The 86,386-nt window shown below is 70.4% G+C and carries 74 protein-coding genes and 2 pseudogenes; 36 read left to right on the forward strand and 40 right to left on the reverse strand.

Going from position 1 to position 86,386, the window contains the following annotated elements; all coding sequences use genetic code 11:
- The 3 genes from FE633_RS31235 to FE633_RS31245 all read left to right on the forward strand — a co-directional run.
- Positions 1 to 359: ROK family protein (locus FE633_RS31235; protein WP_138048536.1), on the forward strand; the 359-nt coding region annotated here is incomplete at its 5' end.
- Between the two features lie 143 nt (positions 360 to 502).
- Positions 503 to 706, forward strand: a complete 204-nt coding sequence (locus FE633_RS31240; protein WP_138048537.1) for a hypothetical protein — start codon at positions 503 to 505, stop codon at positions 704 to 706.
- A 161-nt stretch (positions 707 to 867) separates the two neighbouring features.
- Positions 868 to 1,908: an NUDIX hydrolase gene (locus tag FE633_RS31245; RefSeq protein WP_138048538.1), complete on the forward strand. Its 1,041-nt coding sequence runs from the start codon at positions 868 to 870 to the stop codon at positions 1,906 to 1,908.
- Between the two features lie 131 nt (positions 1,909 to 2,039).
- Here the strand turns inward: FE633_RS31245 and FE633_RS31250 are convergent, their stop codons facing one another.
- Positions 2,040 to 3,395, reverse strand: coding sequence for a dipeptidase (locus FE633_RS31250; protein ID WP_138048539.1), 1,356 nt, complete (start codon positions 3,393 to 3,395; stop codon positions 2,040 to 2,042).
- 176 nt (positions 3,396 to 3,571) lie between these two features.
- Here FE633_RS31250 and FE633_RS31255 point away from each other — a divergent pair, with 176 nt between their 5' ends.
- The gene (locus FE633_RS31255) at positions 3,572 to 4,774 is read left to right on the forward strand and encodes a geranylgeranyl reductase family protein (RefSeq protein WP_138048540.1); all 1,203 of its coding nucleotides are present in this window, start codon (positions 3,572 to 3,574) and stop codon (positions 4,772 to 4,774) included.
- Between the two features lie 60 nt (positions 4,775 to 4,834).
- Here the strand turns inward: FE633_RS31255 and FE633_RS31260 are convergent, their stop codons facing one another.
- Positions 4,835 to 5,287: a nitroreductase/quinone reductase family protein gene (locus tag FE633_RS31260; RefSeq protein ID WP_138048541.1), complete on the reverse strand. Its 453-nt coding sequence runs from the start codon at positions 5,285 to 5,287 to the stop codon at positions 4,835 to 4,837.
- A gap of 129 nt (positions 5,288 to 5,416) precedes the next feature.
- Between FE633_RS31260 and FE633_RS31265 the strand changes: the two genes are divergently transcribed.
- The 3 genes from FE633_RS31265 (at position 5,417) to FE633_RS31275 (ending at position 8,192) form a co-directional block, all read left to right on the forward strand.
- Entirely contained in the window at positions 5,417 to 6,151 is a 735-nt protein-coding gene (locus FE633_RS31265) for a TetR/AcrR family transcriptional regulator (protein WP_138048542.1), read from the forward strand.
- Positions 6,152 to 6,234: 83 nt separating this feature from the next.
- Positions 6,235 to 7,530: a sensor histidine kinase gene (locus tag FE633_RS31270; RefSeq protein ID WP_246113914.1), complete on the forward strand. Its 1,296-nt coding sequence runs from the start codon at positions 6,235 to 6,237 to the stop codon at positions 7,528 to 7,530.
- The gene (locus FE633_RS31275) at positions 7,527 to 8,192 is read left to right on the forward strand and encodes a response regulator transcription factor (protein WP_138048544.1); all 666 of its coding nucleotides are present in this window, start codon (positions 7,527 to 7,529) and stop codon (positions 8,190 to 8,192) included. Before FE633_RS31270 ends, FE633_RS31275 begins: the two co-directional genes overlap by 4 nt.
- On the opposite strand, the gene FE633_RS31280 is transcribed toward FE633_RS31275, so the two are convergent.
- The 3 genes from FE633_RS31280 to FE633_RS31290 all read right to left on the reverse strand — a co-directional run bounded on the left by FE633_RS31280 (position 8,153) and on the right by FE633_RS31290 (position 10,864).
- Complete coding sequence (locus FE633_RS31280) at positions 8,153 to 8,437, reverse strand: DUF6332 family protein (RefSeq protein WP_138048545.1); 285 nt, start codon at positions 8,435 to 8,437, stop codon at positions 8,153 to 8,155. The two genes, FE633_RS31275 and FE633_RS31280, sit on opposite strands and share 40 nt — an antisense overlap.
- 81 nt (positions 8,438 to 8,518) lie before the next feature.
- Complete coding sequence (locus tag FE633_RS31285) at positions 8,519 to 10,003, reverse strand: MFS transporter (protein ID WP_138048546.1); 1,485 nt, start codon at positions 10,001 to 10,003, stop codon at positions 8,519 to 8,521.
- 123 nt (positions 10,004 to 10,126) lie between these two features.
- The gene (locus FE633_RS31290; protein WP_138048547.1) at positions 10,127 to 10,864 is read right to left on the reverse strand and encodes a maleylpyruvate isomerase family mycothiol-dependent enzyme; all 738 of its coding nucleotides are present in this window, start codon (positions 10,862 to 10,864) and stop codon (positions 10,127 to 10,129) included.
- Between the two features lie 206 nt (positions 10,865 to 11,070).
- On the opposite strand from FE633_RS31290, the gene FE633_RS31295 reads away from it, so the two are divergent.
- The gene (locus FE633_RS31295; protein WP_138048548.1) at positions 11,071 to 11,610 is read left to right on the forward strand and encodes a hypothetical protein; all 540 of its coding nucleotides are present in this window, start codon (positions 11,071 to 11,073) and stop codon (positions 11,608 to 11,610) included.
- Positions 11,611 to 11,658: 48 nt separating this feature from the next.
- Here the strand turns inward: FE633_RS31295 and FE633_RS49335 are convergent, their stop codons facing one another.
- The 6 genes from FE633_RS49335 to FE633_RS31330 all read right to left on the reverse strand — a co-directional run bounded on the left by FE633_RS49335 (position 11,659) and on the right by FE633_RS31330 (position 15,505).
- Positions 11,659 to 11,790, reverse strand: coding sequence for a hypothetical protein (locus FE633_RS49335; RefSeq protein WP_281291294.1), 132 nt, complete (start codon positions 11,788 to 11,790; stop codon positions 11,659 to 11,661).
- A gap of 274 nt (positions 11,791 to 12,064) precedes the next feature.
- On the reverse strand, positions 12,065 to 12,628 hold the full coding sequence (locus tag FE633_RS31305; RefSeq protein WP_138048549.1) for a hemerythrin domain-containing protein: 564 nt from the start codon (positions 12,626 to 12,628) through the stop codon (positions 12,065 to 12,067).
- Positions 12,629 to 12,798: 170 nt separating this feature from the next.
- The gene (locus FE633_RS31310; RefSeq protein ID WP_138048550.1) at positions 12,799 to 13,566 is read right to left on the reverse strand and encodes a metallophosphoesterase family protein; all 768 of its coding nucleotides are present in this window, start codon (positions 13,564 to 13,566) and stop codon (positions 12,799 to 12,801) included.
- Positions 13,563 to 13,889 (reverse strand): hypothetical protein, encoded by a 327-nt coding sequence (locus FE633_RS31315; RefSeq protein ID WP_425473251.1) that lies wholly within the window; start codon positions 13,887 to 13,889, stop codon positions 13,563 to 13,565. Before FE633_RS31315 ends, FE633_RS31310 begins: the two co-directional genes overlap by 4 nt.
- Positions 13,886 to 14,572 (reverse strand): nucleotidyltransferase family protein, encoded by a 687-nt coding sequence (locus FE633_RS31320; RefSeq protein ID WP_138048551.1) that lies wholly within the window; start codon positions 14,570 to 14,572, stop codon positions 13,886 to 13,888. The genes FE633_RS31315 and FE633_RS31320 overlap by 4 nt, the downstream gene beginning before the upstream one ends.
- A gap of 627 nt (positions 14,573 to 15,199) precedes the next feature.
- Positions 15,200 to 15,505, reverse strand: coding sequence for a hypothetical protein (locus FE633_RS31330; RefSeq protein ID WP_138048552.1), 306 nt, complete (start codon positions 15,503 to 15,505; stop codon positions 15,200 to 15,202).
- 145 nt (positions 15,506 to 15,650) lie between these two features.
- Here FE633_RS31330 and FE633_RS31335 point away from each other — a divergent pair, with 145 nt between their 5' ends.
- Positions 15,651 to 16,214 (forward strand): hypothetical protein, encoded by a 564-nt coding sequence (locus FE633_RS31335; RefSeq protein WP_171060185.1) that lies wholly within the window; start codon positions 15,651 to 15,653, stop codon positions 16,212 to 16,214.
- 32 nt (positions 16,215 to 16,246) lie between these two features.
- On the forward strand, positions 16,247 to 16,501 hold the full coding sequence (locus tag FE633_RS31340; protein ID WP_246113915.1) for a DUF6158 family protein: 255 nt from the start codon (positions 16,247 to 16,249) through the stop codon (positions 16,499 to 16,501).
- A gap of 11 nt (positions 16,502 to 16,512) precedes the next feature.
- Here the strand turns inward: FE633_RS31340 and FE633_RS31345 are convergent, their stop codons facing one another.
- The 3 genes and pseudogenes from FE633_RS31345 to FE633_RS48775 form a co-directional block, all read right to left on the reverse strand.
- Positions 16,513 to 17,688: an MFS transporter gene (locus FE633_RS31345; RefSeq protein WP_138048600.1), complete on the reverse strand. Its 1,176-nt coding sequence runs from the start codon at positions 17,686 to 17,688 to the stop codon at positions 16,513 to 16,515.
- Between the two features lie 484 nt (positions 17,689 to 18,172).
- Positions 18,173 to 18,820 (reverse strand): MBL fold metallo-hydrolase, encoded by a 648-nt coding sequence (locus FE633_RS31350; protein ID WP_138048553.1) that lies wholly within the window; start codon positions 18,818 to 18,820, stop codon positions 18,173 to 18,175.
- A pseudogene (locus FE633_RS48775) lies at positions 18,817 to 19,014 on the reverse strand (S-(hydroxymethyl)mycothiol dehydrogenase); the annotation flags it as partial. The gene FE633_RS31350 and the pseudogene FE633_RS48775, both read right to left, overlap by 4 nt.
- 103 nt (positions 19,015 to 19,117) lie before the next feature.
- Between FE633_RS48775 and FE633_RS31360 the strand changes: the two are divergent.
- Positions 19,118 to 19,369 carry a 2Fe-2S iron-sulfur cluster-binding protein gene (locus tag FE633_RS31360; RefSeq protein WP_425473252.1) on the forward strand — a complete coding sequence of 84 codons (252 nt, stop codon included), beginning with the start codon at positions 19,118 to 19,120 and terminating at the stop codon, positions 19,367 to 19,369.
- 225 nt (positions 19,370 to 19,594) lie between these two features.
- Here the strand turns inward: FE633_RS31360 and FE633_RS31365 are convergent, their stop codons facing one another.
- Complete coding sequence (locus FE633_RS31365) at positions 19,595 to 20,476, reverse strand: class I SAM-dependent methyltransferase (protein ID WP_138048555.1); 882 nt, start codon at positions 20,474 to 20,476, stop codon at positions 19,595 to 19,597.
- Between the two features lie 74 nt (positions 20,477 to 20,550).
- On the opposite strand from FE633_RS31365, the gene FE633_RS31370 reads away from it, so the two are divergent.
- Positions 20,551 to 20,982: a helix-turn-helix domain-containing protein gene (locus FE633_RS31370; protein ID WP_138048556.1), complete on the forward strand. Its 432-nt coding sequence runs from the start codon at positions 20,551 to 20,553 to the stop codon at positions 20,980 to 20,982.
- Positions 20,983 to 21,291: 309 nt separating this feature from the next.
- On the opposite strand, the pseudogene FE633_RS31375 reads toward FE633_RS31370, so the two are convergent.
- The 4 genes and pseudogenes from FE633_RS31375 to FE633_RS31390 all read right to left on the reverse strand — a co-directional run bounded on the left by FE633_RS31375 (position 21,292) and on the right by FE633_RS31390 (position 27,071).
- Positions 21,292 to 23,311 (reverse strand): annotated as a pseudogene (locus FE633_RS31375) (acetoacetate--CoA ligase).
- Positions 23,308 to 24,918 carry a bifunctional 3-(3-hydroxy-phenyl)propionate/3-hydroxycinnamic acid hydroxylase MhpA gene (mhpA, locus tag FE633_RS31380; protein ID WP_138048557.1) on the reverse strand — a complete coding sequence of 537 codons (1,611 nt, stop codon included), beginning with the start codon at positions 24,916 to 24,918 and terminating at the stop codon, positions 23,308 to 23,310. Before mhpA ends, FE633_RS31375 begins: the two are co-directional and overlap by 4 nt.
- Positions 24,915 to 25,853 carry a fumarylacetoacetate hydrolase family protein gene (locus tag FE633_RS31385; protein WP_138048558.1) on the reverse strand — a complete coding sequence of 313 codons (939 nt, stop codon included), beginning with the start codon at positions 25,851 to 25,853 and terminating at the stop codon, positions 24,915 to 24,917. The genes mhpA and FE633_RS31385 overlap by 4 nt, the downstream gene beginning before the upstream one ends.
- 45 nt (positions 25,854 to 25,898) lie before the next feature.
- Complete coding sequence (locus tag FE633_RS31390; protein WP_138048559.1) at positions 25,899 to 27,071, reverse strand: VOC family protein; 1,173 nt, start codon at positions 27,069 to 27,071, stop codon at positions 25,899 to 25,901.
- Positions 27,072 to 27,207: 136 nt separating this feature from the next.
- Between FE633_RS31390 and FE633_RS31395 the strand changes: the two genes are divergently transcribed.
- The 4 genes from FE633_RS31395 to FE633_RS31410 all read left to right on the forward strand — a co-directional run bounded on the left by FE633_RS31395 (position 27,208) and on the right by FE633_RS31410 (position 33,004).
- Positions 27,208 to 27,843 (forward strand): TetR/AcrR family transcriptional regulator, encoded by a 636-nt coding sequence (locus FE633_RS31395; protein ID WP_138048560.1) that lies wholly within the window; start codon positions 27,208 to 27,210, stop codon positions 27,841 to 27,843.
- Between the two features lie 134 nt (positions 27,844 to 27,977).
- Positions 27,978 to 30,209, forward strand: a complete 2,232-nt coding sequence (locus FE633_RS31400) for a zinc-binding dehydrogenase (RefSeq protein WP_246113917.1) — start codon at positions 27,978 to 27,980, stop codon at positions 30,207 to 30,209.
- A gap of 200 nt (positions 30,210 to 30,409) precedes the next feature.
- Positions 30,410 to 31,855: an aldehyde dehydrogenase gene (locus tag FE633_RS31405; RefSeq protein ID WP_138048561.1), complete on the forward strand. Its 1,446-nt coding sequence runs from the start codon at positions 30,410 to 30,412 to the stop codon at positions 31,853 to 31,855.
- Positions 31,856 to 32,098: 243 nt separating this feature from the next.
- On the forward strand, positions 32,099 to 33,004 hold the full coding sequence (locus FE633_RS31410; protein WP_138048562.1) for a helix-turn-helix domain-containing protein: 906 nt from the start codon (positions 32,099 to 32,101) through the stop codon (positions 33,002 to 33,004).
- A 40-nt stretch (positions 33,005 to 33,044) separates the two neighbouring features.
- On the opposite strand, the gene FE633_RS31415 is transcribed toward FE633_RS31410, so the two are convergent.
- The 9 genes from FE633_RS31415 to FE633_RS31455 all read right to left on the reverse strand — a co-directional run bounded on the left by FE633_RS31415 (position 33,045) and on the right by FE633_RS31455 (position 43,569).
- Complete coding sequence (locus FE633_RS31415; RefSeq protein ID WP_138048563.1) at positions 33,045 to 33,860, reverse strand: SAM-dependent methyltransferase; 816 nt, start codon at positions 33,858 to 33,860, stop codon at positions 33,045 to 33,047.
- A gap of 185 nt (positions 33,861 to 34,045) precedes the next feature.
- Positions 34,046 to 34,642 carry a TetR/AcrR family transcriptional regulator gene (locus tag FE633_RS31420; RefSeq protein WP_138048564.1) on the reverse strand — a complete coding sequence of 199 codons (597 nt, stop codon included), beginning with the start codon at positions 34,640 to 34,642 and terminating at the stop codon, positions 34,046 to 34,048.
- A 34-nt stretch (positions 34,643 to 34,676) separates the two neighbouring features.
- The gene (locus FE633_RS31425) at positions 34,677 to 35,822 is read right to left on the reverse strand and encodes a pyridoxal phosphate-dependent aminotransferase (RefSeq protein WP_138048565.1); all 1,146 of its coding nucleotides are present in this window, start codon (positions 35,820 to 35,822) and stop codon (positions 34,677 to 34,679) included.
- A 30-nt stretch (positions 35,823 to 35,852) separates the two neighbouring features.
- On the reverse strand, positions 35,853 to 36,656 hold the full coding sequence (locus tag FE633_RS31430; protein WP_138048566.1) for an SDR family NAD(P)-dependent oxidoreductase: 804 nt from the start codon (positions 36,654 to 36,656) through the stop codon (positions 35,853 to 35,855).
- A complete protein-coding gene (locus FE633_RS31435; protein ID WP_138048567.1) occupies positions 36,656 to 38,311 on the reverse strand; it encodes a hydantoinase B/oxoprolinase family protein in 1,656 nt (551 codons plus the stop codon). Before FE633_RS31435 ends, FE633_RS31430 begins: the two co-directional genes overlap by 1 nt.
- Positions 38,311 to 40,416 (reverse strand): hydantoinase/oxoprolinase family protein, encoded by a 2,106-nt coding sequence (locus tag FE633_RS31440; protein WP_138048568.1) that lies wholly within the window; start codon positions 40,414 to 40,416, stop codon positions 38,311 to 38,313. Before FE633_RS31440 ends, FE633_RS31435 begins: the two co-directional genes overlap by 1 nt.
- Positions 40,417 to 40,494: 78 nt before the next feature.
- Complete coding sequence (locus FE633_RS31445; RefSeq protein ID WP_138048569.1) at positions 40,495 to 41,802, reverse strand: MFS transporter; 1,308 nt, start codon at positions 41,800 to 41,802, stop codon at positions 40,495 to 40,497.
- A gap of 165 nt (positions 41,803 to 41,967) precedes the next feature.
- Positions 41,968 to 42,597: an RraA family protein gene (locus tag FE633_RS31450; protein ID WP_138048570.1), complete on the reverse strand. Its 630-nt coding sequence runs from the start codon at positions 42,595 to 42,597 to the stop codon at positions 41,968 to 41,970.
- A gap of 204 nt (positions 42,598 to 42,801) precedes the next feature.
- Complete coding sequence (locus FE633_RS31455; protein ID WP_138048571.1) at positions 42,802 to 43,569, reverse strand: IclR family transcriptional regulator; 768 nt, start codon at positions 43,567 to 43,569, stop codon at positions 42,802 to 42,804.
- Between the two features lie 130 nt (positions 43,570 to 43,699).
- Between FE633_RS31455 and FE633_RS31460 the strand changes: the two genes are divergently transcribed.
- The 4 genes from FE633_RS31460 to FE633_RS31475 all read left to right on the forward strand — a co-directional run bounded on the left by FE633_RS31460 (position 43,700) and on the right by FE633_RS31475 (position 49,738).
- Complete coding sequence (locus FE633_RS31460; protein ID WP_138048572.1) at positions 43,700 to 44,689, forward strand: 2-hydroxyacid dehydrogenase; 990 nt, start codon at positions 43,700 to 43,702, stop codon at positions 44,687 to 44,689.
- Positions 44,690 to 44,841: 152 nt separating this feature from the next.
- The gene (locus tag FE633_RS31465; RefSeq protein WP_246113918.1) at positions 44,842 to 47,085 is read left to right on the forward strand and encodes a serine/threonine protein kinase; all 2,244 of its coding nucleotides are present in this window, start codon (positions 44,842 to 44,844) and stop codon (positions 47,083 to 47,085) included.
- A gap of 104 nt (positions 47,086 to 47,189) precedes the next feature.
- Entirely contained in the window at positions 47,190 to 48,434 is a 1,245-nt protein-coding gene (locus FE633_RS31470) for a hypothetical protein (RefSeq protein WP_246113919.1), read from the forward strand.
- Positions 48,435 to 48,460: 26 nt separating this feature from the next.
- Complete coding sequence (locus FE633_RS31475; RefSeq protein WP_171060186.1) at positions 48,461 to 49,738, forward strand: type 2 periplasmic-binding domain-containing protein; 1,278 nt, start codon at positions 48,461 to 48,463, stop codon at positions 49,736 to 49,738.
- Between the two features lie 88 nt (positions 49,739 to 49,826).
- Here the strand turns inward: FE633_RS31475 and FE633_RS31480 are convergent, their stop codons facing one another.
- Positions 49,827 to 50,714 carry a 3-hydroxybutyryl-CoA dehydrogenase gene (locus tag FE633_RS31480; RefSeq protein ID WP_138048574.1) on the reverse strand — a complete coding sequence of 296 codons (888 nt, stop codon included), beginning with the start codon at positions 50,712 to 50,714 and terminating at the stop codon, positions 49,827 to 49,829.
- 216 nt (positions 50,715 to 50,930) lie between these two features.
- On the opposite strand from FE633_RS31480, the gene FE633_RS31485 reads away from it, so the two are divergent.
- Positions 50,931 to 52,169: a CaiB/BaiF CoA transferase family protein gene (locus tag FE633_RS31485; RefSeq protein ID WP_138048575.1), complete on the forward strand. Its 1,239-nt coding sequence runs from the start codon at positions 50,931 to 50,933 to the stop codon at positions 52,167 to 52,169.
- 65 nt (positions 52,170 to 52,234) lie between these two features.
- On the opposite strand, the gene FE633_RS31490 is transcribed toward FE633_RS31485, so the two are convergent.
- From FE633_RS31490 to FE633_RS31515, 6 genes are all read right to left on the reverse strand, one after another.
- Entirely contained in the window at positions 52,235 to 53,143 is a 909-nt protein-coding gene (locus FE633_RS31490) for a LysR substrate-binding domain-containing protein (RefSeq protein ID WP_138048576.1), read from the reverse strand.
- Between the two features lie 186 nt (positions 53,144 to 53,329).
- Positions 53,330 to 54,439, reverse strand: coding sequence for an alcohol dehydrogenase catalytic domain-containing protein (locus FE633_RS31495; RefSeq protein ID WP_138048577.1), 1,110 nt, complete (start codon positions 54,437 to 54,439; stop codon positions 53,330 to 53,332).
- Between the two features lie 129 nt (positions 54,440 to 54,568).
- Positions 54,569 to 55,120 (reverse strand): carboxymuconolactone decarboxylase family protein, encoded by a 552-nt coding sequence (locus FE633_RS31500; protein ID WP_138048578.1) that lies wholly within the window; start codon positions 55,118 to 55,120, stop codon positions 54,569 to 54,571.
- Positions 55,121 to 55,153: 33 nt separating this feature from the next.
- Positions 55,154 to 56,158, reverse strand: coding sequence for a VOC family protein (locus FE633_RS31505; protein WP_138048579.1), 1,005 nt, complete (start codon positions 56,156 to 56,158; stop codon positions 55,154 to 55,156).
- Positions 56,159 to 56,217: 59 nt separating this feature from the next.
- The gene (gene eno / locus FE633_RS31510; RefSeq protein ID WP_138048580.1) at positions 56,218 to 57,564 is read right to left on the reverse strand and encodes a phosphopyruvate hydratase; all 1,347 of its coding nucleotides are present in this window, start codon (positions 57,562 to 57,564) and stop codon (positions 56,218 to 56,220) included.
- Positions 57,565 to 58,101: 537 nt separating this feature from the next.
- The gene (locus tag FE633_RS31515) at positions 58,102 to 59,175 is read right to left on the reverse strand and encodes a LacI family DNA-binding transcriptional regulator (RefSeq protein ID WP_342791226.1); all 1,074 of its coding nucleotides are present in this window, start codon (positions 59,173 to 59,175) and stop codon (positions 58,102 to 58,104) included.
- Positions 59,176 to 59,569: 394 nt separating this feature from the next.
- On the opposite strand from FE633_RS31515, the gene FE633_RS31520 reads away from it, so the two are divergent.
- From FE633_RS31520 to FE633_RS31540, 5 genes are all read left to right on the forward strand, one after another.
- Entirely contained in the window at positions 59,570 to 60,829 is a 1,260-nt protein-coding gene (locus FE633_RS31520) for an ABC transporter substrate-binding protein (protein ID WP_246113920.1), read from the forward strand.
- A gap of 11 nt (positions 60,830 to 60,840) precedes the next feature.
- Positions 60,841 to 61,893: a carbohydrate ABC transporter permease gene (locus tag FE633_RS31525; protein WP_138048582.1), complete on the forward strand. Its 1,053-nt coding sequence runs from the start codon at positions 60,841 to 60,843 to the stop codon at positions 61,891 to 61,893.
- On the forward strand, positions 61,890 to 62,723 hold the full coding sequence (locus FE633_RS31530; RefSeq protein WP_138048583.1) for a carbohydrate ABC transporter permease: 834 nt from the start codon (positions 61,890 to 61,892) through the stop codon (positions 62,721 to 62,723). Before FE633_RS31525 ends, FE633_RS31530 begins: the two co-directional genes overlap by 4 nt.
- Positions 62,724 to 62,775: 52 nt before the next feature.
- A complete protein-coding gene (locus tag FE633_RS31535) occupies positions 62,776 to 64,419 on the forward strand; it encodes a glycoside hydrolase family 13 protein (RefSeq protein WP_138048584.1) in 1,644 nt (547 codons plus the stop codon).
- Positions 64,420 to 64,508: 89 nt separating this feature from the next.
- Complete coding sequence (locus FE633_RS31540; protein WP_138048585.1) at positions 64,509 to 66,659, forward strand: amylo-alpha-1,6-glucosidase; 2,151 nt, start codon at positions 64,509 to 64,511, stop codon at positions 66,657 to 66,659.
- 38 nt (positions 66,660 to 66,697) lie between these two features.
- Here the strand turns inward: FE633_RS31540 and FE633_RS31545 are convergent, their stop codons facing one another.
- Positions 66,698 to 67,717 (reverse strand): LacI family DNA-binding transcriptional regulator, encoded by a 1,020-nt coding sequence (locus tag FE633_RS31545; protein ID WP_138048586.1) that lies wholly within the window; start codon positions 67,715 to 67,717, stop codon positions 66,698 to 66,700.
- A gap of 183 nt (positions 67,718 to 67,900) precedes the next feature.
- On the opposite strand from FE633_RS31545, the gene FE633_RS31550 reads away from it, so the two are divergent.
- Positions 67,901 to 68,680, forward strand: coding sequence for a fumarylacetoacetate hydrolase family protein (locus FE633_RS31550; RefSeq protein ID WP_138048587.1), 780 nt, complete (start codon positions 67,901 to 67,903; stop codon positions 68,678 to 68,680).
- 211 nt (positions 68,681 to 68,891) lie between these two features.
- Here the strand turns inward: FE633_RS31550 and FE633_RS31555 are convergent, their stop codons facing one another.
- Positions 68,892 to 70,163, reverse strand: a complete 1,272-nt coding sequence (locus FE633_RS31555) for an MFS transporter (protein WP_138048588.1) — start codon at positions 70,161 to 70,163, stop codon at positions 68,892 to 68,894.
- A gap of 727 nt (positions 70,164 to 70,890) precedes the next feature.
- Here FE633_RS31555 and FE633_RS31560 point away from each other — a divergent pair.
- The 3 genes from FE633_RS31560 to FE633_RS31570 are packed head-to-tail and all read left to right on the forward strand — an operon-like array spanning position 70,891 to position 73,576.
- Positions 70,891 to 71,898, forward strand: a complete 1,008-nt coding sequence (locus FE633_RS31560; protein WP_138048589.1) for a C-terminal binding protein — start codon at positions 70,891 to 70,893, stop codon at positions 71,896 to 71,898.
- A complete protein-coding gene (locus FE633_RS31565; RefSeq protein ID WP_246113921.1) occupies positions 71,895 to 73,004 on the forward strand; it encodes a phosphotransferase family protein in 1,110 nt (369 codons plus the stop codon). The genes FE633_RS31560 and FE633_RS31565 overlap by 4 nt, the downstream gene beginning before the upstream one ends.
- Positions 73,005 to 73,039: 35 nt before the next feature.
- On the forward strand, positions 73,040 to 73,576 hold the full coding sequence (locus tag FE633_RS31570) for a cupin domain-containing protein (protein WP_138048590.1): 537 nt from the start codon (positions 73,040 to 73,042) through the stop codon (positions 73,574 to 73,576).
- 42 nt (positions 73,577 to 73,618) lie between these two features.
- Here FE633_RS31570 and FE633_RS31575 read toward each other — a convergent pair whose 3' ends face one another.
- Entirely contained in the window at positions 73,619 to 75,274 is a 1,656-nt protein-coding gene (locus tag FE633_RS31575) for a PucR family transcriptional regulator (protein ID WP_138048606.1), read from the reverse strand.
- Positions 75,275 to 75,617: 343 nt separating this feature from the next.
- Between FE633_RS31575 and FE633_RS31580 the strand changes: the two genes are divergently transcribed.
- From FE633_RS31580 to FE633_RS31590, 3 genes are read left to right on the forward strand one after another with little or no spacing between them, the layout of a single operon-like run.
- On the forward strand, positions 75,618 to 76,886 hold the full coding sequence (locus FE633_RS31580) for an aspartate aminotransferase family protein (RefSeq protein ID WP_138048591.1): 1,269 nt from the start codon (positions 75,618 to 75,620) through the stop codon (positions 76,884 to 76,886).
- Complete coding sequence (locus FE633_RS31585; protein ID WP_138048592.1) at positions 76,883 to 79,774, forward strand: FAD-binding and (Fe-S)-binding domain-containing protein; 2,892 nt, start codon at positions 76,883 to 76,885, stop codon at positions 79,772 to 79,774. Before FE633_RS31580 ends, FE633_RS31585 begins: the two co-directional genes overlap by 4 nt.
- A complete protein-coding gene (locus FE633_RS31590) occupies positions 79,771 to 81,210 on the forward strand; it encodes an NAD-dependent succinate-semialdehyde dehydrogenase (protein WP_138048593.1) in 1,440 nt (479 codons plus the stop codon). Before FE633_RS31585 ends, FE633_RS31590 begins: the two co-directional genes overlap by 4 nt.
- A gap of 323 nt (positions 81,211 to 81,533) precedes the next feature.
- On the opposite strand, the gene FE633_RS31595 is transcribed toward FE633_RS31590, so the two are convergent.
- Both FE633_RS31595 and FE633_RS31600 read right to left on the reverse strand, forming a co-directional pair.
- On the reverse strand, positions 81,534 to 82,277 hold the full coding sequence (locus FE633_RS31595) for an IclR family transcriptional regulator (RefSeq protein ID WP_138048594.1): 744 nt from the start codon (positions 82,275 to 82,277) through the stop codon (positions 81,534 to 81,536).
- Between the two features lie 257 nt (positions 82,278 to 82,534).
- Complete coding sequence (locus tag FE633_RS31600; RefSeq protein WP_138048607.1) at positions 82,535 to 83,281, reverse strand: IclR family transcriptional regulator; 747 nt, start codon at positions 83,279 to 83,281, stop codon at positions 82,535 to 82,537.
- Between the two features lie 284 nt (positions 83,282 to 83,565).
- Here FE633_RS31600 and solA point away from each other — a divergent pair, with 284 nt between their 5' ends.
- The 3 genes from solA to FE633_RS31615 all read left to right on the forward strand — a co-directional run.
- Positions 83,566 to 84,705 (forward strand): N-methyl-L-tryptophan oxidase, encoded by a 1,140-nt coding sequence (solA, locus tag FE633_RS31605; protein ID WP_138048595.1) that lies wholly within the window; start codon positions 83,566 to 83,568, stop codon positions 84,703 to 84,705.
- A 2-nt stretch (positions 84,706 to 84,707) separates the two neighbouring features.
- Positions 84,708 to 85,769 (forward strand): M14 family metallopeptidase, encoded by a 1,062-nt coding sequence (locus FE633_RS31610; protein ID WP_246113922.1) that lies wholly within the window; start codon positions 84,708 to 84,710, stop codon positions 85,767 to 85,769.
- Between the two features lie 90 nt (positions 85,770 to 85,859).
- On the forward strand, positions 85,860 to 86,386 hold a 527-nt coding region (locus tag FE633_RS31615; protein WP_138048597.1), incomplete at its 3' end, for an extracellular solute-binding protein.

Genomic DNA, 86,386 nt, shown 5'->3' on the forward strand with positions numbered 1-86,386 from the left:
GGCGGCCGGGCGCCGACGGTGACGCCTCGGCCGCCGCGGTGGCCGCCGCCGCCCGCGCCGGTGACGCCGTCGCGATCGCCTCCTTCGAGCGGGCCGCCCGGGCACTGGCGGCCGGCATCGCGGCGACCGCGACCCTGGTGGAGATCGACATCGCGGTGATCGGCGGGGGAGTGGGCAAGGCGGGGGACATCCTGTTCACGCCCCTGCGCCACGCGCTCCGTCAGTACGCGACGTTGTCCTTCGTGCAGCACCTGACCGTGGCGCCCGCCGTGATGGGCACGGATGCGGGCCTGGTCGGAGCGGCCGCGGCGGCTTTGCGGCGCCGAGAGGACGCGCCTACGGCGGGACTCGCGAGCTGACGCCTCCGGCGCGAGCGGCGGAGGGAGGGGCGCGCGGGTTCGGGCGTCGCCGAGCCGCGCCGTCGCCGTGCCTCCCGGCCAGAAGAACGCAGCGCGAGGTTCTGGCGCCGTGACTTGTGCCCCGTTTCTCAGTTGAGCCGGGCATGAAGAAGCGAAGCATGCTCGCCGTCGCGTCCCTCGCCGCCGGATTCGTGGTGGCCGCGGTCACGCCGTCCCACTCCCTCGACAGCGATGCCCTCGGCAACGTCGAGGTACCGGACACGCTCAGCACGCTGGACAAGACGGTCGACGACGGCAGCAGCCTGGCCCCCGACGACGCCGTCCTGGGCCAGCAGTTGAAGAACTGACCGACCATCGGCCCTCGCCGGCCACGTCCCGACCCGAAGCCCGGCCGTCCCGGCCGGGCTTCCGCTTGTCTCCGACCCTGCGGAAGGCGTCCTCATCAGGGCCTGGTTTTCATGGCAGGGTGGAGGGCAAGCCTCAGGGGGCCAACAGAAGAGGGGGAACCGTGATCGTCTGGATCAACGGTGCGTTCGGTGCGGGGAAGACCACCACCGCACGGGAACTGATCGACCTGATCCCGAACAGCACACTCTTCGACCCCGAGCTCATCGGAGCCGGGCTGACGCAACTGCTGCCGCCCAAGCACCTCGCCGAGGTCGGAGACTTCCAGGACCTGCCGATCTGGCGGCGGCTCGTGGTCGACACCGCGGCCGCGCTGCTCGCCGAACTCGGCGGCGTCCTGGTGGTGCCCATGGCGCTGCTGCGCCAGGACTACCGCGACGAGATCTTCGGCGGACTCGCCTCACGAAGGATTCCGGTACGCCATGTGCTCCTCGCCCCGGCGGAAACGATCCTGCGGGAGCGAATAGCCGCCCGCGAGGTGCCACCCGACCTTCCCGACGGGGAGATACGGGTGCGCCAGTGGTCGTACGACCACATCGAGCCCTACCGCGCCGCCCTGGCCGGCTGGCTCACCGCTGACGCCCACCCCGTCGACACCAGCGCGCTCACCCCGTACGAAGCCGCAGAGCGCGTCGCCGACGCCGTGCGCACCGGCGCCGTCTCCGTCTGCGACATAGTGCAGACCCCCGAGCCCACCGCGGAGACCGTCGCCGCAGGCGTGCTTCTCTTCGACGAGCACGACCGCGTGCTCCTCGTCGATCCGACCTACAAGGCCGGCTGGGAGTTCCCCGGCGGCGTCGTCGAACGCGGCGAGGCACCCGCGCGTGCCGGTATGCGCGAGGTCGCCGAGGAGACCGGCATCCAACTCGACGACGTACCGAGCCTGTTGGTCGTCGACTGGGAATCGCCCAGGCCCCCGGGCTACGGCGGACTGCGCCTCCTGTTCGACGGTGGGCGGCTCGACGGCGAGGCGGCCCGGCGGATGCTGCTGCCGGGCCCCGAACTGCGCGACTGGCGCTTCGTCACCGAGGAGGAGGCCGCCACCCTGCTGCCCCCCGTCCGCTACGAGCGGCTGCGCTGGGCGCTGCGCGCACGGGAACGGGGAGCCGCACTGTACCTGGAGGCCGGGGTGCCCGTGGGATAGGAGCGCCCGTGGGGATGAGCGGCGGTACGGGCCCGGTGGCACCAGACCTCAGCCGTACGCCGACCAGACCTCAGTCGTACGCCGACCGGGCCTGAGCCGTACGCCAGCCGGGCCGCCCCGCCCGAACTCGCTCAGCCCGCCGCGTAGTTGCGCAGGAACAGAGCCTCCGCGACGGCGAGGCGCTCCAACTCCTCGGGCGACACACTCTCGTTCACGGCGTGGATCTGCGCCTCCGGCTCGCTGAGGCCGATCAGGAGGATCTCCGCCCGCGGGTAGAGGGACGCGAGGGTGTTGCACAGCGGGATGGAGCCGCCCTGCCCCGCGTACTGCATCTCCGCCCCGTCGTACGCGACGCTCATCGCCTCGGCCATCGCCGCGTACGCCGGGCTGGAGGTGTCGGCACGGAACGCCTGGCCCTGGCCGATCTGTTCCGTCCGCACCCGGGCGCCCCACGGCGTGTGCGCCTCCAGATGGGCCTGGAGCAGCTTGGTCGCCTCCACCGCGTCCACGCCCGGCGGCACCCGCAGGCTGATCAGCGCGCGGGCGCCCGCCTGCACCGACGGGGTGGCGCCGACCACCGGCGGGCAGTCGATGCCGAGCACGGTCACGGCCGGACGCGCCCAGATCCGGTCGGCGATCGTGCCGGAGCCGATCAGTTCCACACCGTCGAGCACCTTGGCGTCCTGGCGGAACTGGGCTTCCTCGTACTGCAGGCCCTCCCACCGGGCCTCGCTCGTGAGGCCGTCGACGGTCGTCGAGCCGTCCGCGGCGCGCAGCGAGTCCAGTACGCGGATCAACGCGCCGAGCGCGTCGGGCGCCGCGCCGCCGAACTGCCCCGAGTGCAGGTTGCCTTCAAGGGTGTCGACCTGGACGCGTACGAGCGTCATACCGCGCAGCGCCGAGGTGGCCGTCGGCAGGCCGACCCGGAAGTTGCCGGAGTCACCGATGACGATCGCGTCGGCGGTGAGCAGCTCCGGGTGCTGCTCGGCGTACCGCTCCAGGCCGCCCGTGCCCTGCTCCTCCGAACCCTCCACGATCACCTTGACGTTGACCGGGAGTCCGCCGTTCGCCTTGAGTGCGCGCAGGGCCAGCAGATGCATGACGAAGCCGCCCTTGCAGTCGGCGGCTCCCCGCCCGTACCAGCGGCCGTCGCGCTCCGTCAGCTCGAACGGCGGTGTCAGCCAAGCCGCTTCGTCGAGCGGCGGCTGCACGTCGTAGTGCGCGTACAGCAGCACGGTCTTCGCACCCTCGGGCCCGGGCAGGAAGCCGTACACCGACTGCGTGCCGTCCGGGGTGTCGAGCAGCGCCACCTCCTGGAAACCCTCGGCGTGCAGCGCTTCGGCCACCCAGTTCGCCGCTCCCTCGCTCTCGCTCCTGGGGAACTGGTCGAAGTCCGCCACCGACTTGAAGGCCACCAGCTCGGTGAGCTCCGCCTTCGCCCTGGGTATCAGTGAGGCGACGGTCTCGGCGACCGGATTCGACGACATGGGCACGCTCCTCGTAGGTGCGACGTTGCACGGATGGGTACAGGTGGGATGCACGTGCATACGGGTGCGCCTCGCGCATACGCTGCCGATACTCCCACAGCGGTCTTCGCCGAGCCCCGCCCGTAGGATGCGTGAGGTAGGTGCGGCAGGCGGCTGGATCGGAGCAGCAGACCATCGTGAGCAGCGAGAACTCTTCGGACGACGCACAGCGGGTATGGGACGTCGTCGTGGTCGGGGCGGGGCCTGCGGGCGCCTCGGCGGCCTACGCGGCAGCGGTCGCGGGGCGCCGCGTCCTGTTGCTGGAGAAGGCTGAGCTGCCCCGCTACAAAACGTGCGGCGGCGGCATCATCGGCCCCTCGCGAGACGCCCTGCCGCCCGGCTTCGAGCTGCCGCTCCGGGACCGGGTGCAGGCGGTCACGTTCTCGCTCGACGGCAAGTTCGCCCGCACCCGACGCTCCCGGCACACGCTGTTCGGGCTCATCAACCGGCCCGAGTTCGACCAGCAGCTCGTCGAGCACGCGCAGAAGGCGGGCGCCGAACTGCGCACCGGTGCCACGGTCTCGCGGGTGGAACAGCACGGATCCGCCGTACCGGACCGGCGCACCGTGGCCGTCGTACTGCAGGACGGCGAGACGCTGCTGGCGCGTGCCGTGGTGGGCGCGGACGGCAGTGCCAGCCGGATAGGAGCGCATGTCGGGGTGAAGCTCGACCAGGTCGACCTCGGTCTGGAAGCGGAGATCCCCGTCCCGGAGACCGTCGCCGAGGACTGGAAGGGGCGGGTCCTCATCGACTGGGGCCCCATGCCCGGCAGTTACGGGTGGGTGTTCCCCAAGGGCGACACGCTCACCGTCGGTGTGATCTCGGCGCGTGGTGAAGGAGCCGCCACCAAGCGGTACCTGGAGGACTTCATCGCCCGGCTCGGGCTGGCCGGCTTCGAGCCGAGCATCTCGTCGGGGCATCTGACGCGCTGCCGTGCCGACGACTCGCCGCTGTCGCGCGGGCGGGTCCTGGTGTGCGGGGACGCGGCGGGCCTCCTGGAGCCGTGGACCCGCGAGGGCATCTCGTTCGCTCTGCGCTCGGGGCGGCTCGCGGGGGAGTGGGCGGTACGGATCGCCGAGGCGCACGACGCCGTGGACACCCGGCGCCAGGCCCTGAACTACGCCTTCGCCGTCAAGGCGGGGCTCGGGGTGGAGATGAGTGTGGGCAAGCGGCTGCTGACGGTCTTCGAGCGCCGCCCCGGGCTCTTCCACGCGGCCATCACCGGGTTCCGGCCCGCCTGGAAGGCCTTCGTCGGCATCACGCGCGGTTCCACGTCACTCGGTGAGATCGTCCGCACCCACCCGATGGCCGGGCGCGCACTGACCGCGCTCGACCGGTAGGCACGGGGCGGCCGGCCGCCGGCCGCCGGGGGCAGGGGGCAGGGGCGCTCAGGGCGCCGGTCACGATGTGACGGTGATCCGGAAGACGGGGTGGTCGGCGGCGGCCGCGATCAGTTCCTCGTCGGTGGACTTGGCCGTGACCCCCTGGAAGTACTGGTTGACCTCCCAGCCCCACTTCTCCAGGTAGGTGCGCAGGATCGGGAGCTTCTCCTCGTCGGGGAGTTCCACCGCCTCGAAGGTGCGGACCTTCCGGCCGACGCGCAGCTCGCCGCCGCCCGCGACCCGCATGTTGCGCACCCACTGGGAGTGGCCGCGGGCCGAGACCAGGTACTGGGTGCCCTCGTAGGTGTGCGGGTTGACGGGGATGCGCTGCATCTGGCCGCTCTTGCGGCCGCGCACCGACATCTCGGCGGAGCCCATGAGGCTGATGCCGTGCCGGGCGAGCCAGCCGATGACGCTGTTCAGACGGACGTTGAGCGGGCTGCCCTTGAGGTAGTACTGCGACGACGACATGGTGACTCCCACCGTTTGAGAGAGCGATGCTCTCGCTTGAGAGCAGTGTGCACGAGATCGGTGATCCAAAGCAAGAGCAGTGCTCTCGATTGTGTGCGCTGCTCTCGAAAACATGGGACACTGCCTCGTATGAGTACCGCACGAGGAGCCCGCGCCCGCGCCCGGATCGAAGTCACCACGGCCATCAAGGACGAGGCGCGCAGACAGCTCGCGAAGGAAGGCGCCGCCAAACTCTCGCTCCGGGCCGTGGCCCGCGAACTCGGCATGGTCTCCTCCGCGCTGTACCGCTACTTCCCCAGCCGTGACGACCTGTTGACCGCGCTCATCACCGACGCCTACGACTCGCTCGGCGAGACCGCGGAGGCGGCGCACGGCAAGGTCGCCGCCGAAGGCCCGATCCGCCGCTGGGCCGCGGTGTGCGAGGCGGTACGCGGCTGGGCGCTGGCGCATCCGCACGAGTACGCGCTGATCTACGGCTCGCCCGTGCCCGGGTACGCGGCGCCGGACTCGACCGTGCCGGCGGCGTCCCGTGTCGGGCTGCTGCTCATCGACATCGTCCGGGACGCGCACCAAGGACGCGGCGTCGCGCTCACCCCGCTGCCCGCCGAACTCGAGCCCGAGGCCCGGCGGATGGCCGAGGACCTCGCGCCCGATCTGCCGCCGGAGGTCGTGACGGCGCTCGTCGCGGCGTGGGCGCAGCTGTTCGGGCTGATCGGCTTCGAGTTGTTCGGGCAGTTCCACCGCGTGGTCGAGGACCGCGAGGCGTTCTTCCGGAACGCGGCGACCCGGCTCGGCCATGGCGTGGGCCTGGTGTTCCCTCAGGGCGGCGGCACAGGAAGCGGCGGCAACAGGCAGGGGTCCTGACGGCGGCTGCCTCGGGGTACTCCGCCGGGAGTACGTGTGATCACCACGCTCGGCGGACGCCGGGGCGAGCCGTGGCGTCTAGCGTGGCAGGCATGGAAGAGCAGCGCACGCGCCGGTGTGGTGGCCCGCCCTGGTCGCGGGGCGGGCCACTGGGGCGAGGGCACGCCGGGCCGCTGTGGCGAGGGCCTCACCGTCCTCCGTGGTGGAACCGTCAGGACGAGGAGGAGGGGAGCCGTACTCGATGGCCGTGGCGCTCGACGCTGCTTGTCACCGCGTTCGTGCTCATCGGCAGCGGCTTCGCCGCGCACGCGCAGCCCGAGCGAGAGCCCCTCGGCCTCGCCGCGCGAGCGCTGCTGCTCACGGGCAGCGTCCTTCTCCTGTGGCGGCATCGGTATCCGGTCCTCGTGATGTTCGGCACCGCGGCGTCGGCGATGCTCTACTTGGGCGCCGGTTATCCGTACGGCCCGATCTTCCTGACCGTGGCCCTCGCTTGCTTCAGCGCCGTCGTCGCCGGGCATCGAAGGGCTGCCTGGGCGGCGCTCGGCACGCTGTGGGTGACGCAGCTGCTGGTGGGGCACTGGCTCTACCAGTGGCTGCCGGGGGACGACGGTACGGAGGCCTCCTGGGGCGAGGACGTCTCTGTCGCCGCCTGGATGGTGGCCATCGCCGCGGTCTCCGAGCTCGTCCGCGTACGCCGGGAGCAGTGGGACCGGGAACGGTCGGAGCGCCTGCAGGCGGCCAAGCGGCGTGCCGACGAGGAGCGGCTGCGGATCGCCCGCGAGCTGCACGACGTGCTGGCCCACAGCATCTCGGTCATCAACGTCCAGGCGGGCGTGGGCCTCGCGCTGCTCGATTCCGACCCGGAACAGGCTCGTACCGCGCTCACCACCATCAAGGCGGCGAGCAAGGAGGCCCTGGGGGAGGTCCGCCAGGTGCTCGACACACTGCGCACGCCCGGCGACGCGCCGCGCGCGCCGGCGCCCGGCCTCGATCGCCTGCCCGAACTCGTCGAGCAGGCGGCGGGCGCCGGACTGACGGTCGGCGTCGAGACCGAGGGGGAGCGCCGGGGCCTGCCGCCGGGTGCGGACCTCGCCGCGTTCCGCATCGTCCAGGAGGCGCTGACCAACGTCGTACGGCACTCCGGTTCGCGGCACGCGCGCGTGCTCCTCGACTACACGGGCGGCGCCCTGAAGCTCCGTATCGACGACGACGGACCGGCGACCGGCGAGGACGCGGGCGGCAGCGGCAACGGACTGGCCGGAATGCGGGAGCGGGCCGCGGCCCTGGGTGGCACGATCGAGGCCGGACCGCGCGAGGACGGCGGCTTCCGGGTGCTGGCGGTGCTGCCGATCGACGTCAAGGTCAAGGAGGACCGGTGATCCGTGTACTGCTCGCCGACGACCAGTCACTGGTGCGCGCAGGCTTCAAGGCGCTCCTCGGTGCGCAGCCGGACATCGAGGTGGCCGGTGAGGCGGCCGACGGTGAGGAGGCGCTGCGCGCGGTGCGCGAACTGCGCCCCGATGTCGTCCTGATGGACATCCGCATGCCTCTGCTCGACGGCCTCGCCGCGACCCGCCGCATCACCGACGACGCCGATCTGAAGAACGTCAAGGTGGTCATGCTCACCACCTTCGAGCTCGACGAGTACGTCTTCGAGGCCATCCGTTCCGGAGCCTCCGGCTTCCTCGTCAAGGACACCGAACCGGACGAACTGCTGCGCGCGGTCAGGGCGGTGGTCGAGGGTGACGCGCTGCTGTCGCCCGGAGTGACGCGGCGGCTCATCGCCGAGTTCGCGGCGAGGTCCAAGGAGCCCGCGGCAGCGCAGTCACTCGCCGAACTCACCGAGCGGGAGCGGGAGGTGATGGCTCTGGTGGGGATCGGGCTGTCCAACGAGGAGATCGCCCGGCGGCTGGTCGTCAGTCCCCTCACGGCGAAGACCCATGTGAGCCGCACGATGGTGAAGCTGGGCGCTCGGGACCGGGCCCAACTGGTCGTGCTGGCCTATGAGTCGGGGTTGGTGCGGCCGGGCTGGCTGGGCTGAGGCCCGCGCCGGAAACGAACCAGCACACTGACCACGCGGACGACGAAGACACCGACGGCGAGCCCGGCCCCGGTGCGGAGCAGCGGGCCTTTGACGGTGTCCGGAAGATCGAAGAGAAATGCCGGGCCGGCCACGGCCCCGAAGAGGACGGCCGCCGCGAACGCCGCACTGCACAGCGCGTATCCGATCTCGACGGTGATCGCGTCCCGCTCGCCCTGAGTCCGCCGCCCCGCGTTGTTCGCCATACGCCGAGTCTCACAGCGTGCGCCCGGCCGGACAAGAAGAGGCCGCCGGGCGCACGTACTTGAGTAGTCGTCAGCCTGTCGTCAGTCGCGGACCGGCACCCGCTCCTCCAGCACGTCCTCGGACTTGGCGACGAGGACCGTCCGCTGGGGACGGTGCGTACGCCGTGTGCGCAGCCCCGTGGCCGTGATGAGCAGCCCCACCACCGCGATCGCCGTCACCACGATCAGTCCCGTGCGGTAGCTGTCGAGAACGGCCTGCGGAGAGGAGCCCTCGGAGGCGCTCGCGGTCACGACGGCCGTCACGACCGCCAGGAAGATGGCGCCGCCCACCTGCACCGAGGTGTTGAGCAGACCCGAGACCATGCCCTGCTCATGGTCGTCCACGCCGTTGGTGGCCTGGATGTTGAGCGAGGGGAAGACCAGTGCGCACGCGGCGCCGATGAGGAGCATCGTCGGCAGGATCACCGCCGCGTACACCGGGTCGAGGCTGACGCGCAGGAACAGCGCGTACCCGAGGACCATCAGGGCGAAGCCGACCGGAATCAGCCGCCGCGTGCCGAACCGGTCCACGACCGCTCCCATCTTGGTGGCGGACAGTGCGACCAGCGCGCCCGCGGGCAGGAAGGCGAGGGCGGTTTCCAGGGCCGACCAGCCGAGCAGCGACTGCAGGTACAGCGTGGCCAGGAACTGATAGCCGATGTACGAGCCGAAGAACGTCATCGCGCCGAGCTGGGCCCGGAGCTGGCTGCCGGAGCGCAGAACGCCGAGCCGGATCAGCGGACCGGGCGAGCGTCGCTCGATCCGGACGAAGACCGTGAGGAGGACGGCGACGACGAGGAACGACAGGAGTGTGCGGGCCGAGGCCCAGCCGGCCTCCGGGGCCTGGACGACGGTGTAGACGAGCAGCAGCATCGACGCCGTGCCGATGATGGCACCCGGTATGTCGTAGCCGTTGTGGTCCTTCTCCCGCTCGCTGCGCGGGAGCAGCTTGAGGCCGGCGAGCAGGGCGACGACCGCGATGGGCGCGGGCAGCAGCATGGTCAGACGCCAGCTGGCCTCGGTGAGCAGTCCGGACAGGACGAGGCCCATGGAGAAGCCGGTGGCGGCGCAGGTGGTGTAGATCGAGAGGGCGCGGTTGCGCAGGGGGCCCTCGGCGAAGGTCGTGGTGATGATCGACAGGCCCGCGGGCGCGGTGAACGCCGCGCTCAGACCCTTGATGAAGCGGCTGGCGATCAGCAGCGGACCTGAGTCGACGAGCCCGCCGAGCAGCGAGGCGAGCGCGAAGACGCCCAGGGCGACCAGGAAGACCTGGCGGCGGCCCAGCAGGTCGGCGGTCCGTCCGCCGAGGAGCAGCAGTCCGCCGTAGCCCAGGATGTAGCCGCTGACGACCCATTGGAGGGTCGAGGTGGAGAGATCGAGTTCGGAGCCGATGGACGGCAGGGCTACGCCGACCATCGACACGTCCAGCGCGTCCAGGAACATCGCCGCGCAGAGCACCAGCAGGGTGCCCCACAGGCGAGGGGTCCAGCGTTCCTGGGACGCGGGGGCGGTGAGCGGAGAGGTCATGCGCCACACAGTACATGCGCATGCATTTGATGTAAGTGCATTTAATGCGGATGCAACAAAAGGCGATTCCTTGCTACGGTGCGGGCATGGCGGCCGTGGAGAAACGCCGAGCAGGGCGGTTGCTCAGCCCCAGGTGACGGCCGACTTCTCGCGCCACAGGGTCGCCAGCGAGGAGTCCCCGGCCACGCGCGGGAACGGACGGCGGTTCCACAGCGACAGGTAGAGGGCGGCGGCGGGCCCCGCCACCTCGCAGTCGGCCTCGGCCGTGTCGCCCCTCTCGCAAGTGGGCGGCTCGGCCGAGAGCCTTACGGTCCACACCGCGTCCGTGTCCTCGGCCCGCACCCTGAGCACCCGCGGCGCATCCGTGCGCACCCTGCTCTTGGGACGCGCATGGAAGCCGCGCAGCACCTCGTCGATGCCGTCGACCGCGAAGTCCACGGCGATCGCGCTCGGGGCCCCGCCGAGCGCTGACTCCGCGTCGACCCGGTGCACCGTCGTCTCGTGTGCCTGCCTCCGCGCCCAGAACGTGAGCGGGGAGGGCGCGGGCAGGAAGCTCCAGCACTCCACATCGGCCGGGGCGCCGGCGAGTGTGTCGACCAGCCGCCGGTGGCCCTCGCGAAACCAGGTCAGCAACTCCGCGCCGTCCAGATCGGGCAAGCCCTCGTCGGGGTGGTACGAAGTGTGCCCCTCGGCGACGAACGCAGTGGCCCAGCGGTGCACCATGCCCGTGTGCCGCACCAGGTCCCGCACCTGCCAACCGGGGCAGGTCGGAACCTTGGCGTCGGTCCCGGCCTCCTCGGCGGCCCGGGCCAACGCCTGTCCTTCCGCGCTCAGGGTCTGAACGAGCCGCTCGATCTCCATATGGGGGAGTCTGCCGGATGAAGCGCGCTCGAAGGGAAGGGTTTCGCTTCGACTGCCCACCGCTCGGGGGCGCGGGCTCGACAGCTCACACGGTGGCTGGGCGGTGTGGCCGAAGCCACTTCCTTTCCGTGGGCCGAGTCATTTGCCGGCGGGGGGCCACGGGCTAGCGTTTCCGTCGACATTTCCCCAGTAATGCGGACGGGCTGGTGCTCGCAGATCTCTCCCCGCTCATAGCGGCGACTACTCAGTGGCTGACGTATTCCTACCCGTCGGGCGGCGGTGCGCTGGACTCCGCTCTCTCCGACGTCCAGGCCCGGCAGGGCGTGACCGTCGCGGCGTGGCTGCGCTATCCGACTCCGATGGATGCCGCTCTCGTAGGGGTGGCGGGACCAGGAGGCTCCGCCCGGCTCGACTGGATCACCGGCGCGGACGGGGCCGCGTACGAGACCGGTTCCGACGGTGCTGACGAGTACGCGTGGCGCACCTGGGTGGACGAGGTCGTGGCGAGCTGGGCCGCATGCCTGCTGATCGACTCGGCACTGGCCACTGCGGCCGTGGCCGCCCTCGCCGACTGTGGACACATGGCCGGATCGCCGGTCGAGTTCCGCCGTCTGGTCGCACCGGACGAACGCGACCGGCGGGCGGCGGCGCTGCTGCGTCACCCGGACCTTCTCGCCCCCATAGCCGATCTGCATCGCGCCGACCTCATGGACCGCCTGAAGCCGGGCGAGGCGCTGACCGCCTGAGCCGGAAGACTTGCCGATCTCCTGTGCCGTGCGACGAGTGCGCGTCACTCAGCTGAGCAACACCTGGGGACTCGCCTCCTTGATCTTGGCGTTGGCCCAGCGGATCTGGCGCAGCGTGTCCGGATGGCATTCCTGGGTCAACCGAAGGAGTTCGGCGTCCTTGAGCGCCTGCGCGGCCATCCCTTCTCCCGCAGGCGTTCGGTGAGGGACGGCTCCTCGGCGGGCTCCGGTTCCCAGGAGAGGTCCTCGCGGGCCTCTGCCGCCGGATCGCCCACGGTCGGTGACACGTCGGCGGCGCTGGGCGCCGACGCCGTCGTGGTCGGGGCCGGCGCCGGCGCGTCCCGCGAGTTCACCAGCCGGATTCGGGCAGCGACGGTCTTGAAGAGCGGCTGGTTGGACGCGGGGTCCCAGTCGGTCGCCGTCAGCTCGTTGGGGTGGGCTCCTCGCAGACGCGTCAGTCCTGCTTGCCGCGCCCCGTCATCGCATCGCGCAGCCGGTCGACCAGTCCGACGCCCGGGGCCAGGAGCTTGTTGGCGGGTGGCTTGTCGGGGGCGGACGGGTGGGGGCGGGTCGGTGCCGTCTTCTTCGCCTGCCGGACCTTGTCGCCCAAGTCGTCGAGAGATCCCTCGGGGGCCGCGTCACGCAGCATCGGGAAGAGATGCTCCTCCTCGTCCGCGATGTGCGAGCGAATCTCGGTCATCAGCTTGCCGATGAGGCGGTCGAAGTGGGGGTCGTCCGCCTCGTGGCCCTCCAGGTCCTTCATGATCTGCTCGGCCCGGGAGTGGTCGTCGAGCTCCTTGTCCGCCACCGCGTCGCCGTTGGCCACGTACTGACGCACGGCCGGGTAGAGGTACGCCTCCTCGGCCACCGAGTGGCGCACCAGCTCGATGGTGGCCTGGTCCGCGTAGAGCTTGCGGTTCTTGTCACCGGGCGGGAGACCCTCGATCTTGCCGAAAAGCTCCTCGACCTCCCGGTGATCGGTCACCAGCTCGTTGATGACGTTTCCTCCGTGTCCCATGGTCAGCACCTCCATGCCGGCTGTGGCGGGTTTTGTTTGGCGGGACCGTCCGGCCTCCGGGTGCCCCTGCCGCCGGCGGGCTAACGCGGGTCTGGATCTCTTCACGACGGGAGGGAGCGTGCGTCGTTCCGTCGTCGACCTGTCGTTCTGTCGTTTTGTCGTTACGCCGTTCAGCCGGGCGTGCGGGCCGAGGCGGAGGCCGTTGCCGCGGCCTCGCGGCTGCGCAGGTGGTACACGTTGAACGCCCGGCGAATGACGGGCTGTGCGACGTTGCGGACCGGTACGCCCCCGCTGGTCATGCCGTGCTCCCGGCCCGCGTGTGCGTGCCCGTGGACTACCAGGTCCGCGCCCGCCGTGTCGACCGCCTCGGCGAGGAGGTAGCTGCCCAGGAACGGATGGATCTCCGGCGGCTCGCCGGCCAGCGTGTCCGGCACGGGGGAGTAGTGGGTGAGGGCGATCCTCGTCCCACAGCCCCGCGCCGCCAGGTCGTCGAGAGCGGTACGCAGACCGTCGGCGCAGCGGCGCGTGTACCGGATGAACTCCTTCATGAGCGGTTCCCCGAACTCGCTGCCACTGCGGCCCACGAACCCGCCGCAGAAGCCCTTGGTACCAGCGATGCCGACGCGCGTGCCGTCGATGTCGACGACCGTTCCCTGCCCCTCGAGTACGTGCACACCCGCTTCACGGAGGACGGCGGTGACCTCCTCCGGCTTCTCGTCGTGGTGGTCGTGGTTGCCGAGCACGGCGACGACCGGAACCGGCAGACCGGACACCTCCTCGGCGACCACCCGGGCCTCCTCCGGTGTGCCGTGACGGGTGAGGTCACCGGCCAGGAGCAGGAGGTCTGCGCAGTCGGGCAGGGTGTCGAAGGCCGGCCTGAACAGGCCCTGACTGTCAAGGCCCATGTGGATGTCCCCGACGGCCGCGACGCGGATCATGACACCTCCTCCGGGTGATCGGGAGCCGCGGCCTCGGCCACGACGATGTCGAAGTGGAGGGACAGCCCGGCCAGTTCCTCGTTGGCGGTGTGCATGAGCTCATCGCGGCAGTGCGCGGTGGGGACGGTGCCGATGACGGTCACCGCCGATCCGCGCGTCTCGACCCGTACGCCCAGTTCGCCCGGCTCTTCCGCGGCGAGTCGTTCTCGCAGGTGAGCGATGCGGTATTCGGTGTTCTGAGCCGTTCCGGTGCCGGCCGTGCTCCTGCTGGAGCCTGGCGGGTGTGAGACATGGTCGTTCATCGGTGGCCTCGCTGCGTTCATCGGTGGCCTCCCTGCGGTGCGATGACTTCCAGGCGTTCCAGCAGGTAGAGGAAGGCGCCCGGCATCGGTGCGTCACCGAACTCGCGGCGAACCTGGTCCCAGTCGACCCTCTCGCGCAGTTGCCGGGCGATCGGCAGGACGGCGCCGAAGTCGCAGTGGTGCTCGGAGAAGGCGGCGAGCAGACTGCGCAACAGATCGGTCGGCGACAGGACCGGCATCTGCACCGAGTCCACCGACAGTTCGGTGGCCCTGCTGAGCAGCTCGGTGGTGACAGGCTGAAGAGCCAGCTCGAAAATGAGGTCGATGTCCTGATCGAGGCACTTGGCCTTCAGCAGCCAGTCCTCGGACGGTGCGTACACATTCAGGCCGGCTTCCTCCAGTGTTGCGGCGACCGCGCCGGCGTCCTCGGGCCTGATGCAGAAGTCGGCGTCGTGCTGGAAATCGGCGGCTCCGCCGTGCGCGTAGACCGCGACACTGCCGGCGAGCGCGAAGTCGTGGCCGCCCTTTTTGAGGACGGAGGCGACGTGCTTGGCCGCCTGCAGGATCGCCCGGCTGCGGTCAGGTGGAAGCCCTTCCGTGTGCGGGTCCTGCCCAGGGCCGTACTCGACCGGCTGCCCCGTCTGACGCAGTTCAGAAGCTGGTTTCCGCCCGGGGAGAGCGGCGTCATCCGCGTTCTGCGTCACTGCTGCTCCGTTTCCGGACTCCGGCTGCTGCGCCGTCCATGCGTTTGTCGGCGGTCTCCGACGAGACCTGCGCCGGGCGGCCCCTCCCGTACCGAGCCGTCGGCACTGTCCTGTTGTGCGGGGGCGCTCAAGCGATCCTGTTGTGCAGCGGTGCTCAAGTGGTCTGCTCAAGCGGCCGGCTCGGGAGGCGGCAGAGGCCCGGGCGCCGGCCCGGGCTCCGGGTACGGATCGGGACCGGGTGCCGGCGGAACGGGGTCGGGCCCCGGCGGCGCAGGACGCGTCGGGGGAACAGGATCGGGTTCCGGGGCGGGCACCGGTCCCGGTGCCGGGCCGGGCTGCGGATCCGTCGGTCCCGGGGCCGGAGTGGGCCGGGGTGGCGTGGGGTCGGTCGGTGGAGTACTCATCGGCCCCCTTCCGTGGCGGGCTCTGCTGGCACTACGGGTCTCCACTGCGGCGCGGATCAATCACGCCGACTGCTGCGCCGGTCACCACCGGGCGCCCCGAGGCGCCTCACCGGGACCGTGCCAGACCCTGCGGTCAGGGTCGACGATCAGGCCCAGCGGTCGGACCCAGCGGTCGGACCCGGCGATCAGGCCCGGTGATCAGGCCCGGCGGTTGGCCCGGCGGTCAGGGACGTGGGTTCAGACGCCGCCGACCGCGGCGTGTGTCCCCCTCCCGGCGCCCGCAGACGGACGCGCAGCGGTGGCAGATGCGCCGGACGCGGTCGGCGGCTCCGCCCGACTCGGGGAAGATGTCGGTCCAGTCGACGCCTGGGAAACGTGCGAGCTGGGAGCGGCTGAGCGACAGACCGCAGACGGTCTGGTTCTTGCCCCGCTCCCAGCCGTGCACCTCTCCGGCGGGCAACCACCGTCCGTCGTCCTCGTCCCACCACCGCCCAGAGGCCGCCACCGCGTACTTCCTGGTCAGTGCCATGGCCCTTGAATTCCCCTCGCCGCCGCCGGGCATGCGGGCCGGGGCACATGAACAGGTGGTGGGCCGAGGTATGCGGGGTACTCGTGCGATTTCGCCGGCAAGGCCGGCAACGGCGGACAGAACCAAAAGAGAGGGGTGTTCGGGGATGACTGACTTGCAGCACTCCGACACAAGAGCGGTGCGCCACGGCGGCGGAACGCGAACGAGCCTGCTCGGCATCTACCTCAACGACCACCTGGCCGGGGCAACCACCGGCACCAGGCGAGCTCAGTACATGGCCAGGACTCTGCGTGGCTCTCCGCTCGGCGAGGCGTTGGAACCGATCGCGACCGAGATCGCCCAGGACCGGAGGAGCCTGCTGGACATCATGGGGCGGCTCGATGTTCCGGCGCGGAACTACAAGATCTATACGGGGGCGTTGGTCGAGATGGCCGGGCGCCTGAAAAGCAATGGTCGTCTTGTGCGCCGCTCTCCACTCAGCTCCGTGGTGGAGCTCGAGTTCCTTCGGCTGGGAGTCGAAGGAAAGGCCGCCGGATGGCGGACGCTGCACCGGCTCTCGGAGAGTGACGAGCGCCTCGACCGACAAGGGCTCGACGAGCTGATCGAACGAGCCCGACGACAGATGCGGACACTGGAGGACCTGCGCCTGCAGGAGGCGAAGGCAGTGTTCGGGACGACAGGACACGAGCCCGTCGGAGGCACCGGATGAGCCTCCACGGCCCCGGCATGAAGGAGAACGGCGTGACCCACCAGGACCATGGCAACGGCTTCGCCCCCGGACTGGACCCGTCCGCGCTGGACGACCAGCACCTGCTCCAGGAGCTGGAGAGCGTGCACCGCACCCGCCACGACACCTTCCTGCACGGCTCGCGGGACGCACTGGACGTGCACAGTCGTCGGACGGCGGAGCTGGAGGAGGAGTATCTCCGCCGCAATCCCGAGCGGTCGGTGACGGCCGACCGGACCCGGGCGGGGGCCCGCGCACGCGAGGGGTGACGGACGAAGTGTCAGCTCACCGCCGCGCGACGCGTCGCGAACCCGATGACGGCGGCCACGGCAGCCAGCGCCGCCACGCTAGTGAGGGCGATGGGCAGTGAGAACCAGTCCGCCATGAACCCGATCGCGGGCGGGCCGAGGAGCATGCCGCCGTAGCCCAGTGTCGAGGCGATGGCGACTCCGCTCGGGCCGGCCAGCGCGCCCGCGCGTTCGACGGCGATCGGGAAGATGTTGGCGAGGCCGAGGCCCGTGACCGCGAAACCGAGGAGTGCCGCCCACACCGACGGGGCGAGTGAGGCGACGAGCATGCCGGCCGCGGCCGTGGTGCCGCCCGCGACCACGGTCCGGGTCCGGCCGAGCCGTTCGAGGAGCGTGGTTCCGGTCAGTCGGCCGATCGTCATGGCGAGGGCGAAGCAGGAGTAGCCGGCCGCGGCGACGCCCGGGTGGGCGTCCAGGTCCTGCTCCAGGTGCAGGGCGCCCCAGTCGGCGAGCGCTCCCTCGCCGTACGCCGTGCACAGGGCGATCAGGCCGAGGACGGTGACCATTCCGCGGGTGCGGGCGTCGAGACGGCGGGGGACGTGTTCCTCGTCGCGGGTCTGATCCGGCGGTGAGGGGACCGGGGGGTCGTGGCGTAACAGGGCGCGCCCCGCGACGGCGGTCACGAGCAGGCCGACGAAGGTGAGGCCCAGCAGATGGCGGGTGGGGGACAGGGACCCCGCGACCAGGCCACCGAGCCCCGCGCCGACCATGCCGCCGAGGCTGAAGGCGGCGTGGAAGCTCGGCATGATCGGCCGCCCCAGCGCGGTCACCAGGTCGACGGCGGCGCTGTTGAACGCGACATTGATCCCGCCGTACGCGGCGCCGAACGCGAGGAGTACGGCTCCGAGGGCGGGGGCCGAGTGGGTGAGTGGAGGCAGGGCGACGCTGAGCGAGAGCAGGACGCCGCAGACCACGGTCACCGGGTGACTGCCGTAGCGGCGGCAGAGTCGGCCGGTGAGCATCATCGTGACGACCGCGCCCGCGGAGACGCCTAAGAGCGCGAGTCCGAGGGCGCTGGCGGAGGCGTTGGTCTGTTGCTTGATGGCGGGGATGCGGACGACCCAGCCGGCGAAGATGAAGCCGTCGAGGGCGAAGAAGGTGGTGAGGGCAATGCGGAGTCGGGTGAGGTCGTTGCCGTTGCCCGGCACGACGTTGTGCATTCGGGTTTTGTTTATTTGCGGCACAAAGTAAAGCTAGGCGGATGGAGGTGACAGAAGCAAGGGAGCCGATGGTGCCCGCCGGGAATGCCGAGGCGGACGCCGGCCCGTCGCGGCGGCTTGGCGGGGGCCGTGCGGCTGCTCCGGAAGCATACGGGGCGGAGGAGATCCGATGGTGATGGTGATCGCTGTAGTGCCGGGAGGGCATCTCCTCTACGAACAAAGGGAGTTGGCCCGCGTACCGAGAGGTCGCCGCCTCTCGGCACACCTGACGTTGACCCCGGCACAGCTGCGGGCCTTCGCGGCGACCGTACGCCTGGGCTCCGTGAAGGCGAGGAGGTCGGTCGGACACGCCGGAGAAAGCGATCACCCTTCTCGACGTGCGCCCTGACAAGAATTTCCCGCCACTCAGCGCGGACCGTGTCGAGTTCGCGCAGGCATCGTGGGTTCGGCACAGCCAGTCAGCCGTTCCGGGTCAGTGCCCGCGGTCAATCCACTTCTGGAGGTCAGCGGATTCAGCACCGATGGTGGTGGAGGCGCCGTGGCCGGGGCGGACGACGGTGTCCGGGGCGAGGGTGAGCAGCTGGTCACGGATGGAGCGGATGATGGTGGGGAAGTCCGAGAATGAGCGGCCTGTGGCGCCGGGCCCTCCTTGGAAGAGGGTGTCGCCGGTGAAGACGGTGCCCATGTCGGGGGCGTGCAGGCTGACCGCTCCGGGAGTGTGTCCCGGGGTGTGCAGGACGGTGAGTTCCGCACCGGCCACGGTGAGGCGGCGGTTGTGCGACAGGTAGCCGTCCGGGGCTCGGTCCGGGTGGGTCTGCTGCCACAGCAGGCGGTCGTCCAGGTGGAGCAGTAAGGGGGCTCCGGTGCGGTCGGCCAGGGCGGGGGCGGCGTTGACGTGATCGTTGTGGGCGTGGGTGCACACGACGGCGACGACTCTGCGGTCACCGATGGCGTCCATGATCCTCTCGTCGTCGTGTGCGGGATCGATCACGATGATTTCGTGGGCGTCGCCGACGAGCCAGACGTTGTTGTCGACCTCCCATGTGCCGCCGTCCAGGGAGAAGGTCCCGGAGGTGACGACGCGTTCGACGCCTTCGTGTCGGTTCGGCTCGGAAGTCACAGGACCACCACCGAGCGCAGCACGCCTCCCCGGTGCATCTTCTCGAAGGCCGCTTCGACGCCGTCGATGCCGATCTCCTCGGTGACGAACTTCTCCAGGGGGAGGCGTCCTTGCAGGTGCAGGTCGACGAGGGCGGGGAAGTCACGGGAGGGCAGGCAGTCTCTGCTCGTGGAACTGGGCTGCGATCCGGCCCGCTGCTACGAGGAGGTCTTCGCCACGGAGCCGTCCGCGGCGGCGAGGGCCGGCGCGCCGCTCGCGGACACGGAGTCGCAGCCCGAAGACTCTACGGGGTTCTCCGTGAAGTTCGCCCTGAGCGGGGTCGAGACGGTCTGCCCGCCGGACACCACCCTGCTGGAGGCCGCCGAGGCGGCCGGGCTGGGCGTACCGACGTCCTGCCGGCAGGGCCTGTGCGGCACCTGCAAGACGACGCTGGTCTCGGGGCAGGTCGACATGCCGCACGGAGGCGGCATCCGGGACCGTGAGATCGCCCGGGGCGGGGTCCTGCCGTGCTGCTCGACACCCCTGTCGGACGTCGTCATCAATCTGTGAGCACGGAGACCTTCCTGTGAGCAGGGAGATCTTCTCGAACAGCTGGAGCAGCCATGAAAGACGTGGCCATCGTCGGCGGTGGCATCGCCGCCGGTCTCGCCGCGCTGCCGCACCTCACCGACCAGCGGTGACGGAGACGGCCGCCGCGATGAGAATCCTGGACGACACCGACGTACGGGCCGTGTTCGACCTGGACATGGCGATCGCCTCGCAGTGATCCACCGCTCAGGTATTGGCTGTGTCCTTCGGCGCGGTTGACGCGGACGATGCTCGGGCGCCGACCATCCAACAGGCCGCGGTGAAGCGGACTTCCGTGCCCTGCACATAGGTGTCGAAGGCAGCACGAACTGTTTCGACGACCTGTGCGCGGGTCCGCTCGTCCGCCTCGTGCAGGATGAGGCTGAGTGGACCGAGCCGGGTGAAGTAACCGACCAGTTTCCTTTCGGGCAGGGCGCAGGCCACGTCGATCGGCCGGATGTCGATCCCGGCCCACCCGCTCTCCGTCAGGATGCGGTGGATCCTGTCCGGGTCCGCGAAGGCGAACTGCCCCGGCTCGTCCGGTCGGCGGGCGGGGAGGTCCGGCAGGAGCGGTGCCGCGGCACGTTCGGCCGTCGTCATGAACGGATTCTCCGCAGGGCTGCGCCATGTGATGAACCGGAGCCCGGCCCCGTTCCTCGCGGCCCGCCGTAGATTCGCGAAGGCTTGGACGGAGTCGTTGAAGAACATGACGCCGAAGCGCGAAATGATGGCGTCGAAGGTGGCGGGTTCGAATGCGTGATCCTGTGCGTCGGCGCGGATGAAGGACACCGGTGCATCGGCCTGCTCGGCGCGCGCCCGGGCTGCGGTGATCATCGGTTCGGCAATGTCGATGCCGACGCAGCGGCCGGCAGGACCAAGCCGCCGTGCGACGGCCAGCGTGGTGCTGCCGGTGCCGCAGCCGACATCGAGCACGTGGCCTCCGTGTTCGGCGGATACCGCTTCGACGAGTAGGTCTTCGAAGGGCCTGAGCATCTCGTCCAGCACCGGCTGTGCCTCGACCCAGGCGTGGCCGGCGGGCCCGTTCCAGCGGGCCGCCTGTTCGTCATCGGTCCTGCGCGTGAAGTCCATGATCGCCTCCTGTGCTTGCCTTCGTGGGGTCGAGGTGAAAGCGTGCTACTTCAAGTCGACTTGAGGTCAAGAGGATGACAGGCCTGGACATCGCCGAGGTGGCGCACCGCGCCGGGGTTCCCGCCTCGACGCTGCGGTTCTACGAAGAAAAGGGGCTGATCGCCTCGATCGGCAGGCGGGGCCTGCGCCGTCAGTACGATCCCGGGGTACTGGAGCGCCTGGCGCTGATCTCGTTGGGGCGCACTGCCGGGTTCTCGCTCGATGAGATCGCGCGCATGTTCGCGCCGGACGGACAGCCGCGCATCGACCGGCAGATGCTTGCCGCCCAGGCGGAGGAGCTGGACAGGAGGATCCGTGAACTGGTCGTCCTGCGTGACTCCCTGCGACACGCCGCCGCCTGCCCCGCGCCGAGCCACATGGAATGCTCCACCTTCCGCCGCCTCCTCAGGGCCGTTACGTCAGGCGCTCTCGCAGTGCCGAGGAAGCGGGCCCCAGGGGCACCCTGAAACCTCTTGCGGAGTCCGTGCCGAAGCGTTCGTCCCATCACAGCCGGCGACGTATGGAGGCGCGTCCACCGCGGAGGCGGCTCCCCCAGGGCCCTCCTGCGGCCCCCGCTGACGGGCCACAGCGACAGCAGGACGCCACAGGCCCGACCGGCCCAGCATCGGGCCTGCCGCCGTCACTTCCCCCGCCCGGTCGCCCGCCCACCCCGCTCCCGCTCACGCACGCTCCGGCATGGGGGGGAGCCCCACGGTGTCGCAGCAACTGCGCCGAGGGGGAGCCAGGTGCAACGGCGGTGATGATCTGTGCCGTTCTCATGCCTCGGTTGCCTCGGTTGCCTCGGTGCTCCTCCGACTGCGGCGGGTGGCTCCCAGCCGTGCGTAGTCGTCGATGAGATCGGGGTCGTCCACCGCGGCGAGGTTGACGACCTGCTCGACGGGGGCACCCTGAAGCAGGCGTTTGACCGGGACCTCGAGTTTCTTGCCGGTGCGGGTGTGCGGAATGGCCGGGACTTCGATGATCTCGTCGGGGACGTGGCGTGGTGAGGCGCCGGTGCGGATCGCTCGCAGAATCCTTTCGCGCAGGGCGTCGTCCAGCACCACCCCGGCCGCCGGGACCACGAACAGCGGCATCCAATAGTCGCCGTTCGGTTCCTCCGCGCCGATGACCAGGGCTTCGGTGATCTCCGGCATGCGTTCGACGACGTCGTGGATGTCGGCGCTGCCCAGGCGCACGCCGTTGCGGTTGAGCGTGGAGTCGGAGCGGCCGTGCACGATCACCGAGCCGTGGGAGGTGACCGTGATCCAGTCGCCGTGCCGCCAGACGCCGGGGTACGCCGAGAAGTAGGCGTCGCGGTAGCGGCTGCCGTCGGGGTCGTTCCAGAAGTGCAGCGGCATCGACGGCATCGGGCGGGTGACGACCAGTTCGCCGACCTGGTCCATGACCGGGAAGCCCTCGGCGTCGTACGCGGCCAGGGCCACACCGAGGTGGGGAGCCGACAACTCCCCTGCCCAGACCGGGGTCGTGGGCGCGCTGCCGGCGAAGCCGGAGACGATGTCGGTGCCGCCGCTGATGGAGGCGAGCAGGACGCGGTCGCCGACGTGGTCGCGGACCCAGGGGTAGGCAGAGGCGGGCAGGGCGGAGCCGGTGCAGCCGACCACGCGGACGGACGACAGGTCGTGCACGGACGGATCGATGCCGAACTTGGTCATGCCCAGCAGGTATTGGGGACTGGTGCCGAAGACCGTGACGCCGTGGCGGGCCGCCAGCTCCCACAGGACGTCCGGGCGGGCGAGGGGGGCCGGGCTGCCGTCGTACGTGCACGTGGTCGCGCCGGTCAGCAGCGTGGAGGCGACCAGGTTCCACATCATCCAGTGGGTGGTGGTGTACCAGAGCAGGCGGTCGCCGTGGCCGAGGTCGGAATGCAGACCGAGGGTCTTGAGGTGCTCCAGCAGCACGCCGCCGTGGCCGTGGACGATGCCCTTGGGCAGGCCGGTGGTGCCGGAGGAGAAGACGACCCACAACGGGTGGTCGAACGGCACGGCGGTACAGGTGAGTTGCTCCGTACGGGTGGACGCGTCCTCCCACGGGATGGTCAGTGCGGGACAGGTGCCCTCGGGCCACGGCAGGCCCAGGTGGTCCACGAGCATCGCGGCCTTCAGGGTGGGCAGCGCGCAGGCCAGGTCGAGGGCGGCCTCGCGGCGGTCGTGCGCGATGCCGTTGAACAGGTAGCCGTCGGCAGCGACCAGGACGGTGGGTTCGAGCTGGGCGAACCGGTCGGCGGCGGCCTTGGGGGCGTAGTCCTGCCCGCACACCGACCACACGGCGCCCAGGCTCGCGGCGGCGAGGAACGCGACGATCGCATGCGGGGTGTTGGGCAGGTAGCCGACGACCCGGTCGCCCTCGCCCACCCCCAGGTCGCGCAGGGTCGCGGCCACCGAGGCGACCTGGGAGCGCAGCCGCTTTCCGGTCACCTCGTACCCGGAGCCGGTCTCGTCGAGGGCGACGATCGCCACGTCGTCGTCCGCGAGATTGCGCAGCGCGTGGTGGGTGTAGTTGAGGGTGGCGCCGGGGAACCACCGGGCTGCCGGGCATGGTTTCCTCACCCAGGACCCGCTCGTACGGGGTGTCCGCGTCGACGTCGAAGTACTCCCACACCGCACCCCAGAAGTCCTCCAGGGCGGTGACCGACCAGCGGTGCAGGGCGGCATAGTCGTCGGCGTCGGCCTCCACGCCCCGGTGCCGGGCCGCCCAGCGGGCGAAGTCCACGATGCGGCTGGCGGCCACGGTCTGCGGATCGGGCATGAAGAAGGGGTCCTGGTACGGCGTGCTCATCGCGTCGTGCTCCTCAACAGGCTTTTCTCAACGGACCGTTGGGAAGGAACAGGGCTTCGTGTGCTGTGCAGCAGGGACGCCCAGCCGGCCGTACCCGTGAAGTCGCGGCCGCCGGACGGGACGACGTCCATTACGACGCGATCCGGCCGCAGCAGCACGGCGTCCGCCCGCCCCTCGCGCAGCCAGGCGGCGAGGCGGCCGTCGTCGGCGAGGTCGGACACGGGGATGGTCCGGGCGCCGACGCCGTCGACGACTGCCTTCAGTGAGGGGGAGAGCGGTACGGCGGTCAGGACGGCGAAGGAGTCGCCGAGTAGTTCGTCCAGGCGGGCCGGGTGTCCGTCGACGGTCACCCACGGCTGCGGGCAGAAGCCGCCCACGAGACCGCGTCCGCCGAGGCGGATACGGCGTCGTACGAGCGGTCCGGCGGTCAGCGCAGGGCTGAGGTCGCGAGCGGCTGCCGTACTCAGGCCGGGGATGCGGACGGCCGCGGCCAGGACGCCACGGCGGATGGCGGCGGCGCCGTCCTCGCCGCCGGTCATGGCCCAGCCCATGGCGACCGCGAGCCGTATCACATGGCGGGCGTGAGGCTTGCGCTCGCTCTCGTACGTGTCCAACAGCCGCTCGTCGGCGCCTTGTTGGAGGACACGGGCGAGCTTCCAGGTGAGGTTGTGGGCGTCGCGCAGGCCCGCGCACAGCCCCTGTCCGATGAACGGCGGGGTGAGGTGCGCGGCGTCGCCGAGGAGGAAGACGCGACCCCGGCGCCAGCGGTCGGCGATACGCGCCCGGAAGGTGTACTGCGCCTGCCGCACCACCTCGAAGTCGGCGCCATGAGCGAGGTCCACCCACGGAGCGATCAGCTCCCGCAGCCGCTCGTGATCCAGTTCTGAGTCGTCCCGCAGCCGGAACTCCCAGCGGTAGCGGTCCTCGCCGATGCGCATGAACGTCGCCGGCCGCCGCGGATCACAGATCTGCTCGACGCCTTCCCAGCAGCGGACCGGGAGGCTGGTGCGCACGTCGATGACCGTCCAGCGTTCCTCGAAGCGCAGGTCCTCCCACGTGGCGCCGATGGCGTCGCGGGTGAGGCCGCCCGCACCGTCGCAGCCGAGGGCGGCGTCCGTCCGCAGAAGGTGTTCACCCTCGTCGTCGCGGTAGGTCACGCGGACCGGACCGTCGCCGCCCGGACCGTCGCCGTCCTGCTCGACGCCGACGACCTCCACCCCGCCGCGCAGCTCGCACTCCGGGGTGCGGGCCAGGGCGTCGCGCAGCACCCGCTCCAGCTCGGGCTGGTCGAACATACTGGTCTGCGGGAAGCCGTGTGACCCCTGCGCGGTGCGCGGGAACTCGGCCATCACCCGGTGCCGGGCGTCCAGCAGCCGCAGCCCCCGCGCGGGGCGAGCGATCGCGGCGAACTCCTCCTGTACGCCTGCGGCCTGCAGGATGCGGCGCACCTCGTCGTCGGCGGCGACGGCGCGCGGCAGGGGGTAGACGTCGTGGTGGCGTTCGAGGACGACGGTCCTCACGCCACGCCGGGCCAGCAGGAGGGCGGCGGTCACGCCAACGGGGCCCGCACCGATGATCACCACGGGTACCCGAGCTGCGGTGCTCATATCGCGTCCGCCACGGGAGTGCGCTGCTCGCCGAGGTCGATGCGCCCGTCTGCGGTCGCGATCGTCGTAGTCACGACATCGCCCTCATGCAGATAGTGCGGGTTGCGCGCCTGGCTCTTGAAGAACGCCTTCCACTTCACGGCGGGCGGCAGCAGCGAGCCGATCTTCTCTACGGCCTTCGGCGGGGCCTTGAGAGCGGTGCCACCGGGGGTGCCGGTCAGCAGCAGGTCACCGGGGTCGAGCGTCTGGAAGCGGGCAAGGAGCGTGAGGGCTTGCGCCGGGCGGACGATCATGTCGGCGAGGGTGCGGTCCTGGCGCAGGTCGCCGTTGACGCTCAACTTCAGCCGCAGGTCGAGGAGATGGGCGAAGTCGCCCGGCTCCAGCAGGGCCAGGTGGGGACCGGCTGGCGTGAAGGTCGGGTACGACTTGCTCTCGTAGAACTGGGTCTTGGTCAGCTGGACGTCGCGGGCGCTGACGTCGTTGGTGATCACGAGCCCGGCGACGTACGAGGGAAGGTCCCGCTCCTCGACGACGGTGCCGACCGGGAGGGGCGCGCCCATGACCAGGCCGAGCTCGATCTCGTAGTCCAGGAACTTCACGTGCGACGGACGGACGACGGCGTCATGCGGGCCGCTGACCGAGCCGGACGCCTTGCGGAAGAAGGCGGGCGGGATGTCGCCGGTGAAGCCCGAGTCGCGGGCGTGGCTGCGGTAGTTGACCATCTGTGCGACCACCCGGCAGGGGGTGGTGACGGGGGAGAGGGCCGCCAATTCGGCGACGGGCGTGCCCGGTTCGCCGGAGACTGCGGCCTCTCCCACGGCAGCGCGGTCGGCCAGCAGTTCGGCGGTGGTGACGGCCTTGGTCTCGATGCGGATGGCGCGAGTGTCGCGCACCACCCACCAGCCGTCGGCGGTGCGCAGGACGTTGGTGCTCATCTCAATGCCTTTGTTGGAGGTAGTTGGAGGTAGGGGGTTGGGGCGTCAGGAGTTGGAGTTGGCGGCCCTCAACAGGCCGAGAAGCCGCGCCATGTCCATCTCGTTGTCGCCGCGCAGGGCCTGGACGACATCGCGGACCCTTTGCGGGGAGGGGCCGGCGCCGAGGAAGTCGCGGGTGGCCGGCGGGCCCCACTGGGCGAGGCCGCTCGTCGACATGGGCGCCCAGCCGGGCTCGAGGTCGCAGGAGAACAAGTCGCCGTCGGCGAAGTGCTCCAGCATGAGGTGGTCGGGGTCGCGCCAGTAGTCGAACAGCTGGCTGCCCTGGATGTGCCGGCCGATGCCCCAGCTGCGCTGGTAGCCGCGCTCGGCCAGGTACTCGCCGCCGGCGGCGATCGAATCCAGGTCGGTCACCTGGTAGGCGGAGTGGACATAGCCGTTGCCGGGGCCGAGGTGCATGGCCAGGGTGTGGTGGTCGACGGCCAGACTGCCCTGGTCGCAGCGGAGGAACGCCATCGTGGGGCCGCGGTCGCGCTGCCCGTCCAGGAACAGGAAGTCGGACACGATCATCCCGAGGGTGTCCAGGTACCAGGCCAGTGCGCGGGCGAACACCCGCGTCTCCAGCACTACATGCCCCAGGCGCTGGATCCGCGACGGTTCACGCGGCGGGCGCTGCGTGACGTTCGTACGACGGTGATCCGTGCCGAAGTTGAGCAGCAACGGCTGCTGCTCGGGCAGCGCCGGCAGTTCCGCGCCGCAGTGCACCACGCGCACAGGGAACCCCGAGGGATCGAGTAGGTTCACGACCTTGCCGCCACCGGGCACGTCCGCGTCCCGTACGTCCGTCCCCGTCCCCGTCCCCGTCGCCCGGGCCAGCCGGTCGAGGTCGCCCCGTTCGGCCGCGCGGAACGCCGGGCCGATGAAACGAGACGTGCGGCCCTTGCGGATCACCATGCAGGGCGAACCCGCGAAGGTTCCCCGCAGCCACAGCTCCCGCTCGGTGCGGGCGGCGATGCCGAAGCCGAAGTCACGGGCGAAGACCTCGGCCCGGTCCAGGTCGGGCTTCTCGAACTCCAACCAGGCCAGGTCGGCGACCTTGATCAGGGGGTTCCGGGACCGACCGGGGTGTTCGCCGCGAAGGGCACCCTGCGCGCTGTGGAGGTCCTGGTGGGCCGTCCTGACGTCCGTGACGCCGACCGCGTTGACGCGGGTTCCGGACATGGTGTCCTCCAAGCAACATCGTCGTAATGAGGAAATCATCAACTTTGACTCTTCGATCGTCAATAGCTGAACTCGAGGGAGATGATGAAGTCATCAGAACTGTGGCATCACGGGTCTCATTGCTAGACTCCCGCGTATGCCGACGTCAGCCCCGCCCCGCAACCGCTTCGAACGGCGTCGCGCCGAGACCCGTCAGGCGCTCGTCCGCGCGGCCCGGCAGATACTCGCCGAGACCGGGGACACCAGCGCCAGCATCCAGGCGATCGCGGAGCGCGCGGACGTCGGCTTCGGCTCCTTCTACAACCACTTCGCATCGAAGACGGAGCTGTTCGACGCCGCGGTGGTGGACGCGCTGGAGGAGTTCGGCCGGACGTTCGACGAGCGTCTGCACGGGGTCGACGACCCTGCCGAACTGGTCGCGGCGGGCTTCCGGCTCAGCGCCCGGATGGCCGACTCGCACCCCGAGCTCATGCAGGTCCTGCGCCACCGGGGCCTCGGCCACCTCTACTCCGACCGGGGCCTCGCCCCCCGCGCCCTGCGTGACCTGGAACGCGGGGTCGCCGCGGGCCGCTTCTCCTCCGTCGAGCCGACCGTCGCCCTGTCCGCACTGGGCGGGACCCTGCTGTCCCTGGTCGAGCTGAGGTTCGCCCGCCCCGACCTGGACGGCGACGAGGCCGCGTCGAACCTGGCCGAGATGGTCCTGCGCATGCTGGGCGTCCCGCCGGAGGACGCCCGGAACATCGCCCGGCGCCCGCTGCCCGACCTCGACTGAGACGCATCTCGGCGCATGGGTTTCCATGCACCACTGATCCGTTTATGTTGCGACTGTCCGTGTGACGCACAGACATCGCACGACCAACGCACCGACACCGCACGACAGCACGCACGTACTCGCCGGAGGCCGCCGTGCACCGCAGCGACGCCACCTCGCACGCGCCGACCGACAGCGGCGCCCTGCGCCCCGAGATCGCGTTGTCCTGGCAGCGCTCCCGGATGAGCGGACTCACCACGTCCACGCCCGACCTCCGCGTCGAACCCGACGTCGTGGACCGGCGCAGCCGGCTCGTCGCGGCGGCCGAGCCGGTCCTCGCGGATTTGGCCGAACAACTCGGTGACGCGGCCTACTGCGTGGTGCTCGCCGACCGCGAGTCACGGATCGTGGACGTGCCCGTGGGGGCGCGCAGGCTGCGCGACCGGCTGGCGGGGCTGGGTGTGGTGGCGGGCGGGGTGTTCCTGGAGGAGACGACCGGGACGAACTCCATCGCCACGGCCCACGAACTGCGCCAGGGCATCGCCGTGCACGGCGAGGAGCACTACCTGGAGCCGTTCAAGGGGTTCAGCTGCTACGGGCACCCGATCACGCACCCGGTGACCCACCGGCTGGAGGGTGTCCTCGACATCACCTGCTTCGACCGGGACGACTCCCCGCTCCTCAGGCCGTTCCTCGCCCGCGCCGCACACGACATCGAAGAGCGGCTGCTGCGCACCGCGCGCCGCGCCGAACAGCGCATGCTGGCGGCCTTCCAGGTGGCGGCGGCCGGGCGGAACCGGCCGGTGCTGGTGCTCGGCGAAGGCGTGGTGCTGGCGAACCCCGCGGCCGTGGAACTCCTCGACCCCGTCGACCACATCCGGCTGCGCGAGCTGGCGGACGGTGTCGGGCGCCGTGGCACGGGCGCGTCTCCTCAGTCCCCTCCGGTCCGCTCGGTGCGGCTGACCTCCGGGCGGGACGTGTCCGTGCGCTTCCAGGCCGTCGCACCCGGCGCGGACGGCGTGCTCTTCGAGTTCACGGACCCGGGCGAGGTCCGCCCCACCGCTCCCCGCCGTGGTCCCGCGCGGCGTGCTCCGGCGCCGACCGCGGACTGCCTGCCCGGTACACCTGTGTACATCGGCGGAGCACCCGGCACGGGACGCACCACGACCGCGAGGTCGCTGACGGGCGCCGACCGGATCCTGGTCGGCGCGTTCGACGCGTCGGAGGCGGCCGTACGCGGGGAGGCCGCCTGGCTCGTCGACCTCGACGCGGCCGCGGACGGCGCCCCCGGCCTGCTGCTCGTCGAGGACATCCACCTGCTGCCCGAATCCTGCGCCGTCCGTCTGCGCCGGCTCGACCCACGGCCGGGCGAGGTCGTCGTACGGATGGTGGGTTCCGGTGTCTGTCACACCGACCTGATCGTCCGCGACCAGTGGTACCCGGTTCCGCTGCCGGCGGTGCTCGGCCACGAGGGGTCCGGCGTGGTGGAGGCCGTCGGTGACGGCGTCACGTACGTGGCCCCGGGCGACCCCGTCGTACTCACCTTCAACTCGTGCGGCGACTGCCGCATGTGTGTCCAGGGCCGCCCCGCGTACTGCGACCAGTTCTTCGCCTACAACTTCGCGGGCGCGCGCCCGGACGCCAGCACGCCCCTGCACCGGGAGTCCGGTGACGTCCACGGCGTGTTCTTCGGCCAGTCGGCGTTCGCCACACATGCGCTGGCCACCGAGCGGAACGTGGTGAAGGTGGACCCGGGCGTACCCCTGGAACTGCTCGGCCCGCTGGGCTGCGGCATCCAGACCGGCGCCGGCGGCGTCCTCAATTCCCTCAAGCCCCCGGCGGGCAGCACCATCGCGGTCTTCGGCGCGGGCTCGGTCGGCCTGAGTGCCGTGATGGCGGCCGTGGTCGCGGGTTGCACCACCATCGTCGCCGTCGACCTCAACGAACAGCGGCTCGAACTGGCCAAGGAGGTCGGCGCCACACACGTCGTCAACGGCGCCGCGGGCGACACGGTGGCCGCGCTGCGGGACCTCACCGGCGGCCTCGGTGTCGACTACACCGTGGAGACCACAGCCGTCCCCGCCGTGCTGCGACAGGCCGTCGACGCCCTCAACCAGGGCGGCACCTGCGGTCTCATCGGCGCCGCCGCGCTCGGCACCGAGGCTTCCCTCGACATGTCCTCCCTCCTCTTCGGCCGCAGCGTGCGCGGCATCGTCGAGGGCGACAGCGTGCCGCGCCTGTTCATCCCCAAGCTCGTCGACCTCTTCCGGCAAGGCCGCTTCCCCTTCGACAAGCTGGTCAAGTCATACGCCTTCGAGGACATCAACCAGGCGGCCGAGGACTCCGAGAAGGGCACCACCCTCAAGCCCGTCCTCACCTTCGCCTGACCGGCGGACCTCACCAGCCCTGCACCGGCGGACCTCTCCACGCCCTGCACCGGCGGCCGATCCGCAGGGTGCCCGCGATCCGCACCGAGGTGATCCCCGGCACCCGCCGCCTCGTCCACGTCGACGCCCCGAATGCCTTCGTGTCGGCCGTCGGCCGTCCTGCGCGCCACCGACCGACCTCTCGACCAAGGAGCCGAGTGATGGAACTGCGTTACGACACCTTCTACATCGGCGGCGAATGGGTCCGCCCCACCACGAGCCGTACGATCACCCCCGTCAACGCCAGCACCGAGGAGCCGCTCGGAGAGGTACCCGAGGGCACCGAGGCGGACGTCGACCGTGCCGTCGCCGCCGCCCGCGCGGCCTTCGACGACCCGTCGGGCTGGGTGAGTTGGGAGCCCGCCCGGCGTGCCGAGGTGATGGAGCGGCTGGCCGACGCGATCGACCGGCGGGCCGACGGCTTCGTCGACCGGGTCAGCGCCCAGAACGGCATGCCGGTCGCGGTCGCCCGGCAACTGGAGACCGGCTACCCGAGCGCGGTGCTGCGCTACTACGCCTCCCTGGCCCGGGACGCCGTCTTCGAGGAGACCCGGCCGGGGCTCTTCGGTGGATCGATCGAGGTCCGCAAGGTGCCGGTGGGCGTTGTCGCGGCCATCGTGCCGTGGAACTTCCCGCAGGCCCTCACCATGTTCAAGATCGCCCCCGCGATGGCGACCGGCTGCACGCTCGTCATCAAGCCCTCGCCGGAGACCGTCCTGGACGCCTACCTGCTGGCAGAGGCCGTTGAGGAGGCCGGAGTTCCGGCAGGCGTCGTCAACATCGTCCCGGCGGGCCGCGAGGTCGGCGCGCACCTCGTCTCCCATCCCGCCGTGGACAAGGTGGCCTTCACCGGCTCCACCGCCGCCGGCCGCGCCATCGCCGAGACCTGCGGCCGCCTGCTGCGCCCGGTCACCCTCGAACTCGGCGGCAAATCCGCGGCGATCGTCCTCGACGACGCCGACCTGGACCTGACGAGGATCGGCGAGGGCCTGTTCGGCGCCACCCTCCTCAACAACGGCCAGACGTGCTTCCTCGGCACCCGCGTCCTCGCCCCGCGCAGCCGCTACGCCGAAGTCGTCGACGCCTTCACGGCCTTCGCCGGTTCCCTCACGGTCGGCGACGCGAGCGACGCCGCGACGCAGATCGGCCCGATGGCCACGGCCAGGCAGCGGGAGCGCGTGGAGTCGTACATCGCGAAGGGCCGCGGCGAAGGGGCCCGACTGACCACCGGCGGCAGCCGCCCGGACGGTCTGGAGCGCGGCTGGTTCGTGCAGCCGACGGTCTTCGCGGACGTCGACAACAGCGCGGTCATCGCCCAGGAGGAGATCTTCGGCCCGGTCCTGTCCCTCATTCCCTACGACGACGTCGACGACGCCGTCCACATCGCCAACGACTCCGACTTCGGCCTCGGCGGTACGGTCTGGACCGCCGACCCGGAGCGCGGAGCGGCCGTCGCCCACCGGGTCCGTACGGGCACGATCGGCGTCAACCGCTACATCCCCGACCCGGCCGCTCCCTTCGGCGGCGTGAAGGCCAGCGGCCTCGGCCGCGAACTGGGACCGGAGGGACTGACGGGCTATCAGCAGTTCCAGACGGTCTATCGGTGACGCCGCTCGTCGGAGCGGGAGTTCGAGAGGACGCGCCGTCGCCGTACTGCCCGGCGGCGGCGATCCAGTCGGACACACCCGAACCACCCCCGAACCACCCTCCGAACCACCCCCGAACCACCCCCGGGCCAACTCCGCCAAGCAGCCAACGCCGAATCTGAAGCAACGGCATTGCCCCTAGGATGGCTAGCCGCAGTGCTTGCATGCGCGTGCAGAGTCGCGTTCACCGCAGGGAGAATGCCCATGGGCGCCAAAGAGGCCGCACATACACCGTCCGACAGCGGGGTCCTGGACGGCCAGTCGGCCGGCCCCATGGTGCCGCGCCTGGTGCTGGGCGCACGGCTGCGGATACTGCGGGAGGAGCAGCAGGTCTCCCGTGAGGCCGCGGGTCACGTCATCCGCGCCTCCCGATCCAAGATCAGCCGACTGGAGGGTGGTCGCCACGGGTTCAAACTGCGTGACGTGGCCGACCTGCTCACTCTCTACGGGGTCACGGGCGAGGCCGAGCGCGCCACCTTGCTGGCCTTGGCCGAACAGGCCAACACCCCCGCCTGGTGGCAGTACTTCAACGACGTGGTGCCCGCCTGGATGCAGACCTACCTCGGGGCCGAACAGGCAGCGAGTCTCATCCGCTGCTTCGAGGTGCAACGTGTTCCCGGCTTGCTGCAGATCCCCGACTATGCGCGTGCCTCCATCCGGCTTGCCCACCCGGGCGCTTGTGCGGAGGAGATCGATCGGCGAGTCATGTTGCGGATGACACGCCAGCGGATCCTGCACCGCCGGCCGGCGGCTCACCTCTGGGCCGTGATCGACGAGGCGGCGCTTCGTCGCCCGGTGGGCGGCATCAGCACGATGCGCGCCCAGCTCAGGCATCTCATCGAGATCTGCCAACTTCCGCAGGTCACTGTCCAGATCATGCCGTTCCTCGCCGGCGGCCACGCCGCGGAAGGCGGTCCGGTCACCATCCTGCGCCTGCCCGGCGGTCAGTTGCCCGACGTGGTCTACCTCGAACAGCTCGCCACTGCCCTCTATCCCGACAGGCCGACCGAGATCGAGTACTACTGGGATGTCATGAACCGCCTGGTGGTCGAAGCCGAATCACCGGACGAGACTCCGACGATCCTCCATCGCATCTTCCAGGAAACCTGATCCGAAACGTGGGCCGGCAGTCGACAGGCCCTAGCAGGCTTCAGCGCTTGAGGGCGACACCGCCGTACTGATGCACCTCCGCGGGCAGGCCCCAGGCGCCGGCGTCGGGACGCCAGCGCGAGCACGACGCCACGCCCGGTTCGAGCAGTTCCAGACCGTCGAAGTAGCCCGCGATCTGCTCAGGGCTGCGGAGGATGTACGGGATCGAGCCGCCCTCGTTGTACTGCTGGATGGCTTCGACGTAGGACTCACTGGTGTTGGTGCTGTCGTATTGCACGAGGTAGCTGCCGGAGGGCAGAGCGTCCACCAGCTGCCGCACGATCGAGCGTGCCTCGTCGTAGTCCTCGATGTGGCCCAGGATGCCCATCAGCATGAGAGCGACGGGCTGGTCGAAGTCGAGCGTCTTCCCGGCTTCCCGCACAATGGTGCTCGGCTCACGCAGGTCGGCGTCGACATAGTTGGTGACACCTTCCGGGGTGCTGGTGAGCAGCGCTCGGGCGTGTGCCAGCACCAACGGGTCGTTGTCGACATAGACGATCCGGCATTCGGGTACCACCCGCTGGGCGATCTCGTGGGTGTTGTCCACATTGGGCAGCCCGGTGCCTATGTCCAGGAACTGCCGGATGCCCTCCTCGGCGGCCAGATGACGAACGGCGCGGGCGAGGAAGTAGCGGGCGGCGCGGGCTCCGGTCTCGATACCGGGGAAGATCTTGCGGAACGCGTCACCGGCCACACGGTCGACTTCGTAGTTGTCCTTCCCTCCCAGCCAGTAGTTCCAGATCCGAGCCGACTGCGGCACGGAGGTATCGATCTTGGAGAGCGCCTCCTGCTTGGAGTTCTCTGCCTCATCAGTCATGGACGCTCCTGTGTGTGCGCGGTGAGAAAAACGAAACCGTCGACCACTGGTCGTGGACGCCCACGTTATTCCCCCCGGCTCGACTCACGTGAATCGTCGGCCCCAACCCGCCTTGTTCGGCTGCCCGTTGGCTTGTTTGTCTCCTCCCAGCGGCGTGAAGTAGGAGGAATTGACGCCCTGGTGGCTTACCTGAGGCGCCCATCGGGCTGGTCCTTCGTCGTGGCCCAGCCGATGAGGGCGCCGCGCAGTGCGGCCACCAGGCGGGTGGCGGCCTCTTCCTCCGTGCGTCCGCTCTTGATGAGGTCGAGGATGTCGCGGGGGTCGAACAGGGCGTTCCACAGGAACAGGGCCTCGTCGCCCAGGTCGCCGAGCCCGAGTTCCTCGGTGGTCTGCCGCAGCGGCTCGGCGAGTGCCTTAGCCTGCGGAGCGAGATAACCGGTGCCCTCGCGCAGCCGCTCCAGGTATCCGCGGTGCGAGCGCATCTGCGCCATCGCCCCGCCGTGTTCGAGAACGAGCGACACCCAGTAGCGGGACACCGCCTCGAGCCTGGTCATGCCCCGGGTGGTCTGCCGCTCGCTGAACTCGCGTAGCTCGGAGCCCACTTGTGACCGGAAGGCATGCAGGATCTCCTCGACGGAGGAGAAGTGCCGGTATGCCGTCGCGGTGGACACCTCGGCGTGTTTGGCGATTTCGGCCAGGCTGACCGGGGTCGGCGAGTTCTCGAACAGTCGCGCGGCGGCTTTGATGAGCTGCCTGCGGTTGCGCTCCGTGTCACTGCGCATGGGGCGGCTCTCCCGTTGCATGCGAATTCACCGTTCAGCTTAGGGCCGAGAGGCCGCGAGCCAGTCGGCGGACCCCCTCGGTGATGGATTCCGGGCTGGCAGCGTACGACAGCCGCAGGTGACCCTCGCCCCGGGCGCCGAACTCGCTCCCCGGCCGGACGGCGACGCCGTGCTCGCGCAGCGCAGCGACGACCTGGACCGAGGGGAGGTCGATGTCGTACGAGGGGAACACGTAGAAGGCTCCCTCGGGTTCGGCGAAGTGGATGCCCGGGACATCGGCGAGGGCGTGCAGCATCAGGTCGCGGCGGTGGCCGTAGTCCTCCGCCATGGCACGTACATCCTCGTCGCATTCGCGCACCGCGGTGAGGGCGGCGCGCTGTACGGCGCTGTTCATCACGTTGTTGGCGGTGTTGTGGACCCGTGCGGCGGCCGCGATGACCTCCGCGGGGCCGGCGAGGTAGCCGATGCGCCAGCCGGTCATGGCGTACGCCTTGGAGAACGTCTGGCAGTAGATGGTGCGTTCGGCGAGTACCGGGAGGTCGAGGGCGGAGACGAATGGTTCGCCGGTGTGCACGAGGTCGCTGTACGCCTCGTCCGCGAGCACCAGGGTGCCAGTGCCGGCGAGGAGTTCGCCGAGTACCTGCAGCTCCTTCGCCGTGTGCACCACGCCTGTGGGGTTGCACGGATTGCAGTAGACGAACAGCTTGGCGTCGGTGAGCGCGTCCGCGAGCGCCTCCGGATCCCAGTGCAGATCGTCGCCGACCGGTACGTGGACGCAGGTGCCCCCGGCCATGTGTACGAGGTCGGCGTACAGCGAGTAGGTCGGGTCCGGGACGACCACCTTGTCGCCCGGGTTGACGATGGCGAGGATCGCCGCGGACAGGCCGCCGCTGCCGCCGTGGGTGATGAGGATGTCGTCGATGCCGGTCTTCTCCGCCAGCACGGCCCTCAGCTCGGGATCGCCGAGCTGGGGCGCGTAGTGGGTGTAGCCGTCCTCGACCGCGGCGGCGAGCGAGGCTCGCACCTGCCGGGGCGTGGGTACGTCGGGCTCGCCCATCGCGAGCGATATCAGATCGCCGCGGGACTGCGGTTGCTGGACTCGGAGTGACGTCTCCTCGACACGGATCACCGCGTCCGAGGGGCGGAAGCTGGGCACGATGCGACCTGTTCCCTTCTGCATACTTCTTATCATATGCGAAAGCATTCTCATTCACGGTGCGGTGTTGTCGCGGACGTCCTCCGGAGCCCCGACCCAGCGGCTGGTCTCGATGTCGGCGGACGTGTCCCGCAGCAGGGTGGGGGCGATCACCAGCTCCTCGACGACCGTCCGCTGCGGCAGTGAGGCGCACAGCAGCACGGCTCGCGCCACGTCCTCCGGCTGCACCATGGCCGCCCGTGTCTCCTCGCTCGGCGGGGCGGCGCGGTTGTCCATGATCGGCGTGTTCACCTCGCCGGGCAGGATGCAGGTCGCGCGGATCATGTCGTTGCGGAAGGTGTTGTGCAGATACGTCATGAAGTTGCGCACCCCCGCCTTCGCCGCGCCGTACGCGGCCCCGCCGAGGAGATTGGGCCGTACCGCGGCGAGCGAGGACACTGTGACGATCGTGCCGCCGCCGTGCGCCAGCATGTCCGGGAGCACGGCCTGGGTGAGCAGATAGACCGCGGTGAGGTTGACGCCCATGACGGCGTTCCACTCGGCCTCGCTGATCCAGCGGACGTTGAGCACCTTGCCGGCGCTGCCCGCGTTGTTGACGAGGATGTCGACGGGCCCGGCCACGTCCTTCGCCCACTCGACCAACTCCCGTACCTCGTCCGCGTTCTCGATGTGCGTGGAGCGGGTGAGGGCCGTGCCGTCGGCGTCCTTGATGACGGCGGCGACCTCGTCGAGGATGTGCTGCCGGCGCCCGACGAGGACCACCGTCGCGCCCTCGGCCGCGAGCAGCAGCGCCGACTCCCGGCCGATGCCGGTGCCCGCCCCGGTGACCAGCGCGGTCTTTCCCTCAAGGAGTCCCATCAGTCCTCCCAGCCGTAGGCGCGCCGGGCGCCCTCAGACGTGAGGATGCCCTCGGCCAGGTCGGCGAGGATGGCCTCTCGGTCGCGCTCGCCGGGCGGGAACTTGCCGCCGCCGCTGGGGAGTTCGATGTCGATCACATCTCCCGGCCGCAGATCGTGCCGCCCCACCGGCTGCGGATGCGGCTCGCCATTGACGAGGACCCGGTTGGGTGTGCCGGGCTCGCCGCCCAGAACACCCTCGGCCACGTGCTGCATGCGCGAGTAGAACATCGAGTGGGTGACGGGCCGGTCGCCGATGTTGCGGATGACCATGCGCTGACCCGGTCCGCCCCGGTACCGTCCGGCGCCGGCCGAGTCGGGGATGATCTCCTTCGCCTCGAACAGCACGGGGGCCGAGGACTCCAGGAGTTCGATCGGGGTCGCGGACATGTTGCCCGGGAAGGCGGCGATCACGCCGTCGCCGTGCGGGCGGGCGCCGGTGCCGCCGTTGACGCAGAGGTTCTCCACGAACCGGGTGCCGTCGGCGCGGGTGCCCGACAGGACGTCCACGGTGACGGGGGCGCTGCCGGAGTGGCCCATGACCCGGTCGGGCAGGACCTCCGCCAGCGCGGTGAAGATCGCGGCGTGCACCATGTGGCCGATCCGGTTGCGCATCTCGACCGCGCGCGGGCGCTGGGCGTTGGCGATGGATCCCTCGGGCGCGGTGACGGTGATCGGCTGGAAGCAGCCCTCGTTGTTGGGGAGGTTGGGCTCCAGCAGGCATTTCAGCGGATAGACGGTGTAGGCGTACGTGTAGCACATCGGGCAGTTGGTGCCGTACGCCGATTCGGGCGAGGAGCCCGTGAAGTCCACGGTGATGTCGGAGCCGGACACCTCGATGGCCACGTTGAGGTGGATGTCCCCCTCGAAGTCGCCGATGTCGACAGACGCCTCGTAGCGTCCGTCCGGTACGTCGGCGATGGCCCGGCGCATCGCGTTCTCGGTCAACTGGTGGATCTTGGCGGCGAGTTCGTCGACCCGGTCGAGCCCGAGGTCGCCCATGAGCGCCAACAGTCCTTCCGCGCCCACGTGGTTGGCGGCGAGCATGGCCTGGAGATCGCCCTGGACCTGGTCGGGGGCGCGGACATTGGAGAGGAAGAGTTCGAGGAGCTGCTCGTTGGGCTGTCCCGCGTCGATCAGCTTGCTCGGCGGGATGCGGAAGCCCTCCTCGTAGACCTCGCGCGCCGAGCCCATGTTGAGGGTGCCGCCGATGTCGGACATATGGGCGACCGAGCCGGAGAACGCGACGAGTTCGCCGTCGATGAAGATCGGGGTCGCGATCGTCACGTCGTTGAGCTGGCCGGTGCCGAGCCACGGGTCGTTGGTGATGAGGCTGTCACCGGGGCGCAGTGTCTCGGCCGGGAACTTCTTCAGGAAGTGGCGGACGGTCGCGGGCAGGGTGCCGATGAAGACGGGAATGCTGGTCTTGGGCTGGGCCAGGGAGTTGCCCTCGGCGTCCATCAACAGACAGGAGTAGTCGCCTACTTCGCGCACGATGCTGGAGAACGCCATGTTCACCAGCGTGGTGGCCGCTTCCTCGGAGATGGAGACGAGACGGTCCCAGGTGATGCGCAGGGTGATCGGATCGTCCAGGTTGACCTGGGCCTGGGCAGGCATCAGTTGACCTCCATCAGGATGTTGCCGTGCTCGTCGAGGATCGCGGTCGCGTCGGGACCGACGTAGATGGCGCACTCGTCTTCCTGGATGAGCGCGGGCCCGTCGATCTTCCGGCCGACGGGAAAGCCCGCCCGGTGGACCAGCGGTGCGTCGCGGCGGCCCGACTCGCGGCCGGCGTAGATCGAGACGGTGCGGTGTGCGAGGGCGGCACCCGCGTCCGCGGTCTGGTCCGGGGAGGCGACCGTCGGCGCTTCGGTACGGGCGCGGCCGCGCCAGTTCACCACCTCGGCGGGCACCCCGGGCAGGATGCGCCCGAACCGGCGCCGGTGCGCCACTTCGAACTCGCCCACGAGCGCGGCGGAGTCGCCGTCGGTGAGGAACGACTCCGGTACGCGGACGGTGAGTTCGGAGCCCTGGCCGACGTAGCGGACATCGGCGAGGTACTCGCGCTGGACCGAGGCCCGATCGACACCGGTCGCGTCGAGGACGGTGAGCGCCTCGGCGAATCCGTCCTCGAACACCGTCTGTACGGCGGCCAGGTCGATGTTCTCGTCGAGCCGGCGGCGGTCGGCACGGACGAAGTCCGAGGTGGGCGGCGCGGTCAGCAGTCCGAACGCCGAGTAGACACCGGCCCCGGCCGGGAAGAAGACCTCGCGGACGCCGAGCAGCTTGCCGAGTGAGTAGGCGTGGCTCGGCCCGGCGCCGCCGAAGGCCAGCATGGTGAGGTTCGCCGGGTTGACGCCCTTCTCGACCGCGTGGGTGCGCAGCGCCTCGGCCATCTTGTTGTTGGCGACCTCGTGGATGCCCCAGGCCGCCTCCTCGACGGTCAGGCCCAGCGGCTCGGCGACCTTCGCGAGCGCGGTTCGTGCCGCTTCCACGTCGAGGGTCATCCGGCCGCCCAGGAAGGACCCGGGATCGAGCAGCCCGAGGACGACGTTGGCGTCCGTGACGGTCGGCTCGGTGCCGCCCTTGCCGTAGCAGGCGGGCCCCGGGTCGGCGCTCGCGCTCTCGGGACCTATCTCCAGCAGCCCGAGTGCGTCGACGCGGGCGATGCTGCCGCCGCCGGCCCCGATCTCGATCATGTCGACGACGGGGAGCTTCACCGGCAGTCCGCTGCCCTTGAGCAGCCGGTCGGCGCGTCCCACCTCGTAGTCGGTGGTGATGGAGGGCTCGCCGCCGCGCACCAGACATGCCTTGGCGGTGGTGCCGCCCATGTCGAAGGCGAGCACCTCCTTGTGTCCGCCCTTCCTGGCGAAGTCGGCGGTGGCGACGACACCCGCGGCGGGCCCCGACTCGATGATGCGGGTCGGGAACTCGCCCGCCACGGACGGCGCCATGAGGCCACCGTGCGACCCCATCACCAGCCAGTCCCCGGCGAATCCACCGGCACGCAGCTTCTCGTCGAGCCGCGCCATGTACCTCTTGGCCTTGGGCTGGATGAACGCGTTCATCGCGGTCAGCACGCCCCGGTCGTACTCGCGGATCTCCCGGGAGACGTGGTGCGACACGGAGACGCTGACCCCGGGCAGTTCGCGGGCGAGGATGCGGGCGGCCTCCTGCTCGTGCGCGGGCCAGGCGTAACTGTGCAGGAAGAGCACGGCGACCGCTTCGTACTCCTCCTCCCGCAGCCGGCGGGCCAGTTGGACGATGTCCTCCTCGCGCAGCGGGCGGACGACCTCTCCGGCGGCGCTGACTCGCTCCTCCAGTTCGAACGCCTGGGACCGGGGGAGGAGCGGCGGGGCGGGGGATCCGTCCAGATCGTAGATGTCGTAGCGGTACTCGCGGCCGAGGACCAGGACGTCACGGAATCCCTTGGTGGCGACGAACGCGGTCCTGGCGCCCTTGCGTTCGAGGAGGGAGTTGATGGCGAGGGTGGTGCCATGGATCAGTGAGGTGACGTCGCGGGCCTGGAGCCCGGCGAGTTCGAGGAGGCTGACCAGACCGTTGTAGGCGCCCTCGGAGGGGTCGGCCGGGGTGGTGAGGGTCTTGTGCCGGTACGTACCGCCGGTGGCGTCGTCCAGGAGGACGAGGTCGGTGAAGGTGCCGCCGATGTCGAACCCCACCCGCCAGCGGGATTCATGGCGCACTTCGGCTTTCTCCGTCATCGGGGTTCCCAACTGTGGGGGGTGGAGGAGCGATCACGAGGGGATCAGAGGGGGATCGCGAGGAAGATCGCGAGGGGATCAGTTGTCGCGCAGCGGCTTACCGGACGTCTCCTTGAGCGCCAGGGCGGTGACGAAGGTGATGAGCGCTGTGAGGACGACGGCGTAGCTGGGCACGCCCTTGTCGCCGGTCCGGTCGATCAGATACGTCATGAGCAGGGGAGCGGCGCCGCCGAAGAGGGCCGTGGTGATGCTGAAGCCGATGCTGTACGCGCTGTAGCGCACGCGGGTCGGGAACAGCTCGGTCAGGGTGACCTGGATGACGCCCGCGTGTCCGGCGAAGCCCACCGCCAGAAGGACGGCACCCAGGCTGGCCGCCGCCACGCTGCCGTGCGAGATGAGCTGGAAGCAGGGGTAGCCGAGGATGGCCATGGCCAGTGCCGAGCCCGCCAGCACGGGCTTGCGGCCCAACCGGTCGGACAGCCGCGCCATGAAGGGGATGGTGACGCTGATCGCGAGCAGGCCCGCCGCGGTGACCAGGAGCGCGTTCGACGGAGTGAACTCCAGCTCCGTGGACAGGTAGGTGGGCATGTAGACGAAGACGATGTAGTAGCCCGGCCCATTGAGCGCCGGCAGCGCGATGGCGAGGCCGATGGCCTTGAGGTGCTCCCGGGAGGTCAGGGCTTCCTTGACGGGATTGTGGGACACGTTCCGCGATTCCATGACCGCCTGGAACCTGGGGGTGTCCTCCAGCTTCGAGCGGATGTAGAAACCGACCGCCCCCAGCGGAACGGCCACCAGGAACGGTATCCGCCATGCCCAGCTGTTCATGGCGTCCTGACCCAGGGTCTCGATGAGGAGCCGGGCGAGGAGGGAGCCCGCGAGGAGGGAGACGAAGGAGCCGACGGGGAGCCAACTCGTCGTGAAGCCACGCCGTTTGTCCTCGGCGTGTTCCGCGACGAAGGACATGGCCCCGGCGACCTCGCCGCCCGCGGAGAACCCCTGGAGCAGACGCAGACCTATCAGCAGGACGGGTGCGGCCCATCCGATGGCCTTGTACGTCGGCAGGACACCGATGGCGGCGGTCGCCCCGGAGATCAGAAGAATGAGCGCGGCGAGCAGCCGCTTGCGGCCTATTCTGTCGCCCAGGTAGCCGCATATCGCCGCCCCGAAAGGCCGGATGGCGAAGCTGACGGCGAATCCCGCGTAGGTCAGCAGAAGCGCGGAGTCGGCGTCCCCGGGAAAGAACGCCGTGGACAGGGTCCCGGCGAGGAGGCCGTAGATGCCGTAGTCGTACCACTCGACGAACGAGCCGATGGCACCGGCGGCGGTGGCGCGCCTGACTGTGGTCCGTTCGACCCCCGATGAAGCAGCAATGGTGGTGGCCAAGGTCTTTCTCCGATCAATTGATCTGGCTGGAACTGGTGGATGCTGCTGATTCCTTGCTGCGGGTAGGTGCGGCTGTACGAGCCGCCCCTCGGCGAGTGCGGGGGGTTTCCCGGGCGAACGCTCCCGGGGTGTTCAGGAGTTCGGCTTTTCAGGAGTTCGGGGGGTTCAGGAGTAGCGGCCCATTTCGGCGGCGAGCGCGGCCTCGCGCTCGGCGACGGCAGCGACGCGTTCGAGGATTTCCGGGGCCCTGCCCTGGGCGACGACGGCGACACCGTCCTCATCGGCGACCACGATGTCGCCGGGGGCGACGACGACTCCGCCGACGGCGACGGGTTCGCCGATGACGCCCGGCCCGTTCTTGAAGGGGCCGGCCGGAGTGATGGCCCTGGCGAAGACGGGGAAGCTCATCTTCTCGATGGCGGCCCGGTCGCGGACCGCGCCGTCGATCACGGCTCCGGCGGCCTCCGCGGCCGCGAACCGCTCCGAGAGGTTCTCCCCGACCAGCGCCCTGTCCTCATGGCCGAGGCCGTTGACGACGACGATGTCACCTGGCTCGATGTGCTCCAGTACCTCGATGACGGCCGCGTTGTCGCCCGCTGCCGTGAGGATCGGCAGCGCGGGCCCGGCGCAGCGGGCCCCCGCCCACACTGGCGAGATCGCGCCGGTGCACACACCGAGCCGGTCCATGGCGTCGGCGATGTTCGCGACCGGGTAGCGGGCGAATGCGGCGACCAGATCCCGATCGGGGCGGGTCCAACCGTTGCTGAGCCTGACCGGCGAATCCTGTGTTGTCACGTGCGCCTCATCCTCGCTTCGTCGGCACGTCCCGCCTGGCGTCGATTCCAGGCCAGAGTGAGAACAGATTCTCAGATGAGAGGAGTTTCGCTATTCCCTCGGGAGGCGTCAACCCCCTTGCGGGAGGTTGATGCACGCGAAACCCCCGCGTAACTCGGGCACGCGGGGGTCGGGGAGACTGGCCTGTTGCAGGCGGAGTTGGGGTCAGCGGGCGGGCAGCCGGACGCCCAGTTCGGAGGCCGCCGCCTGGAGCAGCGGCACCATGCCGACCAGATCGTCCAGGCTGCGGCGGAAGGCGGGCGCGGCGGTGGACAGGGCCGCGAAGACGCTGCCGTCGGGACGCAGGACGGGGACGGCCACGGCGCGCAGACCGGGATGGTGCTCCTCGTCGGCCGTGGCGTAGCCGCGTTCGGCGACGCGGGCGACGTCTTCGCGCAGGATGTCGCGGTCGGTGATGCTGTTCGGTCCGTGCGGGGTGAGTTCGACGCGGTCCAGGAGGTCGGCGCGCACATCCTCGGGGGCGAAGGCGATGAGGACCTTGCCCATCGACGTGCAGTGCAGCGGACCGTGGCGGCCGGGCTCGCTGCGCACGCCGACCGGCAGGGGGCCGTCCACGTAGTGCACGTACAGATGCCGGGTGCCGTCGAGTACGGACATCAGGGTGGCTTCCTCGGTCTGCCGCGTCACGCGCTGCATCACGGGGAGGGCGGTGCCGGCGAATCCGTACACCTGGCCTGCCTGCTGGCCGAGTTGGAACAGTCGCAGGCCCGGCTTGTAGCGCTTGCCGGCGGCCTCGAACTCCACCAGGCCCTCGCGGCAGAGGGAGTTGACCAGCCGGTGTGAGGTGCTGACGGGAACGCCGCTCTCGCGGGCCAGTGCCGACAGTGTGATGCCGTGCGGATGCTCGCCGACCAGGACGAGCAGCCGGATCGCCCGGCCCACGACATCGGCCGGAACTTCGCTGGTGCTCACAGCAGGCAAATTACCACTGAACGGAAGTGATTTTCACTCAATGGTTGACATAGCCGGGCGGCGGTGCGAACGATATTTTCCGTTGAGTAGATAAAGTTTCCATTCAGTGGAAAAAATGAGGGAGTCGCGTATGGCGCAGCGAGTGCTCACCACCCGTCCCGACTTGCCCGGAGGGGGCCTCGACCGGCTGGCCACGCGGTGGGACCTGGTGCGCTGGAACGGGCAGGGCAAGCCCGAACCGGCCGAGCTGCACGCCCTCGCCGCCGGGGTGAGCGGCATCCTCTGCCTGGGCAACGACCGGGTCGACGCCGCCCTGCTCGACGCAGCCGGCCCCTCACTGAAGGTCGTCGCACTGGCCAGCATGGGATTCGACGCGGTGGACCGGGACGCGGCGGCCGAGCGCGGCGTCGTGGTCACCCACACCCCCGGCGTGCTCGCCGAGACCACCGCCGATCTCACCTTCGCGCTCATCCTGATGGCGCGCAGGCGGCTCGGAGCCGCCCGCGACTCCCTCGCCGCCGGGCAGTGGGACATGTTCCGGATGGGCGACTACCTGGGCCTGGACGTGCACGGTGCCACGCTCGGCGTGGTCGGGTACGGCCAGATCGGGCGCGCGGTGGCCCGGCGGGCCCAGGGTTTCGGTATGCGCCTGCTGCACCATGACCCGTTCGCGCCCGAGGACACCCAGGATCCGCCCTCCAAGTCCGTGGACCTGCCCACCCTGCTCGCCGAGGCCGACGTGGTCTCGCTGCACGTCCCCCTGACCCCGGAGACCCGCCATCTCATCGGCGCCGCCGAGCTGGCGGCCATGAAGCCCACCGCCACCCTGGTCAGCACCTCGCGGGGTGGTGTCGTCGACGAGGACGCACTTCTCCGGGCGCTGCGCGGCGGGGTCATCCACTCGGCGGGCCTGGACGTCTTCGAGCGCGAACCGATGGGTGCCGAGCTGTCGCCGCTGGTCGGTGACCCCCATGTGGTGACGCTTCCTCACATCGGCTCGGCCACCGAGGCCACCCGGGCCGCCATGGTCGATCTCGCCGTGGACAACGTCCTCGAGGTGCTCGCGGGCCGGTCGGCGACCACACCGCTGCCGGGCAGCGCGGGTCTGCCCGCGCTTTAACCTCAGTGCCGGCATCGGGGCCACCACGGTTCCCGGGCGGAACGCGAGGAGTCAATTCCCTCCGCTCGGGCCTATTCTGAGGAGGCATGGGGGATACGGACACAGGTGCGTCCGGTGAAGTGCCGGATTCCGGCAGAGGTGCGTCCGGCGAAGTGCCGGAATCCGAGGGGTCGTTGGGGCCGTTCGTCGTCGCCGGGCAGCCGATGTTCCTGCGGGCCGCGCAGGTTGAGCTTCCCGAGGAGAACCCGGACCCCACCGTGCTGCCCTCGATCACTCTGCTGGAGCGGGCGGCGTCCCGCGGCAGCGACCCGGAGGAGCTGCCGCTGCCGCCCGGGGAGCTGCTCGGCCAGTACCGACTGATCCGGCCGCTCGGCGACGGCGGGATGGGCGAGGTCTACCTGGCACTCGACACCAACGTCGACGACCGTGAGGTCGCCATCAAGATCCTGCACCCCGAGCAGGCGGCAGCCGCGGCGGGCGCACTGGCTCAGGAGCGGCGGGCCCTGGTCGAACTCACCCACGACGACATCATCCGCGTCTTCAACTACGGGCATCACCCCGAAGTCGGTGACTTCCTCGTGCTCCAGTACGTGGACGGGCTCACTCTGGAGGAGGTGCGGGCCCGGGCGCAGCTCATCCCGCGCGAGTTCGGCGGTGGCCGTTTCCACGAGTTCGTGCTCGCGTACGGCGTGCGGATCCTGTCCGCGCTCGGGCACCTGCACGCCGACCGTCCCCGCAAGGTCTACGGCGATCTGAAGCCGGACAACGTCATGCACGACGGCACCGCGACGAAGATCATCGATGTGGGGAGCGTGCGCGCGGCCGAGTTGCCCGGTCTGACGACGGAGGGGTTCCGCGCCCCGACCGTGGGCCCGGACGGCGAGTCGACGGGCCAGGACGACCTGTTCAGCCTGGGCGAGACGCTGCGGCGGCTGAGCGGGCTCGGTACCTCGCCGCAGGACCTGGCCGGACTCAGTGACCTCGGCACGCTGGGCGCCTCGGCGGTTCCGGCGGCCGAGGAGATGACCGCCCCCGCTCCCCACGGTCTCGGTCTCGTCTCGCTCGCCCGTGTGCTGCACCGCGCGACCCGGAGCGAGCGGACGGAACGGTTCGCCGACGCCCGGGAGATGGAGCAGCAACTGCGCGGGGTCTTCCGTGAGTTGAGGTCGCTGCGGACGGGCACGGAGACCTTCGAGCCGTCGCCGCTCTTCCTCCAGTCCGCGTACGCGCTCGACGGGGCGCTCGGATCCGCGCCGCCCCTCGCGCGCTGGGCCGCGCCGGAGCCCCCCTCTCCGTATGCGCCGCCGTCGCCCGCCGAGGTCGCGCAGCGACTGCCCGTCCCGCGCCCCGACCCGTACGACGACCACCACGCCGAAGTCAGCCGGCTGGCCGACGCCGCACCGGAAGCGCTCCTGCAGCACACCGCGGACTGGCGTGCCTCCTCCGAGGTCCATCTGCTGCGCTGCCGACTCCGGTTGAGATCCCCGGCCGACGGTCCCGAGGCCGCCGAGCGCGAGCTGCGGGCCGCCGAGGAGTCGATCGGCCCCGAACGCGCCCCGTACGACTGGCGGCTTGACTGGCACCGCGGGCTGCTCGCGCTCGCCCGGGACCAAGTGACCGCGGCCAGGCGGCACTTCGACCGGGTGTACGCGGCGATCCCCGGCGAGTACGCGCCGAAGCTGGCCCTCGGCTACTGTGCCGAGCACCTCGAACGGTGGCACGAGGCGCTGACCTTCTACGAGGCCGTGCGGCTGCGCAACCCATCGCTGGGCAGCGCCGCCTTCGGTGCCGTGCGGGCCCGCCTCGCGCTGGGCGACGAGACGGCGCGCGAAGAAGCCGTGCGAGAACTGGACGCGGTGCCGCAGCACTCGCGGCACCGGACCGCCGCCCGTACGGCGGCCGTACGCATCGGCGTCGAGCATGTGCGGACCCCCGAACACGATGGTGAAGTGCTGGAGCGGCTGCGCGAGGTGCTGCAACGCCTCGCTCTGCTCTTCCACGCGCACGGCCTGACCGACGAGGGGGCACGGGCTCGTATGACCGCCGAGGTGTGGGAAGCCGTGCGGGACGCACTGCTGCGGGGCGCCCTCGACGAGGCGGGGCTCGCCGCGCTGGCCGCGGGCGCCGACACACGGCTCGGCCTCCCGCCCGACGAGCCCGGCCTGCACAAGGACCTGTCCCGGCTCTACCGGGCCCTCGCCCACCAGGCCGCCCGTTCCGCCGCCCCCGAGGACGCGGCCGTCGCCGAGACCCTGCTGGACCTCGCCTATGAAGTCCGCCCGCTCGCCTTCCGACATCACAGGGACAGACCATGGTTCGGGAAGAGAGCCGCCGACTGGCTCCGGACGATCGCCCACACGCCGTCGGGGAAGAGCCCCCGGACGGCCCGCGAGTGAACCGGGGCTTATCGCCGCGGACCGCGTGCCTCCGGCGCACCGGGCGGACCGGGCGGACCGAGCGGCCCGCCGAGGCCGGGCCCCGGACAGGTCCGGCCGCCACCGTGGAAACCGGGAGCCGACACGACACCCCGGAAGGCGCGGGGCGGACGACGCGGGTCACGAGGACCGACCCTCCGCCGCCGTCGCGGCTCCGCCGCAGCGCCCGGGCCGCGCGCGCCGTCGCCGCCGAACTCGCCGACCGCGTCTGGCGCTACGCCTGGCCGTCCACCACCGACCGCCGCAACCGCGCGTATCTGCGGGACCGGCTCGTCGCCCTGCCGCTGCTCGCCGTGGTGGCCTTCGGAGCCTTCGGGTGGGCGTACGCGGGCGTGCGCGGCGACTCCGCATCCATACGAGACCGGGTGGCGCCCGCGCTCGTCGACCTCGCGGACGCCAAGGCCTCGCTGCTCATCGCGCAGAGCGAGGCCGAGAAGAGCCTCGACGAGGGGCGGGCGGGGGAGCTCAGCGGGCTCAGCGAGCGGTACCGCACGCGGATCGCGCGGGCGGCGCAGAGCCTGAACCAGGTCACGGGCAGCGGGGCGTTGACCGTCGCCGAGGAGCAGGAGCTGCGCGTGGTGTCCGCGCTCGTCGTGGACTACACGGGCTGGATCGCCAGGGCCCAGGGACACGCGACCGACCCGGTCCTGCGTGAGGCCGAACTGACGTACGCGCGCAGCATGCTCTGCTCGGAGCCCCTCAAGGCCGCGGACCGCGAGGACCGCTATCCGCCGTGCCCGCCCGGGACCGGCCCCGCCGCGACCTCGATCGTGGACCGGGTGACGGGTCTGGAGCGGCAACTGCGCGAGCGGTTCGCGGACCGGGCCGCCTGGGGCGCGGGCGTGATCGCCGCCGCAATCGTCTCCGGGCTCGCCTTCGGGCTGCTCGCCGCCGGGCTGTGGCGGACGGTTTCCTTCCTCCGTCGCCGCTTCCGGATCCGGCTCAGCGTCCCCCTCGCGGCCGCCGCCCTGCCCCTGCTCGCCGTACCGCTCCTGACCGCCGACGCGCTGCTCGCCCAGCACGCGCAGCGCGAGGCCGTGGTGTTGGCGGACACGCTCGTCAAGCGGACCTCGCCGGAGACCGAGACGGTCGCAGAGGAGCGCCCCTTCGACGGCCCGGACCCGCAGGCGATCGAGGTCCTGGAGTCCCGCGTCGACGACGGTCTGGCCGACGGGCGGCTCGCCTTCCTGGACGGCGTCGCCCCGTTCGTGTTCCCCGCGGGCCTGGTCGCCGCGGCCCTCGCCGGCGGTGCCCTGCACGCCTACCGCCGCGAGTACCTCGTGGTCCTCCGCCCCGGAGCCGCCCCATGAGCCCGAGATGTCGCACGAACCGTCTTGTGAGCCGCGTGCTGCGCGCCATCCTCGTGGTCTGCCTGCTCGCCCTCGCCCCCGGATGCACGTCGGACACCCCCGATCCGCTTGTCGTCCTCGGCCCCTGGACCGGCAAGGAGGGCGAGGCCTTCGAAGACGCCCTGAAGAAACTGGACGACGGCACCGGGCGCACGTACACATACGAAGGCACCCGCTCGCTGCGCGAGACCCTCGTCTCGCAACTGGAGGCGGATGCCCCGCCGGACGTGGCCATCCTCAACAGCATCGGTGAACTCACCGAGTACGCCCGCCGCGGCAAGCTCAGGCCGCTCGCCCCGGAGACCGCGGAGCGGGCCTACGAGCCGTGGGCTCCCACCCTGCTCGTGGACAGCAGGCGGCGCACGTACTGGGTGCCGCTGAAGGTCGATCTGAAGAGCCTGGTGTGGAGCAAGGAGGGCACGCCGAGCGACGACCCCGAATGGTGCCTGGGACTTGCCTCGCAGGCCACCTCCGGCTGGCCCGGCACCGACTGGATCGAGGACATCCTGCTCCACCAGGCGGGCCCCGACCGGTACACCGAGTGGGCCACGGGCCGGCTCGACTGGCGTGACCCGGCCGTCGAGCGCGCCTGGACGACCTGGGCGCGACTGCTCGGAGACCGCTCCCCGGCGTCGGTCGAGCGGTCCCTGACCACGTCGTACGAGGGCCTCCCCGACTCCGACGGGCAACCGCGCGGTCTGCTCGCCTCACCCGGTTTCGGCTGCACGCACGAGCACCAGAGCGCCTTCATCCGGTACGTGTACGCGGGCGACGACGTTCGCGTGGAGCCCTCGGCCCGCTTCCTGGACGGGCTGCCCGAGTACCGGGACGCGTACGAGGTCGCGGGCGACATGGCCGCCGTCTTCAGCGACGACCCGGCGGCCCAGGAACTGGTGGAGCGGCTGTCGAGCCCGGCCGGGCGGGAACGCTGGCGGGCGGAGGCGGACCCGCCCGTGCGGCCGCTGTTCCCCGACATGGCCGGGCTGCCGCCGACGGCGTCCGCGGACCCCATTGAGCAGGAGATCGACTCCCTGCTCACCTCGCGCGCCCGCACGTTGTGCTTCGACGCATCCGACGCGATGCCGCCCGAGCTGCGCGACGTCTTCTATCGGGCGGTGCTGGAATTCTTCGGGGACCCCACGGCGGAACACCTCGACTCGCTGCTCCGGCAACTGGAGACCGTACGCGTCCAGGTGGGCGAGAACACCGGCGGCGACCCCTCGTTCCTGCCGCCCGAGGACATCTGCGAGAGCCGCGGCGGATGAGCCCCCGTACGCCCTGACGCGTCAAGGCCCGTGTCGCGGCAGCCCTCTTGTCGGTGCAGCCCTCTTGTCAGTCATGGCAGCCTTGTTGTCACGTGCGTGCGCCGACGGCAGCGGCGGTCTCATAGCTGAAGAAGCCCCGTCCGGACTTTCTGCCCAGCAGCCCCGACTCGACCATGCGGCGCAACAGCGGCGGCGGGGCGTACAGCGGCTCCCGGTACTCCTCGTACAGCGCCTCCCCGATCGCCGCCACCGTGTCCAGACCGATGAGGTCGGCCAGGCGCAACGGCCCCATGGGGTGGGCGCAGCCGGCCGTCATCCCGGTGTCGATGTCCTCGGCCGTCGCCGTGCCGGAGCTGACCATCCGAACCGCCGACAGCAGGTACGGCACCAGCAGGGAGTTCACCACGAAGCCCGCACGGTCCTGGGCCATGATCGTCTTCTTGCGCAGAACGTCGCCCGCGAAGGCACGCACGCGCAGTTCCGTGGCCTTCGAGGTGTGCAGCGAGGATATGACCTCGACCAAAGGCATGGCGGGGACCGGGTTGAAGAAGTGCAGGCCGACCACCGCCTCCGGACGTCCGGTCGCGGCGGCGAGCCGGGCGATGGGGATCGAGGAGGTGTTGCTGGCCAGCACGGTGGCCGGGTCGGTGACCACCTCGTCCAGCGTCCGGAACAGGGCCGTCTTGGCCTCCTCGTCCTCGACGGCGGCCTCGATGACCAGATCGGCCCCGGCCAGCCGGGAGAGGTCTCCGGTCACGGCGATGCCCGCCAGGGCATGCGCGCGCTCCTCATGAGTGAGGGTGCCGCGCTTCTCCGCCCTGAGCAGGGAGTCCGCGACACCGGCCAGCCCGGCGCGGGCCCGCTCCTCGGTCATGTCGCACAACACGACGGTCAGTCCGGCCCGGGCGCAGACCTCGGCGATGCCCCGGCCCATCTGCCCGGCGCCGACGATCCCCACATGCTTGATGGCTGCCATGCTTCCGTCCCTCCGGCGACCGTCCCACGACGCCGCCACGACCTGTGGTGCTCGGTGAGCGTAGCCAGCCGACAGCCCGTCCGACCTGCTCGGACAGAACGTCTTCCGCGCACAAACATGCGTCGTTTCGTCGTTGACCGGCCGTATCGCGCCGAGTCACGCTGATCGCGCCCGGGGCGGGGCCCGGCAGCCGGCGACGATCACCAGGAGGCAGATGTGGGCACCAAGGACGGCACCCCCGGCGGACATACCGGTGCTGCCGGGGAAGCGGGCGGTCGCGGCGCGCTGGAGGGTCTGCGGATCGCGGACTTCTCCCGCGTCCTCGCCGGACCGTACGCCACCATGCTCCTCGCCGACCTCGGCGCCGATGTGGTGAAGGTCGAACGCCCCGGAACGGGCGACGAGACCCGGCAGTGGCGTCCGCCGGCCGACGAGAACGGCACGTCCACCTACTTCCTGGGCGTCAACCGGAACAAGCGCTCCGTCGCTCTGGATCTGGCGAGCGAGACCGGACGCGCACAGGCCCGGGCTCTCATCGCCGAGTCCGACGTACTCGTGGAGAACTTCCGGCCCGGCACGATGGAGCGGCTCGGGCTGGGCTACGACGACCTGAAGGCCGGTCACCCCCACCTCGTCTACTGCTCCATCAGCGGCTTCGGGGCCGACGGCGGAGCCGCGATCCCCGGCTACGACCTCCTGGTCCAGGCCGTCGGCGGGCTGATGAGCGTGACGGGACAGCCCGACGGCGAACCGGTGAAGGCAGGAGTGGCCCTCGTCGATGTGATCACCGGTCTGCACGCGTCGCTGGGCATCATGGCGGCCCTGCGGCACCGGGACGCGACCGGTCAGGGACAGCGCGTCGAGGTCAGCCTGCTCGGCTCGCTGCTGTCGGCCATGGTCAACCAGGCGTCCGGCTACGCCGTCGCGGGCGTCGTACCCGGACGTTTGGGCAACGCCCATCCCAGCATCGCCCCGTACGAGACCTTTCCCACCGCGGACCGTCCGCTTGCCCTCGCGGTGGGAAACGACGGGCAGTTCGCGTCGCTGGCCGCCGTCCTCGGCTGCCCGGGTCTCGCGGACGACGACCGGTTCCGCACCAACCCCGACCGGGTGGCCCACCGCGAGGAGCTGCGGAAGGTGCTGGCCGAACGGCTGGCCACCGCCGGAGCCGACCACTGGTCCGCCGCACTGCTTGCCGTCGGGGTGCCCGCGGGCCCGGTCAACACGCTCGACGAGGCCTTCGCCTTCGCCGAGCGGCTCGGGCTGCCCGGCGTCGTCACCGTCCCCGCCGCGGCGGGCGGACCGGCGCCCGCGACGGTGTCCCGGCAGGTCGCCCACCCCATCGCACTGAGCGCGTCCCCCGCGCGGTACCACTCGGCGCCGCCCGGCCTGGGCGAGCACACGGCGGAGGTCTTCCGCGACACCCCCGAATCCCGCACCTACGAGGGCAACTGAGGCCCGGATGATGCCCCGTTGAGGGCGCGGCTGAGGCCCGGCTGAGGCCCGGCTGAGGCCCGGCGTCACTCGGCGACAGCTGTCGCGGCCGCCGCTTCCCGCAGGCGGCGGATCACGCCGCGGACCGCGGGCGAGGTCTCGCCCTTGCGGTAGGCGCCGACCAGCCGGGTGGTCAGCCGTACGTCCGCCAGTGGACGGTAGGTGACCCCCGGTATCCGTACGCGGCGCAGGGAATCCGGCACCAGGGCCACGGCGAGACCGCCGCCCACCAGCGTGAGAGCGGCGATGAAGTCCCGTACCGGGGGAGCGCACTGCGGGCTGAAACCCCCCTGGTCCGCTACTTCGAGGATCTGGTCGCGGCAGCCGTACTCCTCGTCGAAGTGCGGGGCCACGAAACGCTCATGGCACAACTCCGCCGCCGGAACGGCCTCGTGCGCCGCCAGCGGCGCGCCGGCCGGCAGCGCCACGACGACCTCTTCCGTGAGCAGACAGTCGGCTGTGATTCCCGGCGGGTACTCCGGCCTCCAGCGCAGGAAGCCGACGTCGATGTCTGAGCAGGCCAGCGCCTCGAGCTGGGCAGGTGTCTCCAACTCGCGCACCTGCACCGTCAGTTGGGTGCCGGGAGCCGCGCAGCGGGTGAGGACATCGGTGAGTACGCCGGAGAAGGCGGCCGAGGCCACGTAGGCGATCTCGGCGTGCCCCAGCTCCCCGCGGCCCGCCCGCCGTCCCACGGCCTCGGCGCGGGCGGCCTGTGCGAGAGTGCGCTGCGCCTCCTCGAGAAACAGCTGCCCGGCGCTGGTCAGCGCTGGGCGCGTGCGCCGTCCGCGGTCGATCAGTCGTACGCCCAGGTGCGACTCCAGGGCCCTGATCTGTGCGCTGAGCGCGGACGGGGCCAGATGCAGACGGTCCGACGCCCTCGCGAAGTGCAGTTCTTCCGCGACGACGACGAACGATTCCAGCCAGCGCAGTTCCACCGGCTCCTCCGTCCTGCCAAACGTGTGCTGACGATAGCACCGGCCCTGAACACGGCCGATGGGGAAAAGAACACCCCGCGGCGACGTCAGGGCAGAACAGGATCGCCGCGGGGTGAGCCGCGGGCCGGGTCGGGAGTGCGGCCGCCACCGGTCCTTGAACCGGTCCTCGCACCGGCCCGGAGGGCGTCAGGGGATGACGACGTAGTTGCTGAATCCGCCGTCGTGGTCCGTGGCGCGTCCCGAGATCGCTTCGTTGACCTTGGACAGCGGGAAGGACTTGGTGATCAGGTAGGACAGGTCCAGGGCACCGGTGGCCACCATGCCGGCGATTTCCTGGCCCTGCGCGGTGCTGAACCAGTTGGAGCCGATCAGCTGGACCTGCTCGTCCATGAGCCACTTGACGTCCACGGGCAGCCGGTCGCCCACACCGCCGACGTTGATCACCTTGCCGCCGCGGCGGACGCCCTGCATGGAGTCCAGCATCGTCTCCACCGGTGCCTTGGCGCCCAGGGCGCTGATCACGAAGTCCACGCCCTCGCCGGAGGTGCGGGATTTCGCCCACTCTCCCGAGGAGCCATCGCCCAGCCGCATGACCTCGATCCGGTCCGGGTCCAGTTCCTTGACGCGCTTGAGGAGGTCCTCGTTGCGGCCGGTTCCGAGGACCTTGGAGACACCCGAGGCCAGCGCGAGCAGGGTCGAGGCGACACCGAGCGTGCCGGTGATCCCGTCGATCAGCGCGACCTGGCCGGGGCCGGCCGCGGCGTGTTTGAGGGCTCCGTAGGACGTGCCGATGTAGCCGAGCTTTCCGGCCTGCTCGAACGTCATGTTGTCCGGGATGTCGACGATCGCGTGCTGCGGCGCGGTCATGTACTCCGCGAAGCCGCCGTAGGGGTAGAGGTCGAAGATCCGCTGGCCGTCGCGGGAGGTGCTGAAGTAGCCGTTCAGGGTGAAGTAGCGGCACCGGCTGAGTTCGCCGCCGCGGCACACCTGACAGCTGCCGCAGGATCGCAGAGGGCTCACATACACCCTGTCGCCGGGCTTGGTGTTGAGTACCGCTTCGCCGACCGCCTCGACCACGCCCGCGGGGTCCAGGCCGAAGATCGCGGGCAGCCTGGGCAGCGGCTGGTACGGGTACCACGTGGGCCAGTTGTTGATCACGTTGGCCATGTTCGGCACGATCCCGCACGCCTTGACCCGCACGAGCACGTCGGTCGGCCGCGGGGTGGGCACGTCGATCGTGTCCACCGACATCGGCTCACCCAGCGCGTGCAGTCGTGCGGCGAGCATTTTCGCCATTGAAATACTCCTCGAAACTGCTCCGTCCCAGGCGACCGGGGACGAAGGTATTAATTAGGCGACCGAGGCAGCGGACCGGCGGCTCGGCAGTCATCTCCCAGGACCTCGTGGGCCTTTCGGCGTCGAGCCCTACGAATTCGGAAAGGGATTCGGGTAATTGTCCTCGAGGTCGATGTCCAGCAGACCCATGATGCGGACTCCGGAGTTGTACCAGGCGATGGACAACGACAGTTCGACCATCTGCTGGTCCGAGAGGTGTTCGGCGGCGGCACGCCACGTCTCCTCGGAGACGTCGACCTTGAGCGTGGATTCCTTGGCCAGGCGCATCACCGCCTTCTCCGTCGCGTCGAACAGGTCGGACGACTCGAAGTCGGCCACCGCCGCGAGCTGTTGCTCGGTGAGCCCGGCCTTGAGGCCGTGCGACTGGTGGTGCGCGACCTCGTACGCGGACCGGGTCGCGTGACCCACGGTCAGGATGGCCAGTTCACGCAGCTTCGGGCTGAGGTCGGCGGCCCGCAGCGAGTTGGCGTAGGTCAGAAAGGCGTCCAGCTGCGTGGGCGCGTTGGTGAGGGCGAGGAAGATGTTCGCCGTCGGTACCTTGCGCTCGGCCTCCAGCCGGTCGTACAGGGGCTTCAGTGACTCGTCGGAGTCCTCGCGGTGAAGGTAGGGCACTCGTGCCATGGCGTCTCCTTGGGGGACGGACAATGCGAAGGGTCAGGGAATGGGCTGCTCGAGCAGGAACCGCTCGAGCGACATGGGATTCGGCTGCTCGGCCGGCGGGATCTGCTGCGCGCCGACGAAGGGCGACGCCTCGAAGTACCACTTCTCCAGGGCCGGGAGGCCCCAGCGTGCGTTGGTGCTCAGCGATGCCGCGTCCCAGCGCACGGGTTCGACCTCGGTGTCGATCGTCTGGTAGTGGCTGTTGAAGACCTCCACCCGGTGGCCGTCGGGGTCGCGGAGGTAGGCGAAGAGCATCCCGCCCGGGCCGTGACGCCCCGGGCCCCGTTCCACGCCGTCGCCGTAGCCGAGGATGCCCGCCCAGTCGCAGGCGGTGAAGATGTCACGGCTCTCGGAGACGGTGTAGGCGAAGTGGTGCAGGGCGGGCCCGGTGTTCTCGATGATCGCGAGGTCGAGGCAGGTGCCCTTGCGGTACATGAACGCGCCCAGCAGCTTGTCGCCGCGCTCCAGGTACTCCGAGTTGCGGAAGCCGAGCTCGCTGTAGAACGCGCACAGTTCGTAGGTGTCGGGCGCGAAGATCTGGTAGTGGTCCAGCCGTTGCGCGTGGGCACCCTTGTACCGCTCGAAGTTGATGTGCAGCCGCGGCCGGGTCTCCATGGTGGCGCACAGTTCGAGCGGCGTGCCGATCGGGTCGCTGACGTGCAGGGTGCGGCCCTGGTACGGGAGGTCGACCCACTCGGCGGGCAGTCCCCGCTCACGGAACCACTCGTACGCGATGTCGAGGTCCTCGTCGAAGAAGACCCGGAACCCGATCCTCTTGCTCCGGCCCGCGCCCTCCTCGTCCAGCTCCAGGACGAGGCTGTGGTGGCAGGCCTCGGCCAGGCCGCGGAGGTAGCAGGTGCGCTCGTCCTCATCGCTGACGACGAGCCCCAGTGCGTTCACGTAGAAGTTCTTGCTCTCGGCCAGGTCGGCCACGGTGAGACGCACATGGCTGGATCGGGTGATGTTGAAACTCGGGCGCAGATTTACGGGGGGCAGCATGTCGGTCTCCGTGCTCCGATCGGCTCTGGATTTCGATGACTGTAATCCTGGGGGCCGTTTTACGAGGTGCGTCGTATCACGGCACTGAGGTCATATGTCGACGCGTCGGCGGAGGTCGTGGCACCGGCGAACGTGAATGCCGACCATCCGCTGAATTCCGCGGAATTCCCGAGCGCCTCTTCGATGCGAAGAACCTCGTTCCACTTCGCCATGCGCTCGGAGCGGGTGAACGATCCCACCTTGAGCTGCCCGGCGTCCCAGCCGACGCTCAGATGGGCGATGGTGACGTCCTCGGACTCGCCGGAGCGAGCCGAGACGATCGTTCCGAAACCGGCTTCCTGTCCGGCCCGGAGGGCGGCCAGCGCCTCGGTGACCGTTCCGGCCTGGTTCGGTTTGATGAGCACGGCGTTGGTCGCTCCGTCGGCCGCCGCCGCCTGAACGCGCGTCGCGTTCGTCACCAGGAAGTCGTCGCCGATCACCTGACAGCGGTCTCCGTACCGCCGGGTGAACTCGATCATGCCCTCGGAATCGTCCTCGCCGAGGGGGTCCTCGATGGACAGGATCGGATACGTCTCGATCCAGCGCCCGAGCATCTCGATCAACGCATCGGTGTCCAGGGCTCGGTCGTCGAGGGCCAGCCGGTACTTCCCGGCGCTGCCGAACTGCGAGGCCGCGATGTCCAGGGAGATGCCGACCTGCGCCGAGGGCGCGAAGCCCGCGTTCTCGATGGCCAGGGTCAGCGTCTCCAGTGCCTCCTCGTTGGAGTCGAACGCCGGCCAGAAGCCCCCTTCGTCGGCCACGCCGCCGGTCTTGCCCGCCTTGCGCATCAGGCTGCCGGCGGCCCGGTAGATCTCCGCGGTCCAGTCCAGGGCCTCGGAGAAGCTGCCTGCCGCGGGGCAGACGACCATGAAGTCCTGCACGTCGACGCGGCGGTCGGCATGGGCCCCGCCGCCGAAGATCTGGATCTCCGGCAGGGGGATCCGCACGGGCCGGCCGCCCGACAGATGAAGCCACAGCGGCTTGTCGGCCGAAGCCGCGGCGGCGTGCAGCACGGCCATGGACGTCGCCACGATCGCGTTGCCGCCGAGACGGCTCCGGTCGCTGGTTCCGTCCAGGTTCACCAGCAGCCGGTCGATGAACTCCTGGTCGGCCGCGTCCTGTTCCTTGAGCGCGGGCGCGATCTCGGTGTTGACCGAGCTCACCGCGCGATGCACGTCGAGCCCCCCGAAGCGGCTGCCGCCGTCACGCAGGTCGAGCGCCTCGCCCTGGCCGGTGGAGGCCCCGGCCGGTGCGATCGCCCGCCCGACGGCACCGTCCGCGAGGTGCGCCTCGACCTCTACGGTCGGCCGACCGCGTGAGTCCCACACCCTGCGGCCGTAGAGCTTGGCGATCCGCGCGTCTGTCATGTCGGTGCAACCTTTCGGAATCTGAACGATCACGGTGATGTCCGTGGCCTCAGGGCGCGTCCCGCGCCAGTGTGTCCGCGTCCCTCCCGCGAGTAGGGCTGCGGCCGGTCGTCTCCGGCCCCGCGGCCCACGAGCGTGTGCGTGTGAACCTGCCGCGTGGCACCTGTCGGTCGCGGGCAGCCGCGGCCGGCAGGTGCCACGCGGCAGATGGCGGCCACGCGTCACCCGATGGCGTACGCGTCACGGCTCGTCACGATGTCGCGGCGGTGGAGACGAAGGGCGGTGGCGAGGGTTCCTCGCCTGCCGCGGCTTTGGAATGCTAACGATAGCGCAATGCTGCGGAGGCTGGGGATCACCTGTCAAGAGGCTGGTGGCACTCCGATTGCCGCAGTGTCCGGTTCGTTCTCGATCGTTGGCTGGGTCGCGGTTGGGTGCTATCGTTCGCACACTGCCATGGCCTCCGGCAGGGACTCCGGCGGATCCACGCGCTTCCTGGACGGACGGACAGCACAGGAGGGCGTGGGTCCCCCGGGTGATTCAGACGCTTCGGCCTTGAGCAGGGCCGTTGGCCTCGCGTTCGCCCTGAGGGGCGGGCGGCGGGGCTGTGGTCCCTCGTGGGATCAGGTGCGTGGGCAGGACGATGTGCCGGCTGCGGTCCGCCTCGGAGTCGTTGATGAGTTCCAGGGCCAGTTCGGCGGCGGCGCGGCCCATGTCCGAGGGGGACTGGGCCACAGTGGACAGGTCGAGCCACTCAGCCATCAACTGGTCGTCGAAACCGAGGACGGAGATCCGTTCGGGCACCTCGATCTGTACGGTGCGCAGGGTCGAGATGACGGAGGCGGCCAGTTCGTCCTGCTCGGCGAAGATCGCTGTGGGCGGTTCGCGCAGGCTCAGCAGGTTTCCCACCGCCTGCGTGGTGCCGCGCTTGTCGCGAGGCGGCGTGGCGACGACCAGGTCGTCGTCCAGCGGGATGCCCGCCTCGGTGAGCGCCTGCTGGTAGCCGAGGAGGCGCTCACGAGAACTGAAGCTGAAACCACGGACGTTGGCGGTGTGCGCGAAGGCGATCCGACGATGTCCGAGGTTGATCAGGTGGCGGGTGGCCCGGCGGGCGCCGACGACATCGTCGACGTAGACGCTGGGGCGGCCCTCGACGTGCTGGCTGACGTAGATGACCGGCATGCCGAGGTTGTCCAGGCGCGTGGTCTCCTCGTCGGTGAGGTCGAAGCAGAACACCAGCAGCGCGTCGGCGTTGCGCCGGGCCGGGAGGCGCTCGAAGAACGAGGTGCGCTCAGCCAGGTCGGCGATCACGTAGACGTTCAGTTCCATGCCCGCCGCCCGCAGCAGCGGGGCCAGGCTGGACAGGGCGGCTCCCATGAACCATGAGTTGAGAGTGGGCACGAGCACTGCCATGGTGCCGGTCCTGCCCGTGACAAGGCTTGCAGCCTGCCGCGACACGGCGAAGTTCAACTCCCGTGCGGCCTCCTCGACGCGGGCGCGAACCTCCGGCGAAACGGTGGACAGGCCGCGCAGGGTGCGCGAGACGGTGGAAGTGGAGACCCCTGCCCGTTCGGCTACGTCAGCCATCGTGGGGTGCCGCTGAGCTGGTGGCATGAGCGGAAGGTAGCACAGACAACACTGCGCTTGCAGTCCCCGATGACATCGCTATCACGGCAGACATATAGGCGCAAAAGCCTGGATAAGCTGCGCGTTCATCCTCGCGTCGCACTCCATTACCGCGACGTAACGCATTGACTTCCGGAAAACGCACCCCTACTTTGCAAGCGTTGTCTCATCGGAGTCGAAGCAATCCTGTTCGAGTCGATCCTCAATGCTTTGACCTGTGGTGTTGATCTATAACGCGCAGTGGCAACGCGGTCTCACAACGGACCATCCCAGAGTCATCCCGGCAGCGACTCCCTCACAGGGGGCCAGCCGTGACTTCGGTTCCGCACAACCAGGAGAGACAGTGAAGACCAGGATCACCAGAGCGTTTCAGTGTTCGGCCGTGTTTGCTGCCGCCGGGCTCCTCCTCTCCGCCTGCGGCTCGTCCGGCGACGACGGTTCCGGGCAGACCGGGGCGACGTCGTTCGAGGGCCGCGGCCCGATCACGTTCGTGGCCGGCAAGGACACCACTGGCACCCTCCAGCCGTTGCTCGACCGCTGGAACAAGCTGCACCCCAAGGAGAAGGTCACCTTCATCCAACTGCCGACGGACGCGGACGCGCAGCGCCAGCAGATGATCCAGAACGCGGAGACGAAGTCCGACGCCTACACGGTGCTCTACCTCGACGTCGTGTGGACCTCGGAGTTCGCCGCCCACCGGTGGATCGACCAGCTGCCCGAGAAGCAGTTCCCGCTGGACAAGATGCTGAAGCCGGTGGTGGAGACGGCGAAGTACCGCGACGGCCTGTACGCGGCCCCGTCTACTTCGGACGGCGGAATGCTGTACTACCGCACCGACCTGCTGAAGAAGGCCGGCATCACCCAACCCCCGGCCACCTGGGCGGAGATGAAGTCCGCCTGCGCCAAGGTGAAGAAGCTGCCCGAGGCCAAGGGCATGTCGTGCTACGCCGGGCAGTTCCAGAAGTACGAGGGCCTGACGGTGAACTTCTCCGAGGCCGTGAACTCCGCGGGCGGCACCGTCACCGACGCGAACGGCAAGCCGGACGTCGACACGGCAGAGGCGAAGAAGGGCCTGGACTTCCTCGTCGACTCCGTCAAGGACGGGACGATCCCCAAGGAGGGCATCACCTACCAGGAGGAGGACAGCCGCCAGGCGTTCCAGTCCGGCAAGCTGGTCTTCCTGCGCAACTGGCCGTACGTGTACTCCCTGGCCGGCAAGAGTGAGATAGCGGGGAAGTACGCGGTCGCGCCGCTGCCCGGACTGAACGGGCCCGGCTCCTCCAGCCTGGGCGGCCACAATCTGGCCCTGTCGTCCTTCGCCAAGAACAAGGCCACGGCTGTGGACTTCATGAAGTTCTACACCAGCGAGGAGAGCGCGAACTACTTCCTCAAGGAGGCCGCTCTCGCCCCGCCGTACGCCGCCCTGTACGACGACCAGGCGCTGGTCAAGCGGTACCCGTACCTGCCGGTACTCAAGGAGTCCATCCTGCGCGCGGTGCCGCGCCCGCGGGTGGTGCAGTACGGCGACGTGACCGCGGCGATCCAGCAGGAGGCGTACGCCGCCCTGAACGGCAGCAAGAGCAGTGCGCAGGCGCTGAAGGACCTGCAGAAGGACCTGCTGCAGAAGTCCGCGGCGCAGTGAGGAGCGGGGCCATGGCCGACACCAAGACCCCAGCCGGAACGGCCGTTCACCCCGCCGTCGGCAGCAGCTCCGGGCCGTTGAACCGCCGACGCACGCGAAAGCAGGTCCGCGCGACCGCGGGCTCGGGCCGGATGGCGGCACTGCTGGTGTCCCCGACGCTGCTGGTGCTGACGATCGTCGTGCTCTACCCGACCCTCATGGCGTTGAACGAGTCGCTGTACGGGACCAAGGGCCTGGACCCGAAGACCGGCTTCATCAGCGCCACCGAACCGTTCGTCGGGCTGCGCAACTACGCCGACATCCTCGGCCAGGCCGGAGAACGGTTCTGGAACGCCTTCTGGAACACCACCTTCTTCACGGTCGTCACGGTCGCCCTCGAGACACTGATCGGCGTGGCGATGGCCCTGATCATGCACAAGGCGTTCCGGGGCCGCGGCCTGGTCCGGGCCGGGATCCTGGTGCCCTGGGCGGTGCCCACGGCCATCTCCGGCCTGCTGTGGCGGTGGATCTTCAACAGCGACGGCATCGCCAACGCCCTCATCGGCCACCAAGTCCTGTGGACCACCGAGGGCTTCCACGCCAAAGTCGCGGTCATCGTCGCCGAGGTGTGGAAGACCGCTCCCTTCATCGGGCTGCTGGTCCTGGCCGGACTGCAGGTGATCCCGAAGGAGGTCTACGAGGCGGCCCGCATCGACGGAGCGAGCGCACCGCGCCAGTTCTGGCACATCACCCTGCCCCTGGTGAAGCCCGCGCTGCTGGTGGCGATGCTGTTCCGCTGCATGGACGCGCTGCGGATGTTCGACCTGCCCTACATCCTCATCGGCGCGCAGAAGCACTCGGTGGAGACCCTGTCGATGCTCGCGCAGAACGAGGCGTCCAACGTCCGCTTCGGACCGGCCTCCGCTTACTCGGTGCTCCTCTTTCTCTACGTCTTCCTCATCGCGCTGGCCTTCGTACGGCTGCTCGGCGCCGACCTGATCGGTGACGTCGGCGCGGACACACGTAAACGGAAGGGCAGGCGGCTGCGGATCCCGGCACCGCGCCGTAGGGAGGTGACGGCATGACCCTCACAGCGAAGTGGCGCAACGGCCTGCTGTACGCGGGTGTCTTCGCGGTGGTCGCCTACTGCCTGGCCCCGTTCTACTGGATGCTGGTCTCCAGCCTGCGCCGCACCTCGGACATCTTCGACACCTCGTTGTTGCCCTCTTCGGTGTCGTTCGAGAACTACCGTGCGGTGTTCGACCCGGCGCAGGGGTTCGGGCGCGCGCTGCTCAACAGCCTGACCGTGGCCGGCATCACCACCGTCCTGGCGCTGCTGCTGGCCACGTTCACCGCTTATGCCATGGCCCGGCTGGAGTTCCGGTTCAAGCGGCTGATCCTGACCCTCATCATCGCGACCTCGATGTTCCCGGTGGTGTCGATCGTGGTCCCGCTGCTGAAGCTGTTCACGGACATCTCCTGGATCAATACCTACCAGGCCATGATCGTGCCGAGCATGTCCTTCGCACTGCCGCTGGCGGTGTGGAACCTGACCACGTTCTTCCGGCAGATGCCGGACGAACTGGAGCACGCCGCCATGGTCGACGGCTGCACCCGCGGCCAGGCGTTCCGCAAGGTCATCATCCCGCTCGCGGCGCCGGGCATCTTCACCACGGCGATCATCACCTTCATCGCGGCCTGGAACGAGTTCCTCATCGCCCTGTCGATGACCAACAAGCCCGCCATGCAGACCGCACCGGTCGCCATCTCGAAGTTCACCGGCGCCACGACGTACGAGACCCCGTTCGGCAGCCAGATGGCCGCAGGCGTCCTCGTCACGATCCCGCTGGTGGTCATGGTGCTGCTCTTCCAGCGCCGCATCGTCGCCGGACTCACCGCCGGCGCGGCGAAGTAGACCCGGGCGCCCCGCCGCCCTCCCCCCAACCTGCAAGGAGTACCCCACCCACATGTCCCCCACCGCAGCACCGTGGTGGCGCAGCGCCGTCATCTACCAGGTCTACATCCGCAGCTTCGCCGACGGCAACGGCGACGGCGTCGGCGACATCGCGGGCATCCGATCCCGCCTGGCGTACCTCAAGGCGCTTGGTATCGACGCCATTTGGATCAACCCCTGGTACAAGTCGCCGATGGCGGACCACGGTTACGACGTCGCCGACTTCCGTGCCATCGACCCACTGTTCGGAACCGTGGCCGAGGCCGAGCAGCTCATCGAGGAAGCCCACCGGCACGGGCTCCGTGTCATCCCCGACATCGTGCCCAACCACACCTCCGACCAGCACGCCTGGTTCCAGGCGGCACTGGCCGCCGGCCCCGGCAGCCCGGAACGCGAACGCTATGTCTTCCGACCCGGGCGCGGCCCCGACGGCGCCGAACCTCCCAACGACTGGGTCTCCGCCTTCGGCGGACCCGCCTGGACCCGGCTGCCCGACGGTGAGTGGTACCTCCACCTGTTCGCCCCCGAGCAGCCGGACCTCAACTGGGAACACCCCGAGGTGCGCGCGGAGTTCGAGTCGATCCTGCGCTTCTGGTTCAGCCGTGGCGTGGACGGCTTCCGCATCGACGTCGCCCACGGACTGGTCAAGCACCCGGAGCTCCCCGACCTGCCGCCCCGCCGGGACTCGGACGGCGGGCAGCCGTGGCAGCACGTGGACCACCCGCACTGGGACCGCGACGAGGTCCACGACATCTTCCGAGCCTGGCGCAAGGTGGCCGACGAGTTCCCCGGTGACCGGTGCTTCGTCGCCGAAGCGTGGGCGGACACCCCCGAGCGGCTCGCCGCCTACGTCCGCCGGGACGGCCTGCACACCGCGTTCAACTTCGACTTCCTCATGTCCACTTGGGACCCCAAGGACCTGCGAACGGTCATCGACAACTCGCTCTCCATGCTCGGCGCGGTCGGCGCGCCGGCCACCTGGGTACTGTCCAACCACGACGTCATGCGCCACACCAGCCGCTACGCCCGCAAGACCGTCAAACGATGGGTGTCCAACGAGCGCTACCAGCCCGAAGGCCCCTTCGATCTGGAACTCGGCACCCGCCGCGCCCGCGCCGCAGCCCTGTTGATGCTCGCCCTCCCCGGCGGCGCCTACGTCTACCAGGGCGAGGAACTCGGCCTGCCCGAAGTCGAGGACCTCCCCGAGAACGTCCTCCAGGACCCCATCTGGGAACGCTCCGGCCACACCGACCGAGGCCGCGACGGCTGCCGCGTCCCCCTGCCTTGGTCCGGGCAGACCGCACCCTTCGGCTTCAGTCCCGCGGATGCCTCTGCCGCACCCTGGCTGCCGCAGCCCGCGAACTGGAACGAACGCACTGTGGAGGCACAGTCCGGCGACGAGACATCGATGTTGGAGCTGTACCGCACCGCCCTCCGTCTACGCCGTGACAACCCCGCCCTCGGCGACGGCACCATGACCTGGATCGACGCCCCGGCAGGAGTCCTCGCCTTCCGCCGCGAACCCGGCTTCGTGTGCGTGGTCAACCTCTCGAATGAGGCGTACCGGCTGCCCGACCACACGTCGATCCTGCTGGCCGGCGGCCCTGTCGAGGACGGTCTGCTGGAACCCGACCAGGCGGCCTGGCTCAGGGCATAGCGGCTCGCGCCAGGCATGACGGCCCCTCAATTCACCAGGGTGCCAGTGACCTTGGACGATCCCATACCAACACGAGAGGCTCCCCTCTTTTGGACCACACCACCAAGTCCCAGGCCTTCGACGCCCCAGTCGCAGCCCCCGGTCCAGTCGCGCAGAGCCTGCAGCCCTTTGTGCACGACGCCGTCATCTCGCTGTGCGCACCGAGCTTCGTGGTCTCACACCCGGATGGGCAGCTTGACGGTGGTGCGGACGGCTTCTACCACGGTGACGTCAGGGCGCTGTCCCGGCTGACGGTGGCCGTCGAGGGAAGTGCCCTCGCGCCGCTCTCGGGCGGGCCGGAGGGTGCCGATCAGGCAGGCTTCCGGGCGGTCCTTCGAGGGCTGGGCGAGGTGACGGCGGATCCGGTGGTCGCCCTGTGCCGGCGTCGTACCGTCGTCTCCGGCCGTCTGGAGGAGCTCTTCGAGTTCAGTAACCACGGCACGCTGCACGTCCGCTTCCGGCTCACGGTGCGAGCGTCCACCGACCTCGCGCCGATGGAGCGGGTGAAGTCCGGCCACGTCCTGGACGACGTACCGGCCGAGGCGGAGGAGGACGCGGGCGCGCTGGTCTGGTCTCGCGGCGGGTTCGCGGTTCGCCTGCTCAGCACCCCGGCGCCGGATGAGCTGGACCCGGCAGCCGGGCGGCTGTCGTACGAGATCGAACTGGCACCCGGCCAGTCGTGGAGCGCGCTCCTGTCCGGCACGGCCGCGCACGACGACGGCGACCCGTTCCCGGCCGCGCCCGCGGACCGGGTGCCCTGGCGTACTCCCGTACTGCGCAGTGCGGACCGGCGGTTCGACCGGTGGCTGGCACAGTCGGTCGCGGACCTGGACCGGCTGCGCCTGACGGACCCGCTCTCCGACGGCAACGCGGCAGCACGTGCCGACCAGTTCCTGGCTGCCGGCGCCCCCTGGTACCTGACTCTCTTCGGCCGCGACGCTATCTGGGCCGCCCGCATGCTGCTGCCGCTGGGCACGGACCTGGCCGCGGGCACCCTGCGCACGCTCGCCCGACGCCAGGGGAGGATCGCCGACCCGGCCACCGAGGAGCAACCGGGCAAGATGCTGCACGAAGTACGGCGCACCACCCACGAATTCACCGGCACGGCGCTGGTCACCGACGCGCTCGTGCTGCCGCCGGTCTACTACGGGACAGTGGACGCCACCCCCCTGTGGATCACCCTGCTGCACGACGCATGGCGCTGGGGCCTGCCCGCCGAGGAGGTCGAACAACTGCTGCCGCACGCCGAGTCGGCGCTTTCATGGATGCGAGACCACGCCGAAGCGGGCGGCGACGGCCTCCTCAGGTACATCGATCAGACCGGCCGGGGCCTGTCCAACCAGGGCTGGAAGGACTCCGACGACGCCATCCGCCACCGCGACGGCCGCCTCGCCGCCCCACCGATCGCGCTGTGTGAGGTGCAGGCGTACGCCTACGAGGCGGCGCGGGGCGGGGCGGCACTGCTACGGGCCTTCGGCCGCCCCGGAGCCGACGCGTGGGAGGAATGGGCCGAACGGCTGGCCGACCGCTTCCGGAAACGGTTCTGGGTGGAGGACGCAGGAGGCCCCTACCCGGCGGTCGCCCTGGATCGCGACGGGCGGCCGGTGGACTCGGTGACCTCCGGCTTCGGCCACCTCCTCGGCACGGGGATGCTGAACCGTGAGGAGAGCGCCCTGCTGGCGGCCCGCCTCACCGCCGCAGACCTCGACTCAGGCCACGGGCTGCGCACCCTGAGCAGTGAGTCGGCGGGCTTCAACCCGTACGGCTACCACACCGGTTCGATCTGGCCCCACGACACGGCGATCGCCGTCCACGGCCTGGTCCGGGCTGGTTTCCCCCTGGCGGCGGCCCCGCTGGCGGCGGGCCTGCTCACCGCCTCCGCCGGCTTCGACGCCCGCCTGCCCGAACTGTTCGCGGGCCATGGCAGCACAGTGGGCGCGCAGCCCGCGCCCTACCCCGCTTCCTGTCGGCCGCAGGCGTGGTCTGCGGCCGCGTCGGTCCTCGTGCTTCGATCCGCCCTAGGCCTCGAGTCGGACGTACCCGGCGGCACCGTCACGGTCGCCCCCACCTTCGCGCACGAGTACGGCCCGTTCACGGTGACGGGACTCCAGGTCGCCGGACACCCGCTCGAGATCACGGTCGCCGCGGACGGCACCACGAGCGCGGTGGCGCCGGAAGGACTGACGGTGGTCAGGGGATGACGCGATGTCTCGGCGCCCCCCGCGGGACGGCCCACCGCTCAGGCCTGACGGCCGCCGGGCGGTGCCGTGCTGCCGCGCACGACCAGCGATCCGGGGGAGACGGAGGTGTACGGGCCGTCGTTGCTCGGCTTCGTGGTGAGCCGGCGCATCAGCCACAGCGCGCACCCCGTGGCCATCTCCTCGATGGGCAGGCCGACCGTGGTGAGTCCAGGGCCCCACCAGGAGAACCCCGGCTCGTCTCCGAACCCGACCACGGACAGTTCCTCGGGCACCTTCACGCCCTGCTGGGACAGCTCCTCCAGGACGCCCAGGGTGAGTTGGATCGATCCGAGTACGAGCGCGGTGGGCGCCTGCGGATCCTCCAGGAGCCGACGCACGGTCTCACGGCCGTGCGCCAAGGAGGCCGGCGGCCCCAGCTCCGCCCGTCCGGCGTCGTCGGGCAGGCCCCCCTCTTGCAGGGCGCTGCGGAAGCCCCGCAGACGCTCCGCGCCCGTGGGCAGTTCGACGGGGCCGCCCACGTAGGCGATACGGGTGTGTCCCTGCGCCACCAGGTGGGCCGTGGCCTGTCGCAGCGCCTCGTGGTCGTTCACGCCGAACCACTGGGATCCAAGTGAGGGGTGCCGACGCAGCAGTTGCAGATGCGGCACCGCGCGCAGGAGCTTGACGGAGTCGCTGTGCGGGCGCGCCGTGGGCACGATGATGATGCCGGCCACGCGGTTCGCGGACAGCTCTCGCAGATGGCGGAGTTCCACCATCCTGTCGTCGTCGGTCTCCGAGAGCATGAGCTGGTAGCCCTGAGCCTCCATGTTCTTGGACAGCTCGTGCGCGATGGTCGAGTAGAAGCTGTTGCGGATGTCCGGGATCACCAGCGCGACCACGTTGCTCGACGCTCCGCGCATCATCCGTGCCGCGCGATTGGCGACGTACCCCATCTCGGCAGCGGCCTGGCGGACCCGGAACTTGGTTTCCTCGCTGATCCGGGAGTCGTCGGCGAGTGCCCGGCCGACCGTCGAGACGGAGATCCCGAGGCGTTCGGCGATGTCCCTGGTAGTGATCACGAAGTGGGCCCCCTCGAGTGGCTGATCCGGTCCGTTACCGTCCGTGTGCCAACGATAGCATTCGCGTCGCGCTCCGTGACGGGCGGTGGGGAACGGAGGGCTGATCGCACCCACCGTGCTAACGTTAGCATTGCATGGTTGAGCCGTGCAGTCGCCTGCGGCTGCCTGAGTGCGGAGGTGTCCGTGCGGATCGTCAGATATTCCATCGGCGGTGTATGTCACTACGGAGAACTCGAAGTCGGTGACGCGAGGATTGCGCGGTTCGAGGGTGATCCCTTCACCGGGATACGCCCCACGGGCGATATCGACGCGGTGGGCGACGCGCGGATTCTGCCGCCGTTGGAGCGGCCCAGGATCTTCGGGTTCGCCTACAACTACGCGTCGCACATCGACGAGACCGATCGTGACGTTCCGGAAGTCCCTGTGGTCTTCATGAAGCCGAGCACGGCGATGGCCGGGCCGGGCGATGCCATCGTCTATCCGGCCGACGGTGAACTCATCCACTTCGAAGGCGAGTTGGTCGTCGTCATCGGAAAGGAGGCCCGCCATGTGAAGCCCTCCGAAGCCTTTGAATACATCCTTGGCTATACGTGCGGAAATGACGTCAGCGATCGCATTATCCAGCGCAAGGAAAGCAAATTCGGGGCGCTGTTGATCGGAAAGGGGCAGGATACGTTCGCCCCCATGGGGCCGGTCATCGCCACGGACCTCGACTCGTCCCGGCTCTCGCTGACCACGCGGGTGAACGGAACCGTCATGCAGTCGGCGAGCACCGCCGATCTGCTGCTCGCCGTCCCTGGCATCGTCAGTTATCTCAGCCGGCATCTCACGCTTCTGCCGGGCGACGCGATCATGACGGGCACCCCTGCCGGCGTCGGGCCGATCCGGCCCGGGGACGAGGTCGAGGTCGAGATCGAGGGCATCGGAGTCCTGCGCAACCCCGTCGTGGCCGAAGGTCGCTGAACACGCCGCCGAAGACACGCCATCGCAGAGACACCAACGGCCTTGCCGAACCCGTCAGCGGTTCGGCAAGGCCAGTGGTGTGTCACCGCTCGGCACCGCTCGGCGCCGCTCGTTGCGCGAGAGCCGGTCCCGGCGGACGGGTCGGATCCGCCGGGGCCGGCTCGGTCTCCGGGGCCGCCAGGGCCCCCGGCGGATCAGGGTCGGAGAGGCCCTAGTGGACCGCGGCGTTGTTGAACTGCGAGGTGCGGACGAAGGTCAGCGCGAGGACGCCGACCAGGGGGAGCAGCGTGACCTGCAGCAGTCCCGCCTGGCTCCAGCCGAAGGAGTCGACCAGGGCGGCGAAGAGCAGACCGGAGAACGCCGCCGTCCCGTAGTAGCTGGTGACGAAGAGACCGGAGGCGCGTCCGATCTGCTCGGGGCGCACGGCCCGCTGGATCGCGCTGTTGGTGTTCGGGTAGAGGAGACCCAGGCCGAAGGCGCCCATGAGGAAGGCGAGTACGCACTGCGGACCGATCCCGGCCTGCGTCTGGTAGATGGCCAGGCCGATGGCGGAGCAGGACAGCAGGCTCACGATCAGCAGGTTGCGCTGGTTCATGTGGTCGCCGAGCCAGCCGCCGAAGATCCCCATCATGCCGCCGAAGCCGAGGACGCTCATCGCCAGTGCGGCCTGATCCGAGCTGTAGTGCAGGGAGCTGATGAGGAACGTCGGGTACAGCCCGAGGAACCCGTAGATGGCCACACCGCTGACGACCGCGTGGACGGCCAGCGCGACGGTGTTGCGGTTGTAGGGGGAGACCGGCATGTACTCGTAGGTCTTGGTCGAGACGACCGTGTCGACGGAAGTCTCGGTCAGGCCGGCTTTCACCAGGAACAGGGAGGCGGCGGCGATCAGCAGCCCGGCTGTGCCGAACAGGTAGAAGGGCGAGTGCCAGGTGCCGTGCATGCTCATGAGCTGGACACCGATCAGCGGGGCGATGAACACGCCGACGGAGTAGCCCAGGCCGATGATGCCGAAGGCGAGACCGCGCCGGTGCGCGAAGAAGGCGCCGACCGCCGCGAAGATGGCGGCGGACTGCATGCCCTCCCCGAAGCCCGAGACGACCCGGTACGCCGTCATGTCGGCGAGACCGGTCGCCAGCGGAGTGGCCATCGTGCCGAGGGAGTAGATCACGATGCTGACCAGCAGCACGGTCTTGCGGCGGAAGCGGTCCAGGAGGTAGCCCGCCGGGAGGCCCGCGATGGCCATGCCGAGGGTGAAGTTCGTGGCCAGCAGCCCGCTCTGCTCCAGGGAGAACCCGTACTCCTCACGGATGTTCGGCAGGAGGGGAGGGAAAACCTGACGGTCCATCGCATTGACCATGTAGGACAGAAGCAGCAACAGGAATCCCACTCCGACCATGGGGCGGGAAAGGGAGGGCCGGCTGCTTTCCGCCGTGTCCCGGGTGGGCACGGCGGGCGTCTCGACTTGCGCTGCGTGATTCATGGAACGGCTCCCAGAGGAAAGGGCCACGGCAGGGCGCGGCAGATCCAACGCCGTACGGGCGATGGAGAGAAACGGTGAGCTGAACACGGACTCGAGTCGGCGATCGCGATGATGTCGCCGAATGACTGGGGGCGGTGGGCAGGCGCGCGGCCGAACGCCGCGCGTGAATTCCAGCCGTATTCGCCGTCGGGGGACGTCCGTGGCTGTGGCGTCTTCGGCAGCCGGACCCTGTGTGGACACTTATCGGCCACACGGTCATGGGCTCGCAGAAACCATGGAGGGAAGTACGGGGCGCGTCAAGATGCGGGAAGCGGATTTCTTTGGCAGCCGCGTTTTCTTTGCGGTCGGATCCCTGCGGCGACCGCGATGGTGGCGCAGGTGAGAGATGGCGGGCGTCCGGCTCTTGACGTGCCGAGAGCTTCGAGTGCTATCGTTAGCACATCACGTGGCTGTGACAACTATTCCGACGCGCCCGGCATCTTGTGATCAGTACCAGGGGCGTACTGTGGCGCTCTCCGTTCCGACCACGAGTCGACGAGGGCCAGGGACACCCGACGCAAGCCCAGCGACCCTCTCCACCCCAACCACGGCGGCCGACGGCACCGACCGGGCACACCCGGTGGCCCGACGCGCCGTGGTGGGTGATCAATCCTGCTGACCGGATGTGACCCGGCGAGATGCCTGTACGTCCGCCGCGGGCCGCACGATTCTGCGAGGACGACCTGTTATGAGACCACCGAGCACGGTCACCGTGCTGCTCACCGACTACGCCTGGCCCGACGACACCGTCGAGCGATCGGTCATCGAGGAAGCGGGCCTCACTCTCGTGACCGGCCCCGCCGAGCCCGCCTCCGCCGAGGTCATCGAGGGCCTGGTCGCCGAGCACCGTCCCGCGGGGATCCTCACCTGCTGGGCGCCCGTCTCCGCCGCCGCGGTCGCGGCGTCGCCCGAGCTGCGGATCGTGGCCAGGCTCGGTGTCGGACTCGACAACATCGCCATGGACACCGCCACGGAGCGCGGCGTCTGGGTCACCAACGTGCCGGACTACTGCGTCGAGGAGGTCTCGGACCACGCCGTGGGCATGGTGCTGGCCTGGACGCGCGGGCTGGCCGTGTGCGACCGGGAGGTCCGCGCGGGCCGCTGGGACCCCGCGGGGGCCCGACTGCGCCGACTGTCGACGCTGACCTGTGGCGTCGTCGGATACGGACGGATCGGGCGCGCCACGGTCCGCAAGCTGGGCGCCTTCGGCTGCCGGATCCTGGCACACGACCCGCACCCGCCCCAGGACGTTCCGGGCGTGGAGATGGTGGGACTGGACGAGCTGCTGCGCCGCAGCGACGTGGTGATCCTCCATGTGCCGCTGACGCGGGACACGCACCATGTCGTCGGCGCGGAGCAGTTGGCACTGATGCCGCCGGGCGGTCTGCTGGTCAATGTCAGCAGGGGAGGCCTGGTGGACACCGACGCGGTCGTCAAGGCGCTGGACAGCGGGCACCTGGGCGGAGCCGCCTTCGACGTACTGGAAACCGAGCCGCACGTCCCCGCCGAACTGCTCGCCCAGCCGGGCGCGATCCTCACCCCGCATGTGGCGTTCTCCTCCGACGCGTCGGTCACGGAGTTGCGTCGCCGCGCCGCCGAGGAGGTCGTCCGGGTGCTGAGGGGCGAGGCACCGGACCACGCTCGCAACAGTCCCCGCGGCGCCGCTGCCGCTGGTGGGCCGGGGGAACGGCGATGACCTCGAACTCCGTGCCCGTACCGGCGTCTGCGCCGGCGCCGGCCTCCGTGCCCGTACCGGCCTCCGCGCCGGCGCCGGCCTCCGGGCCTGTCATGGCCTCCGCGTCCGCACCCGAGCCCGCGCTGACCGATTTCCTGCTGGCCAACAAGCTTGCCGCGCCGGACGAAGCCGCGCGCTGGACGCCGCTGGCCGGCGGCGTCTCCTCCGATCTGTGGCGGGTGGACCTGCCCGGGCGCTCCCTGTGCGTGAAGCGGGCACTGGCCAGACTGCGGGTCGCCGCCGACTGGCAGGCGCCGGTGTCGCGCAACGCCTACGAGTGGGCGTGGATGCGGTTCGCGGCCGGACACCGGCCGGACAGCGTCCCGGAACTGCTGGCCCACGACGCCGGGGCCGGCCTCTTCGCGATGGCGTACCTGCCCCCCGAGCGGTATCCGGTGTGGAAGGCGCAGCTGCTCGACGGAGAGGTGGACCTGGCGACCGCGGCGGCCGTCGGAGAAGTGCTCGGCAGTCTGCACACGGCGAGTGCCGGAGACACCGCACTCGCGGCGGAATTCGCCACCGACGACAACTTCAACGCGCTGCGCATCGAGCCGTACCTGCTGGCCACCGCCGCCGCGCACCCCGGACTGCGCGACGTTCTCCAGGACCTCGCCGACCGCACGGCCGCCACGCACCTGGCCCTGGTGCATGGCGACGTCAGCCCCAAGAACATCCTCGTCGGGCCCGCTCAGCCGGTGCTGCTGGACGCCGAATGCGCATGGTACGGAGACCCGGCCTTCGACCTGGCCTTCTGCGTCAACCATCTGCTCCTCAAGAGCCTGGTCGTGCGCGGGCGTCGCGCCGAACTCCTGGGGTGCGCCCGGGTGCTGGCCGAGGCGTACTTCCGGCGCGTCGACTGGGAGCCGCGGGCGGCGCTTCAGGCGCGGGCGGCGTCTCTGCTGCCGGCGCTGCTGCTCGCACGCGTGGACGGCAAGTCGCCGGTGGAGTACCTCACCGACGACCGGCACAAGTTGTTCGTACGCACCGTGGCGTCGGCCCTGCTTCGCGCCTTCGCCCCCACCGTGGAGGACGTACTGGACGCCTGGTGCACCGCCCTCAACAGCTGAGGATCCCGTCCGAACCCGACCGAGAGGAGCCGCACATGCGCAGAGTCGTCACCGGTCATGACGAGAACGGAAGATCGGTCGTCGTCAGCGACGGCCCCGCTCCCCGCACCAGAGAGTTCACCAGTCTGCCCGGCTGGGTGTCCTCGGTGCCCTGGGCCACCGAACCCGGCGAACCGGTCAGCCGGACCGGGGAGGACCCCACACCGAAGATCACCAGTCTCCTCCCGGGGCCCGGCGGCACACGCTTCATCGTCCTCACCATGACGCCGGACACCGCGATGGCCGACCCCGCGTTCGACCCCGTGGCCTTCGACCGCGAGCAACGAGCCGATTCGCCCGGTATCGCGGAGCTCATCGGGCCCGACGGCATGCACACCACGCCGACCGTCGACTACTGCATCGTGCTCCAGGGGGAGGTCGTCCTCGAACTCGACGACGGCCGGTGCACGCCGCTCTCGGCGGGAGACGTCGTGATCCAGAACGGCACCCGGCACGGCTGGCGCAATCGCAGCGACCGTCCGGTCACCGTGGCCTTCGTACTGATCGGAGCAGAGGTCGGGCACGGTCGCTGACGCGCGGCTGACGCGACGGCTTCGTGCGGTTTCCTCCTTTTTTCAGTGGCCTCGCAGGACGTCAAGGGCCGTGAGAGCCACGTGCAGTTCGGTGCATTGTTCGCCGGATTCGAGGTCGCACTCGAGCAGGCGCTCGATGGCTCGCAGGCGCTGGTAGACGGTCTCGCGGGACAGGCCGCCGCGGCGTGCGGCGATGGTCTTGTTGCCGGCCGCGTCCAGATAGTGGCGCAGGGTCGTCAAGAGATCGGTGCCGTGGCGGGCGTCGTGGTCGATGAGCCGGCCGAGTTGCCGTTCGGCGTAGTCCTGGATCCGGATGTCCTCGCGGAGCGCGTACAGGAGTCGGCGCAGGCCGATGTCGGACAGTTCGTGGAAGGACCTGCCCTCGGGGAGCGGCTGGCCGGGCAGGGTCGCCTCGGCCACGCGGGCCGCTTCGCGGAAGGAACGGGCCGCGTCGGAGAGGTCGGTGACGTCGGATCCGACGCTCACGACGGCTCGCGGGGCGAGGTCCAGTGCGGTGCGACTCAGCCGTTCCACCGGCGGCCGCCAGGGCTGGGCGGGGCGCAGGGCGAGCAGGATGCCGAGGCGGCCGGGTGCCAGCGCGCCGACGAGCGCGGGAACCGCTGCCGTCCGGAGTTCCCGGGACAGGAGCGTCTCCGGCTCCGCCGCGTCGTCTTCCGTTTCCGCCGGCAGCGTGACGAGGACGGCGAGGAAGCGGCTGTCCTCGGTGGGCAGGCCCAGCGCTGCGGCGCGGGCGCGGGCGTCCTCGGGGGAGCGGTGGCGCTGCTCGGCGAGGTCCCGCAGAGCGCTTCGGTGTGCGCTGCGTTCCCATGATGTGGCGTGGATGAGGCGGGCGATGGTCAGGGCCATCGCCGTTCTCTCCAGCACGGTGACGTCCTCGGGCCCGAAGGTCACGGGAGCCCCGAGATCCCCGACATCGCCGGCGGCCGCGGAACCCGATGTGCCGGGTGGGGCGGGGAGCATGGCCACGCGGCCCCACCGTTCGCCCTGGTATTCCACGGGTGCCACGAGCCAGCTCTCGGGGCCGCGCACGTCCGTGTGGTCGCAGGGCGGGGTGGCCCGGGAGCGCTGTTCCCAGCCGGTGAGGGCGTTCTCCACGGTGTTGCCGGAGGGTTCGCAGATCAGCGCCTGATGCACCAGGTTCTCCAGTACGACCGTGTGGCCGCTCATCTCCGCCGCCGCCCGCACCACTTCCTCGGGCCCCGCGCCGCGCAGCGTCAGCGCGGTGAACGCCTCGTGGATCCGCTGGGTCCGGCGCATCGCGTCCGTCTGGTTGCCGAGGATGAGGGTGTGGACGACCTGGGTGACCTCCAGGAAGTTGACGTCCTTGTGCAGGGTGACGAGCGGCAGTCCGCGGGTGCGGCAGGCTCGGACCAGGGCGTCGGGCGGGCGGTGGTAGCGCCGGACGAGTTCGATGACGAGCGCTGCCGCCCCGATGTCGGCGAGTTCGTCCACGTAGCGGCGCACGCCCGTCGCGTCCTCGGGCAGGGGCATGCCGGTGGTCAGGACGAGTTCGCCGCCCTTGAGGAAGGAGGCGGGATCCGTCAGCTCGGTGATGTGGACCCAGCGGACCGGCCGGTCGAGGCGGCTTTCGCCGGTGACGACCTGTGGCTGTCCCGCGGCCAGCACGGGAAGGACCAGGACGTCGGCCACGGTGAGCGGTTGGCCGGCCAGGCCGATCCCGGTGGTGTCCCGCGCGCCCGCGCCCGCGCCATCGCCCGTGTCTGCGTCCGTTTCCGCGGACACGGCTCGGTGGTTCTCGCTCACGGCTGCCCTCCTTGCGTGCCCGGACACTGTGACAAGGGTCGCTGACCTGCGCAAGAGCGGTCTTACGGCGGCTCCCGCGGTGCGGGATCACGCGTCATCGCCCCGCGCGGTTGACACAACGTCCGAAGGCCGTGTCCTCGCTGGACACATCATGCGGTGTCGCCGTACGTGGCCGGGGAGATGCTCGGGAAGACGGAGCAGACCGCGTACACGCAGATCACGTACATGAGGACCACTACAGCGTCGGGAGACGAACATGACCGCACTGTCGCCGCACCTTCGCCAGGCCACGCCCGTGGTGGCGGCCCGGGGCGAGGGCGTCCACCTGTACGGCGAGGACGGCCGCCGCTATCTCGACTTCACCGCCGGTATCGGCGTCACCAGCACCGGGCACTGTCACCCCAAGGTCGTGGCGGCAGCCCAGGAGCAGGTGGGCACGCTGGTGCACGGCCAGTACACGACCGTCATGCACCAGCCTTTGCGGCGCCTCGTCGAGAAGCTGGGCGAAGTGCTGCCGTCCGGACTGGACAGCCTGTTCTTCATGAACTCCGGCAGCGAGGCCGTGGAGGCGGCGTTGCGGCTCGCCCGCCAGGCCACGGGCCGCCCCAACGTGCTGGTCTGCCACGGCGGGTTCCACGGCCGCACGGTGGCCGCCGCCTCCATGACCACCTCCGGCACCCGCTTCCGGTCGGGCTTCTCCCCACTGATGAGCGGCGTGGTCGTCACCCCCTTCCCGTCGGCCTTCCGCTACGGCTGGGACGAGGACACCGCCACCCGCTTCGCCCTGAAGGAGCTCGACTACACGCTCCAGACGATCTCCTCGCCCGCCGACACGGCCGCGATCATCGTCGAGCCGGTGCTCGGCGAGGGCGGATACGTACCCGCGAACCGCGCCTTCCTGGAAGGCCTGCGCGAGCGGGCGGACCGCCACGGCTTCCTGCTGATCCTCGACGAGGTGCAGACCGGCGTGGGCCGCACCGGCCGGTTCTGGGGCCACGACCACTTCGGCGTCACCCCGGACATCCTCATCACCGCCAAGGGGCTGGCCAGCGGTTTCCCGCTCTCCGGGATCGCCGCGTCCGAGGAGCTGATGGCCAAGGCGTGGCCGGGATCGCAGGGCGGTACGTACGGAGCCAATGCCGTGGCCTGCGCGGCGGCCTGCGCCACCCTCGACGTCGTACGCGACGAGAAGCTCGTCGAGAACGCCGACGCGATGGGCAAGCGGCTGCGTCACGGCCTGGAGGCGGTGGCCGACCGGACACCGGCCATCGGCGACGTGCGGGGCCTCGGGCTGATGCTGGCCACTGAGTTCGTCACCGAGGACGGCAGCCCCGACCCCGAGACCGCCGCCCGCGTGCAGCGAGCCGCCGTCGACGAGGGACTGCTCCTGCTGCTGTGCGGCGCCTGGAACCAGGTCGTACGCATGATCCCGGCACTCGTCATCGACGAGACGGCGGTGGACGAGGGCCTCCAGGCGTGGGCGACCGCGGTGGAGGCCGGCACATCGGGAGCGGCAGGGCGATGACGGACACCACCACGGCCCTGGAGCCGCTGGTCGCGCGGCTCGCCGAGACCGCTCCCGGCCTGCGGGTGGAGACCGGCCCGGGCTCCACCGGTCCCTACGCCTACGACGCCTCCAACTACCGGGTCCCGCCGAGGGCCGTGGTGTTCCCCCGTACCGCCGACGACGTGAGCGCGGTGCTGCGGGCCTGCCGGGAGGCAGGCGTTCCCATCACCGCGCGTGGCGGCGGCACCAGCATGGCCGGCAACGCGGTGGGACCGGGTGTGGTCCTGGACTTCTCCCGGTACATGAACCGGATCCTGGACATCGACCCGGTGGCGCGCACCGCGCGTGTCGAGGCCGGGGTGATCCTGGACGCGTTGCGCGGCGCGACCGCCCTGCACGGGCTCACCTTCGGCCCCGACCCTTCCTCGCACAGCCGCTGCACCCTCGGCGGCATGATCGGCAACGACGCCTGCGGAAACCGGTCCGTGCGGCACGGGCGTACCAGTACGCACATCGAGGCGCTGGAGATCGTGACGGCCGACGGCGTGCGAGCCGTCGCCGACGGCGAGGGCCTGCGCGCGGCCGACCCGAACGACACGGACGCGGTCCGGCGTGTCGCCCGCCTCAGAGCGGACGTCCGACGTCTGATCGACGCCAACCTGGCGCCGATCCGCACCGAGCTGGGCCGCGTTCCCCGTCAGGTCTCCGGCTACCAACTGCACCACCTGCTGCCCGAACACGGCTTCGACATGGCCCGCGCTCTGGTGGGCACCGAAGGCTCCTGTGCGGTCGTCACCGCCGCGACGGTCCGCCTGGTGGCGACCGCACAGGCTTCCACGCTGCTGACGCTCGGCTACGACGACGTCGTCGACGCCGCCGAGGACGTCCCCGAGATCCTGCGCTGGAACCCCACCGCCGTGGAGGGCATGGACGAGGCCATCGTCGCCACCATGCGCGCCCGCCGCGGCCCGGACTCCGTGACCGGACTGCCCGAGGGGCGGGCCTGGCTGTACGTCGAACTCGACGGTGACGACCAGGCGGATGTCGACGCCCGTGCCGCCGAACTGCTCGACGTGCTCAAGGCCCAGGGCCGGATGACCGGCGGACGGGTCGTTCAGAGCCCTGCCCAGCGGCGTTCGCTGTGGCGGGTCCGCGAGGACGGGGCCGGGCTCGCCGCCCGTCTGGTGGACGGCGGGGAGTCGTGGCCGGGCTGGGAGGACGCGGCGGTCGCGCCCGAGAACCTGGCCGCCTACCTGCGGGACTTCCGCAAGCTGCTGGCCTCCCACGGCCTGACCGGGGTGCTGTACGGCCACTTCGGTGCGGGCTGTGTCCATGTGCGCATCGACTTCGACCTCGCCACGGATGCCGGCCGGGCCGCGACCCGCCGCTTCCTCGGCGAGGCGGCCGCGCTCGTGGTCTCGCACGGCGGCTCGCTGTCGGGCGAGCACGGGGACGGGCGGGCTCGCGGTGAGCTGCTGGAGATCATGTACAGCCACCGGATGATCCAGACGTTCGCCGCCTTCAAGGAGATCTTCGACCCCGAAGGGCTGCTCAACCCCGGCGTCATCGTGGCCCCGGCCCGACTCGACGCCGACCTCGCGCTGCACACGCCCTCCGACGTGCTGCCCGTCGAGACCCTCTTCTCCTTCCCACACGACGAGGACGGCTTCGCGGGTGCGGTACGCCGCTGCGTCGGCGTCGGCCGCTGCCGCAGCGACGCGGGCGGCGTGATGTGTCCCAGCTACCGGGCCACCGGAGAGGAGAACGACTCCACCCGGGGCCGGGCCCGGCTGCTTCAGGAGATGGTGCGGGGCGACTTCGTCCAGGACGGCTGGCGCTCGACGGAGGTGCGCGACGCCCTCGACCTGTGCCTGTCCTGCAAGGCGTGCTCCAGCGACTGCCCGGTCGGCGTCGACATGGCCACGTACAAGGCGGAGTTCCTGCACCAGCACTACAAAGGCAGGATCCGCCCCCGCTCCCACTACTCGCTGGGCTGGCTGCCGCTGACCTCGGCCCTGGCCGGATTCGCCGCCCGGCCGATCAACGCGCTGCTGCGCGGACCGGTCGGCAAGCTGCTTGCCCGGCTCGGCGGCGTGACCACGAAGCGCCGGATCCCGGCCTTCGCCTCCCGGCACGCGCTTCGCCAGGCCCTGCGCAGGGCGAGGACCGGCGAACCGGCGAAGGCCCTGCTCTTCGTCGACAGCTTCACCCGCGCCTTCCGCCCCGAGGTGGCGGGCGCCGCGAGCCGCGTGCTCGCCGACGCCGGCATCCCCTGCACGGCGGAGGACGGCCTGTGCTGCGGTCTGACCTGGGTCAGCACCGGGCAGCTGTCCACCGCCCGCCGCATCATGGCCCGTACGGTCGCCCACCTGGACCATGGCGACGACCGGCCCATCATCGTGGCCGAACCCAGCTGCGCCGCCGCCCTCAAGCGTGACGTGCCCGAACTGCTCGGCACCGCCGCCGCCCAGCGCGTCGCGGACCGCGTCCACACCCTCACCGGGGCCCTGACCGACCTGGCCGCGCCGGACTGGACCCCGCCGGAGCTGCCGGACCAGGTCGTCCTGCAGACCCACTGCCACGAGTACGCGACCTTCAAGGGCCGCCACCCTCGCGACCTGCTCGGCCGCCTCGGCGTACGGAAGGTCGACGAGGCCGAGGGCTGCTGCGGACTCGCCGGGAACTTCGGCTTCGAGGCGCAGCACTACGACACCTCGATGGCCGTCGCCGACCTGGCTCTGAAGCCACGCCTCGACGACATCGACCAGGACATGCCGACGGTCGTCGTGGCCGACGGTTTCAGCTGCGCCACCCAGATCGACCACCTCGCCGGTGACCGGGGCATCCGCGCCCTGCACCTCGCGGAGCTGCTCGACCCCGCCGATCAACCAGGAGAATCCTCATGACCGACACACCCACACAGTTGTTCATCGGCGGTGCCTGGGTGGACGCCGCGGACGGCGCCACCATGCCCGTGGACGACCCCGCGACCGGTGAGATCCTCTGCCACGTCGCCGACGCGGGCGCCAAGGACGCCCAGCGCGCCGAGGAGGCGGCCGTCCAGGCGCAGGAGGAGTGGGCCCGTACGGCGCCGCGGGTCCGTAGCGAGATCCTGCGCCGGGCGTACGAGATCATCGTCGAGCGCACCGATGAGCTGGCCCACCTGATGACGGCCGAGATGGGCAAGCCCCTGGCCGAGGCCAGGGGAGAGGTGGCGTACGCGGCCGAGTTCTTCCGCTGGTTCTCCGAGGAGGCCGTGCGTATCGAGGGCGGCCACGGCGTCCTGCCCGACGGCCGCAACCGCATGCTGCTCTCCCGCCGCCCGGTCGGCCCCTGTCTGCTGATCACCCCGTGGAACTTCCCGTTGGCCATGGGCACCCGCAAGATCGGCCCGGCGATCGCCGCCGGCTGCACGATGATCCTCAAGCCGGCCCCGCAGACCCCTCTGTCCAGCCTGGCTCTGGCCGCGATCCTCAAGGAGGCCGGGCTGCCGGACGGCGTGCTCAATGTCGTCACCACCTCCCGTGCGGGGCAGGTGTGCGAACCGCTCCTGCGCGGCGGGCGGATTCGCAAGCTCTCCTTCACCGGCTCCACCAACGTCGGACGCCTGCTGCTCGCCCAGAGCGCGGAGGCGGTCGTGCGGACCTCGATGGAGCTGGGCGGGAACGCGCCGTTCATCGTCTTGGAGGACGCCGACCTGGACAAGGCGGTCGACGGCGCGATGGTCGCCAAGATGCGCAACATGGGTGAGGCCTGCACCGCCGCCAACCGCTTCTTCGTCCACAGCTCCGTGGTGGAGGAGTTCGGGCGGCGCCTGGCCGAGCGCATGGGCGCGCTGGTCGTGGGCCCCGGCACCCGGAACGGCGTCGACGTGGGCCCGCTGATCGACAGGGTCGGACGGGCCAAGGTCGAGGAACTGGTGGCCGACGCGGTGGAGCGCGGCGCCCGGGTGCTCGTAGGCGGCCGTACGCCCGAGGGGCCGGGTTGTTTCTACCCGCCGACCGTGCTCACGGACGTCGCCTCCGACAGCCGCCTGATGGACACGGAGATCTTCGGCCCGGTCGCGGCGATCCTCACCTTCGACGACGAGGACGAGGTGATCCGCCGGGCCAACGACACCCCCTGGGGCCTCGTCGGCTACGTCTTCACCGAGGGCCTGGACCGCGCCCTGCGGGTCAGCGAGCGTCTGGAGGTCGGCATGGTCGGCCTCAACACCGGCCTCGTCTCCAACCCGGCCGCCCCCTTCGGCGGCGTCAAGCAGTCCGGGCTGGGCCGCGAGGGCGGCAGGGTCGGGATCGACGAGTTCCTGGAGTACCAGTACGTCGCGGTGCCCGTGCGATGACGGCGGCGGTCGCGCCCTGACATACGTCCCATCGCGCACCGTGGGGCCACCCGTGCCCGGCCGGCCTGTCCTCCGGCCGGGCGCGGAGGCGGCCCGCATTCGCCCAGCCGGACGGCCGCTTGCGGACATGGGGTTGGGCACGGGGCGTTCTGCACGCAGGGTGGCCGGACAGGAGCCGCCGCTGCGGGGCCCGCACCAGTCAGAGGGGGCGCGGGGCGTCGTGGGGCGCAGGGGAACGCGGTTCGGGCCGGCCCGCTGTCGTTCCCCAGTGATATGCGGCTGTCTCCTGATACGCGGCTGTCTCCGGTCCGGGGCCGTCGCCCTCAGCGCAGGTGTCGGGCGGTGATTTCCGCCGCAGTGTCGGTCACCAGTTGGCCCAGCTCGGTGAGCCGGCCGGGCTCGAAGCGGGAGTCGGGCAGGGAGACGGCCAGCGCGGCAAGCGGCACGCCGTCACCGTCCAGGACAGGTGCCGCGATGGCACAGACACCCTGGAGGTACTGGTTGTGGTTGACGGCGTATCCACGGTCTCTGACGCGCTGGAGCTCCGCGCGCAGCTCCACCGGGTCGGTGATGGTCTGAGCGCCGTAACCCTCGAGCGTGCCCGCCGCGAACTCGTCGACCTCGGACTTCGGCAGATGGGCGAGGACCGCGTGTCCGGTGGCCGTGGCGTGCAGGGGCGAGGTGTCGCCGATGGCGTGGTAAGTCCGTACGGCGTGGTCGCAGTCGACGCGGTCCACCACGACCATGCACTGCAGGGCGTCGGGTACGGAGAGGTGGATGGTCTCGTTCAGCGCGTCGCGGAGCCGGATCATGGGCTCGCGCGCGGCGGCGAACAGGCTGGAGCCCTGCAGGGCGGCGGGCCGTACGGCGAGGATGCGGGTGCCGATCTCCCAGCGGGTGGTGTCCTTGCGGTTCGCCCGCAGCCAGCCTGCCTCGTTGAGCGTGACCAGGGTCCGCTGCACGGTCGATTTGGGCAGGCCGAACAGCTTCGTCAGCTCTCCCACGGTCACGGGCTGGTGCTGGGCGACCGCCTCCAGGATGCGCAGCGACCTGGTGACGCTCTTCATTTCCACTTCCGGTGCCCCCGTCAGTCGTGTGGCTTCGTCGTGCTCACTTCTTGACTCCCTTCTGGAGCCGTCGTGGGCATGATCGTGCCGGATTCTAGCATGGTGTTCCACAATCTGGCATGCGGGCTGATGGGGCCGGTGGTGGGGCGGGTGTCGAGTGTGCGTGGCGGCCCCGAGATGCACCGAGGGCCGGCTCCCACGTCGGTGCGTGCGAGCCGGCCCTGTCGGCGCGGTGCTCTCGGGCCACCGCCTTCCGTTCAGGCGCCCACCAGGCGCCCGGTGATCTCCGCGGCCCTGTCGGCGACGAGGCGGCCCCACTCGGGCACCCGGTCCGCGTCGTACCGGGAGTCGGGCATCGAGATGGCCACTGCGGCCAGCGGTGTTCCGCCCTCGTCGAGTACGGGCGCGGCGAGAGCGCAGACGCCTGGGCGGTACTGGTTGGTGTTGATCGCGTACCCGTCGGTGCGGATGCGGTCCAGCTCGGCGCGCAGCTCGTCGGAGGTGGCGGGGGTCGTGTCGCTGAACCGCTCCAGCCCCTGCGCGATGAGTTCCTCGACGTCCTGCTTCGGGAGGTGGGCGAGGATGGCGCGCCCGACGGCGGTGGCGTGCAGTGGAGAAGTGTCGCCGATGGTGTGGAAGGTCCGTACGGCGTGGTCGCAGTCGACGCGGTCCACCACGACCATGCACTGCAGGGCGTCGGGTACGGAGAGGTGGATGGTCTCGTTCACCGCGTCCCGGAGGCGGATCATGGGCTCGCGGGCGGCGGCGAACAGGCTGGACCCCTGCAGGGCGGCGGGCCGTACGGCCAGCACCCGGGCGCCGATCTCCCAGCGGGTGGTGTCTTTGCGGTTGGCTCGCAGCCAGCCCGCCTCGGCCAGCGTGACCAGGGTGCGCTGCACGGTGGACTTCGGCAGTCCGAAGATCTTCGTCAACTCCCCGACGGTGACCGGCTGATGTTGGGCGACCGCCTCCAGAACCCGCAGCGACCTGGTGACGCTCTTCATTTCCATCCGGTTTCCCCCTGTTAATCCTCGGAATTTCTGCTGGACACCCTCTTGACTCGCCTCCGAGCCGCTGTCATTGTCTGTGCCAGATTCTAGCACAGCGTTCCACAATGCGGCACGGCCCACTGGGAGAGATCCCGGAGACATGAGCCGGAACTCCGAGACACGACGGTTGCGAGCTGTCGGCCTGACGAAGGGCCCGGCCCCCGTCTGAACAACCTCGAATCGAACAGCCTCACGTCGGGGGCTCAGCATGCGCCTCGGCGATACGAAAGGAAAGTCCTGTGTCAGCTGCCAGGAAGCGCGTCGCCGTCGTCGGCGTCGGAACGATGGGCAGCCAGGCCGCCTGGCGGCTGGCGGCCCGCGGCGCCGAGGTCGTCGGCTACGACCGGTACGCCCCCGGCCACGACCGCAGTGCCGCCGGCGGTGAGACCCGGATCTTCCGCAGCGCCCACTTCGAGGACTCCCGCTACGTCCCGCTGCTCAAGCACGCCGACGCCCTGTGGGAGCAGCTCCAGGAGGAGACCGGCCGCGAGCTGCGCCGTCTGACCGGGTGCCTGCTGATGGGGCCGACCGATCACCACCAGATGGCCACCGTCCTGCAGTCCATCGCGGAGCACGACCTCGACCACGAGGTGCTCGATGCCGAGCTTCTCGCGAAGCGCTTCCCGCAGTACCGCATCGAGGACGGCGACGCGGCCGTGCTCGACCGCCGCGCCGGTTTCATCCGCCCGGAGCTGACCATCCAGACCGCCGCCCGCCGCGCCGAGCAGCTGGGTGCCGTGATCCGCCGCTACAGCACGGTCCGCGAGATCGTCCCCGTCGCGGGCGGCGTCGAGATCCGCACCGACTCCGGCAGCGAGCGTTTCGACACCGCCGTCGTCACCCCCGGCCCCTGGGTCAACGACCTGCTGCCCGACCTGCCGTGGGAGGTGGACGTCCGCCGCCTCGTCAGCGCCTGGTACGTTCCCACCACTCCCGAGGCCTGGTTCGGTGAGGAGCGCCCGGCGTTCATCCGGACCGCGCCCACCCACTGCTACGGCCTGCCCTCCCCGGACGGCATCTCCGTCAAGCTCGGCCTGTCCCGCGCCCTGCACCAGCCCGCGGGCGACCCGAACCAGCTGGACCGGACGGTGCGGCCGGAAGAGCTGGAGGTCTTCTCCGACTTGATCGGGCGTTACATGCCCGGCCTGCACCCGGACCCGACCCGGCTGTCCGTCTACATGGAGGGCTACACCGAGAGCAGCCGCCCCCTGGTCGGCCCCCTGCCCGGCGCCGAGAACGTGATCCTGCTCGCCGGCTTCTCCGGCCATGGCTTCAAGCTCTCGCCCGCTTTCGGCAACATCGCCGCCGACCTCGCGCTGGACGGCACCTCGCCCCAGCCCATCGACTTCATCTCCACCCTGGGCCGTACGGAGGCATGACCATGAACGACGCCACCCTCTCCGTCGGCGCCCTGCACGCCGCTCCCGGCACCAAGGCGCGCGGCACCGTCCGGGCCGACCTCGGCACCCTCACCACGGACATTCCTCTGACCCTGGTCAACGGCTCCCGGCCCGGCCCTCGGGTCGTCATCACCGCAGGAGTGCACGGCGGCGAGTTCACGCCCATCGACGCCGTCGTACGACTGGCTGACACGCTGGACCCCCGCGAGGTGCACGGGCAGGTGATCATCTGCCCCGTCGCCAACCCGCCCGCGGTGTACCAGGGCCGGCTCAACGTCTCCCCGGTCGACGGCGTGAACATCAACCGCGTCTTCCCCGGCGACCCGGATGGCGGCCCCACCGAGCGGCTGGCCGCCTGGCTCTTCGCCCACCTCGTCGACGGCGCCGACGTCTACGTCGACCTGCACTGCGGCGGCATCGACCAGGTCCTGCGGGACTTCGTCGGCTACCGCCTCACCGGTGACCCGGACCTCGACAAAGCGACGGCCGAACTGGCAGGCTCCTTCGGCATCGAGGACGTCATCATCGGGCTGACGGCCGAGGGCGGCAACAGCCACGCGGCAGCCGCCCGCCGGGGCATCTCGGCGGTCCTCGTCGAGGTGGGCTCACTCGGGCAGCGTGACGAGGCCACGGCCCTCCGCCGCGTCGACGGCCTCCACACGGCACTGCGCCACCTGGGCGTCCTCGACCACGACGGCTCCGCCCAGACGCCGATCCGCACATGGGTCTGGTCCGCCGGAGTCACATCCGAGGCCACCGGCCTGTGGTACCCGGAGTTCTCCTTCGACGCCGACATCATCGGCGAAGTCGCCGAGGGCGACGTCCTGGGCCGCATCGTCGACCCGGCCGACGGCCGGGAGCACACGGTCCACGCCCCGGCCGGCGGACGGATCGTCTACGGCATGCACGGCCTCACCGTCCGCCCCGGCACCGAACTGGCCGCCCTGGCCATCCCGTGGGACCCCGACACGGCCACGCGACCCGACACCCTCCCGGTCCCCGGCCTGGGCCGCGGATCCGACGAGGCGGACCCCCGCCCCTAGACCCCACCACTAGACCCCCAACCCAGCAGCTCTTTACTCACGTTCCCCGGCCACTCCCCTTCCAAGGCCGGCAGCACCAGGAGGCACACGATGAATGATGCCCGGATCGACCGCAGACTGTTCCTGCGCGGAATAGGCGGGGTCACGGCAGGTGTCGCCGCCGCGACTGCTCTCAGCGGCTGCGGCACCGGCACCAGCCGCACCCCTTCCGGCAGCGCCAAGGCCGGCAGCAAGACGGTGGTCGTCCGTGACAGCGGCGGCTCTTACGGTGCGGCTCTGCAGAAGGCGATCTACACGCCGTTCACGCAGGAGACCGGCATCAGTGTCAAGGTGCTGAACCTGGACGACGCTCCGCTGCTGGCGCAGATCAAGCAGGGCCGGCCGCAGTGTGACCTCATCAACAACGCGATGATGTCTCACTACAAGTACGTGGCGCAGGACGCTCTGGAGGCGCTGGACCTGGACCGGGTCAAGAGCGTGAAGAGCGCGAAGATCCCGGACAACCAGATCACCGAGCACGCCGTGGGCAGCAGCTTTTACGGTCAGTGCATCGCGTACCGCACCGATGCCTTCGGCGGTAAGAAGCCGGAGTCGTGGGCGGACTTCTGGGACACCAA

Source organism: Streptomyces montanus (genome assembly GCF_005786655.1).
Lineage (GTDB): Bacteria > Actinomycetota > Actinomycetes > Streptomycetales > Streptomycetaceae > Streptomyces > Streptomyces sporangiiformans.

Coding starts and splice junctions, on each gene's coding strand:
- FE633_RS49335 (WP_281291294.1), bottom strand. CDS start 11,790: ATGGCCGCGCAGGCGCTCAAGGACGCCGAACTCCTTCGGTTGACCCAG.
- FE633_RS31315 (WP_425473251.1), bottom strand. CDS start 13,889: ATGAACGCAGCGAGGCCACCGATGAACGACCATGTCTCACACCCGCCA.
- FE633_RS31430 (WP_138048566.1), bottom strand. CDS start 36,656: ATGGGACTCCTTGAGGGAAAGACCGCGCTGGTCACCGGGGCGGGCACC.
- FE633_RS31525 (WP_138048582.1), top strand. CDS start 60,841: ATGGCCGACACCAAGACCCCAGCCGGAACGGCCGTTCACCCCGCCGTC.
- FE633_RS31260 (WP_138048541.1), bottom strand. CDS start 5,287: ATGTCGTCGTCGCAGTACTACCTCAAGGGCAGCCCGCTCAACGTCCGT.
- FE633_RS31290 (WP_138048547.1), bottom strand. CDS start 10,864: ATGGAGATCGAGCGGCTCGTTCAGACCCTGAGCGCGGAAGGACAGGCG.
- FE633_RS31570 (WP_138048590.1), top strand. CDS start 73,040: ATGCGCAGAGTCGTCACCGGTCATGACGAGAACGGAAGATCGGTCGTC.
- FE633_RS31390 (WP_138048559.1), bottom strand. CDS start 27,071: ATGTCCGGAACCCGCGTCAACGCGGTCGGCGTCACGGACGTCAGGACG.
- FE633_RS31240 (WP_138048537.1), top strand. CDS start 503: ATGAAGAAGCGAAGCATGCTCGCCGTCGCGTCCCTCGCCGCCGGATTC.
- FE633_RS31515 (WP_342791226.1), bottom strand. CDS start 59,175: ATGCCACCAGCTCAGCGGCACCCCACGATGGCTGACGTAGCCGAACGG.
- FE633_RS31580 (WP_138048591.1), top strand. CDS start 75,618: ATGACCGCACTGTCGCCGCACCTTCGCCAGGCCACGCCCGTGGTGGCG.
- FE633_RS31250 (WP_138048539.1), bottom strand. CDS start 3,395: ATGTCGTCGAATCCGGTCGCCGAGACCGTCGCCTCACTGATACCCAGG.
- FE633_RS31280 (WP_138048545.1), bottom strand. CDS start 8,437: ATGGCGAACAACGCGGGGCGGCGGACTCAGGGCGAGCGGGACGCGATC.
- FE633_RS31405 (WP_138048561.1), top strand. CDS start 30,410: ATGGAACTGCGTTACGACACCTTCTACATCGGCGGCGAATGGGTCCGC.
- FE633_RS31530 (WP_138048583.1), top strand. CDS start 61,890: ATGACCCTCACAGCGAAGTGGCGCAACGGCCTGCTGTACGCGGGTGTC.
- FE633_RS31535 (WP_138048584.1), top strand. CDS start 62,776: ATGTCCCCCACCGCAGCACCGTGGTGGCGCAGCGCCGTCATCTACCAG.
- FE633_RS31425 (WP_138048565.1), bottom strand. CDS start 35,822: ATGCAGAAGGGAACAGGTCGCATCGTGCCCAGCTTCCGCCCCTCGGAC.
- FE633_RS31265 (WP_138048542.1), top strand. CDS start 5,417: ATGAGTACCGCACGAGGAGCCCGCGCCCGCGCCCGGATCGAAGTCACC.
- FE633_RS31585 (WP_138048592.1), top strand. CDS start 76,883: ATGACGGACACCACCACGGCCCTGGAGCCGCTGGTCGCGCGGCTCGCC.
- FE633_RS31555 (WP_138048588.1), bottom strand. CDS start 70,163: ATGAATCACGCAGCGCAAGTCGAGACGCCCGCCGTGCCCACCCGGGAC.
- FE633_RS31410 (WP_138048562.1), top strand. CDS start 32,099: ATGGGCGCCAAAGAGGCCGCACATACACCGTCCGACAGCGGGGTCCTG.
- FE633_RS31435 (WP_138048567.1), bottom strand. CDS start 38,311: ATGCCTGCCCAGGCCCAGGTCAACCTGGACGATCCGATCACCCTGCGC.
- FE633_RS31595 (WP_138048594.1), bottom strand. CDS start 82,277: ATGAAGAGCGTCACCAGGTCGCTGCGCATCCTGGAGGCGGTCGCCCAG.
- FE633_RS31305 (WP_138048549.1), bottom strand. CDS start 12,628: ATGGGACACGGAGGAAACGTCATCAACGAGCTGGTGACCGATCACCGG.
- FE633_RS31590 (WP_138048593.1), top strand. CDS start 79,771: ATGACCGACACACCCACACAGTTGTTCATCGGCGGTGCCTGGGTGGAC.
- FE633_RS31495 (WP_138048577.1), bottom strand. CDS start 54,439: ATGGCGAAAATGCTCGCCGCACGACTGCACGCGCTGGGTGAGCCGATG.
- FE633_RS31415 (WP_138048563.1), bottom strand. CDS start 33,860: ATGACTGATGAGGCAGAGAACTCCAAGCAGGAGGCGCTCTCCAAGATC.
- FE633_RS31480 (WP_138048574.1), bottom strand. CDS start 50,714: ATGGCAGCCATCAAGCATGTGGGGATCGTCGGCGCCGGGCAGATGGGC.
- FE633_RS31610 (WP_246113922.1), top strand. CDS start 84,708: ATGAACGACGCCACCCTCTCCGTCGGCGCCCTGCACGCCGCTCCCGGC.
- FE633_RS31370 (WP_138048556.1), top strand. CDS start 20,551: ATGACAGGCCTGGACATCGCCGAGGTGGCGCACCGCGCCGGGGTTCCC.
- FE633_RS31385 (WP_138048558.1), bottom strand. CDS start 25,853: ATGAGCACCAACGTCCTGCGCACCGCCGACGGCTGGTGGGTGGTGCGC.
- FE633_RS31365 (WP_138048555.1), bottom strand. CDS start 20,476: ATGGACTTCACGCGCAGGACCGATGACGAACAGGCGGCCCGCTGGAAC.
- FE633_RS31440 (WP_138048568.1), bottom strand. CDS start 40,416: ATGACGGAGAAAGCCGAAGTGCGCCATGAATCCCGCTGGCGGGTGGGG.
- FE633_RS31500 (WP_138048578.1), bottom strand. CDS start 55,120: ATGGCACGAGTGCCCTACCTTCACCGCGAGGACTCCGACGAGTCACTG.
- FE633_RS31560 (WP_138048589.1), top strand. CDS start 70,891: ATGAGACCACCGAGCACGGTCACCGTGCTGCTCACCGACTACGCCTGG.
- FE633_RS31600 (WP_138048607.1), bottom strand. CDS start 83,281: ATGAAGAGCGTCACCAGGTCGCTGCGGGTTCTGGAGGCGGTCGCCCAA.
- FE633_RS31565 (WP_246113921.1), top strand. CDS start 71,895: ATGACCTCGAACTCCGTGCCCGTACCGGCGTCTGCGCCGGCGCCGGCC.
- FE633_RS31335 (WP_171060185.1), top strand. CDS start 15,651: ATGACTGACTTGCAGCACTCCGACACAAGAGCGGTGCGCCACGGCGGC.
- FE633_RS31330 (WP_138048552.1), bottom strand. CDS start 15,505: ATGGCACTGACCAGGAAGTACGCGGTGGCGGCCTCTGGGCGGTGGTGG.
- mhpA (WP_138048557.1), bottom strand. CDS start 24,918: ATGAGCACCGCAGCTCGGGTACCCGTGGTGATCATCGGTGCGGGCCCC.
- FE633_RS31505 (WP_138048579.1), bottom strand. CDS start 56,158: ATGCTGCCCCCCGTAAATCTGCGCCCGAGTTTCAACATCACCCGATCC.
- FE633_RS31285 (WP_138048546.1), bottom strand. CDS start 10,003: ATGACCTCTCCGCTCACCGCCCCCGCGTCCCAGGAACGCTGGACCCCT.
- FE633_RS31460 (WP_138048572.1), top strand. CDS start 43,700: ATGGCGCAGCGAGTGCTCACCACCCGTCCCGACTTGCCCGGAGGGGGC.
- FE633_RS31395 (WP_138048560.1), top strand. CDS start 27,208: ATGCCGACGTCAGCCCCGCCCCGCAACCGCTTCGAACGGCGTCGCGCC.
- FE633_RS31310 (WP_138048550.1), bottom strand. CDS start 13,566: ATGATCCGCGTCGCGGCCGTCGGGGACATCCACATGGGCCTTGACAGT.
- FE633_RS31420 (WP_138048564.1), bottom strand. CDS start 34,642: ATGCGCAGTGACACGGAGCGCAACCGCAGGCAGCTCATCAAAGCCGCC.
- eno (WP_138048580.1), bottom strand. CDS start 57,564: ATGACAGACGCGCGGATCGCCAAGCTCTACGGCCGCAGGGTGTGGGAC.